This window comes from Alginatibacterium sediminis (assembly GCF_003610775.1).
GTDB classification, from domain to species: Bacteria; Pseudomonadota; Gammaproteobacteria; order Enterobacterales; family Celerinatantimonadaceae; genus Alginatibacterium; species Alginatibacterium sediminis.
Genome location: NZ_RAQO01000009.1, coordinates 57,672 through 173,014 on the forward strand (window position 1 = coordinate 57,672; position 115,343 = coordinate 173,014).

Annotated in this window: 99 protein-coding genes and 1 riboswitch (2 of these 100 cut by a window edge); of the genes, 59 read left to right on the top strand and 40 right to left on the bottom strand. The window is 44.0% G+C overall.

The genetic code is table 11. The features are described from left to right. Window positions 1-51, top strand: the final stretch of a protein-coding gene (locus tag DBZ36_RS16610; RefSeq protein ID WP_120356096.1) for an alpha-amylase family glycosyl hydrolase. The gene continues 3,675 nt to the left of window position 1, outside the view; only the last 51 of its 3,726 coding nucleotides appear in the window; the start codon falls outside the window, past its left edge; the stop codon is at window positions 49-51. Window positions 52-269: 218 nt separating this feature from the next. Next, on the top strand, window positions 270-788 hold the full coding sequence (locus DBZ36_RS16615) for a GNAT family N-acetyltransferase (RefSeq protein WP_120356097.1): 519 nt from the start codon (window positions 270-272) through the stop codon (window positions 786-788). Window positions 789-791: 3 nt separating this feature from the next. On the opposite strand, the gene DBZ36_RS16620 is transcribed toward DBZ36_RS16615, so the two are convergent. Beyond that, on the bottom strand, window positions 792-1,679 hold the full coding sequence (locus tag DBZ36_RS16620) for an AraC family transcriptional regulator (RefSeq protein WP_120356098.1): 888 nt from the start codon (window positions 1,677-1,679) through the stop codon (window positions 792-794). A 110-nt stretch (window positions 1,680-1,789) separates the two neighbouring features. On the opposite strand from DBZ36_RS16620, the gene DBZ36_RS16625 reads away from it, so the two are divergent. The 4 genes from DBZ36_RS16625 to DBZ36_RS16640 all read left to right on the top strand — a co-directional run bounded on the left by DBZ36_RS16625 (window position 1,790) and on the right by DBZ36_RS16640 (window position 5,941). Then, window positions 1,790-2,938, top strand: coding sequence for an MFS transporter (locus DBZ36_RS16625; protein ID WP_120356099.1), 1,149 nt, complete (start codon window positions 1,790-1,792; stop codon window positions 2,936-2,938). A gap of 16 nt (window positions 2,939-2,954) precedes the next feature. After that, window positions 2,955-3,521 carry a nucleotidyltransferase family protein gene (locus DBZ36_RS16630; protein WP_120356100.1) on the top strand — a complete coding sequence of 189 codons (567 nt, stop codon included), beginning with the start codon at window positions 2,955-2,957 and terminating at the stop codon, window positions 3,519-3,521. A 353-nt stretch (window positions 3,522-3,874) separates the two neighbouring features. Beyond that, window positions 3,875-5,311, top strand: a complete 1,437-nt coding sequence (locus tag DBZ36_RS16635; RefSeq protein WP_456057504.1) for a catalase — start codon at window positions 3,875-3,877, stop codon at window positions 5,309-5,311. Between the two features lie 111 nt (window positions 5,312-5,422). Continuing rightward, complete coding sequence (locus tag DBZ36_RS16640) at window positions 5,423-5,941, top strand: phosphoribosyltransferase (protein WP_120356102.1); 519 nt, start codon at window positions 5,423-5,425, stop codon at window positions 5,939-5,941. 17 nt (window positions 5,942-5,958) lie between these two features. Here DBZ36_RS16640 and DBZ36_RS16645 read toward each other — a convergent pair whose 3' ends face one another. Both DBZ36_RS16645 and DBZ36_RS16650 read right to left on the bottom strand, forming a co-directional pair. Then, window positions 5,959-6,585 carry a response regulator gene (locus DBZ36_RS16645; RefSeq protein WP_120356103.1) on the bottom strand — a complete coding sequence of 209 codons (627 nt, stop codon included), beginning with the start codon at window positions 6,583-6,585 and terminating at the stop codon, window positions 5,959-5,961. After that, complete coding sequence (locus tag DBZ36_RS16650) at window positions 6,585-8,000, bottom strand: cache domain-containing protein (RefSeq protein ID WP_120356104.1); 1,416 nt, start codon at window positions 7,998-8,000, stop codon at window positions 6,585-6,587. The genes DBZ36_RS16645 and DBZ36_RS16650 overlap by 1 nt, the downstream gene beginning before the upstream one ends. Window positions 8,001-8,239: 239 nt before the next feature. On the opposite strand from DBZ36_RS16650, the gene DBZ36_RS16655 reads away from it, so the two are divergent. The 3 genes from DBZ36_RS16655 to DBZ36_RS16665 all read left to right on the top strand — a co-directional run bounded on the left by DBZ36_RS16655 (window position 8,240) and on the right by DBZ36_RS16665 (window position 11,195). Beyond that, a complete protein-coding gene (locus DBZ36_RS16655) occupies window positions 8,240-9,310 on the top strand; it encodes a TRAP transporter substrate-binding protein (protein WP_120356105.1) in 1,071 nt (356 codons plus the stop codon). A 76-nt stretch (window positions 9,311-9,386) separates the two neighbouring features. Then, entirely contained in the window at window positions 9,387-9,890 is a 504-nt protein-coding gene (locus DBZ36_RS16660) for a TRAP transporter small permease subunit (RefSeq protein WP_120356106.1), read from the top strand. Window positions 9,891-9,902: 12 nt separating this feature from the next. Beyond that, window positions 9,903-11,195, top strand: coding sequence for a TRAP transporter large permease (locus DBZ36_RS16665; protein ID WP_120356107.1), 1,293 nt, complete (start codon window positions 9,903-9,905; stop codon window positions 11,193-11,195). A gap of 628 nt (window positions 11,196-11,823) precedes the next feature. Here the strand turns inward: DBZ36_RS16665 and DBZ36_RS16670 are convergent. Then, complete coding sequence (locus tag DBZ36_RS16670; protein ID WP_120356108.1) at window positions 11,824-12,456, bottom strand: tRNA-uridine aminocarboxypropyltransferase; 633 nt, start codon at window positions 12,454-12,456, stop codon at window positions 11,824-11,826. Window positions 12,457-12,459: 3 nt separating this feature from the next. After that, entirely contained in the window at window positions 12,460-13,875 is a 1,416-nt protein-coding gene (gene menE / locus DBZ36_RS16675; protein WP_120356109.1) for an o-succinylbenzoate--CoA ligase, read from the bottom strand. 271 nt (window positions 13,876-14,146) lie between these two features. Here menE and DBZ36_RS16680 point away from each other — a divergent pair, with 271 nt between their 5' ends. After that, window positions 14,147-15,133 (top strand): TauD/TfdA family dioxygenase, encoded by a 987-nt coding sequence (locus DBZ36_RS16680; protein ID WP_120356110.1) that lies wholly within the window; start codon window positions 14,147-14,149, stop codon window positions 15,131-15,133. Here DBZ36_RS16680 and DBZ36_RS16685 read toward each other — a convergent pair. After that, window positions 15,130-15,843: a GntR family transcriptional regulator gene (locus tag DBZ36_RS16685; protein ID WP_120356111.1), complete on the bottom strand. Its 714-nt coding sequence runs from the start codon at window positions 15,841-15,843 to the stop codon at window positions 15,130-15,132. The two genes, DBZ36_RS16680 and DBZ36_RS16685, sit on opposite strands and share 4 nt — an antisense overlap. A 169-nt stretch (window positions 15,844-16,012) precedes the next feature. On the opposite strand from DBZ36_RS16685, the gene DBZ36_RS16690 reads away from it, so the two are divergent. From DBZ36_RS16690 to DBZ36_RS16705, 4 genes are all read left to right on the top strand, one after another. Then, the gene (locus tag DBZ36_RS16690) at window positions 16,013-16,915 is read left to right on the top strand and encodes an aldo/keto reductase (protein ID WP_199711905.1); all 903 of its coding nucleotides are present in this window, start codon (window positions 16,013-16,015) and stop codon (window positions 16,913-16,915) included. A gap of 15 nt (window positions 16,916-16,930) precedes the next feature. Further along, the gene (locus tag DBZ36_RS16695; protein WP_199711906.1) at window positions 16,931-17,536 is read left to right on the top strand and encodes a TRAP transporter small permease; all 606 of its coding nucleotides are present in this window, start codon (window positions 16,931-16,933) and stop codon (window positions 17,534-17,536) included. After that, window positions 17,530-18,816: a TRAP transporter large permease gene (locus tag DBZ36_RS16700; RefSeq protein ID WP_120356112.1), complete on the top strand. Its 1,287-nt coding sequence runs from the start codon at window positions 17,530-17,532 to the stop codon at window positions 18,814-18,816. Before DBZ36_RS16695 ends, DBZ36_RS16700 begins: the two co-directional genes overlap by 7 nt. Before the next feature lie 114 nt (window positions 18,817-18,930). Then, window positions 18,931-19,983 carry a TRAP transporter substrate-binding protein gene (locus DBZ36_RS16705; RefSeq protein WP_199711907.1) on the top strand — a complete coding sequence of 351 codons (1,053 nt, stop codon included), beginning with the start codon at window positions 18,931-18,933 and terminating at the stop codon, window positions 19,981-19,983. A gap of 33 nt (window positions 19,984-20,016) precedes the next feature. On the opposite strand, the gene DBZ36_RS16710 is transcribed toward DBZ36_RS16705, so the two are convergent. Further along, a complete protein-coding gene (locus DBZ36_RS16710; protein ID WP_120356114.1) occupies window positions 20,017-20,526 on the bottom strand; it encodes a tetratricopeptide repeat protein in 510 nt (169 codons plus the stop codon). A 60-nt stretch (window positions 20,527-20,586) separates the two neighbouring features. Between DBZ36_RS16710 and DBZ36_RS16715 the strand changes: the two genes are divergently transcribed. Then, complete coding sequence (locus tag DBZ36_RS16715) at window positions 20,587-21,975, top strand: cytochrome-c peroxidase (protein WP_120356115.1); 1,389 nt, start codon at window positions 20,587-20,589, stop codon at window positions 21,973-21,975. A gap of 175 nt (window positions 21,976-22,150) precedes the next feature. On the opposite strand, the gene DBZ36_RS16720 is transcribed toward DBZ36_RS16715, so the two are convergent. Both DBZ36_RS16720 and DBZ36_RS16725 read right to left on the bottom strand, forming a co-directional pair. Then, window positions 22,151-24,868: an EAL domain-containing protein gene (locus DBZ36_RS16720; RefSeq protein WP_120356116.1), complete on the bottom strand. Its 2,718-nt coding sequence runs from the start codon at window positions 24,866-24,868 to the stop codon at window positions 22,151-22,153. A 24-nt stretch (window positions 24,869-24,892) separates the two neighbouring features. Next, on the bottom strand, window positions 24,893-25,894 hold the full coding sequence (locus tag DBZ36_RS16725) for a FecR domain-containing protein (RefSeq protein WP_120356117.1): 1,002 nt from the start codon (window positions 25,892-25,894) through the stop codon (window positions 24,893-24,895). A gap of 155 nt (window positions 25,895-26,049) precedes the next feature. Here DBZ36_RS16725 and DBZ36_RS20480 point away from each other — a divergent pair, with 155 nt between their 5' ends. Then, entirely contained in the window at window positions 26,050-26,292 is a 243-nt protein-coding gene (locus tag DBZ36_RS20480) for a hypothetical protein (protein WP_158589131.1), read from the top strand. A gap of 6 nt (window positions 26,293-26,298) precedes the next feature. On the opposite strand, the gene DBZ36_RS16730 is transcribed toward DBZ36_RS20480, so the two are convergent. Next, the gene (locus DBZ36_RS16730; protein WP_120356118.1) at window positions 26,299-27,228 is read right to left on the bottom strand and encodes a YeiH family protein; all 930 of its coding nucleotides are present in this window, start codon (window positions 27,226-27,228) and stop codon (window positions 26,299-26,301) included. Between the two features lie 179 nt (window positions 27,229-27,407). Between DBZ36_RS16730 and DBZ36_RS16735 the strand changes: the two genes are divergently transcribed. Further along, window positions 27,408-28,871: an ATP-binding cassette domain-containing protein gene (locus tag DBZ36_RS16735; RefSeq protein WP_120356119.1), complete on the top strand. Its 1,464-nt coding sequence runs from the start codon at window positions 27,408-27,410 to the stop codon at window positions 28,869-28,871. Here the strand turns inward: DBZ36_RS16735 and DBZ36_RS16740 are convergent. The 6 genes from DBZ36_RS16740 to DBZ36_RS16765 are packed head-to-tail and all read right to left on the bottom strand — an operon-like array spanning window position 28,843 to window position 33,937. Further along, window positions 28,843-29,232 (bottom strand): hypothetical protein, encoded by a 390-nt coding sequence (locus DBZ36_RS16740; protein WP_120356120.1) that lies wholly within the window; start codon window positions 29,230-29,232, stop codon window positions 28,843-28,845. The genes DBZ36_RS16735 and DBZ36_RS16740 overlap by 29 nt on opposite strands. Beyond that, on the bottom strand, window positions 29,233-29,667 hold the full coding sequence (locus DBZ36_RS16745; RefSeq protein WP_120356121.1) for a YHS domain-containing (seleno)protein: 435 nt from the start codon (window positions 29,665-29,667) through the stop codon (window positions 29,233-29,235). Between the two features lie 28 nt (window positions 29,668-29,695). Then, on the bottom strand, window positions 29,696-30,484 hold the full coding sequence (locus DBZ36_RS16750; protein ID WP_120356122.1) for an NRDE family protein: 789 nt from the start codon (window positions 30,482-30,484) through the stop codon (window positions 29,696-29,698). A 3-nt stretch (window positions 30,485-30,487) separates the two neighbouring features. Continuing rightward, window positions 30,488-31,003 carry a DinB family protein gene (locus DBZ36_RS16755; RefSeq protein ID WP_120356123.1) on the bottom strand — a complete coding sequence of 172 codons (516 nt, stop codon included), beginning with the start codon at window positions 31,001-31,003 and terminating at the stop codon, window positions 30,488-30,490. Next, on the bottom strand, window positions 30,987-32,783 hold the full coding sequence (locus DBZ36_RS16760; RefSeq protein ID WP_233558175.1) for a lysophospholipid acyltransferase family protein: 1,797 nt from the start codon (window positions 32,781-32,783) through the stop codon (window positions 30,987-30,989). The genes DBZ36_RS16755 and DBZ36_RS16760 overlap by 17 nt, the downstream gene beginning before the upstream one ends. 8 nt (window positions 32,784-32,791) lie before the next feature. Then, window positions 32,792-33,937, bottom strand: coding sequence for a D-alanine--D-alanine ligase (locus DBZ36_RS16765; protein ID WP_199711908.1), 1,146 nt, complete (start codon window positions 33,935-33,937; stop codon window positions 32,792-32,794). A 376-nt stretch (window positions 33,938-34,313) separates the two neighbouring features. Here DBZ36_RS16765 and xylF point away from each other — a divergent pair, with 376 nt between their 5' ends. The 4 genes from xylF (at window position 34,314) to DBZ36_RS16785 (ending at window position 39,455) form a co-directional block, all read left to right on the top strand. Further along, the gene (gene xylF, locus DBZ36_RS16770) at window positions 34,314-35,309 is read left to right on the top strand and encodes a D-xylose ABC transporter substrate-binding protein (protein WP_120356124.1); all 996 of its coding nucleotides are present in this window, start codon (window positions 34,314-34,316) and stop codon (window positions 35,307-35,309) included. Window positions 35,310-35,382: 73 nt separating this feature from the next. After that, window positions 35,383-36,900, top strand: a complete 1,518-nt coding sequence (locus tag DBZ36_RS16775) for a xylose ABC transporter ATP-binding protein (RefSeq protein WP_120356125.1) — start codon at window positions 35,383-35,385, stop codon at window positions 36,898-36,900. A 9-nt stretch (window positions 36,901-36,909) separates the two neighbouring features. Then, the gene (locus DBZ36_RS16780; RefSeq protein WP_120356126.1) at window positions 36,910-38,085 is read left to right on the top strand and encodes a sugar ABC transporter permease; all 1,176 of its coding nucleotides are present in this window, start codon (window positions 36,910-36,912) and stop codon (window positions 38,083-38,085) included. Between the two features lie 146 nt (window positions 38,086-38,231). Further along, window positions 38,232-39,455 carry an MDR family MFS transporter gene (locus tag DBZ36_RS16785; protein ID WP_120356127.1) on the top strand — a complete coding sequence of 408 codons (1,224 nt, stop codon included), beginning with the start codon at window positions 38,232-38,234 and terminating at the stop codon, window positions 39,453-39,455. A 20-nt stretch (window positions 39,456-39,475) separates the two neighbouring features. Here DBZ36_RS16785 and menC read toward each other — a convergent pair whose 3' ends face one another. From menC to DBZ36_RS16810, 5 genes are read right to left on the bottom strand one after another with little or no spacing between them, the layout of a single operon-like run. Next, entirely contained in the window at window positions 39,476-40,450 is a 975-nt protein-coding gene (gene menC / locus DBZ36_RS16790; protein WP_120356128.1) for an o-succinylbenzoate synthase, read from the bottom strand. A gap of 21 nt (window positions 40,451-40,471) precedes the next feature. After that, window positions 40,472-41,314 (bottom strand): 1,4-dihydroxy-2-naphthoyl-CoA synthase, encoded by an 843-nt coding sequence (gene menB, locus DBZ36_RS16795; protein ID WP_120356129.1) that lies wholly within the window; start codon window positions 41,312-41,314, stop codon window positions 40,472-40,474. A 10-nt stretch (window positions 41,315-41,324) separates the two neighbouring features. After that, entirely contained in the window at window positions 41,325-42,092 is a 768-nt protein-coding gene (gene menH / locus DBZ36_RS16800; protein ID WP_158589132.1) for a 2-succinyl-6-hydroxy-2,4-cyclohexadiene-1-carboxylate synthase, read from the bottom strand. Next, on the bottom strand, window positions 42,082-43,818 hold the full coding sequence (gene menD, locus DBZ36_RS16805; protein ID WP_120356131.1) for a 2-succinyl-5-enolpyruvyl-6-hydroxy-3-cyclohexene-1-carboxylic-acid synthase: 1,737 nt from the start codon (window positions 43,816-43,818) through the stop codon (window positions 42,082-42,084). Before menD ends, menH begins: the two co-directional genes overlap by 11 nt. Next, a complete protein-coding gene (locus DBZ36_RS16810) occupies window positions 43,815-45,146 on the bottom strand; it encodes an isochorismate synthase (protein ID WP_120356132.1) in 1,332 nt (443 codons plus the stop codon). Before DBZ36_RS16810 ends, menD begins: the two co-directional genes overlap by 4 nt. Window positions 45,147-45,361: 215 nt before the next feature. Here DBZ36_RS16810 and menA point away from each other — a divergent pair, with 215 nt between their 5' ends. The 8 genes from menA to DBZ36_RS16850 all read left to right on the top strand — a co-directional run bounded on the left by menA (window position 45,362) and on the right by DBZ36_RS16850 (window position 53,643). After that, complete coding sequence (menA, locus tag DBZ36_RS16815) at window positions 45,362-46,255, top strand: 1,4-dihydroxy-2-naphthoate octaprenyltransferase (RefSeq protein ID WP_199711909.1); 894 nt, start codon at window positions 45,362-45,364, stop codon at window positions 46,253-46,255. 101 nt (window positions 46,256-46,356) lie between these two features. Continuing rightward, window positions 46,357-46,473, top strand: a riboswitch (TPP riboswitch). Between the two features lie 118 nt (window positions 46,474-46,591). Beyond that, entirely contained in the window at window positions 46,592-48,526 is a 1,935-nt protein-coding gene (gene thiC / locus DBZ36_RS16820) for a phosphomethylpyrimidine synthase ThiC (RefSeq protein WP_120356133.1), read from the top strand. Then, window positions 48,519-50,096 (top strand): thiamine phosphate synthase, encoded by a 1,578-nt coding sequence (thiE, locus tag DBZ36_RS16825; RefSeq protein WP_120356134.1) that lies wholly within the window; start codon window positions 48,519-48,521, stop codon window positions 50,094-50,096. Before thiC ends, thiE begins: the two co-directional genes overlap by 8 nt. Before the next feature lie 3 nt (window positions 50,097-50,099). Next, complete coding sequence (locus DBZ36_RS16830; protein ID WP_120356135.1) at window positions 50,100-50,855, top strand: HesA/MoeB/ThiF family protein; 756 nt, start codon at window positions 50,100-50,102, stop codon at window positions 50,853-50,855. 31 nt (window positions 50,856-50,886) lie between these two features. Beyond that, window positions 50,887-51,096 carry a sulfur carrier protein ThiS gene (gene thiS / locus DBZ36_RS16835; RefSeq protein ID WP_120356136.1) on the top strand — a complete coding sequence of 70 codons (210 nt, stop codon included), beginning with the start codon at window positions 50,887-50,889 and terminating at the stop codon, window positions 51,094-51,096. Window positions 51,097-51,099: 3 nt separating this feature from the next. Next, window positions 51,100-51,870: a thiazole synthase gene (locus DBZ36_RS16840; RefSeq protein ID WP_120356137.1), complete on the top strand. Its 771-nt coding sequence runs from the start codon at window positions 51,100-51,102 to the stop codon at window positions 51,868-51,870. Between the two features lie 3 nt (window positions 51,871-51,873). Next, window positions 51,874-53,007, top strand: a complete 1,134-nt coding sequence (gene thiH, locus DBZ36_RS16845) for a 2-iminoacetate synthase ThiH (RefSeq protein WP_120356138.1) — start codon at window positions 51,874-51,876, stop codon at window positions 53,005-53,007. A gap of 90 nt (window positions 53,008-53,097) precedes the next feature. Then, window positions 53,098-53,643, top strand: coding sequence for a putative ATP-dependent zinc protease (locus DBZ36_RS16850; protein WP_120356139.1), 546 nt, complete (start codon window positions 53,098-53,100; stop codon window positions 53,641-53,643). A 77-nt stretch (window positions 53,644-53,720) separates the two neighbouring features. Here the strand turns inward: DBZ36_RS16850 and xylA are convergent, their stop codons facing one another. After that, window positions 53,721-55,040 (bottom strand): xylose isomerase, encoded by a 1,320-nt coding sequence (gene xylA / locus DBZ36_RS16855; RefSeq protein WP_120356140.1) that lies wholly within the window; start codon window positions 55,038-55,040, stop codon window positions 53,721-53,723. Window positions 55,041-55,341: 301 nt separating this feature from the next. On the opposite strand from xylA, the gene DBZ36_RS16860 reads away from it, so the two are divergent. The 4 genes from DBZ36_RS16860 (at window position 55,342) to DBZ36_RS16875 (ending at window position 60,256) form a co-directional block, all read left to right on the top strand. Continuing rightward, window positions 55,342-56,526, top strand: coding sequence for a XylR family transcriptional regulator (locus DBZ36_RS16860; protein ID WP_120356141.1), 1,185 nt, complete (start codon window positions 55,342-55,344; stop codon window positions 56,524-56,526). 64 nt (window positions 56,527-56,590) lie between these two features. Beyond that, the gene (locus DBZ36_RS16865; RefSeq protein WP_120356142.1) at window positions 56,591-57,484 is read left to right on the top strand and encodes an aspartoacylase; all 894 of its coding nucleotides are present in this window, start codon (window positions 56,591-56,593) and stop codon (window positions 57,482-57,484) included. Between the two features lie 150 nt (window positions 57,485-57,634). Beyond that, entirely contained in the window at window positions 57,635-58,522 is an 888-nt protein-coding gene (locus DBZ36_RS16870; protein ID WP_267900185.1) for a DMT family transporter, read from the top strand. A 78-nt stretch (window positions 58,523-58,600) separates the two neighbouring features. Continuing rightward, the gene (locus DBZ36_RS16875) at window positions 58,601-60,256 is read left to right on the top strand and encodes an AMP-binding protein (RefSeq protein WP_120356143.1); all 1,656 of its coding nucleotides are present in this window, start codon (window positions 58,601-58,603) and stop codon (window positions 60,254-60,256) included. Here DBZ36_RS16875 and DBZ36_RS16880 read toward each other — a convergent pair. Both DBZ36_RS16880 and uvrA read right to left on the bottom strand, forming a co-directional pair. Beyond that, a complete protein-coding gene (locus DBZ36_RS16880; protein WP_120356144.1) occupies window positions 60,237-62,015 on the bottom strand; it encodes a PglL family O-oligosaccharyltransferase in 1,779 nt (592 codons plus the stop codon). The genes DBZ36_RS16875 and DBZ36_RS16880 overlap by 20 nt on opposite strands. 10 nt (window positions 62,016-62,025) lie before the next feature. Beyond that, window positions 62,026-64,848 carry an excinuclease ABC subunit UvrA gene (uvrA, locus tag DBZ36_RS16885; protein WP_120356371.1) on the bottom strand — a complete coding sequence of 941 codons (2,823 nt, stop codon included), beginning with the start codon at window positions 64,846-64,848 and terminating at the stop codon, window positions 62,026-62,028. 161 nt (window positions 64,849-65,009) lie between these two features. Between uvrA and DBZ36_RS16890 the strand changes: the two genes are divergently transcribed. The 10 genes from DBZ36_RS16890 (at window position 65,010) to DBZ36_RS16935 (ending at window position 77,459) form a co-directional block, all read left to right on the top strand. Next, window positions 65,010-66,368, top strand: coding sequence for an MFS transporter (locus DBZ36_RS16890; protein ID WP_120356145.1), 1,359 nt, complete (start codon window positions 65,010-65,012; stop codon window positions 66,366-66,368). 45 nt (window positions 66,369-66,413) lie between these two features. Continuing rightward, on the top strand, window positions 66,414-67,109 hold the full coding sequence (gene ssb / locus DBZ36_RS16895; protein ID WP_120356146.1) for a single-stranded DNA-binding protein: 696 nt from the start codon (window positions 66,414-66,416) through the stop codon (window positions 67,107-67,109). A gap of 150 nt (window positions 67,110-67,259) precedes the next feature. Further along, complete coding sequence (locus DBZ36_RS16900; RefSeq protein ID WP_120356147.1) at window positions 67,260-68,738, top strand: tyrosine-type recombinase/integrase; 1,479 nt, start codon at window positions 67,260-67,262, stop codon at window positions 68,736-68,738. Continuing rightward, the gene (locus DBZ36_RS16905; protein ID WP_120356148.1) at window positions 68,738-70,306 is read left to right on the top strand and encodes a site-specific integrase; all 1,569 of its coding nucleotides are present in this window, start codon (window positions 68,738-68,740) and stop codon (window positions 70,304-70,306) included. The genes DBZ36_RS16900 and DBZ36_RS16905 overlap by 1 nt, the downstream gene beginning before the upstream one ends. Then, entirely contained in the window at window positions 70,303-72,471 is a 2,169-nt protein-coding gene (locus DBZ36_RS16910) for a hypothetical protein (protein WP_199711910.1), read from the top strand. The genes DBZ36_RS16905 and DBZ36_RS16910 overlap by 4 nt, the downstream gene beginning before the upstream one ends. After that, window positions 72,468-72,908, top strand: coding sequence for a hypothetical protein (locus tag DBZ36_RS16915; RefSeq protein WP_120356149.1), 441 nt, complete (start codon window positions 72,468-72,470; stop codon window positions 72,906-72,908). Before DBZ36_RS16910 ends, DBZ36_RS16915 begins: the two co-directional genes overlap by 4 nt. A 156-nt stretch (window positions 72,909-73,064) precedes the next feature. Continuing rightward, entirely contained in the window at window positions 73,065-73,511 is a 447-nt protein-coding gene (locus DBZ36_RS16920; protein WP_120356150.1) for a VPA1267 family protein, read from the top strand. Continuing rightward, window positions 73,508-75,673, top strand: a complete 2,166-nt coding sequence (locus tag DBZ36_RS16925) for an AAA family ATPase (protein WP_120356151.1) — start codon at window positions 73,508-73,510, stop codon at window positions 75,671-75,673. Before DBZ36_RS16920 ends, DBZ36_RS16925 begins: the two co-directional genes overlap by 4 nt. A gap of 427 nt (window positions 75,674-76,100) precedes the next feature. Then, window positions 76,101-76,448 (top strand): hypothetical protein, encoded by a 348-nt coding sequence (locus tag DBZ36_RS16930; protein WP_120356152.1) that lies wholly within the window; start codon window positions 76,101-76,103, stop codon window positions 76,446-76,448. Between the two features lie 288 nt (window positions 76,449-76,736). Next, window positions 76,737-77,459, top strand: a complete 723-nt coding sequence (locus DBZ36_RS16935; protein WP_120356153.1) for an NYN domain-containing protein — start codon at window positions 76,737-76,739, stop codon at window positions 77,457-77,459. 221 nt (window positions 77,460-77,680) lie between these two features. Here DBZ36_RS16935 and DBZ36_RS16940 read toward each other — a convergent pair whose 3' ends face one another. The 3 genes from DBZ36_RS16940 to DBZ36_RS16950 form a co-directional block, all read right to left on the bottom strand. After that, window positions 77,681-78,406, bottom strand: a complete 726-nt coding sequence (locus DBZ36_RS16940) for an SLATT domain-containing protein (protein WP_120356154.1) — start codon at window positions 78,404-78,406, stop codon at window positions 77,681-77,683. A gap of 12 nt (window positions 78,407-78,418) precedes the next feature. Continuing rightward, entirely contained in the window at window positions 78,419-79,684 is a 1,266-nt protein-coding gene (locus DBZ36_RS16945) for an SMODS domain-containing nucleotidyltransferase (RefSeq protein WP_120356155.1), read from the bottom strand. A 297-nt stretch (window positions 79,685-79,981) separates the two neighbouring features. Next, complete coding sequence (locus DBZ36_RS16950; protein ID WP_120356156.1) at window positions 79,982-80,383, bottom strand: DUF2384 domain-containing protein; 402 nt, start codon at window positions 80,381-80,383, stop codon at window positions 79,982-79,984. Window positions 80,384-80,835: 452 nt separating this feature from the next. On the opposite strand from DBZ36_RS16950, the gene DBZ36_RS16955 reads away from it, so the two are divergent. Further along, the gene (locus tag DBZ36_RS16955) at window positions 80,836-81,444 is read left to right on the top strand and encodes a hypothetical protein (RefSeq protein ID WP_158589133.1); all 609 of its coding nucleotides are present in this window, start codon (window positions 80,836-80,838) and stop codon (window positions 81,442-81,444) included. A gap of 117 nt (window positions 81,445-81,561) precedes the next feature. On the opposite strand, the gene DBZ36_RS16960 is transcribed toward DBZ36_RS16955, so the two are convergent. Next, window positions 81,562-81,918 carry a helix-turn-helix domain-containing protein gene (locus tag DBZ36_RS16960; protein ID WP_120356158.1) on the bottom strand — a complete coding sequence of 119 codons (357 nt, stop codon included), beginning with the start codon at window positions 81,916-81,918 and terminating at the stop codon, window positions 81,562-81,564. A gap of 99 nt (window positions 81,919-82,017) precedes the next feature. Between DBZ36_RS16960 and DBZ36_RS16965 the strand changes: the two genes are divergently transcribed. The 5 genes from DBZ36_RS16965 (at window position 82,018) to DBZ36_RS16985 (ending at window position 89,910) form a co-directional block, all read left to right on the top strand. Further along, on the top strand, window positions 82,018-82,542 hold the full coding sequence (locus DBZ36_RS16965; protein WP_120356159.1) for a hypothetical protein: 525 nt from the start codon (window positions 82,018-82,020) through the stop codon (window positions 82,540-82,542). Continuing rightward, a complete protein-coding gene (locus tag DBZ36_RS16970; RefSeq protein WP_120356160.1) occupies window positions 82,536-83,918 on the top strand; it encodes a DEAD/DEAH box helicase in 1,383 nt (460 codons plus the stop codon). The genes DBZ36_RS16965 and DBZ36_RS16970 overlap by 7 nt, the downstream gene beginning before the upstream one ends. 214 nt (window positions 83,919-84,132) lie before the next feature. After that, the gene (locus tag DBZ36_RS16975; RefSeq protein WP_120356161.1) at window positions 84,133-85,722 is read left to right on the top strand and encodes a type I restriction-modification system subunit M; all 1,590 of its coding nucleotides are present in this window, start codon (window positions 84,133-84,135) and stop codon (window positions 85,720-85,722) included. A gap of 7 nt (window positions 85,723-85,729) precedes the next feature. Continuing rightward, on the top strand, window positions 85,730-86,968 hold the full coding sequence (locus tag DBZ36_RS16980) for a restriction endonuclease subunit S (RefSeq protein WP_120356162.1): 1,239 nt from the start codon (window positions 85,730-85,732) through the stop codon (window positions 86,966-86,968). A gap of 8 nt (window positions 86,969-86,976) precedes the next feature. Further along, a complete protein-coding gene (locus DBZ36_RS16985) occupies window positions 86,977-89,910 on the top strand; it encodes a type I restriction endonuclease subunit R (protein ID WP_120356163.1) in 2,934 nt (977 codons plus the stop codon). Window positions 89,911-90,300: 390 nt separating this feature from the next. On the opposite strand, the gene DBZ36_RS16990 is transcribed toward DBZ36_RS16985, so the two are convergent. From DBZ36_RS16990 to DBZ36_RS17005, 4 genes are all read right to left on the bottom strand, one after another. Beyond that, the gene (locus DBZ36_RS16990; protein WP_120356164.1) at window positions 90,301-91,344 is read right to left on the bottom strand and encodes an ABC transporter ATP-binding protein; all 1,044 of its coding nucleotides are present in this window, start codon (window positions 91,342-91,344) and stop codon (window positions 90,301-90,303) included. Window positions 91,345-91,357: 13 nt separating this feature from the next. Beyond that, window positions 91,358-92,200, bottom strand: coding sequence for an ABC transporter permease (locus DBZ36_RS16995; RefSeq protein WP_120356165.1), 843 nt, complete (start codon window positions 92,198-92,200; stop codon window positions 91,358-91,360). Continuing rightward, window positions 92,197-93,039: an ABC transporter permease gene (locus tag DBZ36_RS17000; protein ID WP_120356166.1), complete on the bottom strand. Its 843-nt coding sequence runs from the start codon at window positions 93,037-93,039 to the stop codon at window positions 92,197-92,199. The genes DBZ36_RS16995 and DBZ36_RS17000 overlap by 4 nt, the downstream gene beginning before the upstream one ends. A gap of 79 nt (window positions 93,040-93,118) precedes the next feature. Continuing rightward, on the bottom strand, window positions 93,119-94,213 hold the full coding sequence (locus DBZ36_RS17005; protein ID WP_120356167.1) for an ABC transporter substrate-binding protein: 1,095 nt from the start codon (window positions 94,211-94,213) through the stop codon (window positions 93,119-93,121). Between the two features lie 242 nt (window positions 94,214-94,455). Here DBZ36_RS17005 and DBZ36_RS17010 point away from each other — a divergent pair, with 242 nt between their 5' ends. Beyond that, window positions 94,456-95,373, top strand: coding sequence for a LysR substrate-binding domain-containing protein (locus tag DBZ36_RS17010; protein ID WP_199711911.1), 918 nt, complete (start codon window positions 94,456-94,458; stop codon window positions 95,371-95,373). A 173-nt stretch (window positions 95,374-95,546) separates the two neighbouring features. On the opposite strand, the gene DBZ36_RS17015 is transcribed toward DBZ36_RS17010, so the two are convergent. The 3 genes from DBZ36_RS17015 to DBZ36_RS17025 form a co-directional block, all read right to left on the bottom strand. Further along, complete coding sequence (locus DBZ36_RS17015; protein ID WP_120356168.1) at window positions 95,547-96,506, bottom strand: TAXI family TRAP transporter solute-binding subunit; 960 nt, start codon at window positions 96,504-96,506, stop codon at window positions 95,547-95,549. Window positions 96,507-96,527: 21 nt separating this feature from the next. Continuing rightward, complete coding sequence (locus DBZ36_RS17020) at window positions 96,528-98,405, bottom strand: TRAP transporter permease (protein WP_120356169.1); 1,878 nt, start codon at window positions 98,403-98,405, stop codon at window positions 96,528-96,530. Window positions 98,406-98,493: 88 nt separating this feature from the next. Continuing rightward, the gene (locus tag DBZ36_RS17025; protein WP_120356170.1) at window positions 98,494-99,360 is read right to left on the bottom strand and encodes a fumarylacetoacetate hydrolase family protein; all 867 of its coding nucleotides are present in this window, start codon (window positions 99,358-99,360) and stop codon (window positions 98,494-98,496) included. A gap of 167 nt (window positions 99,361-99,527) precedes the next feature. Between DBZ36_RS17025 and DBZ36_RS17030 the strand changes: the two genes are divergently transcribed. Next, window positions 99,528-100,019, top strand: a complete 492-nt coding sequence (locus DBZ36_RS17030; protein ID WP_199711912.1) for a GlcG/HbpS family heme-binding protein — start codon at window positions 99,528-99,530, stop codon at window positions 100,017-100,019. Between the two features lie 46 nt (window positions 100,020-100,065). Here the strand turns inward: DBZ36_RS17030 and DBZ36_RS17035 are convergent, their stop codons facing one another. The 4 genes from DBZ36_RS17035 to DBZ36_RS17050 form a co-directional block, all read right to left on the bottom strand. Further along, window positions 100,066-100,743, bottom strand: coding sequence for a GntR family transcriptional regulator (locus DBZ36_RS17035; RefSeq protein WP_120356374.1), 678 nt, complete (start codon window positions 100,741-100,743; stop codon window positions 100,066-100,068). A 173-nt stretch (window positions 100,744-100,916) separates the two neighbouring features. After that, window positions 100,917-102,455, bottom strand: a complete 1,539-nt coding sequence (locus DBZ36_RS17040; protein ID WP_120356172.1) for an AMP-binding protein — start codon at window positions 102,453-102,455, stop codon at window positions 100,917-100,919. 11 nt (window positions 102,456-102,466) lie between these two features. Further along, window positions 102,467-103,768, bottom strand: a complete 1,302-nt coding sequence (locus DBZ36_RS17045) for a malonyl-CoA decarboxylase (RefSeq protein ID WP_120356173.1) — start codon at window positions 103,766-103,768, stop codon at window positions 102,467-102,469. A 15-nt stretch (window positions 103,769-103,783) separates the two neighbouring features. Then, the gene (locus DBZ36_RS17050; RefSeq protein WP_120356174.1) at window positions 103,784-104,179 is read right to left on the bottom strand and encodes a YciI family protein; all 396 of its coding nucleotides are present in this window, start codon (window positions 104,177-104,179) and stop codon (window positions 103,784-103,786) included. 219 nt (window positions 104,180-104,398) lie between these two features. Here DBZ36_RS17050 and DBZ36_RS17055 point away from each other — a divergent pair, with 219 nt between their 5' ends. The 6 genes from DBZ36_RS17055 to DBZ36_RS17080 all read left to right on the top strand — a co-directional run bounded on the left by DBZ36_RS17055 (window position 104,399) and on the right by DBZ36_RS17080 (window position 110,075). Next, a complete protein-coding gene (locus tag DBZ36_RS17055; RefSeq protein ID WP_120356175.1) occupies window positions 104,399-105,046 on the top strand; it encodes a malonic semialdehyde reductase in 648 nt (215 codons plus the stop codon). Window positions 105,047-105,158: 112 nt separating this feature from the next. Further along, complete coding sequence (locus DBZ36_RS17060; RefSeq protein WP_199711913.1) at window positions 105,159-106,244, top strand: C4-dicarboxylate TRAP transporter substrate-binding protein; 1,086 nt, start codon at window positions 105,159-105,161, stop codon at window positions 106,242-106,244. 48 nt (window positions 106,245-106,292) lie between these two features. Beyond that, window positions 106,293-106,871, top strand: a complete 579-nt coding sequence (locus DBZ36_RS17065) for a TRAP transporter small permease subunit (protein ID WP_120356176.1) — start codon at window positions 106,293-106,295, stop codon at window positions 106,869-106,871. Next, window positions 106,868-108,172, top strand: a complete 1,305-nt coding sequence (locus DBZ36_RS17070) for a TRAP transporter large permease (protein ID WP_120356177.1) — start codon at window positions 106,868-106,870, stop codon at window positions 108,170-108,172. The genes DBZ36_RS17065 and DBZ36_RS17070 overlap by 4 nt, the downstream gene beginning before the upstream one ends. A 12-nt stretch (window positions 108,173-108,184) precedes the next feature. Then, window positions 108,185-109,054, top strand: coding sequence for a dioxygenase family protein (locus tag DBZ36_RS17075; RefSeq protein ID WP_120356178.1), 870 nt, complete (start codon window positions 108,185-108,187; stop codon window positions 109,052-109,054). Window positions 109,055-109,160: 106 nt separating this feature from the next. Then, entirely contained in the window at window positions 109,161-110,075 is a 915-nt protein-coding gene (locus DBZ36_RS17080; protein WP_120356179.1) for a dienelactone hydrolase family protein, read from the top strand. Window positions 110,076-110,600: 525 nt separating this feature from the next. On the opposite strand, the gene DBZ36_RS17085 is transcribed toward DBZ36_RS17080, so the two are convergent. Beyond that, window positions 110,601-111,593 (bottom strand): DUF4432 family protein, encoded by a 993-nt coding sequence (locus DBZ36_RS17085; protein WP_120356180.1) that lies wholly within the window; start codon window positions 111,591-111,593, stop codon window positions 110,601-110,603. Window positions 111,594-111,909: 316 nt separating this feature from the next. Between DBZ36_RS17085 and DBZ36_RS17090 the strand changes: the two genes are divergently transcribed. Next, the gene (locus DBZ36_RS17090) at window positions 111,910-112,899 is read left to right on the top strand and encodes an efflux RND transporter periplasmic adaptor subunit (protein ID WP_158589134.1); all 990 of its coding nucleotides are present in this window, start codon (window positions 111,910-111,912) and stop codon (window positions 112,897-112,899) included. An 11-nt stretch (window positions 112,900-112,910) separates the two neighbouring features. Then, window positions 112,911-115,343, top strand: the 5' portion of a protein-coding gene (locus tag DBZ36_RS17095; protein ID WP_120356182.1) for an efflux RND transporter permease subunit. 582 nt of this gene lie beyond the right edge of the window; the window shows 2,433 of its 3,015 coding nt (coding positions 1-2,433); it begins with the start codon at window positions 112,911-112,913; its stop codon lies off the right edge, out of view.

Below are 115,343 nucleotides of genomic sequence, written 5' to 3' on the forward strand. Positions count from 1 at the left end.
GCCGATGGCATGCTATATCAAGATAAATCTACGGCTGTAGCCGCCCAGTAAAATCGAAGGTACCTCAGCATTCTTTTTACTAGTTTATCGTCATAAACTAAGGCCAATAGCTTAACGTAAGGTATTGGCCTTTTTTATGGAGCCGATTGATGACCATACTCTTTATTATGAACAAATAATTACTAGCCTCGGTTTCAAATTGCTTTTCTCTTGAAGAGGTTTAAATTGGTGGATAGACAAATGCTGTTTTGATTGCTCAGGATCGGACTATGGAAATTAAAGAATCTAAGGTGTCACAAATTGAGTTGATAGGGCAACTTCACCGGCAATGCTTCGCAGCTGATGAAGCGCAAGAGGTAGCCAATTTGGCTATGTCGTTGATGAAAAGTAGCGACGAGGTACTCTCGCTGGTTGCTTTGGAAGAAGGCGAGTTGATCGGACATGTGGTTTTTAGTCCAGTTAAGATTAAAGAGCACGACCAGTTACCCACCTATATTCTTGCGCCATTAGCAGTGATTGGTTCTCAACAAAACAAAGGCGTCGGAACAGCACTAGTAGAACATGGGCTTAACTTGCTAAAAGTGCGTGAGGTGGTAGCTGTTTTTGTACTTGGGGATCCAAATTACTATGGTCGATTAGGGTTTTATGCCAGCCAAGATATTCATCCGCCATATTTGATTTCTTATCCAGAGGCTTGGCAGGTAAAGGCCTTATCAGATGGAGCCTTATCTGGACTATGTGGTATTGCGCAATGTGTCGACGAATTGATGAACCCAGACTATTGGTAATGTTTATAATTTTCTAAATTCTCGAGGTCTGACACCAAACTGCAACTTAAACTTCTTACTGAAATAGGCGGGGCTGTTGAAACCGACAGCAAGTGATACCTGAGTGATGGAGCTCTGCGTTTCTAATAAATTCTTAGCTGCTTGCTGTAATCGAAAGTTAAGTAGGTAGTTGTTAGGTGAGCATTGGAAGCAATTTTTGAACAATCGAAAGCACTCACTACTACTGATTTGAGCCGCAGAACTGATGTCCGCTACGCTAATCTGTTTGGCATAGTGTTGGTGTATGAAATTGATAAGGTTTTGAATTCTACTCTCAGTTTTTTGAGTCAGCTGTTCATGAATAAATATATTTGGCTCATGACGGCAAAACAAAAACCAAAAACGAGCAAGTTGGCTTTGCACGGAAATCTCAAAGCCAAAGTTTTGGCTTTGTAAGTCTTCAAATGCAAGGCTTAGTGCGTCAATGGCGCAAGCTTGCCAAGCTACATTTGGCGTTAATTTGTAGACAGAAAACTGAGTGTTGTTACGTGCGGGTAAAAAGTAACGCTTATAAATTTTACTATGCTTGCTGCCTGCTAAAAACAAAGGGTCAAGTACAACGTTTAAAACTCGGCAGTCATTTGTGCCAATATCAGTCATCCTGTGTAAGGCACTGGCATTAATAATTAGAGCTTCGCCAGGGTGCAGCTCACACTGAGTGCCAAGTGATTCAACATTAGCGCTTCCCTCAACTACCATCACGATTTCGATTTCTTCGTGCCAATGCCAAGGAACTTCCTGCCCAACAAATTCAGAAAATTTTTCGTCATAGAAGGCACACGGGAAGTCTAGCTCTCCGTGTTGGGTGAGTTCCCTTCCATCAGCATCTGTTTTAATATCGTATACTTGCATAGATTTGTATTTGGCAGAATCGTTATAGTTAAATGTAGTATATCGATATTCAATGCCTTTACTTGAGAGTATTGTCTAGTCTTTACCATTAACTATGCCCTTGGTTATCAATGTTATTACTACTCATTATTTATTTGGCGTTCATTAGTTTAGGACTGCCCGATGCAGTGCTAGGCTCAACATGGCCGGTCGCCTATGTTGATTTGAACTCAAGCCTTGAGTTTGCAGGTGTTATCTCGATCGTGATTAGCGCTGGTACTGTTATTTCTAGTTTGCTGTCGAGTCGCCTAATTCATCGTTTTAGTACCGGTAAAGTGATGGTTGTCAGCGTACTTTTAACCGCATTGGCATTGCTAGGCTTTGCATTCTCCCAATCAGTTTGGACTTTGGTACTACTCGCCATTCCTTTGGGGCTTGGCGGTGGAGCGGTTGATGCAGCGCTAAACAATTTTGTGGCATTGCATTACAAGTCCAAGCATATGAACTACTTGCATTCATTTTGGGGAGTTGGCGCAACTTCGGGCCCCTTAATCATGGCGATCTATCTGAATCAAGACCAAGGATGGCGTGAGGGTTTTGAAGTGATTGCCGCTATACAATTTGCGCTGGTTTTGGTGCTGTTACTTTCCATATCATTGTGGTCAAACGTTAAAACTCGCCATTCTGCAGAATCTAGCGAGTCACCGCATTTGATTAGTAATACGATGGCCTTTCGAATCAAAGGCGTGAAACTGCAGCTACTGACGTTCTTTTGTTATTGCTCTTTGGAGGCTGGAACCGGACTTTGGGCTGCTAGTTTCCTGATCACCGTGAAAGGTGTTGAGCCCACACAAGCAGCGTTTTGGACCTCAATGTATTTTCTAGGAATTACGCTAGGGCGCTTTTTCTCAGGATTTATCGCGGACTACGTAAAAGAAGAAAACTCGGTGCGAGTCGGAATATTTACCATATTATTGGGCGTAGTTCTGATGGCACTTCCAGGCTCTTTGGTTTTAGTTAAGCTCGGATTGGTACTTGTTGGGCTGGGTTGTGCTCCAATTTACCCGAACACGATTCATCTAACGCCAAAGCGTTTTGGGGAACAAGCCTCACAAACAATCATTGGTCTTTCGATGGCAACTGCTTATGTTGGAACCACCCTTATTCCACCGTTACTAGGTCTTATTGCAGTGAACAGTTCGTTCCAAGTACTACCGATGTTTCTTTTGTTTTTCGTTGTGATTATGTTGTGGAGTAGCCAGAGGCTACGGCAATTTTAAGCAATAATGGATTTGCATGAGCTACGAACAAACGATAGCCGATATAGTTGCCAATGACCCCTATCGAATGCGGGCATTACAAGCGCTGCGATCTCTCTGTCTTCCCGATGCCATGATTTGCGCGGGATTTGTTAGAAATCTAGTATGGGATCATCTGTTTCAAACCCATCGTCCACTCAACGATATTGATGTCATCTACTACTGTCAAAAAGACTGCTCAGTTCAGCGAGATCTTGAGCTAGAACAAAAGTTGCGTTTACGTGAACCGTTGATGCCTTGGTCGGTAAAGAATCAGGCTCGAATGCATTTAAGAAACAACGATCCTGTTTATCAAAGTAGTCTTGATGCAATGCGCTATTGGCCAGAAAAGGAGACTGCAGTGGGCGCCGTCTTGGATTCAAGTGGGCAGATTATCATTAAGCATTGTTTTGACTTGGAATCATTATTCAAAGGGCAAATCACCCATAATCCAGCCAAGCCGGTAGCGGTTTTTAATGAGAGAGTGAAACGTAAAAACTGGCTTACATTTTGGCCAAAGCTTCGAGTTAACGTATCTGACTCACATGCTTCAAAAATGCCCTAGGAGTTTGGTAATGCTCTACAAAATATAGGGCATTATCTCTCAAAATGGAGTCGCTAGGGTTAGGCTAATCGAAATCGTACTTGAGGTTGTTTTTTGGACTATCCTTAATAGTTGTGTGTCCAAAGATGACTATTGATAGGTTTACAATCATTTACATATACACAGCAGATTTTGGTGAATCATTGCTGTATTTTAAATAGGTTTAAGCTCCTTACTTTTAGATTTCATTTTTATGAGTGAGATCTATTTTGTGTGACAAATAGTAATTATGAGCTAGTTTGTTTGACTCAGATCAATCCAAAGACCAGTTTCTCGAATAACAATGATTCTCATTTTATACCTAAAAGGAAGTAATCATGAAGAAATTGACTACTGCTGCCGGCTGCCCGGTTGCCCACAACCAAGATGTTCTTACGGCGGGGAAACGTGGTCCTCAGCTCTTACAAGATGTATGGTTCTTGGAGAAAATGGCCCATTTTGATCGCGAAGTTATACCAGAACGGCGCATGCATGCTAAAGGTTCGGGTGCTTATGGAACCTTTACCGTAACCCATGATATAAGTCAGTACACTAAAGCCAAAATATTCTCTGAAATTGGCAAAAAAACTGAGTTATTTGCTCGATTTACAACTGTTGCCGGGGAGCGTGGCGCAGCAGATGCCGAACGTGATATTCGCGGCTTTGCGCTGAAGTTTTATACCGAGCAAGGTAACTGGGACATGGTGGGTAACAACACCCCGGTATTCTTTTTACGTGACCCGATGAAATTCCCAGATCTAAATCATGCTGTTAAGCGAGATCCTCGCACTAATATGCGTAGTGCTGAAAGTAACTGGGACTTTTGGACCTCGCTTCCCGAAGCGCTGCATCAAGTGACCATCGTAATGAGCGATCGTGGCATCCCTGCAAGCTATCGTCATATGCATGGATTTGGCAGCCATACCTTTAGCTTCATAAATGCCAAAAATGAAAGATACTGGGTTAAATTTCACTTTAAATGCCAGCAAGGCATTAAGAATCTTAGTGACCAAGAGGCCGAGGTTTTGGTTGGTAAAGATAGAGAAAGCCACCAAAAAGATCTCTATGAGAGCATTGAGAAAGGTAACTTCCCGAGTTGGAAATTACAGGTTCAAATTATGCCCGAGAAAGAAGCAGAGTCTGTCGCATACAATCCATTCGATTTGACTAAAATTTGGCCGCATGCCGACTACCCGCTGATCGATGTTGGAGTTTTTGAGTTGAACAAAAACCCAGAGAACTTCTTTGCAGAAGTTGAGCAATCAGCCTTCAATCCAGCGGCAGTAGTACCGGGTATTGGCTTTTCACCGGATCGTATGTTGCAAGGACGGCTGTTTTCTTATGGTGACGCCCAGCGCTATCGCTTGGGTGTGAACCACCATCAAATTCCAGTCAATGCTCCGCGTTGCCCAGTAAATAGCTATCATCGTGATGGAGCTATGCGAACTGACGGTAATTATGGTTCCACCATAGGCTATGAGCCAAATCAGCAGCAAGAGTGGGCAGAGCAACCTGAGTTCAGTGAACCCCCGCTAGAATTGCAGGGCGTGGCAACGCATTGGGATCACCGCGAAGATACTGATTACTTTTCTCAAGCTGGAGATCTATTCCGTATTATGTCGAGTGATGAACAACAGCGCCTTTTTGAGAATACAGCCCGTTCGATGGACGGTGTTTCAGAAGCGATTAAACGCCGACATATCAAACATGCTCTTCAAGCCGATCAAAAGTATGGGGAAGGGTTAGCCGCAGTCATGGGCTTAAGTATATAAACCAACAATGCAGTGTGGGTTGATAAAGCCTGCACTGTACTTTCAATTGCATGTGACAACTCACCATGTCAATAGTTTGCCAGCTTGAGTACTAAGTGAGGAGTGTGGAATATGCAAAGTAAGCATGTCGGTGAATTAGTATTAAGCCAGAAACATATTGCCCAAGGAGTGACTAGTGTTGCGCAGCAGCTAAACCAGCATTTTGAACACGCTGTTGTTATTTCTGTGGTACCTGGGGGCATTCTGTTTACCGCCGATTTGGTACGCGAACTTAAAATTGATATTAGTATGGATTATATTTCTTGCCCGCATATTCCTGGCGATAAGCAAAACAAATCTCAGATTGTTTACCATCAAAACATAGTCATTGCTGGGCGCGATGTGATAGTTGTCGATGATGCAATTGAATCTGGCGGAACCATGAAACGTCTCATCGAGTTTTTAGGCGATAATTACCAACCCAAATCACTATCAGTAGCGACATTGTTTGTGAAACCTGGTCGAGTCGATATACAAGCGAAGCAATATTTTGGGTTTGAAATGCCGAATGATGAGCTACTGGTTGGTTATGGATTGCCTTGGAAGGACAAATTACGCAATGTCCCTTATGTTTCCAAACTAGTTCCTTAGTGAAAAAGAATTGGAGCTTAATGGTTAGGGTACTTTTCAATCGCGTATTTCATCATCGCAGCAGAATTCTCGAGTTCCAACTTACGCCTAATTTTTAGGGTGTGGGTCTCTACGGTTCGAATACTGATCGACAGAGATTCGGCAATGACCCGGTTACAACTGCCCTGACTTAACAAACGCAGTACGTCTTCTTCACGTTTGGTCAGCGAAGCGGCTTTGGTCGCACCTGCACTATTTTTATCAAACATTATTTGGCTAACACCTGCGCTGAAATAGCTGCCGCCATTAGCGACCCCAATCAAAGCGTTGATCAGTTCTGAAGACGCGATGTCTTTTAATAGATAGCCTTTTGCACCATTGTTCATCGCATTCTCAATGTACTCTCGGTTGTCATGCATACTGAGAATAACGGTTTTACAATTGGGGCAATGTTTCGATAGTTTTTCTAACAGGCCGATACCATTTAGCCGAGGCATATTAATATCAGTCAAGACAATATCTGGGCGCCACAACAAGGCTTTTTCGAAGGCTTCTTCGCCATTTTCGGCAACGCCTACGACTTCAAATTGTTCTTGAGCCTCTAAGCGCATACGTAGACCATCTTGCACCAATGGATGGTCATCAACCAGCAAAATTCGAATCATTATTGAGCCTCCATAATAGGCTGAGCCAGTGCCTGATTAGTACCGTGGATAGTTAAGGGTACTTGTACTTTGAGTTGCGTACCTTGACCGACTTGGCTCTTTACTTCAACTATTCCATCGATAAATGCGATCCGCTCCCGAATATTTCGTAATCCAAATCCATTACCATGTGGAGAAAGCTCTTTTCGCCGCCGCGCTTTGTGAGCATCAAAACCACAGCCGTTGTCTTGTATGCTCATTTTTAATTGTTTGGGACTTGCTTGCAGATGAATATCGATGGTGTCTGCCTTAGAGTGTTTTTCGATATTTTGAAGTGCTTCTTGGGTTACACGGTACAAGGTTGTTTCTACGGTTTCGGATAGCTCAAGATTTTCGATATTTGACTCGAAAAAAAGATCGATGCCGGTGCGCTGCTCGAATTCTTGGCAAAGGCTGTTTAAGGCTGCGTGTAAGCCTAAGTCATCTAGAATAGAGGGGCGCAAGTCTCTAGAGATTCGGCGAATCTCACCAATGGCTTCGTTGATGGTGCTTAAGCCATGCTGCAGACTTTCCGTCACCACTTCTGATGTTCCTTCACATTCAGTAGCTGTCTCAAGACGATATTTTATTGAAACCAGTAATTGATTGATACCATCGTGTAGTTCGCGTGAAACTCGTGTGCGTTCTTGCTCTTGCGAGTCGATAATTCGCTTAGTCAGTTGTTTGAGCTTCTTATCGGCAAGCTTGTGCTCACTTATATTGAGGCTGGCACCTAGCACGCCAATGAGCACCATTGCCGTCGTACAAACGAAAAATATCCAACTGAAAGTGCGCTCAATATTCGCTTCCATTTGTAAGTCTAGCTTGGAGACAACCCGATCAATTTCATCTAAATAGACGCCGGTGCCAAGCATCCATTGCCATTTATCGAGCAGAGTAACGACGCCTAGTTTTCTTTCCAGCTCACCCGTACTTGGCTTTTCCCATAAATAAGTACTATAACCGCCACCGGCTTTGGCTTGTGCTATTAGGTCTTGGATTAGAAAGGTGCCTTGGCTGTCTTGGTAATCCCAAAGGTTTTCACCAACTAATTCCGGGTTTATGGGATGGACTAAGTTAACGCCTTCAAGGGTGTAAATATAGAAATAGCCATCGTTACTAAAGCGTAAGCGGTTAATGATTTGCTTGGCTTGATGCTTAGCGACGTTGGGATCAAGGCTATTATCAAGATAGATTTCATTGATGGAGGCTAACGCCTGACTGATGTGATTTCTGAGCTCCGCACGTTTGTTTTCAAGAATGTTATCTTGTAATAGTGAACGTTGCTGATTGGTTAACACCTGACTTTGATATAAAACCAACGTAGCGATCAAGCTGGTTACCGCAATCAGTGGAACAATCGATAGTAAAATGATTTTGAACTTCAGAGAAAACATAAATACAGGCTCGATTGGAGAATTATGCGAGAAAACTCAATGGTATACTGAAGTGCAAAAAATAAGTTGTGATCTGTGTTTGAGTTTGACAAAAGTATAGCATCTACGTGGATCTACGTAGTAAAAAGCCGTGCATTGGCGGATGTTAAAAATATAACAACTTGCTAACATGGTGGTGTAGTCGCTGAGTATAACAGCACAATAATGGAAACTACCTCTACCTACACGGAGCTCTAACAATGTTGAAGTCTTTATTTCGTCACACCGTTCTTGCAGTAGCTTTTGCTGCCGCTAGTTCAAGCGCATATGCAGCAGAAGAAGTATATAAATTGAAACTTGCCGAAACTTGGGGTCCTAATTTCCCTATCTTTGGTGATTCAGTGAAAAACATGGTCAAAATGGCAGAAGAAATGTCTAACGGCCGTTTGCAGATTCGAGTTGACTCGTCTAACAAGCATAAAGCGCCTTTCGGTGTTTTCGATATGGTGAAAACGGGTCAATATGACTTAGGCCACTCGGCAAGTTATTACTACAAAGGCAAGGTGCCTAATACCTTGTACTTCACTACTATGCCTTTCGGTATGACGGCTATGGAGCAACATGCTTGGTTCCAATATGGCGGTGGTCAAGAATTAATGGATGAAGTTTACGCCCCGCATAACTTGATGGCATTTCCTGGTGGTAACACCGGTGTGCAAATGGGTGGTTGGTTTAAAAAGGAAATTAACAGTGTTGATGACCTACAAAACTTGAAAATGCGTATTCCTGGTTTCGCTGGTGAAGTACTTGCCAAGTTGGGCGCAACACCAGTAAATATTCCAGCAGGTGAGCTATATACCTCACTTGAGCGTAATACGATTGACGCCTTGGAGTGGGTTGGTCCATCACTCGATTTACGAATGGGTTTCCACAAAATTGCACCGTACTACTATATGGGTTGGCATGAGCCAGCAACAGAGTTGATGTTCATCGCTAATACTAAAAAGATGGAAGCTCTACCTGCTGATTTACAAGCTATCTTGAAAGTCGCAATGCGCAAAGCTGCTTACGACATGTATGTACATTCATATGCAGAAAGCGCTAAAAACTGGGAAATCATGAAATCTGAATTCCCTGATGTGCAAGTTAAAACTTTCCCTGCGGAAGTTATTACTGCAATCAAGAAAGCCAACGACGAAATCTTGTTAGAAAAGGCTGCTGAAGATGAGCAAGCTGCTAAAATCATCAAATCTCAACAAGACTATCTGAAACTAGTTCGCGTATGGACTGACATCTCAGAATACGGTTATCTAGAAAGCGTAGCTGAATAAGCTCCACCCCAAGGCTACTTTAGTTTAAAGTAGCCTTAGTTCTATCCCCCTCTCATTCGACTTGGAGTTACAGACAATGGAAAGTCTGCAGCATGCCTTAGATCGGTTCTCCGATTTATTGGGTAAGCTATCGTCAGTACTGATGATCCTATTGCTTATCAATGTTTTTTACGATGTAGTGGCGCGCTACTTTTTTCACGCAAGTTCTATCGGAATGCAAGAACTTGAATGGCATTTGTTTGCATCTATGTTTTTGATTGGTATCGCTTATACCCTAAAAGACGAAGGCCATGTGCGAGTTGATGTCTTATACGAGAAATTCAGTCCTAAAAAAAGAGCTTGGGTTAATGCGCTAGGATGCGTGGTTTTCCTACTGCCATTTTCAGGACTTATCATTTGGTTTGGCTATGATTTTGCGCTGGAGTCCTACTCATTAGGTGAAACCAGTGGCGATCCAGGTGGCTTGCCCCATCGTTGGGTGATCAAGGCCATGATCCCTATTTCGGCCTTCACTCTAGCCCTTAGTGGTTTAGGGATGTTGCTAAAAAACCTACTTATAATTCGGCAGCCAACGGCGTAAAAGGGATTTCCAATGATTGGTATTATTATGTTCGCGGTTGCGCTGTTGATGTTGCTAACGGGTTTTCCGGTAGCATTCATTTTTGGTGGCGTGGCCTTGGTGTTTGGTATTTTTGCCGAAGGTTTAGATCTCTTTGCATTCATGCCTTATCGCATCATGAGTATTATGCAAAACTCAGTAATGATGGCAGTTCCGCTGTTTATCTTTATGGGAGTGGTGCTACAAAAAACCCGCTTAGCTGAGCAACTACTTGAAGCCATGGGGCAATTGTTTGGTCGAATTCGTGGCGGTGTCGCGGTATCGACAATTCTTGTGGGCTCTTTGTTGGCTGCGTCAACCGGCGTAGTTGGTGCATCGGTTGTAGCGATGGGCGTAATTTCGCTACCGGTAATGCTCAAATACAAATATGACAAGAGTTTAGCCACTGGTGTTATTTGTGCCTCTGGTACCTTGGGTCAAATCATTCCACCTTCAATCATCTTGATCATCCTTGGTGATGTTATGGGTGTTCCTGTCGGTGACTTGTTCCGAGCCGCTTTGTTACCAAGTGCAATGTTGGTTGGTGCATTTATTCTTTATGTACTTGTTTTCGCTTTCTTAAAACCTGAGTCTGCGCCTGCCTTACCTGAAAGTGAGTCTGCCGGGCATGGTCTCAAGCCTTGTTTTGCCGCGTTTAAAGCAATCGCGCCACCAATGGCATTGATTATCGCGGTTCTGGGTTCAATCTTTTATGGGATTGCGACACCAACTGAATCTTCGGCGATTGGTGGTGTTGGGGCGATTCTGTTATCGGTTATCTATCGTCAGTTTTCGTGGAAAATTATCTTCGAGGCGGCTAAGGAAACCGTTAAAGTAACCTCGATGGTATTTGCTATTTTCATCGGTGCAACGGCATTCTCAATGGTGTTCTCATACACTGGCGGCGAAGAAGTAATTGAAGAAATCATGCTTAACTTGCCAGGAGAAAAGTGGGGCTTCTTAATCATTACCATGTTGGTCATTTTGGTACTGGGCTTCTTTATTGATTTTGTAGAAATATCTTTCATTGTGGTACCAATGTTGTACCCAATCGCAGAAATATTGGGAATTGACTTAACTTGGTTTGCAATTTTGATTGCGATGAATCTACAGACGTCGTTCTTAACCCCGCCCTTTGGCTTTAGTCTGTTTTATCTGAAAGGGGTTGCCCCCCCAGAAATCAAAACCATGGATATTTATAAAGGTGTTATTCCGTTTATATTGTTGCAGATGTTGGTGCTCGGCTCGATATTGGTATTCCCTGATTTCTATGGCTTCAATAGCTAAATATAAACAAGTAGATTGATATCAGCCCTTACATGAGTGAGTTCGTGTAAGGGCTTTTTTATGGGCTAAGCTTCAACCCTGGCTAGATGATAAGTCTGAGGTATAAATGGTTTCGCAGTGTAGTACCTATCCAAGTAATTATTTAATCAGCTTAGTCGGCTTCAATCACTTTTATCTGCGTCAAATACAGTGTCATTAGGTCAACATGCAACTTAGATTTTTCTTGATCTAAGCAATTTTTATGCGACTAATGCCGACCAACTAATTAGTAGAAATGGGAAAAGTAAGCTTGGCATCTCATTGAAAAGAGACAAATTGAAGACCAAAAAAAACCTCAGCAAGCTGAGGTTTTTTTAACAGTGACGCTATGTCATGGTTGTACGTATTTAAAGGCTCGTACGAAAATTATTTTTATTATTTAGTTCAGCCAATACCGCAGAATGTGTAGGGGGCACAACGCCAATGCTTTGGTGTTGTCGCCTGGTTCACTTAATGCGACCTCCGACTTAACTTCAATATACCACACTGATTACAAAAGTTAACTGTTTTTTAACAATGACACCTATAAATATCAACCTATTTATTGTATGGTCATTGTGTTTCTATGCATCTGATTGATTTAACAGTGTTAATTAGTTTTGTAGCGCTTCAATACTTTGGGTGACATATGTTGTTGTTGTTGTTCTATGCGAGTTTTTAACAATTGACGTAGCGTTGTACCATTAAAGTCTTCAATGTTTTCAAGTAACAATGCAACAGCTTCCAAGGTTGATAAGTGATGCTCACTTGGGGCTTTACGAATGGTATAAGCGCTTGGGGGGGCGTTCTCAAAATGAAAATGTGGTATTGCATGTAACCATGGATTCAATTGCAGCATCTTGTAGGCTTTGCGCCAAGTCGCATCAATAATTATCCAATGTTCAGGTAATTTCGATTTTTGCTCTGCGTGTTTGTTAACATCGTAAGCATTGTAGTTGACCAATCCTTTGCTGAATTCACTCGGGTATAGCAAGGCCCAGTGCTGTTCTTGACTAGCAACTAGAGTTGCTAACTCTTGGAAATCTGCGGCTTGCTCCCCAACAATAATTTGGCATTTGTCCAAGACCCGCTCGCACATCCATGCGCTGCCCTTTGCATGCTTAGCTTCATCGGGGTGCTGTATAATAGTAACGCTATGTCGATGAACTTGAGAGCTAAATTGATCACAAAAGCATAAACGTTGGGCCGAGCGACAGCTGTCGCAATAAGCGCGTTTTGTCATTCTCTAGACATTGTCCAAGTGTTGTTGGGAGTACTGATTTGCAAGCTCAGCTAGATTTTTTCTAGAGTGCTTTAGACCTTCTACTCTGGGGAGAGGATAGCTGGCAATTGGAACCTTCAAACTAGGTAGGTGTGGTTTTAAGTAATCTCTTACTTGTTGCAATGTAATATCGCCCGTTGATTGATAGAACAATACAGGGCGTTGCCCATACTCTGCATCGCGTTGTGCCACAATAAAAGCCTGTTCAATTTCACTTTGTTGGTACAGCAGGCTTTCAATTTCCTCTGGTTGAATATTCTCACCGCCGCTCACAAACATATTGTCGCAGCGGCCATTCACTTGCAAAAAGTTGCCCAATAATTGGCCGATGTCACCAGAGTGAAACCACCCCATTTCATCTTGACGGGCGATTACGCGTCCATTTTGCCAATAACCCATAAATAAACATGCACCTTTTACCAAAATCTCGTCGTCCAGAAGTTTAACGCGACGATGCGGAAGAATTTGATAGCCAGCGGACAAACTTTGATGGTTTCGAGTCGCTATTTGAGAGCTCATCTCGGTACTCCCATAGCTGCTATACACTGAGAAACCTCGCTCGACGCACGCGTCTAAAAGCGTATCAGCGCAGGGTGCCCCACCAACCAAAATATGTTTAAGTTTGAGTCTATCGGGTAAAAACTGCTTGGCTGTTAATAGCCGATACAACTGGGTTGGTACCAGTGAAATATGGCTGACACTTTGCTGCTTAAGTTGTTCGATCAATGGACTTAGATGAAAACCTAGAACCACAGTCGCGCCGGCCAACAGACAGCGCCAAACAATCGCTAGGCCGCCAATGTGATACAAAGGCAAGGAGAGTAACCAGCGTTCGTTTTTACTTAAGGGGATGACAGCCTGGCTTCCTAAGGCGCTAAAATAGTGATTTTTCCAGCAATGTACTGCTGCTTTTGGGAGTGCACTACTACCTGAAGTATGAACCATACTTAATGGTCGTTCACAATGCAGTCCAACTTGAAGCTCTTCTAAGCTGAACTCGCCTTGAAATGGATCTAATTCTAGAACCTGTTGTGCGCACTGAAAACTAGACTTCTCAAAGTAACCACTGTTTGCGTCCAGGTTTTTGACTAACAAGGATAATTGCTGAGGCCGCAATAGTTGGTTCAACGGACAAAAGATAGTGCCAAGATGTAAACATGCAAGCTGAAGTAGTAGCGGTATCAGTTGACGTTCGCTGATGCAAACAATTCGATCGCCGGGCTTTAAGCCTTGTTGCTGAAGTTGCGCAATAATCCTAGCCACCATTTCACTGAGTTGGCGGTAGCTATAGTTAACGTTGCTTAATTGAAGCGCAATTGCGTCAGGTTGACGTAAATAATGCAACCACAGAGGTGATTCAGCGATGGGTGTTAAGGTCATGGTGCTATTGATGGTTCAAGCTGTGCTTTAAACCTACCTGTTACTGGGCGTAAGTTCAATCGAAGTCCACTGAATCCGAGCTCAAATCATTAAACAGCGCTTATAAAAGTCGAAATCAAAGCCTTGTCGTGATTCAAAATGTGATCTTCAACGCATTACGATACTAAAATATATAATTCATTCACTATTGATTTACATGTGCTTCGAGCTAAGTTACATTCTGGTTAAATCTGTTAACCGGGCGTTGCCCTTTTGAATCTAAGGATCGAACATGGCTGTGCATTTCGGCTCAATCGCTGAACAAAAAACAATTGATGGACGAGTATTTCCGCTAGTTATCTCACCTGATGAGAGTCAACAAGGTTTTAGTCAGCAGCAGTTTAATTCTTGGATTGCACAAAACAAATCTCAGCTTCATGAGTTGTTGATAAGTCATGGCGCGCTGCTTTTCCGCGGGTTTCCAGTTGATGATTCAGAAGCTTTTGAGGTCATGCTCGATCACAGTGATTACACCAATATGGAATATGTTGGAGGCGCAGCACCTCGGACTCAAGTAACTAAAACCCGAGTCATCACCGCTAACGAAGCGCCGGCAAGTGAAAAGATTCCTTTCCACCATGAAATGGCACAGGTTCCCAAACCGCCGGGCTATATATTCTTCTACTGTGACATTGCCGCACAAAGCGGTGGAGCAACCTCAATTCTACACTCAGCCGAAATCTATCGAGCCTTTGAAGCGATTGATCCTGAGTTTGCGCAAAAGATAGAGCGAGAAGGGGTCCGTTATATTCGGGTCATGCCAGAACAAACGGATAATAGTTCACCGATTGGTCGTTCGTGGAAAGAGACCTTCATTGTCGATAACAAAGAACAAGCAGAAGAGCGACTTAAAGAAGCGGGTATGGATTGGGAGTGGCTTGAAAACGGCGATTTAAAAACAATTACCAAAACATTGGACGCGATCCGGTTTGACGACGAAATTGAGCGAAAAGTTTTTTTCAACGCCATGGTAGCGGTTTATACCGGTTGGAACGACAGTCGCAATAGCGGAGAGACGGCGGTAGTAACCGGCTCTGGTGAACGGTTGGACAAATCAGTTATTGAAAAAACCAAGAGCGCAATGAATGAGCTATGCGTGAATTTCCCGTGGCAACATAGTGATGTGCTATGGATTAATAACCATACGGTATTACACGCTCGCCAGTCTTTTGAAGGGCCGCGGCGAATTTTGGCTTCGATTGCTATTAAGGAAGACTAAGCAATTCGATTCACGTATTGGCAGACAATTGGGTTAAACCATGTGATAGAGAATTCTTCAATACGGTTGCGGTTGGATCGGCTTTCGCGAGTAACTAATCCAAGCGTGCTAGCCGTTTCCAGATTTAGTTGTTCACACACCCAATCTGGAGCGCTTGCACAGCTTACTTTATCGCTTACTTGGCTTATCCAAAAATCAAAGTTTTCGCGATAATAATGGTATAGAGATTCGTGGAGTCGACGTTGCTCTAACTTAGGGTCGTGGCTTTTGTCGATCCAAATTTCTTCTGCTGCGACTAGAGTTTTGTTGATAAAACGCTGGCGGCGAATTCGCCACAATTCTTGGCTATTGTCTTCCAAGCCTAAGCTTGTCGCAATTTCGGGATTGGCTTGCGCATCAATACTTAAAATGTCGGCATGAGGGATACCCGCACCTTCAAGCAACTCGAGACGAAACAGCTGGTATATGGCACCACCTTCAGGAGGACGTTTTACGTAAGTTCCGGAGCCCTGGCGACGCTCCAAGAGGCCTTCTTGTTCCAGTTTTGCGAGGGCTTTTCGTAGCGTACCAACAGCAACACCAAGCTGTCGGGCTAATTGAGCTTCAACCGGTAAGCGCTGACCAACCTGCCATTGCCCGGCAGCGATTTCTCGGTGTAATAGTTCACCGATTTGAATATAGATAGGAAGACGTTGATTAGAATTAGGCACAGTTTTTTAATGTTGTTTTTTGTTTATAAAAGAATATCACAGAAAAATGCGCTTTGGTTCAAACAATTCATTTACAATTCATTTACATGGTGATCTCAAATTGCTAGGGTGAGCCTTATCAGTTTGAGTTTACCTTAGATATTAAAGAAGCAATTTAGGGAGAAAGTTAGTGCAACAATTAGCATTAGGTCGTAGTGACGTCATGATTAGTCAGCTGGTTTACGGCGTTTGGCGTTTGGCCGACGATAGCAATACCAGTCTTGAGCATGTTCGCGCTAAAATTGACCGCTGTTTAGATCAAGGCATCACTAGTTTTGATCATGCAGATATATATGGCGATTACCGTTGTGAAGCCTTATTCGGTACAGCCCTTAAAGCTGACCCGAGCCTACGTCAACGCATGCAGCTCATTAGTAAATGTGACATTGCTATTACTAGTGATAACTTTCCAAAACGACGGGTCAAGTTCTACGACACCACCCCGGCTTATATCGAAGCGAGTCTTGAACAAAGTCTTCTCAACTTAAATACCGATTACTTAGATAGTTTGTTAATCCATCGTCCGGATCCGCTGATGGATTATGCGCAAACGGGCGCCTGTTTAGATGCCTTAATCGATAGTGGCAAAATCCGCAGCGCCGGTGTTTCAAATTTTGAAGCTGAAGATTGGCGTTTATTGCAAATGCATATGCGTCATCCTTTGGTTACCAACCAAGTTGAGATGAGCGTTTTGCAACGTGATGCGTTCACCAACGGTAGTCTCAGTGCTATGCAACGCGATGGTATGCGGGCTATGGCTTGGTCGCCTTTAGCTGGTGGAGCCATATTTGGCGATAGTGCAGCAGCGATGCGAGTGCGCCCATTGCTAGAAGCTGTGGCGTCTGATTTTTCTGGTCGCATAGATTTAGCTGCTGCGGCTTGGTTGTTGCAGTCTCCAGCTAATGTTGCTGTGGTCATGGGAACGAACAACTTGGACCGAATTTCAGGTTTGTCCGATGCCTTGAACGTTTCAATTGACCGTGAAACCTGGTTCGAGATTTGGACAGCAGCTGCCGGGCAAGAAGTGCCGTAAGCTGCATTTCAATTTATGTCTAATCAAACACATAGTTCCAGCGGCAACTTTAATCAGCTTGCCGCAGAGCAAAAGGAGACGGCAATGCTGTCGATGCTCGAAAAAGCGCATAGTGGCCTCGGTTGGGTAAACCAACTATTTGCCAAAATTGGTGCTTCAATAGCTTGGGTATTAGTTGCCTTAATGGTGGCTAGTATCTTGCTGCAAGTCTTTTTCCGATACATTCTCAACGATGCCTTGCCCTGGCCCGAAGAAGTCGCAAGAGCGCTAATGATTTGGATGATGGCCTTGGTTGCTGCAAGCGCTTATCGCAGTGGTTCTTTTGTAGCAATTGAAATGCTGCATGACTACCTACCCAACAAAGTAAGACATTTCTTGAAGTTGATTTTGGCCGTGATTGCGATGTTGATTTTGTATCGCTTGACGCAGTTGGGTATCGATTTTTTTGAACGTGGTTTTCGAACACGCGCTGCGTCATTCCACTTATCTCGAGCATGGATTTATTTGGCAATGCCGGTGTGTTTTGGATCCATGTTTGTAGTCAGTCTTGAGCTGGTACTAGCTGAATTTTTAGGTCTGTTCAATCGTGGACCAAACAGCGTAAAGGATGACGCATGTTAACTCTATTTCTACCTCTATTTTTGATCCTACTATTAATCGGAATGCCGGTATTTTTTGCGACTTTATTTGCGCCCGCATCGATGTTGTTGGTTGCAGATATGGCGCGCGATGTGCCTATGCTTTTCCGGAATATTTATAACGGTATCGACTCGTTTCCTTTAATGGCAATTCCCTTCTTTATGTTAGCGGGAGAATTGATGAATAAAGGCGGAATTACACTGCAATTAGTGAATTTTTCTCAAGCCTTTATTGGGCATGTTCGCGGCGGTCTGGCACATGTGAATATTATGTCGAGCATGTTGTTCGCCGGTTTGTCGGGCTCGGCAGTTGCAGATACCTCTGCCATAGGTTCCATGTTAATACCCGCGATGGAAAAAAACGGGTATAGCCGTAAATTTGCTGCAGCAATTACAGCGGCTTCTTCGGTGATTGGGCCGATCATTCCGCCTTCTGGCATTATGATTATCTATGCCTACACCATGGAAGTGTCTGTTGCAGCTTTATTCGCGGCGGGTGTGATACCAGGCATGTTGGTTGGTCTTGGCCTTATGGGCGTAACGGCAATAATGGCCAAAAAATATGATTTTCCTATTGCTAGTAAGCGTAAAACTTGGCCGGAGCGTGCGGTTGCAACCAAGCACGCAATACTTCCTTTAATGACGCCTGTCATTATTTTGGGTGGCATCCTTGGTGGTATTTTCACGCCAACAGAAGCATCCGCCATTGCTGTTGCTTATGCTCTGTTTTTATCATTATTTGTAATGCGAACAGTAAAATTTAGTGAACTTCCTCACTTGCTAAATCAGTCTGCCAAAGGTTCGGCGGTGGTGTTGTTGTTAGTCGGTTCTGCGATTGCATTTAAAACGGTTGTGAGTCTTAGTCACAGTGCTGAGCAGCTGGCCGCTTGGGTGCTTAGTGTTAGTGATAATCCACTAATGCTGCTGTTTCTGATTAATATTTTGCTATTCGTTGTCGGTATGTTCTTGGATGCTGGCCCTGCGATTATCATTTTGGGCCCAATTTTAGCGCCAATATTCATCCAAATCGGAATCGATCCGGTGCATTTTGCGATCATTATGAGTGTCAACTTAACCGTTGGTTTGGCAACACCACCTATGGGGTTGGTGCTGTTTGTCGCCTCTAGCGTATCTGGCGAAAGGGTCGAGTCTATCGCCCGCTCAATTCTGCCTTTTCTTGCCGTTGAAATTGCAGTTATCTTTTTGATTACTTTTTTTCCACCCATTTCGATGTTCTTGCCACAATTACTTGGCTTGGCATAGAAAGTAGTAGCAAAGCGCTCAAAGTAGCGTTTGAAGTTAAGGCGCAGTAAGGCCGAATAAAATAAAACAACAAATTGAAAGGTAGAACCCATGATTAAGGAAAAATCAGCAAACATGTCAAAGATCGCGAAAGCTTTGGGCTGTGCAGCCCTTGTTTTCGGGATGAGCATGGCGCAAGCCGCAGATTTCAAATTGCGTGCAGTAGCAAACTCAAACGAAAATGATGAGGATTATGATGGCCTTGTAGTGTTCAAAGATTTTGTAGAAGCGCACTCAAATGGGAAAGTATCGGTAGATCTATTTATCGGTACTCAGTTATGTGCAAATGGCACCGAGTGTATGCAAGCACTAGAAGATGGCTCTGTTGACATCTACATCTCCACGTCTGGTGGTGTTGCCAACATGTTCCCTTACGTTCAAGTACTGGATTTACCTTACTTACTACGTGACGATAGGGTTGCCGAAACTGTTCTAACAGGTGACTTTACTCGTGAAATGCGTAAAAGCATTTTAGCTGATTCAGATGACAAAATTCGCTTGATGACGATAGGTAATACCGGCGGATGGCGTAACTTTGCTAATACCAAACGCACTGTTAAAGAGCCTAAAGACATGGATGGCTTGAAAATCCGTACCGTTGTTGCTGATTTACCGCAAGAGTTAGTTAAAGCGCTTGGAGCAAGCCCAACACCTATTCCGTGGCCTGAACTATTTACTAGTTTCCAAACTGGTGTTGTTGAAGGTTCTAAAAACGGTATTACCGATATCATGGGCATGAAGTTCCCTGAAGCAGGACTTAAATATGTAACCCTTGATGGGCATGCCTATATGAGCGCGCTTTGGTATATGAATAACGATATGTTCATGGATATGCCTGAAGATGTTCGTAAAGTCGTGGTTGATGGTTTCTCGGCCTTGCAGCAAGCAACATTTGCTTCTCCAAAGCGTAAGTCAATTAAGGCCTACCAAGAGTTTTCAGAGGCTGGCGGTACTTTGTATGTACCAACTCCTGAGCAAAAGACGATGTTCAAAGATTCAGCCGCTCCGGTTTACGAATGGTTTAAAACCAGTGTAAAAGATGGCGAAAAGTGGATTACGCTGCTTAATGACGAAGCTGCCAAAGCTGAAGCGGATATCGATAAAGCTTACGCTGCCGATCTAAACTAGGGCATGCATAGCAGCCTGCCCCTAGGGGCAGGTTTATCGAAACGGATATAGTTGCGCCTTGTAGTCTGCGATTAAAAGCTTGGCTTGTGCTATTTGTTCGGGCGTCATTTTCTTCACGATTTCGCGCTGACTAACTGCTGCGTCAGGGTCTCCGCCAATTGCGGAGAGCACGTACCAAGTATAGGCTCTGATGAGGTCCACGGAAGGTATGCCGCGGCCAACTTCATAGTACCAAGCAATACCAGATTGAGCTCCCGGGTGGCCTTGAATCGAAGCTCGTAAATACCAGTCGAAGGCTCGAATGTCATCTTTTTCTACGCCTAGCCCCATGGCATACATGACTCCAATGAGCTCTTGTGCATCGGCGTTGCCGGCAGCGGCCGCAGGTAAAAACTCGTCCATTGCGGCTTCAAATTGGTTTTGTTCCATAAAGCGTCGCCCATCTTCGAGATCGGCAAGGCTTGGGTTCGAGAATAGTAACGCGCAGATTGAGGCGGCTAATAGTCGCTTAGTTGTACTGAGTCTAATTGGTTTTATGTTCATGCTGATCCCTCAAAATATGTATATATAGGTCAGCAGGTTTACAAGGATAAGTAAAGGCAAATGTTTCAATTGTCGTCGAAAATCAAGTTTTTTGTAGTCTACGTCGCCAAAAGTGCCAATATACTGTTTTGGTTTTCTTTGCTGTCAGTCACGGTGTTACCTGCAGCAGCTACAGAGCAATTTGTGTTACCAGAGCCTTTAGGGGATGCTGACTTTCACCCGGTACAGCAGCATCAAGCAGAGCTCGGTCAGCGTTTGTTTTATGACAAAATTCTTAGCGGCAATCAAAATATAAGCTGCGCAGCCTGCCATCACCCAAGCTTAGGAACAGCCGACGGCTTAGCTCTAGGTTTAGGTGAGGGAGCCACCGAACTTGGCTCCGAACGGCTTATGGAACTAGGAGTCAATCAAAGACTACGGCGCGTACCGCGCCACTCTCCAGTACTGTTTAACTTAGGAGCTAAGCAATTTACGCGTATGTTCCATGATGGTCGGGTAGAAATTAATTCGCGCTGGCCCAGCGGCTTTGATTCACCTGCAGATGAATTCCTACCAACCGGCTTAAGCGATATTGTTGCTGCACAAGCGCTTTTCCCAATACTGTCTGAAATTGAGATGGCTGGGCAAATTGAAGAAAATGAAGTTGCAGGGGCGACTCGCCGCCGAGCCGACTACGCTTGGGATATTGTGCTAGAGCGCCTAAAGCAAAACCCTGAATATGTCACACTATTTACTAACGCTTTTAGCGATGTAGATTCCAGCTCCGATATTGAAATTCGTCACTATGCTAACGCCGTTTCTGCTTTTATTCGCTTTGAATGGAAATCAGTTGATAGTCCATTTGATCGCTACCTTTCGGGAGATTTAAGTGCTCTGAATAGCCAACAAGTTCAAGGCATGCAGCTCTTTTATGGCCAGGCTGGATGTAGTTCTTGCCATCAAGGTACTCTGCAAACCGACCATGATTTTCATAGTTTAGGTTTGCCTCTGTGGGGCCCAGGACGTACCCGGCGCTTTAATAATTCGGTAAGAGACATGGGCCGAATTAATAAAACCGATGCTGTCGCAGATCGTTACAAATTTAGAACCCCAAGCCTTAGGAATCTAGAAAATAGCGCGCCCTATGGTCACAATGGGGCTTATGACCAGCTCTCTGATATAGTACGCCACCATCTGAAACCACAACTGTGGCTAGATCAGTACACTTATCAAGACCTAAGTCTACCGCAGGCTCATCCCTTGCAAGATGCCGATTTATTGGCCAGCCTGGATAACAAAGAGCAGCAGTTGTTACGGGCCAGTATTAGCATAGAGCCGGTGCAATTGAGCGAAGATCAACTAACCCAAATTTTAGCTTTTTTGTCAGCCTTGAATGATCCAAATGCACAACAAGGTCGCCTTGGCATACCTCAAAGCGTGCCCAGTGGTTTAGCGATATTGCGTGAATAATACCAATCACAGTAATTTATTGATCACTATTGTTTGACTAAAACACCAATCTTGTCGTCATAACTCTTGTCATTAGACCGCTAATAACCGCGACTTCTTCCTAAAGCTAAGCGTTTTAGTACAACAAGTAAAAGACCAAAAATATAATGGGATTGGTATAATTGATTGGTTTAGCTTAGTCGAATTTGCGTTGCTGATTAATTACCCAACTCAAGAAGGCTTCACTTGCTTGCGGTGGCGAGAATAAATAGCCTTGGGCGATATCGGCCCCGAATGTTTCTAAACTGGCTAAAGTAACTTCATCTTCAACGCCTTCGCAAACTACTTGCATGTTTAGGCTGTGAGCGAGATCGATAACAGTTTTAACGATCGTTTGCTGCGAAGGGCTCTCCAGTAAATTGAGTAAAAAACTGCGATCAATTTTTAGTTCATCGACGGGTAGCTTATCTAGGTATTGTAAAGACGAGTGACCGGTACCAAAGTCATCGATGGATACTTTTAAACCTAGCTTGCGAAGTTCACCTAAGGTCTCAATACACTTGGCTGAATTGGTCATTACCACGGTTTCAGTTACTTCGACCGAGAAGTTTTGTAAGGCAAGCGGCGCTGCTGCAAATTGTTGACGAAAATAGTCGACAAGTTTTACATCGAGCAGGTTTTGCGGAGATAAGTTAACCGCGATATTTATATTAATACCTTGGCTTTGCCACAACTGAGCTTGGGCAATAGCTTGTTCGATGATGTAAAAACTTAAGCCCTGGATCAGTCCTGTATGTTCCGCAACGCCTACAAATTCGTCTGGTGAAATAGGGCCAAGCTGAGGGTGATGCCAACGGGCAAGTACCTCGGCACCAATCACTTTTCGACTCGCGATATCAATTTTAGGCTGGTAGTTTAATTGTATTTGATGTCCGTTTACGGCATCTCTTAAATCACCAAATAACATGAGTCGACGCAAAGTGGCTTGTTGATATTGTTGGTCAAAAACACAAGAAAACTGCATGTTTTTCTTAGCTTGATACATCGCTAGGTCAGCGTGCTTAAGTAGTGTTTCAAAATCTTCACCGTGTTGTGGATAATATGCGATACCCAAGCTGGCACTGATGCTCAAGTCAATGTCATGAATTTTAAAACGTTGCGCGAATATTTTTTGCAGCTTTTTAAATTGCTCAGCATAGAGGCTAAGGTCATGAGACGGACTAAAAATCAAAACAAACTCATCGCCACCAAGACGTGCAATTAACTCGGTACCGGGTACTGTTTGTAGTTTTTGAGCCACTTGTTGTAGCAACAAGTCCCCGTGGTTATGCCCTAGTGCATCGTTAACGTCTTTAAAGTTATCAAGATCCAGCATTACAACTGCAAAATTCGCACTTTGTAATTTTGCAGATTGAATGACTAATGGGCTTTGTAGTTCAATCTGCCCTCGATTTGCGATCCCGGTGAGGTGATCATGATTGACTTGGTGGTGTAGCTGTTGCTCGTACTTTGTTTGCTGAGTAATGTCTCGAACTAAATATGCAACTTGAGTTTTGTTGTCCAGTTTTACGAGTTGGCGGCTGTACTCGAAAGTGAAGCTCATACCAGCCTGAGTATTAAGTGTAATTTTTTGAGGTCTAATGGTATTTTCAGCGAGGTGCTCAAGTTCCAAAATGTCATCAATTTTGTCACTAGAATTGGGCTCATGTTCAAGTTGTAGCATGTCCATGATACGTGCATTACATTCGATGATTGAGCCATCAAGTTCGGTTCTAACGATACCTTCACTGCTATTCATCACAATAGTGTGTGACCAAGCCTCGGCATTGCGCTGTGCAATTAGATGACGAAAGCTAAGTATCTGTTCGATTTTTAGGCGTGATATCACCTGCTGAATAAGCGCAAACAAACATAAAAGGTGCAAGGCGAAGGTGGGGAATACGATAGAACGTTGGGTTTGCAGTACCAGAGCAATTGTTTCGATACTTAAAACACAGCCGAGAACCAAGAATATACCGAGTCGCCAGCTCTTGATTTTGAAGCCTATACCTAAAGTGAACGCTAGCAATAAAATCGCTATAAGTTGGTAGTGCATCTCAACAAAATACAATTGGCGCTCTTGAACGATAGTTTCGTAAGCTAAAGCCAGAATAGTAGCGCCGGGAAGCACGAAGTAATTAGGGACCGCTTTAATGTCCCCTAGCTCAATTGCGCTGGCACCGATGATGACAACTTTGTCAGCAAATAAATTTGGGTTGAATCGACCTGCAATTAGATCTGCCATGCTGATTCGAGGAATAGTTGAAGGACTGATACTAAAATCGATAAAAAATGGGTCGCTACTGGTCATGCCATCAAGCATTAGCATGACTACATTAGGTGCAATAAGCATAGGGTCTTGGCTAAAAGGGTTCAATTGGCGGACTAATCCATCAGGTTCGGGGGATATATTCGCTGAACCTAAGCTGCTATTTTCGGCAAACATCGGCAGTGCTTGAGTTAAACTCCAATTCCCACTGGCATCTTCTTGGGTAAATGCTGGCAGTATGATAGGAACTTTGCTTTGCTCAATAGACCAGGCCAAGCTTTGGTCTTGAAGATCGCTACTACTGGAGCTGAAATCAATATCTATAAAGATACGCTTGGCTTGGTATTGATTAAGTTGATCGATTGCCAAAGCAAAATAAGAGCGTGGCCAAGGCCAAACCCCAAACTCTTTGATACTTTGGCTGTCCATTTCGACGAGTACTAAATCACCACTGGCTTGGCGTTCTATTTGAGTACTACGCCAATCCATCATTCTAAAATCAATGCTTCTAAACTGTGCGTAAAAGTTAAGCGTGCCAATAGCGATGGTGATCAACACCAAGGCTATCCAAAAGTCGATTGTCCTAATACGATTAGTTTTAATCACGCTAATTTGCTATGCACAATTAGACTACTTATTTTTCGATTTGCTTTGGGACTTTGAGCTTGCATTTGAGCTACTAGCTTTGCTGTTGTTCGACTTTGAGCTTGAACTGCTATTGGAGCTGCTGTTAGAGCTAGAGTTTGAACTGCTATTGGAGCTGCTATTAGAGCTAGAGTTTGAACTGCTATTGGAGCTGCTGTTAGAGCTAGAGTTTGAACTGCTATTGGAGCTGCTGTTAGAACTAGAGTTTGAACTACTGTTATCAACCTTGGTTTTGTCTTTATTACTATTGTTCGACTTTTGGCTTGCTGCATCAGCAGCTTTGACATTGGTACCTGTGCTATCAAACTCGGCTTGGGCGTTATTGTTGCTAACGACTGAGGCTGTTTGTTCAATAATGCTATCAAAATCTACGCTTTCAACTTCTAAGTCTTCAGTTTCTGTTTGCTTGTTGCTGCCCTGGACTTGTTCGCCAGCATTAATAAGAACCAGTTTTTTATTCTTGTTTTTGTAGCTGGCCGCTACTTGCCCACGACTAACAGCTACTTTAGTTTTCCCAGAGCGAACATTTACTACGAAAATCGTACCTTTAACCGTAGCTACCATGTTAGGTGTTACGACTTCGAAATGACGCTCTGCACTCTTGTTTACTTTAAGCAGAAGCTCTCCCGCTGTTTGAATTAAACTGGTGCGAGAATCATTGGAGCTGCGAGGGAACATAACTGTTGTATTGGCTGACACCAAGGTGCGATCTTCGCCATGGGTCAATAAAACCCAAGCTTGATTTGATGTGCGGATAATAAGGTCTTTGAGTTCGATCCCTGCATGGTAAGGAGCCCAGCGTTGTGTGCTTCGATCAAAATATTCAATATAACCAGAATGTTGTGCAATAACCCATTGACCGTCGCCACCTAAGCTCAAAACATCTTGATCAAGTAGCGCTTGCGCAGCAGATCCATTGGCGAGAGCCGAAACATTGAGAGCAAAACTTAAAACGAGAATCGAGCTAAGAAATCGAATCAGTGACATCAAAATATCCTTTGGAAGTAAATCGTCCTTAAGTGTAAATAATAACCGATAAGCGCCAAATGTAGGTAATGAATTTAACTAAGCAACTGAAATTGATATAAGTTTCATTTGTGTTATCAGTTTGTGCTTTGCGCGAGAGTTATTTGTAAAACGGAATGGATATAAGATATAAATTGCAGGTATTGGTTTCTTTTAGGGGGGAGTTGGATACTAAGACTATCGATTCTCAAGAACTATGCGCAATGAAAAATGTGACCAATGGCCTAATAGTGATTACGAGTGCAGCTTTGGTGCTTGTGAGCCTGTTCGTTGGAAAAGGTACTGAGCAAGCGGCGCTTCAATTAGTTGCCTTTCTTTTAATTGTTGCCAGTTTAAGCCTCCGAGCGAAAAGCAAATAGTTTGATTTAGCTGTTTATTATGTAGAACAGTGATCCTCCACTAATGATTGCCCATAAGCTCAGTCCCAAAAGCAGTGCTTTGCTACCCGCCCTCTTTAAGCCTTCGTGACTTAGTCCAAACCCAACAAAGAATAAGCAAACGACTAACAAGCGTTTGGCTACAAAGAAAATAGCCGAGTATAGTTCGCCCAATTGTGGAACGAAGTGCACAAATATGAGCACGGCGATGTATGCGCCAATGAACCAGGGTAACTTGAACTGACTGTCTTTCGACTTGAAAAGCCAAGCACTAAAAAAGGCCAAGGGTACTATCCACAGAGCGCGTGCAAGTTTAAGGGTGGTCGCCACAAGTAACGCTTCGTCGCCATAGGCTGAGGCCGCTCCAACAACCGAAGACGTATCGTGAATGGCTATCGCACTCCAAATTCCAAACTGCATTTGAGTGAGTTCAAGTAAGTGGCCAAAAAACGGGAAGACGAATAAAGCGAAAGTATTGAGTAAGAAAACTACCGCTAGGGCCAATGATGCCTGAGAATTACTGGCATTGATGCTAGGAGCGGTTGCTGCAATAGCGCTTCCTCCGCAAATAGCTGTGCCACTGGCGATCAGATAACCGGTTTTTTTGTCGAGACCCAACAGCCGAGTAATACCCCAGCCAAAAACCAAAGTGATCACAATCGAACTAAGTATCAAACCAATGTTGTTTTGGGTAAGCGTTATAGCTGTGTTGAGCTCAATGCCAAAACCGAGGCCAACTACGCTAATAGCCAACAACTTTTTTGTCCATAATGCGGTATTGAACTGACGAGAGTGTAGGTTTAAATTAGCAATAGCTGCACCGGCGATTAGTGCGACAGCCGAGCTTATCATCGGAACTAGACATAGCAGCGCTAGGCTGAGTGTTAACCACTCACGGAGTTTCCAGGTGCTTGTCATGTAAGTTCTCGATTGTGTATTAGTACAAACATTATATTTTAATCGATTAAAGTTGCTAGCGCTTTGTTTTGCAAATAAAAATAGATGTTTAATCTCTAGTGCGTTGTAAATTAGGTATTTTATTTTCTTATATCAATTTTACTGATTAATATAAACAGTATTTATCAAGGATTCTATTAATGGGCCTGGTCTTTAAAAACTTCGTTGTGCAACACCCACCGCATCAAATAAGTATCAAAGACTGGAGTCTTGAAGATGAACAATCCTGGTTTCTGTTTTGTAGCCAAGGACTAAACTTGGAACTACTTTGGCAAGCGATTCTAGATGCAAGTAATAACCAACTTGTTGGATTGGAGGGTGTGCCGCAAAGAGTCGCGCTGGTAAGTTTAAGTGAGCAGCAACGTCTACTTGAAATCGAGTTGGCGAAAGAAGATACCGATTTTACCAATGAAGTTGACCCAGGCACTTCTGTTGAAAAACTGGTAGCTCAACATTTGTTTAGTTCTCAAGAACTAGAACCACTGCTACATCAATTAGATTTAGTGTCGCTTCGCAGTAGTGGATTTAGGCAACTTTCTACGGGTGAAACCAGGCGTTTAATGTTGGCTTTAGCCTTAGCAAAACAACCCCAGCTACTACTCCTTGATGACCCATTTGCAGGACTAGATATTGAGCATCAAGGACAGCTTAGAGACATTATCTCGGGTCTGAGTGGGGATATACAAATTCTGATGTCGAGTTCACGCGAGCAAGATATTTGCGAGGGTATAAACTGGGTGTCTGAGTTTTCTACCACGAGTTTAACCCGCTGTTTAAGCAAAGCAATGTGGCTAAGCGACCCGCTGCGACAGCAACTCGCCAATATTGCTCAGGCTGGTGCGACTAAGGTATTGCAGCTTTTTAAACATGCGCCACATAATTATCCTGCTGAAGTATTGTTTGCTTTGCGCGATGGCAAGGTTAGCTATCAAGGGGAGCTTTTGTTTAAAGATGTAAATTGGACAATAAACTCTGGGGAACATTGGCAGATCAGGGGCCCAAACGGTTGCGGAAAAAGTACTCTGTTGCAATTCATTAGCGGCGATCATCCGCAATGCTATTGCAACGATATCGAAGTGTTAGGTTATAAACGCGGGCATGGTGAAAGCATTTGGCAGGTGAAGCAAGGCCTTGCTATTGTCAGCTCGGCACTGCACTTGGCCTACAGAGTCAATATTAAAGCCTTCGAAGTGGTATTGTCTGGGCTATTTGACTCCATTGGTCTTTATCAAAAGTATGGCGAGAAAGAGCGACATTTAGCCCATAAGTGGATGGGACTTTTTGCGATGTCAGACTTTACCAATACTCCATTCCGAGAGCTCACCTATGGGCAGCAACGGGTCTTACTAATCCTTAGAGCTTTGATAAAACGGCCCAAATTACTGCTGCTAGATGAACCCTGCCAAGGTTTGGATTATTTGAATCGAGAACTGGTGCTTGCGGCCTTAGAATTAATTGGTCAACAGAAAAGCTGCCAGCTGGTTTACGTTAGTCACTATGCTCAAGACCGTTTGGGCTGTGTAGACAAGTTACTGGACTTTGAGATGACCTCATCAGGACACTACGAAGCACATCTCAGTGATTTAAAAGTACCAAGCTTATAAGGTATGTATGGCCGATGACTAGGCCTGGAAGCATCGCAGCCAGTATGTTCGGGGTACCATTCAAGAAGTGCAAGGCTAGGGGTATCAGAACCAAAGCGCAGGAACAATAAATGATCGCTTTAACACGTGAACTTAGTTTTTCAAGTAACAACAAAGCAATGCTTGCGAGAAGTAAAGTTGAGCTAAACGCAAAGCAGGCTTGAACCGCGCCGGCTCTGATGGCTATTATTGTGCCCGGTTGCTGTTGGCTATAGTAGGCCCAAAAGCCATAAATTAGCGCCGCGAGTAGGGCACTAACTTTAGGCAACATTAACACCGACAAGCCTTTTTTTAGTCGAGTTGTTAGCGCGGCATTACTCATTTAGTTGAGAACGTTGGGCCACTTTTGATCCGCTACGCTGATTAGATTATCGCGATCTTTTAACCATTTTTGTTGGATCTTGGCGTTATAATTTAAATATAACTTGTCACCAATAATCGTAAATTGTTCTGGGTCGCTGCTAGCCAGTTTGTTTTCACTGACAGCCCATGCGCAATAGCCACCGTACTGAGGAGCGTAACGTTCAGGGTCTTGTTTAAACAAATCTAAATTGCTTGCGCTGCTAAAGCGCCATACTGCTCCCTGCCATTCGTACTCGAATTCTTTTTGTCCTTTTATGGCTTGATTCTCACTGTGATAACTAACACTATCATAGCCACTGACGGCTAGATTATTGCGCCATGATGTTGAGATTTGATCGCCAGCATTCACCGTAAAGCTAAGACCAAGTAGCAATAAACTCAGTAGTGTTTTCATATCTTGTCCTCTCTTGGTTCTATAAGTTCTAGTTGCTAAGCGGTTTCGCAGTAGCAACGCATTCAACCATAAGACCGTAGTTATCATTTTTTTCTTTCAGCTGAGGCATCGTTCGAAAGCTGGCTAAGCATTGCTCATCTAAATATCGAAAGCTAAGAGCATGACCGTCGATTATCACTTGGCAAATGCTTTTGGTGTGGGCTTCAGGCCTATCCATTAATACGCCTTGCTCACTATGGCTTGGGTCGCTCACTAAATGAAAGTATGTGAGTATTTGTTTAGCTCGCAGTAAGCTATCTGTTGTGCTTAGTTTGTTTTGATCGAGTAAGGTTCGAAATTGTGACTGGCGTTTGGCGAGAACTACATCCGTATTTAAAGCTGAAGAACTAAAACTAAAATCTTTTATAGTATGGTGTACAACTTGAACTGAATCGCCATCCCAAGTTAGCTGAAAACATGCTTGATGGTCGCTGGCGATCATGTCAAACGGGGGATAAGCTAGCAACTCATCGCGTGTTAGCTGCTTCAGTTTGGCTGCACTATCCCAATTGCTTAAAAAACGGGGAATTAACAAGCCTCGGCTTAAGCTTGCATAGGGATTTTCGCATTGATAGCGATTGAGCAAGGCAAGGCAAAGACCTTGCGAATTACAGCCAAACCACGTTCCACCTGAGCGTTCATCCGTAGGGTAAAGCAACTGTGGTGTGTCAGCTTTGTGATGACTAAACGCGCCTTCATGTCGCTCGCGGGCTTCATCACGATTCATACTTATGATTCGACGGCCATCTTCACTGCGAGAAAAGCTATAGGTACACATTGCTTATTTTTGCTGTCGCAAGTAGCTAGCTGTGCTGGGTGCGACCCCAAGCTTAGGATTAACTATCATGCCTAGGCTCTGAGCTAAAAGCGTTGCATAGGCGATATGATGCACACTGTGATTTATCAAGTAGCAAAGTTCGCGGCTGACGCTTGAGCGAAAACGCTGATTCACTTCAGACTGAACCGAAACCTCCGATTCAATTTCAATATTAGCGTCCTCAAGTTCGGTATCCATAAGCCAGTTTCTGAGCTCTAAAACTAACTGTTTAGCGAGCTTGTGGTCATCTTCAATGCGGCTATCGCGATGACGTAAGTTGTAGTCAACACAGCCACTGATAATGCCCTGCTGGAAGGCCAAAAAATGATCTAGAATATGCCGCACATGTTTACCAATACCAGACATCACATGCTCAGGAGCTTGATTGTAAAACTCACCATCTTGGTACTTCGCTGCTAGAGTTATCAATTGCTCAAGCTGATCGAGGGCTTCAATTGTAGAATTACGCAGCTGCTTCATTTTCGCTCCATTTACTTAAAAAGCTTTGGCTACCTTGATCCCCAAGATAACGTCTTAAATACTTATGTGGTGTTTTTCTAAGGTCGACCAAAATTAAACCATCTAATGCATCATTAAAGCTTTTATTGACACTAAAGCAAACAAAGCGACCATTTAAACTTAGGTAGTGACGTAACAAAATCGGAATGCTTTTACCTGTATCACAATGACCAACAAGCTTGTTAATCACGCCAATATTGCTAAGTGAGCTAAGTACTTCTGCAGACCACACTTTGCCTTTAACTTTTAAAGGGCTAACCGGACGGATATCACTAAGAAACTCTTGTTCAGCCTTAAATGAAGACATCATCGAATCTGAGATAAAGGCGCGAGCTAATACACTGTGCTCTTGAGAAATACTGACACTGCCAAATAGAGTATGGTACTTCGGGTTTTTAGCGACGTAGTGACCAATGCCTTTCCATAATAAGTCCAGCGCTCTTGGATGGCGCTGATAGCCGGGAGTCACAAAGGAGCGACCGATTTCTAAGGCACTGCCTAGTCGTTGTAAATAGTTTTCTTGGTAGTGGTACAGAGAACGGCTGTACAAGGCCTCAATCCCATGTTGCTCTACGATTTCATCACAACGCCCAAGCCGGTATCCACCAACAATTTGGTTTTCATCGTGATCCCACACAAAAAGGTGCAGATAATGTGGATCAAAGCGGTCACTATCTAAGCTTTGGCCAGTGCCTTCGCCTGCTTGCCTAAATGTCAGCTCGCGCGCCGCCGCGATTTCAGTCATTAGCGGACCTAAGGCTGCATGAGGAGCGCAATAACAGCTAAAATTTTTAACACTTAACAAAAGATAGTCATCAAGTGACTCAAGCTGTTGAGTCAGCTGTTGTTTATGGCTTGGCAAGGAGCTGAGCTTCGCCATGGGTGGATGACGGTGCGGTGTAAAGTCATGGTCAGGCTTTGGTGCTAAAAACTCACAGGTCATGCGCAGATAATTTGTTACTGCTTGATCATCCGGGAGTTCAGTGAGCTCCTTCGCCAAGATCACCTGTCCACAATGGTAGTCAAAACTAAGGCCTTTTTTGTTGGCCAATTGCTTGGCTAGCAAAGCTGTTCGGAGGCGTTTATGGATAAGTCCTGCGGCGTAAAATGTCGTACTATTGCGCCCCTCAACATAAAACGGAACACAAGGGCACTTATAGCGTCTTGCTAGTCGTCCTATCATTGGAGACCAAGCGCGATCGGTGATGGTTAAGTTGTTCCAACTTGGCGCACTCACCATTCCTGCAGGATATACTAATAGCGCTCCGCCGCGACTTAGGTGGCGGCAGACTTCGCGCATTCCTTTGCTGTTAGACTTTGCAGCGTTGTCCGCAAGTACGTCAACCCCAATGAAAATCTCAGAAAGTTCAGGGATCTGTTTTAACATTTGGTTGGTTAATACTTTTAGGTCTGGCCTATGTTTAAGCAGTTGCTCACTCATTGCCACGCCTTCAAGGCCGCCAAGAGGGTGATTACTCACTAGAATACAGGCGCCTTCTTTAGGTACCTTTTCTAGAAGTTCAGGATTACTTAGATTGAGTTCAAAATCGAGAGCTTGCATCGTGTAGCGTAAAAACTGGGCGGCATTTTCACGGGCATCGTCTAACGCCACTGGCTTATTGTCGTAGTGTTGTGCTAAAGCCGACAGACCTAAGCCGTTTTCTAACAAACGTGCTAAGGGGGCTGACTTTAAGCCGAGACGAAACGGATTTTGTGGCATTTCAGTTTGAGTACTTAACATTGGACACCTCAATCTGTAAGTGGATAGTGACGGCTGAGCTCGCGCTCTTTTCGCCAGTGCTGTAATAATTTGCTTAACCCTGGAGGTTTGTGCCCCTGCTGACGCTGATAATCGCCAAATTTAAACAACAATCGATACTGATATAGTAAGGCACGCATCGCTTCCTTAAATGGTGTACTACTATCCCAAATGTGTAGGGACTCGCTGCTAGCACTGTTGATTTCAACAATTTCGAGCTGCTCGCCACGTTTAAGTGCATCTATATTTTTGAACTTAATGTCTAAGCGACCGTAATGAAACTCAGGAAGCCCTTGCATGATCTCGTTGAGTGCTTGATTGAGTTGCTCCGTCACCAAGTCCTTGGCGTCGGTAAAAATAGCTCCCTTTGAATGTGATGCCGAAAATACCAAACGATAGGGCTCGTCTTTGGCAATGATGCTGTTCCAGTTAGCGGCGTGGCGCTGTTGATAGAGATGGGTCAGTTGACTTGCGCGCGCATCTTGGGCAACCAGTTGCGCTAGGCTTGATATGCCATCACCAACAACAAACGGCGTGTACTTCAGGGCCATTGAAATAATCCGCCCTTGCTGCTGCCGTGGGTCGCGAACAAAAAACACCCCTGCTTCAGCCTGAAAACTGGAAAGACGTTGAAGTAACAATTTAGAGTGGTTTGGGTAGCAAATTAAACATTGCGCAAGTTGGTCTCGGTTGTGGACCAGCTTAACCCCAATGCCACGGCAGCCTATATCCGGCTTGGCGACAATAGGATACGTGAGTTGTCGCTCGTGCATTTGTGATTCAATCTCCAAAACCTGCTGGTTAAGATCTCGAGAATCACGGGTATGAGTAAACCACGTTAGTATTTGCTGTGCGCACTTTGCTTGTGCCTGCTCAAACAGCTCACTTTTTCCAACCCCGACCATGCCTGATAAAGGTAAACGTGGGTTAGCTATTAATGGCAAGGTTAGCGAGCGATATCGCACCGACAGCAGTAGCCATTGAATCGCGACTGGAATATAAACCAGCCAAGTTGGCCAAAATTCGTAAAAACTGAGTTTTTTGGTGCTGTCTTTAAGTTCCGGCATACCCGGCGTTATGTATTTCTTATCAGTAGCTTGACTACTGGATTCAGAATTATTAGTTACTGGCGTCATACTCATCCATGAAAAAAACAAAATATATAAAGCGTCTTGTTTAGTTTAGACCTTGTTTGTTAGAAGAATATTTCATTCATGACAATAATTGTACAAATCCTTCACTCGCACATGGATAAATCGTTCAAGAATTCTCTTTTTTTATCAAGCTTATCTGCCTAAATGTGATCCGTCACACGTTTTGCTTTGTTGAAATTATGATCGGTATCAAATTGCGCACATTCCGCAAGCTGCAATGTGAAATCTCATAATTGCTTAGCTTGGGCAATTGATTGACAGTAGATTCAGAAGTAACTAATTCACAGATAGAAATGGTTGCTTCAAATTCAAAAAAACGTGATAACCCTACACGAAAATAAGGAACTGGGAGGTTCTAATGAAAAAGCTCATCACCGCTATAAGCATTGCAATGCTTTGCTTGGGAAGCGCAGCGTCTTACGCAAAAACCGTAAAAATTGGTATGGCAATTGACGATCTACGTCTAGAACGTTGGCAAAAAGACCGCGACTTCTTTGTTGCAAAAGCGGAACAAATGGGAGCAGAAGTTACTGTTCAATCGTCTAACAGTAACGAGCAAACACAAATTTCACAAATTGAGAACATGATTTCTAAAGGTGTCGATGTTCTTGTCATTATTCCTTATAACGGACAAGTGTTAAGCAACGTAATTAAAGAAGCTAAGTTAGAAGGGATTAAGGTACTTTCTTATGACCGTCTAATTAACAACGCTGACATCGATTTCTATCTTTCTTTTGATAATGAAAAAGTTGGTGAAATCCAAGCACAAGCTTTGATTGAGCGCAGAGACAACGGTAATTTCTTCCTAATGGGTGGTTCGCCAGTTGATAACAACGCGAAACTATTCCGTCAAGGCCAAATGAACATCCTACAACCACTTATCGACGAAGGTAAAATTAAAGTTGTTGGTGACCAATGGGTTGATGGCTGGTTAGCTGAAAACGCACTTAAAATTATGGAAAATGCTCTTACAGCAAATGACAACAACATTGACGTTGTCGTAGCAAGTAATGACTCAACTGCTGGTGGCGCAATTCAAGCTCTAGCTGCACAGGGTCTTGCTGGTAAAGTTGTAATTTCTGGTCAAGATGCTGATATCGCTGCAATGCGCCGCGTAGTTGATGGCACGCAATCAATGACTGTTTACAAGCCAATCAAATTGCTAGCTGAAACTGCTGCAACAATTGCTGTTCAAATGGGTAACGATGCAACACCACAACGTAACTCTAAGCTTAATAATGGCTTAAAAGACGTCCCTTCTTACTTGTTAACACCAATCCCTGTCGATGCTGATAACATCATGGAAACAGTTGTAGCTGACGGCTTCCATACTAAAGAATCTATCTACCAGTAAACTTTAGTAACTAACAGAGACACCAATAAGAGCGCCACAGTGTGGCGCTGATTAAACCAGTGTCGGAGGCAATATGAGTGAAGCATCCATCTTAACAATGCATCAAATTGTTAAGAAATTCTCAGGAGTACCCGCCCTAAAGGGTGTTGATTTGAGTCTACAGCGTGGCGAAGTAGTCTCTTTATGTGGTGAGAATGGGTCAGGTAAATCTACCCTGATGAAAGTCCTATGTGGCGTACACCCTCACGGTAGTTACGAAGGAGAGATTCGTTACAAAGGTGAAGTTCTAAAAGCGAGTAATATTGCAGATACCGAAAAACTTGGGATTGCGATGATTCACCAAGAGCTGACCTTGGTAAAAGAGCTCAGTGTGTTAGAAAATTTATTTCTAGGGGCTGAGATTTCTCAGCGCGGCATTCTTGATTACGCTCAAATGTATGTTGAAACCGGAAAACTTTTAAAACGCGTTAAATTGGATATTTCTCCAGATACGCGAGTTGGAGAACTAGGTGTTGGCCAGCAACAATTAGTCGAAATTGCTAAAGCCTTAGGTAAAAATGCAGAAATATTGATCTTAGATGAACCAAGCGCGCCGCTTACTGAATCAGAGACTGAAGTATTACTAGATATTGTTAAACAGCTGCGTGAAGAGAAGGTGAGCTGTGTTTATATCAGCCATAAACTCAACGAAGTAAAAGAAATTTCAGACCGTATTTGCGTTATTCGTGATGGCGAGCATATTGCAACACGAGACGCGAGTGAGATAAGCACCAACGATATTATCAGCATGATGGTTGGGCGTGAAATGACCCAACTTTTCCCGCGCGAAGATCATGATATTGGTGAGGTAATTTTAGAAGTTGGTCCGGTTACTGCGTGGCAGTCAAAGCACCGACATTTAAAGCAACTCAATGACGTTAGTTTTCAGTTACGCCGTGGAGAAATCTTAGGTATTGCTGGTTTGGTTGGCTCAGGACGAACCGAATTAATGCAGTGCTTGTTTGGCTCTTATGAAGGTCGTTATGAAGCCAAAATCAAACTCAATGGTAAGGACGTCAACATTCGCAATATCCGCGAAGCGATAAAGCTTGGTATTGCAATGGTTCCCGAAGATCGCAAGCGCCACGGCATTATTCCAATTATGGGCGTTGGGCAAAATATTAGTTTGGCCCATTTGGACGCGTACTGTGAAATTCCATCGGTGTTGAATCAGGCATTAGAAAACTCTGAAATAGAAACCTCGATCGAGCGTCTTAAGGTTAAAACTGCGAGCAGTTTACAGCCAATAAAAAGCTTAAGCGGTGGAAACCAACAAAAGGCAGTGTTAGCCAAACTATTGCTGCTAAAACCAGAAATATTGATTTTAGATGAACCGACTCGTGGTATCGATGTAGGTGCCAAATATGAAATTTATAAACTAATGTTTCAACTGGTCAAAAATGGGATCAGCATCATTATGGTGTCTTCCGAATTGCCTGAAGTTCTTGGCATAAGCGACCGAGTTTTGGTGATGCATGAAGGTCATCTAAAAGGCGATTTGGTCAATGACAATCTGAGTCAAAAACAAGTAATGGATTGCGCATTGGCGTAAGGAGTATTTATGAGTAACGAAATGGAAAAGACAATGCCAGTACCGCAAATTAGTCTGATGAACCGCATCAAAAATATGAATACCCAGATATTGGCCTTGGCAGCGGCAATTATCATCATCATGGTGTTTTTCTATTGGGCTACCGAAGGCAGCTACTTAACCCCGCGTAACATCAGTAATTTATTACGCCAAACGGCAATTACTGGTGTGCTAGCTGTGGGTATGGTCTTCGTCATTGTTTCAGGCGAGATTGACTTGTCTGTGGGTTCAATGATGGGCCTATTGGGCGGCGGCGCTGCAATTCTGGATGTCTGGTTTGGTTGGCCGCTATGGTTAACCGTTATCTTCACCCTTTGTGCTGGTTTGCTTTTGGGTACTTGGAACGGTTGGTGGGTTGCTTACCAAAAAGTTCCGTCTTTCATTGTGACCTTAGCCGGGATGCTGGCGTTCAGGGGCATATTGATTGGTATCACTAGCGGTACAACTGTTGCGCCGATTTCTGATCAATTCTCAATGATAGGCCAAGCCTACTTGCCAGATATGTTCAGTATGGTTGCAGGCGGTGTTGCTATTATTGCCTATGTAGCTTGGCAAATTAAACAACGTAACAACAATGCAGCGCACGGTATTGCGGTTGAGCCAATGAACCGTAGCATGATTAGCTATACGGTGTTAGCCCTTGTAGTACTAGGATCTATCGCGCTTCTTAATGATTATCGCGGTGTTCCTTTCCCAGTGATTGTGTTGGTTGTATTAATGTTAGCGGGTGCGTTCCTAGCGCGTAAAACGGCCTTTGGTCGCCGCATTTACGCTGTTGGTGGCAACTTAGAAGCAAGTCGCTTGTCAGGTATTAACGTTGAGAAAACCAAGCTCTTGGTTTACACAATGAATGGCTTGATGGTTGGTGTTGCTGCTCTAATTCTAAGTTCACGTTTAGGTGCGGGTTCACCGTCAGCGGGTAATATTGCGGAGCTTGATGCAATTGCTGCTTGTGTTATCGGTGGTACGAGTATGGCTGGTGGTATCGGAACCGTATTCGGAGCTGTTGTTGGCGCGTTTATTATGGCGAGTCTGGATAATGGTATGAGTATGATGGACGTTCCGACCTTCTGGCAATATATTGTGAAAGGTAGCATATTGCTGCTAGCTGTTTGGATGGATTCTGCAAGTAAGAACCGTAGCTAAACATCTGATATAAAGGGCAATTGATCGAGTTTTATAGCGTTCAATTGCCTTTATTCCTTATAAAATAAGCCCTTCAATATTGTGATTGAGTTCACAAGTAAAAGCTGTAATCTCATTCAATTCGCACTTTTCTAAATGGAAATTGAATGTCCGAAACCAGCTTGTTTCAGCGTCAACGCCTTTCTCGCTTTAATATAACTATCTGGACTGTTCTCAGCGGTACCTTGTTAGCACGCACCAGCTATTTTATGGCATGGCCCTTTTTAGTAGTGTTTCTTTATCAAGATTATGGCGTCAGTGCCACTGATGTTGGTTTCATGCTGGGTGGCTCAGCTTTAATTGCTTCCGTTACCGGACTCTATTCAGGCTATCTATCTGATATTTTTGGTCGCAAGCGGATCATGGTTATGGGGAGTTTGATAGCTGCGCTAGCATACGCTGGAATTGGCTTTGCTACTCAGCTGTGGCAATTTTACCTGTTGGTCATGATGGCGGGTTTAATGCGCCCGATGATAGAAGCGCCAGCCAAGGCCACCATCGGCGACCAGCTTAAAGACTCGCTGGACAGAGAATTAGCCTTAAACATCCGCTATTTTTTGATTAACCTTGGTGGCGCGCTTGGTCCTTTGATAGGGATTACGCTCGCGCTGAAGCAACCTCAAACCTTGTTTATTATTACTGGGCTTACCTACGTGGTCTACGGTATTTGGTTGATGATTGGCCTCGATAGCGGCAAACCAAGGGACGAACATGCCAGTGTTACCCCGAGTTTCTTTAGAACACTGGCTATCATTGCCAAGGATAGAATTTTTGTTTGGTTGATGGTCGCAAATTTTTTGATGATGTTTGTTTATGCCCAAATCGAGTCGTCTATCCCACAGGTGATTGTACGATCTGGTGTAGAGAATGCGGCGGCCTTAATTGCTGGGCTGGTATTGGTGAATACACTTACCATTGTAATTTTTCAGTTTCCACTGCTTAAGTTGACAGAGAAACTGCCTTTGTTTACCCGTACTAAAATCGGTATGGGATTGATGGGTGTGGCCCAGCTCGGTTTTTTTGTCAATCCTGGCGATAGCGCTCTTAGCTGGATAATCGCGAGTTTTGTTTTGAGCTTAGGTGAGGTGATTGCTTTCCCAACCCTAAATGTACAAGTGGATAAGTTGGCACCAGATCATCTGCGTGGTAGCTATTTCGGAGCATCGGCATTGTATGCTATGGGTTTTAGCCTCGCTCCAATAGTCGGTGGTTTGGTGATTGACCACTACGATGCTGATTGGCTATTTGTGTTGTGTGCCGGTTTGTGTGGTTTAATGTATGTTATTTATACCAAAGTACAAAAATTGTATACAGATTTGCCTCAATCTTAGCTGGAACTAAAATGCAGAGTTTACAGCTGTTCGAGCCTCAGACTACCGGGCTCAAAGCTGGTAAGGGTATCGAGACCGGGTGCTTGCTCCGGTGTTAGTTGCCGGGCAAGCTCGCGCAAAATTAGAATACCTAGTGGGCTTTCGTAGCTTGAGCTTAATACTGAGCTAACTTGGTGGCTCGCCGCATGCTTAATACAATGCTGAAGCTTAGTGATAGGCCCAAACAATGATGGTTTGAGCACTAGGCAACGTAAACCAGCCAGGGCTGAAAAAACGAAATCAGGCTGACGAGTACTCTCGTCTAACGCAAAATGAATACCGGTGTTTTGATAAAACTTTGGTAGTTGGCTTGGGTTGGCTAAGGGTTCTTCGCAGTAGTCAATGGCTTGAGAGTCGATCCCCTCAAACAGATCCAATGCTTGTTCTAAGCTGTAGTTTTGGTTGGCATCTAAGCGTAAACGTAAGTGTGGAAAGTGTTGATTTATGTCGCGTAGTAGTTGGCGCTCGAGTGCGATTGATTGCCGACCAAGTTTAAGCTTTACGCTCTGAGCTGAGTGAAGTGCTTCTAACTGGTTTAAGACCTGTGAGTTGCTGCCCATGACCAGTGCTTGACCGTCGCCGACGAACTGAGTTTGTTTGTTTGCCAATTCTAGGCTTAGCGCACAATCACGGAGTAGAGCGTTATCAGCGAACTGTGCCTGCAAGCAACTTAACGCGAAACTGACACTTGGATACAAGTCCTTATTATCAAGCGTCAATAGTTGGTCTACGCTTTTGCTTGTGAGTGTTAGTAGCTGGTTTAAACACTGAGCTTGAGTTTCTTGACTAAAACCTGGCAAGGGGGCTGCTTCAGCTATTAGCAAGCGGCCTGATTCGAGGCGGATACTAAGGTAATAGCCCCGACGCTCAGTGATTAAGTAAGGGCCAAAGCGCATCGCTTGTTTAAACGCGATGCGATAGGTTTGCAGCCGTAAGCGAGGCTCAGCGTTAGGCATTTAGCTAAAGTTAACGCTTAACTATGGGTTACGTTTAAAGCGGCTAAAGTCAGGTGCGCGCTTTTCGTTAAATGCATTGCGACCTTCTTGACCTTCTTCGGTCATATAGAACAGCATTGTTGCATTACCAGCCAATTCTTGTAATCCAGCTTGGCCATCGCAATCGGCGTTTAGTGCGGCCTTCAAGCAGCGTATCGCCATTGGGCTGTTTTGTAATATTTCGTGACACATCTGTACAGTTTCTTGCTCAAGTTGGTCCAAAGCAACTACGGTATTTACCAGTCCCATATCCAAGGCTTGTTTTGCATCATACATGCGACAGGTGAACCAAATTTCGCGAGCTTTCTTTTGTCCAACTATACGCGCCATGTAGCTTGCGCCCCAGCCGCCATCAAATGAACCGACTTTGGGTCCTGTTTGACCAAATTGAGCGTTTTCAGCAGCAATAGTGATATCGCAAAGCATGTGCAGTACATGACCGCCTCCAACAGCGTAACCCGCTACCATTGCAATCACTGGTTTGGGACTAGTGCGGATCTGACGTTGAAAGTCTAATACGTTCAAATGGTGCACACCGCTTTCATCTTGATAGCCACCGTAGTCACCACGTACGCTTTGATCGCCGCCTGAGCAAAAAGCTAAATCGCCAGCGCCAGTTAGTATGATCACACCAATGCTTTCATCGTAACGAGCATCAGCAAGTGCGGTTGACATTTCTTGCACGGTCAATGGGCGAAACGCATTGCGAACTTGCGGGCGATTGATGGTGATTTTGGCAATACCACAGGCAGACTTGTGATAAAGGATATCGCTAAATTCGGCACTAACATCTTGCCAATCGACACTTTTGGGGCTTGCTTGCATGAGAATTCTCTTAACCAATAAAGTTGATGACCGCGTTACAAAAGGTTTGCGGTTGTTCCAAGTGGGTATTATGCCCTGCTAAGGGAATGGGATTCCAGTGACAGTGATTAAAACTCTTAACATGAGCTTGATAAAATTGCTGATATTTTGTATCGAGTTCACCATTAATCAACATGACAGGAAAGTCTAAGCGAGCTAAGGCTTGGCTATAGTCGTTCTGCTTGGCAATGCTGGCAGACAAAATCGCTTGAGCTAGTATTTCTGGGTCTTGTGTTTGTCGTTGCTTGATAATGCGTTCTCGCAATGCTGGAGGCAGCGATTCGAAGACACTTTGCTGATACCACTGCTGGAGCGTTTGCTTTAAATCTTGTCGGACAAAGCGCTCTGCCCATTGTTGGTCCGCTTGCCACCGTTGGCTGCGTTCATTGTTACTACTGAGTCCAAAGTGGCTACTTTCGATAATTAGACTTTGGATCTCAAATTCGTTCGAGCTTAGATTTTGTAAACACAGTTCGATTGCAACCCGACCACCAAGCGAGTAACCCAGTAGGTGAAAGTCTCCGATTGCTTGCTGTTGCAGTTGTCGGCGAATGTGTCGCGCGTAACCCGGAATACCGTCGCAGCTTTGTTGAGCATTTTTACCATGGAAGGCTAAGTCTAGAGCAATGCAATTAAAGCGCTTGGACAGCAATTCTATATGTTGCTGCCAATCAATAGACTGCCCTAAAAACCCGTGCAGCAGCACCAGAGTGGGTTTGATGCTAGGCTTATGAGTCATGCTGAAGGCGCCCATCAATAGTCGCTTCTGTGCAAAGCTGACTGCGTAAAAGCTGATTAAATTGTTTGAGTAAGCTGCTTGCTTGGCCTGCAGGAACTTTATACTCAATAAGTAAATGTTGCTGCTTTTCAAAGGCTAGTGAGACGTTCTCGATGAGTTCAGCGCTGCTGGAAGTGACTTGATAATTTATATTAAATTGTTTGGCTGCGAACTCAAAGCTTAAGCCGTGCGGCATTTGATAGTAGTTGCGTTGGAGTGTTTCGTCACCAGCGCCGTCTAGCATTGCAAAAATTTCACCGCCATCATTATTAACCACCACCACCACCATAGAGCCGCTTAAGCGAGACCAAAGAGCCATGGAGTTCAAATCATACAGTGCAGAGGTATCTCCGATCAGCGCTAAACTATGGCCTGGTTGCGCTTGATGCATACCAAAGGAAGTGGCCAGTAGGCCGTCGATACCCGATGCCCCGCGACTAGCATGTACCCTTAGCGCTTGGGGACTAGACGCAAATCGGTCAAACAGTCGAATGCCTAAGCTGTTTCCAATAAATATCTGCTCTAGTTGGGTTAGGCGAGAACAAAGCACACTAGCTAAGCCTAACTCACTGTCGATGTGTTGTGCCAAAAACTGCTGGCTAAGCGCTTCGACCTTGGATGCTTGTGTAGTCCAATCACGCAGATAGGCGTGGTTCGCTTCAATGCGAGTCCTTGTTAGGTCGAGTTCAAGCCACTGCTGTTGCGCAAGCCTAGCGGGATTAAAAACACAGGGGCTATTTTCAATTAAATGCCACTGACAACCACGCTTTACTTGTTGCTCTAGCCATGTAGCGAGTGATTTACCGACTAATTGCGTACCAAATTGTAAAATGACGTCTGCATCTAAGGTGGTATTCGCTACTAAAGCTAAACTCTCGGAGTTGGCTAAGCAATGTGGGTGATGTAACAACTGCGCTTGGACGTCGGTCAATACCGGTAGTTGTTGTTGCTGTGCCCAGTCAGCTATGCGCTGCGCCCGGGTCGCATCGACTTGGCGTGCAATAATGACCAGTACCTTAGAACTTGCCGCAATGTTGAGTACTTGTTTGTTTTCATTGGGTTGCTCAAGCTCAGTTAAAGCCACTTCAGAACTTTGCCAAGTGTTCAGTTCAGTCAAATAATTTTCAAAGTCGATTGGATTTTTGTTGGGATACAGAGGTTCGCGAAAAGGACAGTTGAGCTGGACAGGGCCTTGAAGACTTAGCATTGTTTGCCAAAGTTGATCGATGCGAGAAAGCAAACTTAGGGCGCTTATCTCGCTTGAGGCTGCGGGTAAGTCATCACTGCCAACCACAAAGTTCGAAAAAATGCCGCGTTGGTCTATCGCTTGGTTAGCTCCAACCCCGATTAGCTCCTGTGGGCGGTCAGCGCTTAATACGAGTAATTGGTTTGCACTTTGTTTGGCTTCCACTAGCGCTGGTAACAGGTTTGCGACGGCGCTTCCTGAAGTGGTTAGAATGGCGACGGGTTGCTGGGTGCTTTTGGCGATTCCAAGGGCGAAAAACCCTAAGCCGCGTTCATCAAAGTGGGTAAAGCATGTGAGTGTTGGGTGCTGCGCTGCAGCGATGGTTAAAGGAGTAGAGCGAGAACCGGGTGCGATACAAATGCTATTCAATCCTAAGCGTACTAACTCTTCGATGATTAACTGCGCCCATAGTTCGCTAAAGTGACTCGCCATTTTTATCATGCGCTCAAGCTGTCCAAATCGAGTTGCAATAGATCTAAGAGAGCTGCGGTTTTATGGTTTAATTCGTCCCACTCTTCTTGAGCTTGACTGCCTTCAACAATACCTGCACCCGCGTAGGTATTAAGGCTGGTTGGACTTAACAAAGCCGAGCGAATGGCTACCGAAAACTCGCTGCGTTCGCCACTGAACCAACCCACTGCACCACTGTACCAACCGCGATCAAAACCTTCTTTTTGTTCGATAAAGCGCATTGCACTTGAGCGCGGTAAACCGCCAACCGCAGGTGTCGGATGTAGCGTACTCAACAACGCGGAATCATCAAGATCGGGACTGATCGTTGCATGGATTGGCCTTTTTAGATGCTGTACGCGACGTAATCGCAGCAATTCGGTGTGAGCTTGCGGCTGCACATGAAGGCTTATTTCTTGAAGTCGCCGAACTAGATCGTCGACTACAATTTGGTTTTCTCGTTGGTTTTTGTCATCTTCGAGCAAGCGATTGGCTAATTCAATATCTTGAGCGGGATCAATATGCCTTGGAGCTGTGCCCGCTAAAGCTTCGGTTCTAAGATCTAAGCCATCGCGTGAATAGAGGCGCTCGGGACTACAACCAACAAAACTGTGTACACCATCAAATTGAAAAACAAAGCTATAACACTGTTGTTCCCGTTTTTGCCAATGATCGATGAGGGTAAAAGGGTTCAATTCGCGGTCGAGCTTTATTTGGGTCTGGCGCGCTAACACCACTTTTGCAGTATGAGCTTGGAAGCTTGGGGCTGTGACTTCATCGACAAGTTTTTGCCAGCGTTCAAAATTAGGCTGATAACTATATTGGCGCAGTTGGCACGACAGGGGCGGTAATGGATGTGGGTCTTGCAAAGCATAAAATTGGCTTCGAATGAGTTCGATTTCTTGGCGTGGATTATTATGAAAATCCGCATTAATAACAAATTCACTCAATTGCGCATTTTGTCTTAGTTCAAAGCGAGGAAGAACAAATCTGCGTTGCGGAAATCCTGGCCACTGAGCGCTGCGACGACTAAATGCCATGCCGCCGTAGAATCGTAAACTGTCATCATTATGATTGAGGCTTTCGCAAGCATTTTGCAGTTGCTCAGGGCTGAGTAAATCGCATGCTTGTCCTACAAACGCGGTATGTGCGCCACTAGGCTCGCTCCAATAACCACGAACGGTATGTAATTGTTGATTTAGCCAGGCTAAGGGATCCACCTTCAGGCAGCTAAACTTTAGCTGCTGATAACCGGCCAAATTTGTTGCTGCTAAGCCTTCTAAGGCTTTTTCAAAGGCAGTCGAGTCGATACTAATCAAGGCTCTCGTCTTTCAATTCAGGGGCTTACTAGACCCAATTTGTGCATTTACACAATGTAGCGCTTTTGAGGCAAAGTTCACAGCCTCAACTTAAGCTGCTTTGACGTTGCGCAAACTAAACCGAAATTGGTTAAGTTTCTGAATTGTCGAGCAAGGCTTGTATGCGGTGAGTAAGCCGCTAAAATGTGCATATTCAATATTATGGAGTCGCACGTTTGAATCCTTGGATCCATGCTGCACGATTACGAACATTACCCTTGGCCAGTGGTTCTGTTTTGCTGGCATCTGCTTTAGCGGCAAGCCAGCAGCAATTTCAATGGTCAGTGTTTTTACTAAGCTTATGCACCGCGTTGCTGTTACAGATTTTGTCTAATCTGGCGAACGATTATGGTGACGCTGAAAAAGGCACCGATGACGAAACGCGGTTGGGGCCTAAACGAGCAATTCAGGCTGGTCTGCTAAGTGCTGAGCAGATGTTACGTGGTATTAAACTGTGCGCATTGGCGGCTTTAGTGAGCGGTTTATTACTATTAAAATTGGCCCTTGGTTCGCAATTATTGCCTTGGTTATTTTTTATCGGACTTGGAGCCATGGCGCTGGTGGCCGCTGTCGCCTATACGATGGGTAAGCGGCCTTATGGCTACCAAGGTTACGGCGATATCGCGGTATTTACTTTTTTTGGTTTAGTCTCGGTGTTAGGTACCTATTATTTGCATACCCAGACGCTGCCGATTTGGATTTGGGGCGCAGGTATTGCCAGCGGTGCGCTAGCCACAATGGTTCTCAATATCAACAATATTAGAGATTTAGAACCGGATAAAATGGCCGGAAAGACGACCTTTGCGGTAAAGCTAGGTCTGAGAAACGCCCGTTTATATCATTTGTTATTACTAGCGCTAGCCTTAGTCGCAAGTCTACAATTGGCGTTGCAATCGCAAACATCAATCTGGAGTTTAGTGTTTCTTTTTGCGTTGTTGCCCCTGTCAAAAGCATGCGTTCAAGTGCTGCGCAGCGACGATGCGCAAGTACTGGATCGGCAATTACCTGCAACTGCAAAAGCGGCGTTTTTGTGGAATGTTTTGTTTAGCATCGGCTTGCTATTTACTTAGTTTGTTGGGCAAAACGAAGCCGTTGTTGCCAATTAAGCCCTTGATTACTCATTCATTTAATTAAGGGCTTGTTTCTTGAACTAAAGCCCCCCTATAATCTATGCAACTTGTCGGAGTGCCGAAAGGCTGAGACCGTTGACTACAAATGTAGTCGTAGTACGGGATCCGTATAACCTGATCAGGATAATGCCTGCGCAGGGAACAAGGGGAAACCACCAATTGTTTGGGTTTCGTTTATCCCAAGATAATTAGTTTTTAACAGCATTATGCTGCATTCCTCCCGACAAGCCTCGTGTGCCCATGGCACAACACTCAATTAGAGCTCAGAGGCCTAACATGTCAAGTTCAAGTAAACCGTCGCGTCGTGAAAACCGCGCTGCTGCCCAAGCATTTATCGACACCTTAAAAGCGCAAGCGTTCCCTAACTCTACACGTATTTTTGTTGAAGGCTCTAGCCCTGACATTCAAGTCGGTATGCGTGAAATTCAACTTAGCGATTCCCTTGTTGGTGGTGGTAAAGACACTCCTATATACGAAACCAATGATCCGGTTCGCGTATACGATTGCTCTGGCGCCTATGGTGAAGCTAACGCAGACATCGATGTCAGACGCGGCTTAGATAAACTGCGCCAAGCATGGATAGAACAGCGGGGCGATACTTTTGTATTGGATCAAAAAAGTTCTAACTTTTCTCAGCAACGCTTAGCCGATGAAGGTTTAGACCATATTCGTTTTGAACAGTTACCTGCGGTTAGAAAAGCGCTTGCTGGAAAATGTGTGACCCAAATTCACTATGCGCGCCAAGGTATTATTACCCCTGAAATGGAATACATCGCTATCCGTGAAAACTTGGGGCGCGACTTGCTAGCTCAAGAGCTTAGAGACCAACAACAAAAGGGTGAAGGCTTTGGTGCGACTCTTCCAACGCAGATCACCGCTGAATTTGTACGTGAAGAAGTGGCTCGCGGACGAGCTATCATTCCTTCGAACATTAATCATCCCGAAGCGGAACCGATGATTATCGGACGAAACTTTTTGGTCAAAGTGAACGCCAATATTGGTAACTCTGCGGTGAGCTCGTCGATTGAAGAAGAAGTTGAAAAGCTAGTTTGGTCAACTCGTTGGGGCGCGGATACGGTAATGGATTTATCTACCGGGCGTTACATTCATGAAACTCGTGAATGGATTATTCGTAATTCACCGGTACCTATTGGCACAGTTCCGATATATCAAGCACTGGAAAAAGTAAACGGCGTTGCAGAAGACCTCACTTGGGAAGTCTTTCGCGACACCTTGATTGAGCAAGCCGAACAAGGTGTTGACTATTTTACGATACATGCTGGGGTGCTATTGCGCTATGTGCCAATGACAGCTAAACGTTTAACGGGCATCGTTTCACGTGGTGGTTCAATCATGGCCAAGTGGTGTTTGTCCCACCACAAAGAAAGTTTTTTGTATGAGAACTTCAAAGAGATTTGCGAAATTTGCGCCGCTTATGATGTTAGCTTGTCGCTTGGTGATGGCATGCGGCCGGGGTCAATTGCTGACGCCAATGACGAAGCTCAATTTGCAGAACTAGAAACCTTAGGAGAGCTGACCAAAGTGGCCTGGGCTCATGATGTGCAAGTTATCATCGAAGGACCTGGTCATGTGCCGATGCAAATGATCAAAGAGAATATGGAAAAGCAGCTTGAAGTCTGCGACGAAGCGCCATTTTATACATTAGGGCCATTGGTAACGGATATTTCTCCGGGCTACGACCATTTCTCATCGGGAATAGGTGCGGCGATGATTGGCTGGTTTGGTTGCGCCATGCTTTGTTATGTTACCCCTAAGGAACATCTAGGACTTCCCGATAAAGAGGATGTTAAGCAAGGGCTGATTGCCTACAAGATTGCAGCGCATGCCGCAGACTTAGCCAAAGGCCATACCGGTGCGCAAGTTCGTGATAATGCGATGAGTAAAGCGCGTTTCGAGTTTCGCTGGGAAGACCAGTTTAACTTAGCCATTGATCCAATCACGGCCCGCACTTATCACGATGCAACCCTACCGCAAGAGTCTGCCAAAGTCGCACATTTCTGCTCCATGTGCGGGCCGAAATTCTGCTCGATGAAAATCAGCCAAGAAGTGCGCGACTACGCCAAAGATTTAGAGCTGAAGAACATCGAAATTAGCGACAGTATTCAAGTTGGGATGGCCGAAAAATCACAAGAGTTTAAAGATAAGGGCAGTGCCATCTATCATGAATTGGAAGTGAGCAGTAATGGATAGCGAGACGGCTAACAATCAATCACCGCTGGTGTGGTTCATTGGTGGCTCGGATACGTGCTGCGGTGCTGGGATCCAAGCCGACTTACTTAGTGGCCATGACTTTTCAGTGCAAATTGCCACGGTTGTCAGCGCGGTTACTGCGCAGACCGCTTCGAGTTTCGAAGCTATTGAAGCGGTTGGGGATGATATTTTTCGTTCCCAAATAGAGGCTTTGTCCATCAATATGGTTCCAGCAGTTGTGAAAATAGGGTTGTTGGCTAATTCGGCGCAATTTACCATTGTGGCGAACATGCTGTTAGCGCTTAAAGCACAACTGCCAGGGATGTTGGTCGTTTTTGACCCGGTGGTTAAAAGCAGCACATCTGGGCACATGCAAAGTGGTGTGACGCGGACTGATTACGGAGTGTTATTACCCGTAGTTGACGTCATCACCCCCAATGCGCATGAGCTAGAGTTTTTGAGCGATATTGCTTGTGATAGCCCAACAGCAGTACTTAAGGCCTGCGCTGCGCTGCGTCACCAGGGGGTGAAAACCGTCATCGCCAAGGGCGGGCATTATAACTTCAATGATGCGGCGCTTGACTTACTTGTCGGTGAGCAACATATATTGCTAAGCAGTCCTCGCATACAAACTGAACATCAGCATGGCACCGGGTGCAGCTTCGCGAGTGCATTGGCCTCTATGCTGGCTTTAGGCTACCCATTAGAAGACGCATTCGTGGTAGCCAAAGCTTATATTAATCAGGGGCTAAGCGCGGCTACAGGCAGTGTGTCTAGTACCGGGCAACTTAGCACCGGTAGTATAGCGCACTTGGGTTGGCCAAAATCACGCGCGTTTTTTCCTCAAGTGATTGAAACTGGCGAGTTAGCTAAAGCTTATGCGATACCTCAACCAGCTTGGCCACTTCCAAAGGCTGCGTTTAAGGATTGTGGCGTACAAGCATTGGGATTATACCCAGTGGTTGACGATGTGCTTTGGATAGAAAAGCTACTCAATCTTGGCATTAAAACGATGCAATTGAGGATTAAAGACCCCAAGCGTAGTGACTTAGAGGCGCAAATTAAGAAAGCGATAATATTGGGTAGCCAGTTTGACGCGCGGGTTTTTATTAATGACTACTGGCAACTTGCAATTAAGCACAATGCTTACGGGGTGCACCTTGGACAAGAGGATATCCAAGCTGCGGATCTCGCTGAAATTCAGCTAGCGGGTGTGCGCCTTGGATTAAGCACCCATGGTTACTATGAACTGCTGCGTGCACACCAACTTAGGCCGAGTTACCTGGCTTTAGGACATATATTCCCAACCACAACCAAAGATATGCCGTCAAAGCCGCAAGGACTAAAGCGCTTAAAGGATTATGCCGAATTAATTAATGACTATCCCTTAGTTGCTATAGGCGGCATTGATGCCTCAAAAATGTCAGCGGTGGCGCGCTGTGGTGTTGGCAGTATTGCAGTGGTGCGAGCGGTTACTCAAGCCACTGATTTACAACAAGCCGTGACTCGACTACAGGGCCTTATGTATGATGAAGATATACAGCAATCTTTGTCATCGATAGGAAGCTAAGCCATGTCCGTATCCCTACTAAACGACCATCAAGCCCGCCGCTATAGCCGTCATCTGCTACTCGCAGATATTGGTGAAATCGGGCAACAGCGCTTGCTAGATGCCAAAGTCTTGTTAGTTGGAATGGGAGGGTTAGGGAGCGTCGCTGCTCAGTATCTAGCTGCGGCAGGAGTAGGGCAATTGGTGATTGCCGACTTTGACACACTTGAAGAAAGCAATTTGCAGCGGCAAGTTTTGTACCGCGAGTCTAACCTTGGGCAGCTCAAGGTTGAAGCCGCGCGAGAACAGCTACTAAGCATCAATAGTGAGCTCCAAGTACGCACCGTGTCGCGTCGACTTGAAGGTCAGCAGTTGCAAATGGAAGCGCAGCTGGCTGATGTTGTGCTTGATTGTAGCGACAATATAGCAACGCGCTATGCAGTTAACACGGCATGCAAACAGACGAATACGCCCTTGATAAGTGGTGCCGCGGTTGCCTTTGATGGGCAGCTGATGATGTTTGATTTTAGGTCAACATCTGCTTGTTACCAGTGCCTATTCCCCAACGCCGTTGAGCAGCAATTAAACTGCGCAACGGCAGGTATTTTGGGGCCGGTTGTCGGCACGATGGCAACCTTACAAGCTTTAGAAGCGCTTAAGTTTATAGCGCAGATGCCCTCACCACAGTGGGGGCGCTTTAGTCACTTTGATGGCCGAAACTTAGAGTGGATGCACGTTAAGATTCGGTCTAACCCTGAGTGTCCGTGCTGCGCTAGTTAGTTGCATCAGACATTGGGGAATGGAGAATTGAATGAATCAAATTCAGATATTACTAAATGGTCAGCCGCATAATCTGACCCCCCCAATGTCATTAAGCCAATTATTGAATCAACTAGATGTTGAAACAAAAGGCACTGCCATTGCGATTGATGGCGAGGTTATCCCAAGTAGTGACTGGTCAGAGTTTCCGCTTGAACAAGGCCTTAAACTACAAGTCTTTCACGCGATAGCGGGGGGCTAAACGATGTTAACCATAGCAGAGCATCAATTTAGCAGCCGTTTATTCACCGGAACCGGGAAGTTTTCAAACTCGCAACAGATGCTTTCAAGCCTTGAGGCAAGTGGCAGTGAGCTGGTCACCATGGCCATGAAGCGACTCGATCTGAAGTCTCGTGGTGATGACCTCTTAGGTCCGCTGTTGGAAAGTGGAGTCAAACTTTTACCCAATACCTCAGGAGCTTATACAGCCAAAGAAGCGATACTGGCTGCGCGATTGGCCAGAGAAGCCTTGCAAACACCTTGGTTGAAGCTAGAGATCCATCCCGACCCTCGTTATTTACTTCCAGACCCAATCGAGACCTTAGCCGCCGCAGAAGTGTTGGTGAAAGAGGGGTTTGTGGTGCTGCCCTATGTGCATGCCGATCCTGTTTTGTGTAAGCGCTTAGAAGAAATTGGTTGTGCGGCAGTGATGCCGCTAGCGGCACCTATCGGCAGTAATCAAGGTTTGCAGACCCGAGACTTTTTGAAAATAATCATCGAGCAGTCTCAAGTTCCAGTGATCGTTGATGCTGGAATTGGGCGCCCTTCTGATGCCGCGCTCGCTATGGAGTTAGGCGCAGATGCGGTGTTGGTTAATACTGCGATTGCAGTAGCAAGCGATCCTCAAGCGATGGCGCTAGCGTTTAAACTAGCCGTTGAAGCAGGACGCATGGCCTACCTAGCCGGTCTAGGGGGGCAATCAATTGCTGCCATAGCCTCCAGCCCAATGACCGATTTTTTGAATGCGGGTGCTTAAATAATGGCTATCGCAAAAAGTTTTGAACAAGAGTTGGCGAACATGGACTGGGATCACCAGCGCATGCAACTCTTTGGCGTCAATGCCAGCTCGGTTGAAGCGGCAATCGCCAAAGCACAGCGAGGACAACGCTTAGCTCTACACGATTTCCAAGCTTTAATCTCGCCCGCTGCTGCGGACTACTTGGAAACGATGGCTCAATTGAGTCAACAGATTACCCAGCAACGCTTTGGCAAAACACAACAGCTTTATATACCGCTGTATCTTAGTAATTTATGTAGCAATATTTGCAGTTACTGTGGTTTCTCTATGGAGAATAAAATACGCCGCAAAACTTTAGATATGAGCGAACTTGAAGACGAGCTCTTAGCCATCAAAGACTGGGGTTTTGAGCACATTCTATTGGTAACAGGTGAGTCTGAGCGCCGAGTGGGTATGGATTACTTTCGTCAAGTTTTACCCAAAGTTAAGCAACATTTTTCACACTTGAGCATGGAAGTTCAGCCCTTAGAGAAAAAGGAATATCAAGAGTTACAAAGCCTTGGGCTGGACGCGGTATTGGTCTATCAAGAAACCTACCATCGGGCTCACTATGCTCAGGTTCATGTTAAAGGCAAAAAAAGTGATTTTAACTATCGTTTAGATACCGCTGAGCGCCTTGGTGAAGTTGGAATGAAAAAAATAGGACTTGGGGTTTTGCTTGGTTTAAGTGACTGGCGGGTGGATAGCTACTATCTAGCTATGCATCTACAGTATTTACAAAAACGTTACTGGCGTAGTAAATTTTCGATTTCCTTTCCACGCTTACGTCCCTGTGAAACAGGGTTTCAACCGCGTTCGCTGATTGATGAGCGTCAGCTATTGCAACTGATTTGCGCTTATCGCCTATTTCAGCCTGATGTCGATATTTCACTTTCAACCCGAGAATCAGCGCATTTTAGAGACAACGTTATCGCTTTAGGGGTGACCACAATGAGTGCGTTCAGTAGTACTCAGCCTGGTGGCTATGCTCAAAACAGCCAGCAATCTTTAGAGCAATTTTCAATAGATGATAATCGCACTCCAAACCAAGTGGTAGCTGCAATTCAAAAAGCGGGCTATCAGGCGGTTTGGAAAGATTGGGACAGTCACCTATAGTTATAGGCGCGAATTGTTATCAGTATCGCTTGCCATAGTGCTAGCGACTGAGCCACAATTTATAGCTAATCGAATTAATGGAGTAAATTGATGTTGAAGCTAAATCCGATATTTGCAGGTCTTACAATGATGGTTCTCGGAGGCTTGGCGCAAGCTAGTGAGACATCGACAGTAGGTGCTCTAGAAATGATTCAAGTTGAGGAAGCCCAGCTTGAATTCTTAACTCGTATTGATACAGGCGCTGCAAGCACATCGATACATGCTATCAATCTCCGCCTTGAAAGTGGTGATGAAATTATCGACCAAGACGGTATGTCCGAAGCTGAGCTTCAAGACAAAGTGAAACCAGAAATGGAAAGTCATATTGGCCAGAAGTTGGTGTTTTCTACCGAAAATGAGAAGGGTGTCGAAACTGAAGTAAAAGCAGTTATTTCAGATGTCATTGGGGTGCGTAACTCACAAGGTAAAGAGTACCGCTACAAAGTGAAGCTGGATTTGCGTTGGCAAGATGACCATAAAGAAGTGGCAGTGAATCTTAGAGATCGTAGTAAAATGGAATACAAGCTATTGATTGGCCGCGATTGGCTTGAAGGTGACTACTTAGTTGATGTTGAGCGCAATAAAGACTTAGACTAAGAGCGCGATAAATACTAACGAAAAAGCCGAGGCAAATGCTTCGGCTTTTGTATATCTATGTATCACTAAACTTAAGTTTAGCCATAGATGTGGCGGTTAATCACGTTCTCAAGACGCTCTTGCGCACCTGAAACGTGCTTAGGATCTAGCTCTTTACTAATGGCGTGTTTGGCAAGGCTTTCTAAGCTGAAATTACCAGCAAGTACGTCTTTACCAAAGTCTGTGCTCCAGCCTGCATAACGCTTGGCGATAGACTTGCTAAGCTCGTCGCTTTCAATCAATGAAGCCGCTTTTTCTAGCGCTAGTGCACAAGTATCCATGCCGCCGATATGAGCGTGGAAGAAATCAATTGGGTCGATACTTTGACGACGAAGTTTAGTATCAAACATCAAGCCACCTGTGGTAAAGCCGCCAGCTTTAAGAATGTCATGCATAACTGGCGTCCATTCTTCTACACTGTTCGGGAATTGATCCGTATCCCAACCTAGCTGCGCATCGCCGCGGTTTGCATCAATTGAACCGAATAATCCTAGTGAAATAGCAGTCGCGATTTCATGGTGGAACGAATGACCCGCTAAGGTTGCGTGGTTAACTTCGATGTTAACTTTAATTTCGTTTTCTAAACCAAATTGCTTCAAGAAGCCATAAACCGTTGCCGTATCATAGTCGTACTGATGCTTGGTTGGTTCAGCTGGTTTAGGCTCGATAAGGATAGTGCCTTTAAAGCCAATCTTATGTTTGTGCTCAACAACCATTTGGAAGAAGCGACCAAGTTGCTCGCGTTCTTGGCGCAAGTCGGTATTTAGTAGTGTTTCGTAACCTTCACGACCACCCCAAAGTACGTAGTTCTCACCACCAAGTGCATGGGTTGCGTTCATGGCCGTAAAGACTTGAGTTGCCGCATAAGCGAATACTTCTGGATCTGGGTTTGACCCCGCACCTGACATATAACGAGCATGTGAGAATGCGTTTGCAGTGCCCCACATTAGTTTCATGCCAGTTTCATCTTGTTTCTTGCCTAGCACGTCCATCATCACTTTCATGTTTTCGACGTACTCTTTGATGCTGTTACCTTGCGGTGCTACATCGATATCGTGAAATGAGTAGTAGTTCACACCTAATTTCGTGAACAAATCAAAAGCTGCATCAGCTTTCATTTTTGCCATGTCCATTTCATTACCAGGGCGCTGCCATGGACGGTCAAAAGTACCGGCTCCAAAAATATCGTAGCCATTCCAGCAGAAGTTATGCCAGTAGCAAGCAGAAAAGCGCAGGTGCTCGGCCATGGTTTTACCAAGGATGACCTTTTTCGCGTCGTAATGACGGAATGCGAGTGGGTTAGTCGATTGAGTTCCCTCAAACACGACTTTTTTTAAATCGCCAAAATAGTTCGACATGAAGTGCTCCTGTTGCCCTGATTTGAAACGTAAGTGTTCAGGGGGTGCGTTGAATGTGCCCCCATTGTTGAGAGTTCTTTGTCTTTGCACAATTATGAAAAATACCCAAGCTTATTTTGCTATTTACTTTTCGTGCGCTAGCTCTCACTTTAATTAGTGTTAACGCTAACTTTTGTTGCTTATTTTATAAGAATTGTAGTATTCGTTGCTCGTTGAGATGCAATGTGCCCTAATAAAAGAATCAGTTAGGCGCCATCATTTATGTATTTTCGCGATTAATCTTCCGATTTTTGAGGACTCTATGTTCAGTAAACGCTATAAGATCACGCTGCTGTTTAATGCCAATAAAGTATATGACCGCCAAGTCATCCAAGGTATCGGTGATTACCTCCAAGCTTCACAGTGTGACTGGGATGTTTTTTTGGAGGAGGACTTCGTTAGTCGATTAGACAGTTTATCGCGCTGGCATGGCGACGGCATTATTGCTGACTTTGATGATCCCGAGGTCGCTAAAGTATTACAAGATAAAAACGTTCCAGTGGTTGCGGTTGGCAGTTCTTTCCAGAATCCGGCTCAGTATCCTGATCTTCCCTATGTTGCAACTGACAACGAAGCCTTAGTCCAAGCAGCTTTTGAGCATTTGCGACTCAAAGGTCTAGAGCATTTTGCCTTTTACGGCATGCCAGAAAATCCCAATAATCGCTGGGCTATAGAGCGCGAACAATTATTTCAAAAAGTAGTGAATGCCAATGGTTACGAGTGCTCTATTTATCGCGGTTTAGAAACCACCCCCGATAGCTGGCAGTATGCAATTAATCGATTAGCTGATTGGGTTCAGTCGCTGCCTCATCCGGTTGGTGTGCTAGCGGTGTCAGACGCGCGCGCACGTCATATTTTACAAGTTTGCGATCATTTGGGATTAATCGTGCCAGACCGTCTCTCTGTGATCGGCATTGACGACGAAGATTTAACTCGCCATTTGAGTCGAGTATCGTTAAGTTCGGTGGCTCAGGGCTGCCGTAGTATGGGGTTTGAAGCGGCCCGACTGCTGCACAAACAGCTGCAAGGTCAAACGGTTCGCTCGGTGCGAAAACTGATTGGTCCGGATCGCGTTATTGAGCGTCAATCGACCGATTTTAAAGCACTCAGCGACCCCTATGTTATCCAAGCGATGCACTTTATTCGACACAATGCTTGTAAGGGGATCAAGGTCGATCAAGTGCTCGATTTTGTGAAGGTTTCGCGATCCAATTTGGAGAACCGTTTTAAAGATGATATTGGTCATTCGGTACACCAGGAAATCCATCAGGCTAAGCTCAATCAGGCAATGAACTTGCTACGAAATACCGACCTATCAACTAACGATATTGCGGAACTATGCGGCTATCCATCACTGCAATATATGTACGCGGTATTTAAGAAAGACATGGGGATGACACCAAAGGCTTATCGTTTAAGCTTCAACAATGATCCTGAAAGTGCGTAATTATTCTTTTATTGTGTATTTTTATTCTATAGTATGAACTTATGGATTTCTTTTAAGGAAAACAATGAAAGCGATAAACAAAGTTGCAGTGGTGGGTGGAACCCATGGTAACGAATTCACCGGTGTCTATTTGGTTAAGCAATGGCGAGAAAACCCAGAGCTTATTGAGCGTTCGAGCTTAGATGTTACAACGGTCTTAGCAAATTCTCCAGCTCATGATGCTAATCGTCGCTACTTAGATTCGGATTTAAATCGACAGTTTAAACTCGACGATTTAAATAACCATGAGCTTACAAATTATGAGCAATCGCGAGCTAAAGCTTTAAACCAGCAGCTTGGGCCAAAAGAAAATCCTAAAACTGATTTTATTATCGACCTGCATAATACAACGTCGAATATGGGGCCTTGTGTTTTGTTATTGCAACAAGACCCTATTTACAATTTGTTAGCGGGATATTTGAAACTTCATATGCCTGAAGTGGTAATCGTTAGAGACGACGATCACCTGGCTCGTGCCGATCACCAATTGTTGGCTACCACCGCTCGCTATGGCGTGATCATTGAGATTGGTCCACAACCACAATCGGTGCTGCGCCATGATGTTATTGATCAAATGCAGTCGATAACTGGTTTGATCTTGGATTTCTTGCAAGCTTACAACCAGCAAAGCTTGCCGGAACTACCGCAGACTATTGATGCATTTCGGTACATCGACAGTATAAAACTGCCCCTTTCCGAGTCTGGAGAACGTTTAGGTATGGTGCATCGGTCGGTACAAGACCAAGATTTCACGATGCTTAATCCTGGCGACCCTCTATTTCAGATGTTTAGCGGTGAAACCATCTATTATGAGGGCGAGCACGCTGTGTATCCTGCGTTTATCAACGAAGCTGCTTACTACGATAATAATTTAGCCATGTCGATGCATGAAGCGGTGAAAATAAAAGTCTACTCTTAGATTTTGAATTAGATTTATATTTAGTAAAAGGCCATCTTTGATGGCCTTTTTTGTACATATGGTTTGCAGACGCTACAAGCTTATAGAATTTTCTTGGACTTGCAGGCTTGAGCTGCTCTAATCAATTTTTCTTTAATCGAGGTTTGGGCTGTGTCTCAAAAAAAGTCCTATTTGTATGGCCTTGCCGCCGTCTTAATGTGGTCCACAGTTGCCACCGCTTTTAAGCTTTCTCTGGAAATGCTACAACCGATGCAACTGGTACTTTTGGCCAGTGCGACATCTATTCTAGTTTTATTGGTGATTCTAAGTTTCCAAAAACGCCTGTATTTAGTTGCTCAATGTATACAACAGCGACCTTGGTATTACTTGAGTCTTGGTGTCATCAACCCCTTTTTATATTACGCCGTATTGTTTGCAGCCTACGATCTACTGCCGGCTCAACAAGCGCAGTCGCTCAACTATACCTGGGCAATTACCTTATCCTTGTTGGCGGTTCCATTCTTAGGGCACAAGCTACGTGCAGTTGATTTAGTAGCCATGTTGTTTGGGTACTTGGGGGTGGTGGTTATTGCTACTCGTGGTCAAATCATGAGTATGCAATTTGATAGCCTCAGTGGGGTTGGATTAGCACTATTAAGTACCTTGATATGGGCAGGTTATTGGATTTTGAACACGCGTAATCAGGCTGATGCCGTCGCTAGTTTACTCGCCGCATTTTTACTCGGATTTCCGATTATTTTAGTCGCTTGTTATTTCAGTGTGGGTCTGCCTAGTTTTAATCCTAAAGCGTGGCTTGCTGCGAGTTATGTGGGTATTTTCGAAATGGGAATCGCTTTTGTATGCTGGGTTAAAGCCTTAAAACTAAGTAATAACACCGCCAAGATAAGTAATCTAATTTTCATCTCGCCATTTTTATCACTATTTTTCATTAGTCATTTTTTAGATGAGCCCATTGAATCAGCAACCTTTATAGGGCTGGCAATGATAGTTGTTGGTTTACTAATTAGCCAAAAAAAGTCGAAAACCAAGCAATCTTAATATTTTTGAGTTACAGCAATGAAATCTGATTAAGTCTGTGGCAGATTAGCGCGCGAAGCAATAATAGAGAATAAGTAGATGCGCAAGCCTTGGTTAGATCATAACCCGACCGATGTTCCAGCTGAAATAAGCTGTGAGCAATTTAAGAATCTGGGTGACTTTTTCGAACAGCAATGTCAGCGCTTTTCAGAGCGAACCGCATTCGTAAATATGGGTTATGAGCTCAGTTATGCACAACTTGAAGAGCAAAGCCGTCATTTTTCAGCCTATTTGCGGCATGAGCTTAAGCTCGAAAAGGGTACTCGCGTAGGCTTAATGATGCCCAACCTATTGCAATATCCAATTGCATTGTTTGGGGTACTACGCGCTGGTTTAGTCGCGGTTAATATCAACCCTCTTTACACGGCGCGCGAGCTCGAACATCAATTGGTCGACTCTGAAGCTGAAGTGATTGTTGTGGTAGATAACTTCGCCAGCACGCTAGAAGCCGTTGTCAAAAAGACCCAGGTCAAGCACGTTATCATGACTCGTATCGGCGATATGCTGGCATTGCCCAAGCGAACTTTAGTTAACTTTGTGGTTAAGTACGTAAAACGCATGGTGCCGAGCTATCACCTTCCTGATGCAAAATCATTTCGCTACTGTCTTAAGTTAGGTGCTGAACATAACTTTCTAGCCCCTGAAATCAAGCAAAGTGACATGGCATTTTTGCAATATACCGGCGGTACTACGGGGGTTGCAAAAGGAGCAATTCTTAGTCACGCAGCTATTCTCACCAACGTGGTACAGGTATTTGGTCACTTTGCACCACGAACTTTGTACCAAGACGAGAAAGTGGTTACTCCGTTGCCCTTGTATCATATCTTTGCCAATACGGTCAGCTTGATGTTGGTGATGTATTTAGGTGGTAGCAATCTACTGATAACCAATCCTCGCGATATGGACGGCTTTATTGGTGAGCTTAAAAAATACCCCTTCACGCTAATATTTGGCTTAAATACCTTGTTTGTGGGCCTGTTGCGCCACCCGGAGTTTTCCAAACTTGATTTTAGTACCTACCGACTCGCAATCGCAGGCGGTATGTCGACCCAAGAAAGTGTGGCCAAGCAATGGCATGAGGTTACAGGCTCGCCGATAATTGAGGGCTATGGTCTGACCGAATGTGCGCCGGTTGTTGCGGCAGGTATGCATACTGAACAAGCGTTTGTGCCAGGCATTGGGGTGCCGATGCCGAGCACTTTAATAAAAATAGTCGACAGCAATGAACAAGAGTTAGCAACTGGCGAGCTTGGGGAGTTATGGATTAAAGGCCCGCAACTGATGGATGGTTATTGGAAACGAGAGCAAGATAGCGCTGAAGCCATCACCGCTGATGGCTGGTTTCGCTCAGGCGATATGGGCTATATGGATGAAAGAGGCCGTTTTTACGTGGTTGATCGTAGTAAAGACATGTTGTTGGTTTCGGGGTTCAACGTTTATCCAAGCGAAATTGAAGAGATCCTAATGAGCCACCCCGAGGTTAAGGAAGCAGCAGTGATTGGTGTGGACGATGACATTACCGGACAAACTGTTAAAGCGGTGCTGGTATTAAAAGGTCCGCCAGTGAACGAAAAAGAATTGAAACAATTTTGCCGTAAGCAACTCACTGCGTATAAGGTGCCCCGTCTCTATGAATTTAGAGACGAGTTACCAAAGTCAGCAGTGGGTAAAGTTCTTAAGAAGAACTTGCAGTAGAGAGTGTGGGTTTACCTTCGCTAAGCCCAATACCTTGGCTTTGACTGGTATCACTACTTGAGCTGGTCGCGCTGCTCTGGGGCAGCTCGGCTTGTAATAAGCTTGATTTAGGGAACAGTTCGCGACCTTGCTGGCGTATATTATCAGATAGTTGTATTTGACCTAGCTGCTGATAGGCCAAACTTAGGTTGTGATAAAGCTCAGGTCTAGGGAAATTAGCAATTTTCTCTTTTGACCATTCCACATAGGCTTCTAATTCATCATCTAGCCCTAATACTAAGCCTGCCCTTAAACGATACGTCATACTGTTGTATTCGACTTTGGTCAGCATAGGGAAAGGATTGACTATTTGTTCAAGTAAAACCACAGAGGCTTCTGGGTTGCGCTCGTATTTCACAATCAAATCAACGGTCTTAAGCCCGGTTAGCATAAATGCCGAGGTCAAAATGGGGATCAGTATTGCGAAACAACGCAGTGCAAAATCATAGAGCACGTTTTGGCTTTTCAGTGCTTGGGTGTCATGCAGCACCAGAAATACCACAAACAAAAACAGCAACCACAGCACTGCAGCATGATAGAAAGGGTATTCAGTCATGCAGTGGAATAAAATTGGAAAGAGTAAACCAAAATAAAAACTGCCGCGTTTCCAACCGCGACTAAACATCACTTTGGTTAGGTAGAGACTAAAACCAACAATTGCGATTACGGGTAGCAATCCACCTTCAACGCCCCACAAAAATAGCTCATTGTGGGGATGGGCCATATTGGGCTGGAAATCGTTGATAATGCCTTGTTGGTTGTAGAGCAATTGCTGATGATGGTAGTGGCTATCAAAACCGCCATAGCCCCAACCCAACAGTGGTTTTGCGGCGATCATCAATAAACAAGTGAAATAAATAGTTTCGCGAATCGACACCGACTTTGCCACTTCAATGGCTTCACCCGAAATCAAAATCGCCGCTAAGTAGGGTACCAACACCCCGAGTAAACAGGCAACGAGCCAAGTTTGTAGATAAGCTTTTCGAGCGCGTTGATACAGCCAGGGTGCCATCAACACCAGGCTTATAGCGTATGCAATAGTGCTGGTGCGTGAAGCGTTTTGCATGACCATCCAGCCCGCAGCCGCTGAACTGATGGTAATTAAGGCTAGTTGCCAGTTTTTGAGTTTGGAATTGGTGCAGATTAAGTAGGCTGAAATCAGTGGTCCGAATAAAAAGAAGCTTGAAGCGGGATTGGGTTGTTGGAAAATCGCATAAGGCCGGCGATATCCTGTGGTGTTGAACCCCATCCAGTTTCCGATTTCAAAGAAATAACGTTGGCTAAAGCCATAGGCCGCTTCAATAATAACCGCCACTAAGATTAAGTAACAAATAATGTTGATGTGGCGGCGTTCAAACCGGAACTGAAAAAATGCCAACAGCATCAGAACACCCGCACTGAGCGCCAACAGTCGCGGCAATGCTAAGCTTGCAAATTGATTATTAGGGTAGAGCATCGGTATCCATAGACATAAAGTCATGACACTGACTGCAATGAGCGCTGGTGGGAAATAGACTTTTCGATTGAGGGAGATTTGCCAAAGCCCAAGGCCAATTAGGGTGCTAATAAAAACCCAAGCGACTAGATTAATCGGTAGCTCGAGCCCGCTACCGCCCTGATTGTGTTGGAAGTAATGCATACCAGCAAGCAGATAAACTGTCAGTACCAGCAAAAAAGAGCGCCGAAGTTTTGTCGGCGCGTTGGTTAAGGTTGAGTCCATATAAAACTAATTAATCCTTCAGCATAGGGGCAAGAAAACGAGCTGTGTGTGACTTTTCTTCCACAGCAACTTGCTCAGGGGTACCCTGTGCAATGATTTGACCGCCGCCGCGGCCGCCTTCGGGGCCAAGGTCAACGATCCAATCCGCAGTTTTCACCACATCTAAATTATGTTCAATGACCACTACCGTATTTCCGTGGTCCCGAAGTCGATGAATAACCTCGAGTAGTAATTGAATGTCTTGGAAGTGTAAGCCCGTGGTCGGCTCATCTAGAATATACAGGGTTTGCCCTGTGTCACGCTTGCTTAGCTCGCGCGCTAGTTTTACCCGTTGCGCCTCACCGCCACTTAGAGTGGTTGCAGACTGTCCAAGGCGAATGTAAGACAAACCAACGTCGACCAAAGTTTGCAATTTTCGCGCAATAGCAGGTATAGCTTCAAAGAAGGGGTGAGCCTCTTCAATGGTCATATCTAGTACTTGGTGGATGTTCTTACCTTTGTACTGAACCTCTAGGGTTTCACGATTGTAGCGCTTACCTTTACATTGATCGCAAGGTACGTACACGTCGGGTAGGAAATGCATTTCAACCTTAATGACCCCATCACCTTGGCAGGCTTCACAGCGGCCACCTTTAACATTGAACGAAAAGCGACCGGGCTTGTAGCCTCGCGAACGTGACTCATGAGTTGCGGCAAAAAGTTCACGAACCGGGGTAAATATCCCGGTATAAGTAGCTGGATTAGATCGTGGTGTACGACCAATAGGGCTTTGGTCGATATCGACAACTTTATCGAGTTGGTCCATGCCTTTAATCGATTTATACGGAGCAATGTTGTCACCTGCCGCACCATTAAGCTCTTTGTGGGCAATTTTGAATAAGGTGTCATTGATCAGTGTCGATTTACCGCTTCCGGATACGCCGGTAACGCAGGTCATTAAACCGAACGGGATTTTCAAATTGACGTTCTGTAAGTTGTTACCGGTGGCCCCTTTAAGCTCCAACCAACCTTTGTCGGCTTTATTGCGCTTGCTCGGCAAGGCAATTTTACGTTTTCCACTTAGATATTGACCGGTAAGAGAGTCCTTACTTTTTAATATCTGCTTTAGACTGCCTTGGGCAATAATTTCTCCGCCGTGTACGCCAGCACCAGGACCGATATCTACGATGTAGTCAGCAGCGCGAATCGCGTCTTCGTCATGCTCGACCACAATTACGGTATTACCTAAATCTCGCAAATGTCGCAATGTACCCAATAAGCGTTCGTTGTCACGTTGGTGCAAGCCTATGCTAGGCTCATCAAGCACATACATCACGCCAACTAAGCCTGCACCAATCTGCGAGGCCAATCGAATGCGTTGTGCTTCGCCGCCAGACAAAGTATCTGCACTGCGCTCTAAGGATAAATAGTCTAAGCCCACGTTGATCAGAAAATTCAGTCTGTCATTAATTTCTTTAAGGATCTTATCTGCGATTTGAGCTTTTTGACCAACCAGCTCAATACTGGTGAAAAACTCAACTGCTTCACCAATGGTCATCATCGATAACTTGGGTAAGTTGGTTTCATTGACAAAAACATTGCGCGCTTCTTCGCGAAGCCGACTACCGTGACAACTAGGGCATTGCTGATTACTGATGTATTTGGCTAGCTCTTCACGCACCGCATTCGACTCGGTCTCTTTGTAGCGGCGCTTCATATTCGGAACCACACCCTCAAATGGGTGTTTGCGCAAAATCACATCGCCTCGGTCGTTCATGTACTTAAACTCAATTTCAGTCTTACCTGAACCTTGTAAGATTAAGTCCTGATGCTTTTTGCTCAGTTTTGAAAACGGCACGTCGACATCAAAACCATAGTGGCTCGCCATCGCGCTTAGCATTTGGAAATAGTAAAAGTTGCGTTGCTCCCAACCGCGGATCGCGCCGCCAGCCAAAGAGATTTGCGGATGAATAACCACTTTGTTCAAATCGAAAAACTGATCAATACCCAGGCCGTCACAGCTTGGACAGGCCCCTGCTGGGTTATTAAATGAGAAGATCCTCGGCTCAAGTTCTGCCATGCTGTAACTACATACCGGACAAGCGAAATTGGCCGAAAACAACATCAGGTTTTCGCCGCTATCCATGTCGGCAACAATGGCGGTGCCGTCGGCAAGCTCTAAAGCGGTCTCAAAGCTTTCAGCTAAACGCAGGCTTAAATCTTTGCGCACTTTAAAGCGATCCACGACCACTTCAATATTGTGTTTTTTATGCAGCTCTAAATCAGGCGGATCGCTTAAGTCACATACTTCGCCATCAATACGCGCTCGTATATAGCCTTGCGCCGCAAGATTCTCCAACATTTTACTGTGTTCACCTTTGCGATCTTTGACCACTGGCGCCAATAGCATCAGCTTTTGACCTTCGGGCTGTTCCAAAACTCGGTCAACCATTTGATTAACAGTTTGGGCGCTTAATGGCTCGCCATGAGTTGGACAACGGGGCTCGCCGATACGCGCGAATAACAGACGCAGGTAGTCGTAAATCTCAGTAATGGTTCCAACTGTGGATCGCGGGTTGTGCGAGGTCGATTTTTGTTCAATTGAAATCGCCGGTGACAAACCTTCAATAAGGTCGACATCTGGCTTTTCCATTAATGATAAAAACTGGCGAGCGTAAGCAGACAAGGACTCAACATAGCGGCGTTGGCCTTCTGCATATAAGGTATCGAAAGCCAAAGAGGACTTTCCTGAGCCAGATAATCCCGTGACAACAATGAGTTTGTTTCGAGGAAGAGTCAGGGAGATATTTTTCAGGTTGTGGGTACGGGCACCACGGATCTCAATGTTTTGCATGTCCATTACTTACTGAGCCAAGATTAGTGCAGAAGTATTGCATATTTGCTGGCTAAGCAGCAGTGCTTTATGCAAGCAATCGTGGCAATTGAGTATTTACTTATGTGGAATAGGTCGTGCTCTGTGTTAGCATATTTGACCCATTTTGTTAGGTCGAAGATATGAGCGAGAACGGATTCAATCGCAGTGAAAAGAAAGCCGCTATCGGCCTTTCACTAGTATTTGCAATGCGAATGCTGGGTTTATTTATGCTGCTACCGGTGCTGTCTATCTACGGTCAACAAATCCCAGGTTATAGTCCCAGTTTGTTGGGTTTAGCGCTGGGCGCTTATGGTTTAAGCCAAGCCTTATTACAAGTTCCTATGGGCTGGCTTTCGGATCGCTTTGGCCGCAAAGTCATCATCGTTATAGGTCTACTTGTTTTCGCTTTGGGCTCGGTGGTTGCGGCAAATGCGGACAGCATGCATGAGCTTATTTTGGGGCGTTTAATTCAAGGTATGGGCGCAGTTGCAAGTACCATTATGGCCTTAGCGGCCGATTTAAGCCGCGAATCTCAGCGGGCTAAAGTCATGGCCAGTATAGGCATGAGTATTGGTCTATCCTTTAGTATTGCTTTGGTACTCGGACCGTTGTTAGCAAGCTTTTGGGGACTCTCTGGCTTGTTCTATTGTATTGCAGCAGGCGCAGTTATGAGCATCGCGGTGGTGCTGTGGTTTATTCCTAATGCTGAACTACTAGGTGCCAAAGCTGATACTTTATTATCAATTTCTGATGTCGGTGCACTGGTAAAAGACAAGCAATTAGCGCTGCTTAATTTTGGTGTGTTTGTGCTGCACTTTTTAATGACCGCTTTGTTTGTCGGACTGCCCAGTCAGTTACAAACTTACATACCTAGTGTGCAAAGCCATGCTTGGTACTACCTGCCCATTTTGCTGCTGTCATTTTGTGGCATGGTGCCCATGTTAATTCTGGCCGCGCGCAAAAACGCCAATCGACAATTCTTTCAATTTGCGATTGTATTAATGTTGTCGGGGTTCTTACTGTTTAACGTGGCGAGCAGCTTAAGTTTGTTTCTTGTTGCCCTATTATTATTTTTTGTTGGCTTCAACTTTATGGAAGCCAGCATGCCAGCATTACTTTCCAGCTTAGCTCCAGCAGGCAAAAAAGGAACGGCGCTAGGCCTGTATTCTAGTTGTCAGTTTGGCGGCGCTTTTGTTGGGGGAGCCATTTCCGGCTTGCTTATTCAAAGCTCCGGTTGGTCAAGTGTGTTGCTGGTCGGCGTGTTAGCCTTAGTGATTTGGTTGTTTTTCACCCGCGAGTTGCGTGCGGTCAGTGGGGTGACTAATGTCTCCTTAGTGGTTGATGAGCATTTAACTAGCCAACAAATTCAAGCTAAAGTCGCTGAATTAGAAGGCGTTATTGAAGCTGTTGTGCTTCGGCAAGAACAGCGTGTATATCTCAAAGTTGAACGAAAACAATTTAATTTGCAAAAGGCGATGGAAGTGTTGCAGTCGGCTTAGTAAACTAGCCCGATTAAATGAAACAGTTTGTTAGAGGATTAGAGCATGGCTCGCGGTGTAAACAAGGTAATATTGATAGGCAATCTTGGGCAAGACCCAGAAGTACGCTTTTTCCCAAGCGGTGGCGCAATTTGTAATGTAACAGTTGCCACAACCGACTCGTGGAAGGATCGCCAGTCAGGTGAACAAAAAGAAGCAACCGAATGGCACCGTGTTGTTTTTAGTAATCGCCTTGCTGAAGTTGCAGGTGAGTATCTTAAAAAAGGCTCAAAAGTCTATGTTGAAGGCAGCTTACGCACCCGTAAGTGGCAAAACCAACAAGGCCAAGATCAGTACACGACTGAAATCCGTGCCAACGAAATGCAAATGCTAGACGGGCGTGGACAAGGCGCAGGTCAAGCAGCTGGTGGTCAACAAGGTGGCTATCAAGCTAATCAAGGCGGTGGCTATCAACAAGCAGCACCTGCCGCCGGCGGCAGCCCACAAGGCCAGCCAGCGTGGCAACAAAACCAACAAGGTCAACAAAATCAACAGAGCCAAGCACCAGTGCGTCAAAATGCACCTGTTCAAGCTCCTGTTCAAGCGGCTCATCAGCCAGCAGTTGGCGGACATCAGCAGCAAGGCGGCTTCGCACCGGCTCCTCAAGGTGGCGCAGCCCCGCAAGGACAAGCTCCTAACCAAGGCTTTACTCCGCCAAGCGCACCAGAAATGCCTGACTTTGATGACGACATTCCGTTCTGACACCTCCAATAGTAGAAAGCTTGATTTATTATTGAGTCATTCGATTAAAGCCCCGTTTTTACGGGGTTTTTTTGTTTCATGGTAAAAAAAACACTTGATCTACGTTTGCCACCTTTCTACAATAAGTAAAGCTTGAATTGTGGTGGTGGTATGGAACTTCATCGAGAACAACTCATTTTTCAAAACGGAGAGCGTTTCTCTTGTTTATCTGACATTAATGGTGTGCCTGACTTTTGGACAACTCTATTCCTTACAACTCACTATAGAGGGTCGACCCAAGAGACTATGAGGAACATTTCTAATGTCCTTGTTCATTTCCTTCTTTGGGATGAAATGCAGGAACAACCTTTCTTTGAAAAGGTCATTAGAATCGCTGACGCAGATGAAACCGCCCCAGTGAGCCAATTTACCCCACCAGTATTCCTTTCAACACTTGAAGCTAGGTCTTTAGCTTATCATTGCAAAATTCAGACGAAAGTTGCTCGACGTAAGCAGGCACGCAAAAGTGAAAACAATGTGATTTCTATGAGAACGCAATTACCAGCTTCTGTGGTTCCAGATGAGGTGGTAGGAGTAAAGCTGCACCGTCAGCGATTGAAAGTCGTAGCTGAATTTCTCCATTTTATTGTAGATGTAGGGCTTCGCCATTACTCTCATTATGCATATTACTTAGATGCAGCCGGAAAAATTAAGCAACTGATATTTAAGCAGCGACCCAAGCGACAAGGTGCGCGTGCAACACTAAATGATCCAGATAAAAAAGCACCGCCGCCTGAAGTTTTTGAAGAGATCATGAGGATTGCGGAGCCAAGTTGTCCCGATAACCCCTTTACAGATTTAGTTCGTGATAGGAACTATCTAATTGTTAGAGTGCTTTACGACACAGGTATGCGTGTGGGGGAATTACTTCAGTTAAAGGTCTTAGATATAAATTTTGCGGCTCAAACCATTTCAATCGTTCGGCGACATGATGATCCTGAGGACATTTGGCGAGCACTTGAACCAAATGCAAAAACATTGGAACGTGATCTACCAATATCTTTGGAACTGACAGATTTATTGCGTGATTACGTGACAGGAGAAAGGCGGAAGATGGTTTCAGCATTTCCAGCGAGCCAAAGTCATGGTTTTTTGTTCGTTTCTAACAAGAGTACAAAAGGACAGCCGTTGGGTGTAAAGCAGTGCCCCAAACTCTTATTGAAGATTGCTCGTGATGAAGCATTGGTTGCGTTTATCGAACAGCAAGGAATCAAGGTAGACAAGCTTGCAGGTGCTCATGCATATCGTCATAACCGCAACAACCTCATTTCTAGAATTATTGATGCAAATAACCAGTTAGCGCGTGAAGAAGGTCGGGTAGATGAAATCATTTCTGAAAAGAAAGAGAAGCAAGTGCGTATGTATTTAATGGGCCATAGCGATGAGAAATCCGCTGAAGTGTACAACCTACGGCATACAAAAGAGTCAGCTGAAAAAATAAACATGGCGCTGATGGAGGATGAGGCTAACAAAGTACGGAACGAATGCGGTAAAGGTGGATCGGAGCTTGCGCAAGAAGAGCTTAAACGGTTGATCCCAAGTGTATTGGGGATGGCTTATGATTTTTCAGATAATAAAGAGGAAAAATAATGAGCGTTGCTGGCGCATTTAAACTTCCTAAGTATGAGTTACTTCATCGAACGTCAAAGACCGGTTATGAATTCAATGTGCATTCTGAACGTTGGAAAATTGGGCATGACTATACACTCAACTGGGGGCTATTAAACTATCAGAAGGCTGACTCAGAACTCTGTCAAGGCTTGAGGTTAACTTTAGCGAGAATGGCTGAGGAAGTATCAGAATTTCATGTTAAAGGGTGTTTTACTTATATTAGATGTTATTTTCTTGATACTCCGCATTATACAGGTGGTGAAATCACTGAAATTCAGATCTTGAACTTGAAAGGGACCCTTTCTAGAGAAGATGAGTATAAGTTAGGTACTATTCGTGCGTTACTACGCAACTGGATTGATTGGGAGTACCCAGGCGTTCAAAAAGACTTAACGCCATTCTTAGATAGTCTCAAGCTTCATGGGAATGTCAAAGGGAAACCGGTCTTACATAGTTGCCCATATTCAGGCCCTTGGACTGTAACTGAGCAGCAATTACTCATGAACTGGGCTTCTAATGCATTCTTAAATGAACAGATAAACCTACGTGAGTATGCATGGTTCATGACTTGCTATCAGACGGCGCGACGTCCGATTCAACTTCGTCACTTACGTATTATGGATATAAATGTTGAAGTATCTAAAGGAAAGCAAATCTATTCTGTTTCTGTTCCTAGAGCTAAAAAGCGTGGAGAAGCCGCTGGCTTTCGCAAGAGCTTTCGTTCACTCAATATTACCGAAGATTTATTTTTAGTTTTGATTAATTTAGCAGAAAAGGTCCAGAAAAAGGCGAAGGAAAGGCTGCCAAATTTGACGAAATATGACCTGACACAATTGCCGTTGTTTGTCGGTAAAGAAGACTCATTCGATGAGATTTTCAGTGTAGGTGAATTTCGTAAACTTTTAAAAGATGAGCCTGCGAAATTTCATATGAACTTAGCAGACTCGTCAAGTTTGACTCGAGACGTTAGTAGGAAGTGCAATGCAATCTCAGAGCGTACTGGTGAAACTATTCACTTTACGCCCACCCGTTGTCGCCGCACGCGTGCAACCAATTTAGTTCGTCACGGTATTAGTGGGGTTCAGCTTGCTTACCTGTTAGACCACGGAGATACACAGAATATAGGAGTTTATACAGGGTATACCCCAGAATTAGCCCTTAGAATTTTTGCCAAAATGAATGAAGCCATGGGCTTTTTAGCTGCGATGTTTGAAGAGCGTTTAATAGCTAGTGAGTCAGAGGCTATTCGTTCTGGTGATCCAGCTAGCAGACGACATATTAGCGGTATGAAGCATGTTGGAAACTGTGCAGGTAGTGCCTGCGATAGTGGTATCAAAACCTGTGTGTCATGTGCTCGTTTTCAGCCGCTTTTACATGCACCATGGGATGAACTTTTGGTTGATTTAACTGAGGAAGTGGAAGATCGCCGAGAGAGCGGGGCCAGTGATTTAGTTCTTCAATCCTATGATCTAGCGATTGTTCATATTGCGGCGATTATGAAAGCTTGTGATGATAAAATTAAATCTGTAAATGAGGGGGCGGCATGAGTGTTATTCCCTTTAAATCAAGAAAAGAACTCACCTGTGAACAGAATCTCAAAGCTTTTATAGACCGAGCTAAATTCGAGTTAACATTGTATGAAGATCAAGATGGTTTTAACTCAATTAACTGGAAGACAGCTAAGAACCTTGGCATGCAGTTCACAGAATATGAGTCTTCTGCGGGAAAAGGTGATGGTAAACCATTTGAACAGCCTTTTTTAGACTTTTCTCGTGCTTATGTCCGAGAACAGCAGAGCATAAAGGAAATTGCTCCTAGCCATATGATGCGAGCGCTTAAAGCAATATATTGGGGATTGAAGGAGGTTCATGGCACCGCTGACATACTGCTACTCGATGAACCTACAGTTACAAAGGCTAGAGAGTCTGTAGAAGCACGACTGGCACCACAAGCACGTTATGGCACAGGTGGTCATATGAAGAAGCTATTTAAGTGGTTGAAAGATAATAGAATATGTTTGCGCCACACTCCCTGGAAGAAAAGCCCGTGGCCTAGACAAAAAGATCGTGCCGAAGGTACGTCAAAAGATGATAGGGATTGGCAAGAAGAACGCTTACTTGAAAGTCATGACTTGGCCGCTTTAGCTGATGCTTTTACCAAAGCGAAGACGCCATATGAAGTTTATTGGTCGAGCTGTGCAGTTTTACTTATGTTTGCGCCAAGCCGCGCTGGAGAGCTTTACTTTCTGACCACGAACTGTCTATTCGAGACAACCGCGATTGAGGCCTCTCAAAATCCAGATACGGGTAAAGTCGAAAATAAAGAAACCGAGGTTTTGAACCTGCGATGGAAAGCAGCTAAGGGCGGTGGAACAATCCCGAAACCAGTTCACCCTAAATTAGAGCATACAGTGAGAGAGGCTGTAAAACGACTAACTAAGCTTGGTGCGTCAGCGCGAGAGGCAGCGGCTTGGGCAATTGAACATCCTAACAAGTTCTTTCGTCATTCAGAGTGCATTACGAGTTTGAACCACGGAGAAAACGAACCTCTGAGTTATTCAGAACTACGTGCGGCTATGGGGCTGACTCTAAGTAATCGGTTTTCATCTGATACGAAGGATGTGCAGGAAATGGCACTTGCGCTGAATAGCCCCAAATGGTTCTTGAACCTGATAAAAGATAAGACTCAAATCACCTATAGCGATCTTGCTGAATATTCCGTGAAGAAGTACTCCAAGCGGTATCCTACCTGGCCGAATATTGAAGAGGTTGGCGTTCCTGTTAGCAAAGCGCTATGTCTTTTGAGAGAGAATGAATTTCATAAAGATTTCATGGCTAAAGAGTACAGCTGGGTTACTCCGAGCGTAAATGAATTCAACACTGCTTTAGGATCTTCTGATAGCCGAACAGAAGTTAAAGATTCAATATTTGAACAATTGAATATCCGAAATGAAGATGGATCTTCAATCGCAATTTCTACTCACCAAATTCGAACATGGCTATCTACGATGGCTGAGCGCGGAGAAATGGACTCGCTAGATCTGGCTATGTTTGCTGGACGCACACGAATTCAAGACAACAAAGCTTATGATTTGCGGACGCCAGAAGAGAGGGAAGCGACAGCTCGTGCAGTTCTCAATATCCCTAAAGATAGTGTTCTGAGCCTCCCAAAAGACAATGGGCTTAGAGCCATTGAAGCAGTGAAGGTGGGAGTCCCAATTACTTATGAAATGTTAGGGAATAAGAGTCGTGTCGGAGCAGCGCAGCCTTCAGGTTGGGGAGTATGTGAGCATGATTGGACGATGGCTCCATGTACAAAAGCGGGTGATTGCGTATCTTGTAAAGATCATGCCTGTATCAAAGGATTACCGAAAAGCTTAGAACGACTGCGAAATCTAGAAGTAGCTCAGACCAAAGAATTTGAGATATCGGTAGACGCTTGCAGTCGTGGAGAATATGGGGCCGAAGCTTGGCTGAAATTTAATGGTAGACGACTAGCGATTACACGCACTTTGATCAGAATGTATGAAGACGAAAGGATTCCAGAAGGAACTGTAATTAGAATTCCGAAAGAACTAGATCCCACTGAGACACAAATAGCTCTCATCGAAAATGGTTTGAAAGTCGATATTAATGTTCAGGATTCCGTTAGTCAAAGTGTGATTGAACGCACGCAGAGTGAACTATTAGCACTATTTGGGAACGGGGCATGAAAAAGAAAATAATCACAGAAAAAGAGCTTCCGATTGTCGAAGATGTGCTTACAAAATGGTCTGGGAAACTTACGTGGCCTGCATTTGCAGAAGCGCTTGCTAAACGCTTAAATCGCGCATCAATATCTACATTTACGCTTATGGGTGACGCTGGAATTAAGCAAGCTTTCCAGCGCCGTAAGAAGACGTTGAAAGATGCGAAATCTCAAATGACAAGTGAGACTGGGGATGTGACTATTGATGCTCTTCTTAAAGAAAATTCCGAACTCAAGGGGCAAATTGATCACCTAAAAGCAGAGCATTCGGTGAAAGAAAAAATCTGGAAAGAAACATTTATTCGTTGGCAGTATAACCTCTCTCAAATGCCCAATGTAGACATGTCAAAGTTACAACAAGAGATTGATAAACCTTTTCATAAAACAGATAGAGATGCATGAGTGGGTTTTCTTTTAGTCGAAAGACAGCACAGGAGACGAGTAATCGTTTCACTAATTGGTTTTTTGAGCGTAACAGATTCAATTCTTAACTAATTCATATGAGACATCCACTCCTCAAAGATGCTGTTATCTAGGCTCGGGAGAAAGAGGGAAATAATGACAAGAAGGGCAAGCGGGCAGCAAAAGGCACTGCAAAACCTTGAGGCATTTGAAGTATGGAAAGCGACGCAAACTGACGAAGGCTTTAAGCAAATCGTCTACAGAGGTCAGCTTAACCGTGTCGAAGTGGCAAAGGGACTTGGTTGTGGCAAGTCTGCCCTAAACCAAAACCCTGCGCTCAAAAAAGCGCTCAATGCACTAGAGGATGAACTGCGTGACAAGGGCGTACTCCCTCTTTTGACCGACTCAGCCAAGAAAAATTCGGACAGGCCTAAACCCTATGACAACATGGCTAATCGGAAACTATTCGATTCCAAACGGGTATCGTCATTAGAGGCAGAAAATATTGAACTGAAAGCCAAGGTCAAAGAGTTAGAAAGTAAACTTGAACGTTTTGGTGAACTATCTGAGACCCTATCTGAAATGGGTTTGATGCCACGATGAACATCGCTTTGCATGAAGATCAGATGCGCGTGACCAGTGTCCCTTACCGATCGAGCAAGATGGTGATATTCAGTGGTGTGCCACTGGCAAAAGACTCTTACAAAACTAATAGTGGCAAGTATTACGTCACCATTAAAGTTGACCCCAATAGCATTCCCGTACTGCCAGCCATAGGGCAGCACTGGTTCATCAAAGGCAACCGCCAAATAGACTGTGTGGAGACCGACGATTATGTGATGCAGCAGCACACCTATGAGTTGCCGGAACATATTCAATGCGCATTGCCTGAAACCGGCGAGCAGCTAATCCGCTTTATAGCCAAAGGAAAGGACTTCAAGGGGATAGGTGAAAGCAAGGCTAGAGCATTATGGCAGCTCCTAGGTAAAGAGTTTCATGTCACGTTGACAAACGATACTCCTGCGTCCAGATCTCGACTTACAGGGCTTTTGAGCGAGGAATCGGTGGAGGCACTCTTCTTGGGGTACGCCAAGTATAAGAATTTGGCGCATTGCAACTGGATGAGTGCGCATAAAATTCCAGCAGGCGTGCAGCAACGACTACTCAAATATCATGGTGAGGCCTCCATAGACGTTATCAAGGAAAACCCTTACGCATTAATTGGCTTTGGGTTGTCGTTCAATGTCATTGAAGGCATCGTTCAAGCGACGGATTTTAAGGGCTCGGTTGCGCAGGACGACCCCAGAAGATTGAGTGCAGCACTTGAAATAGCCATACGCAAAGAGATTGAAAAGGGTCATACCTATACTATACACACCAATGTGCGGCCCCATCTCATAAAGCTTCTCAAAGACCAAACATTGGTTGCTCATGCGCTTCAGTCGGGGCACGACAGAGCCCAATTTATATTGAATCCAGGCTCTGGAGCTTATCACCCCACCGCACAGCTTTTGATGGAAAATGTCGTTGCCAAACGACTGAACAAACTGGCTTATTTAACTGACTTGTTTGATGACAAAGCCAATGCAGCCTTTTGTTTTGCGGTTGCCGGTTTACCTTATGATTTGACGGTGAAGCAAGGTGAAGCCGTTACAACGTGTCTAAATAACTCTGTGAGTTGCATAACCGGAGGAGCGGGAACTGGCAAAACAACAGTGCTCAGAACTGCGCTCAGGGCCTATCATCATATGGGCTTTGAGATACATGCCGTCGCGCTAAGTGGCAGAGCTGCGATGAGGCTGCATGAGTCAATAGGCTTTGTTACCTCGACCATTGCCAAGTTACTTCGGGATGAGCCGATAGGGCCTAGCATTGAACAAGAGAACCATCTACTAGTAATCGATGAAGCGAGTATGATTGATTTGCCAACAATGTATCGCTTGGTGAACCATATTCATCCTTCAGTGCGTTTGATTTTTACGGGCGATCCCGACCAGCTTCCTCCCATAGGGTGCGGCAAGGTTCTTGCTGATATCGTTGAAGCAAAAACGATAGCCAACACCATGCTAGATATTGTCAAAAGGCAGGAAGGTTCGACAGGCATCCCTGAATATTCAAAGCTCATCAATCAAGGTGTCATACCGGAAGAACTCAGCATTGGTACAATACAATTCCACGAAACGGATAAGTCTGAAATCGCACAAGTCTGCTGCGAACTTTACCAACAAGAACCTGAAAATAGCCGTGTCATGGCTCCAACCAAGGCCCTTGTGTCGGAAATCAATAAGCGCATCCAACAGGCCGTAAACCCAAGTGGTGAAGCTCTTGAATTTGAAATTAACGGCGACAAGTTCTTTCTACCCCTTCGCTTGAATGATGCGGTTTTATTCACGCAGAATCACTATGACAAAGGTGTTCAAAATGGCTCCCTTGGTAGGCTAACAAGCGTTAAGTCCTCCGGTGACCGCTACGGAGAAGTAACACTGGATATTGGTGATACCTTAGAAGTGACGCAATCTGTTCTAGATTGTATGGAGCTAGGTTATGCGGTCACTTTGCACAAAGCTCAAGGGTCGCAATTCCCTCGTATCATCATTGCTCTACAAAAAGGGCGAATCGTTGATAGAGCCTGGCTCTATACAGCGATTACGAGGGCAGAAAGTGAAGTTCATATTGTTGGTAGTGAGGGTGATATGAAGCAGATTACAGAAGCGTTAAGCCATTCGCATAGGCGAAGTAGCTATTTAAAAGAGCTTCTGAAGTAAGCGTTCAAACGCATTAGTGCCCCATTGTTTCTTAGGCAGTTAATTCAATAGCACCTTAAAACCAGCTTTCACCCTTAGCAACACTAATTGTTTCACTAAGCGCGTCTACAATGCTAACTAGAGGAAAACTTATCGAAAGCTGACCGTTTAGGGCTGTGTACTTTGTCACTGTTATTATATATAGCCACTACATTTCGCATTCTGCTTTTCTCAAAATTATATATAAAATTTAAACACTGACTATTGATAAAACTAAAAGAAAACCTCAAAGTAGACAATAAGTTAAAGAGAAAGCATGAACAGACTAGCAATCTTGCGCTAGGTCACACTTTCTGTGATAGGAAGCGTGCTCATTGAATGGGATAGGAAGTACGTGCTTCATACTTAGCGTTAGAGCTCAACACGAATATAGAGAGAAATATAAATTATGGCAGCACAATTTCTTCCAATAATAAAAGTAGTTGCACCATACATAGCGCAAATAGCTACAGCGGCTATTCCGGCATTTACTTCAAAAAAAGAAGCACCAAAATCTGATGAAATCAAAACCGATCCAATAGTAACCAAACAAATAGAAGAACTTCAGGATGCCGCATCTAAAAATGCAAACTCCGTTAAAGTGCTTGCAGAGAATCTCCAGCAAGCAATAGAAAATATCGATATCGCTGCTCAGAAAGCCAATAAGAAAATAACCACATATAAAATTGTTATATTTTTATCACTGAGCTTAACGATCATTTCTTTATCTACAAGTTTGTATTTACTACTGCAATGATCAGCTCTAACTATTATAGTCAGCAGGACAAACCTGCGCTGCGGTTTGCCTCTGCTGTGTGCGTTAACACCAATCAAACCGTACTTAATCTAATCCGAGCAGCCAGTATTTGAACTAACAACGTAACTCATTCCTGTCCAAAAATGAGTTGGGGCGGTTAACACTCATCTGCCCCAGTACGATTTAGAGTTGTTGCTCTTAACACTTCTGAGTTCTGCTATTTGAACTGATTATACTAATGACTCTATAGTGCAATTAACAACATATTAGGATCTTCAATCAAGTTTTATGGGCAACAAAAAAATAGCAGTACTAATTGATTCCGAGAATACTCCTCACTCTAAGCTGAACTTGATTATTGAAGAGCTATCTAGCTTTGGGCAAATAATAGTCAAACGCGCTTATGGTGATTTTTCTGCTGAACAATTGAAAAATTGGAAGCAGCCGTTGAATGAGTTGGCTATTCAAGCCAAGCAACAGTTCGCGTACACTTCTGGGAAGAATTCGACCGATTCGTTAATGATTATTGATGCTATGGATCTCCTATATAGCCAAAGATTTGATGCATTTGCTTTGATTTCCAGTGATAGTGACTTTACTAGTCTAGCTACAAGACTAAGAGAGTCAGAGATTCACGTCATTGGCGTTGGCAAAGCGATGACACCAACTTCATTCAAAAACGCTTGTGACGATTTTGTAGCCATTGAGAACTTAAGTGCTGATGTTGAGCTTGAGGAAGTACAGCCAAACTCGAATCAAGTCGCAGAGCGGGAACTCTGGCGCTTAATGCATCAAGCTTGGCAAACCTATAGAGACGAAACTGGTTGGGTTAAACTAGGTGAAGTAGGTAAATACTTAAAAAGACTAAAACCAGATTTTGACCCCCGCAATTACGGATTAAAGAAATTATCTGATTTTTTTGACAAATATCCAACAAGGTACAGAATCCGTAACACCAAACGTTCTGGTATGGAATTTCAGTTAATTACGAAGGCTAGCAAACACAAATGACATGCTTAACGACTAAGCCAAGTTTAAACCTCAAAATTTCCCCATTAAGAGTTACGGAGATAATGAAGCCTTTCGAAAGTGGCTTGCATTACTCCAAATAATAGTAATGTAACGCAGGAGAAATTATGTGCTCTGCCTAACTGTTTATGCGTGGCGTGAGTCGCTTCGAGACAAAAGCTCGTTAGAGAAAACTAACTAAAGGGTTTTTACCCCTTACCTTGTTACTTAGTCGTTCCACCATATGTCGCTTTAGCATCAGGCTTTGGTTCGGGTGTAGCTTTGCTGGCTTGAACTCGTAGTGATTCCGGAGCGGGTTGTTCTTGCCAGCATCCCACACAAGGCTTATAAACCCATGCCCAAGTCTTGCTTGTGATGCAAAGTGGATTTACCCAGAGCAAAGCAGCTACTAGGCAACCAATAACTACAAGGCGCAAGCTGAGCGGAACTTTGTCACGCCAGCTTAGAGCAAGCTCTGCGCTCATCCAGTCACTATTATGCTCAGAAAATACCTTGTAGTGGGCATACCATGAAGACATCAGCACTGGAGATATAGTTTTAACAGATCGATGTTCTGTTTGAATTTGGCTAAGGTCAGCTCTCGCTTTAGTTACCGAGGCTGCGTCTTGTTCGTTAACTTCACAGTAAATGTGCTCTAGCTTCTTGCTGATATCAGTCAGGCTATCCCCTGTAGCTTCATATTGCTCCTTCAGAAGCTCTCTTGGTTTAAGAATGATACCGATGATACCTATAATGAGTAACAGCGCAGCCAAAGCTTTGCTGTTGAACTCTGCAAATGCCAAACCAAGTACACCAAAGGACAGCGAAGTAATGCTAATAATCGTCGGTAACTTCTCGCAGATATCTAATGACGCAAAATGAAGCTTGGCGCTATAGAGAACATTGTAATACTCTCTAGCCACTTGCTTCTTTATTGTTTGCTTCGTCATAAACGTTCGTTCCTATTCGATTGGGACAGTGATTATATGTCGCGCTATCACCGTGTTTTTGCGCATAGCGTAGCACTCAACTGTATGATCACCATAGAAAGTTGCCGTCTCAACACGAGTTTTACTGCCATCATCGTCTATGATTCCACCGCGATAGTTCTTGTCCCTATCTGCGATATGCCCACGGTTGCGAACCTTCCACTTGACTTCGTAGTCTCCAACAATGTCGGTTTGTTTCACAAAGAAGTGCAGTTTCCGTTGATGCTGTATTCGCTCCCCGCCATATGTTAGTGACGATAACATTTTAGTTATCAGGTCGCTTTTTACGTTACAATCAATAGTAATTTGGTTTGTAATATCCATATCGAATAGTTCCTCAATGAACTCCTCATTCACTGCTGAAACTTGTTTCGCTTCACGATTAGGGAACTTCGTACCAAAAATAGCCTTGTACCGTTGGTTACACTTGTCCTCATAACCATTCTCTCTTGCTTCAATCGCTTCAGTTGCGGTATCCAGTGCTTTCTGAGCATCATCTTGGAATGCTTTATTCACACCGACTCTCGAGTTGCTGCCAAATGCATAGTAGAACGCTTTCTTTGGCTCTTTGGTAAGGTATTGAAAAAAGTCTTTCACCATCATGTCAAAGCTGCCGAAGCAACTCTTGTCGTATTTAGTGTTATCATTGAGGAAGTTGTAGCAAAGGGTGTCGATTAGAAAGCCACTCATCTGAATATCGTTTCTAGCCTTCCATGCACGAATCATTTTCGCAAGCTTACGCAGATTGTCTTTGCGCTTGTCGTTCAGTTCTCTAAATGCTATTAGCTCAGCACGAGTATCACATTGCCGCCATGAACCACCATTATATGTGTCAGGGTATTTGAATACTCCTTGCCATTCGAATACGGGTACGACTTCAAAGGTAAAGTCTTGCATCTCAACCACTACTACGTTGCGGTCTTTCTTCACTTTGCTTGTATTATACGTTTTCTTTATTGCATCTTTTGCATGGTCGAGAGCCTTCGATGGGTCTTTGCGATAGGTAGTCCAAGCACAAGGAGGCAGTATGTAGAGCATATCAAGGTCAGAAATACCATTGATTCCAGAGTAGCGACCATATGAGCCAGCTTGGAGACTGTAGTTTTTCTTGTCGTTTTCTAAGTCTCGAAACTTTTCATTAAGGTTCTTAGTAATGCTTCCGTAGCGACTTGAAATTGTGTCTTTGTTCTTGATCTTCAAGTTATCCAAAAACACACTGAAATCCCGCCTTACCGTCATATGTCACTCCCCCTGTATTTATTTCCATGTAATATATGGGGGAATAAATTAACAAAACAACCTGTATGTTAGAGTAAGCCGAAGTATTGGCTGCAGTGGTACACTGAATTTGGCCACTACCTTGGAGTTAAAGACCTAATGCCTTTTCTCTCCTATGGCGAGTTAGGTTGTCTAACTCATTTGAGCCCCAAATCTCGTATGACAATAACAGCGCTTTGTTTTACATAATCGCCACACTCTTAAGCATTTTTCCCCTGAAACAAGTTCATTAACATAGAATGAAAGTAAGCGTTGAAATTAGGCTAAGTACTCACTAGGGTTAACGTCTAACCAGCTGGCAACATTGCTTAAATCGGCTAGACTTCCACCACTAATAAAATCTAGAGGTTTGTGCCCTTCAAACGGAGGATTGTGGTTTTCGAGGCTCATAAACCCTGAGACATTTTCTTGATTGTAGAATTTAAGTCTTAACGCCCGATGTATATTGAGAATGTGGCTTAGTCGTTCTATCTGTTCACTATTTAAGGCTATCGAGTCAGCATTCGATATGAATTCGCTATAAACATCTTCTGGGATTGCAAGAATGGATTGAATTTGTGGCTTTGAGCAGCCCCAATTGAACATGATTTTATTCACTGCCTTGAAGCCGGCTATCACCATCTTCCGTTGTTCTTGCTCTGCGCCTGGTAGAGTCGACATACAAATCACTGTTGTTAGTTATTATTGTCGGTGGAGAATATTGTGTGATTACTTCCAATATAGTCTAATCATTTCAATGAACTTTGTCCCCTTTTGGGCTCTTTAAAATGTGATTGGTTCGCTCAGCTAAAATGCTTCTTTCTTTTATCGGTTAGGGCCTATATTCATCCCTATTTTCAAGTGCATGTTTAGTTACTGATCTCCCTAGCCTACAATTATAGGCTATGAAATAACATGCAAATGCTAATAGAACACAGCCGAAACAACACGTAAATGAGCAAATCCCTCAGCAACTTCTAATTCATAAACGGACATACGATGCGATTAATCATAAATAAAAACATATATGATTGACTGTATGATTCATTGCGAGTAAGATTCTTGTCAATCATATGTGAATTCATATATGTAACGCTTGGCAGCCCTAACTTTGAGAGAAAAAACAAATGACTATGAAAACTATTGAGGTAACAGAAGCTATATACGACAAACTAGCTGCAAAAGTTATCGGTTTCGGTGAGACCCCTAATTCTGTAATTGAACGTTTGCTGAAGGACGTTGATGGTAAAAGTACAAAGCCTACCTTAGATTTTTATCCTTCAAATGATGTCGAATTTAAAAAACTTCTTTTAAAAAATAAAAAGGCAGAAGTCGCTCTATACAAAACTAATGGGGAAATCGAAGTATTAGTTTGGAACGCCTCGAAATTGAAAGAATCATCCAACATAAAGGCTAACATTTGGTCGGGTTATTTACGTGATTGGGAAACTAAAGGGATTAAAAAAGCGGAGTTTTCGATTTACGAACAGCCTGAAGATACCAATAAAAGCTCTGAACATTTTGAACGATGCGAAATATTCTCTGCAATTACCAACATCCCTTATAAGACATTAATTCAATTGGAGTTCGATGCCGAAATTGAAGCATCTGAAGGTAGTAAATGCTTAGTCTTAACATTCATTGCAGGACAAAATTTAGGGCAACTGGAAAGTAATGCTTTTTTCGATTCTTCGACCAATAGCATTCGGGTGTATCAACACGAAACCGGCTACCCACTTTAAAATGTCGCTCGCAGGTTAGAACTATTGGCTCCTGTTTTGTCACTAGTTTTAACTTGCCGCTTCAATCTTGTTTGCCAATCGACTACAAATACATCTTCTGACCACTCCAATCCTCTTTTACAACGAAGCCTTCCTGAAACTATCTTTAGGAAGCGAATCACAATCCTTGGATCTATCACTCAATATATGGTCGATAAGCTTTTTCCGTTCATCATCACCAAGCTTGGAAATTAAACAAGCCAACTCGGCAGACGTATCGTCTTCGCAAAAGAAATAGTTCAAAGGAACACCTAAAGCATCAGCCATTTTTTTCAAGGTGCTAATATCTGGAGTATGGCGACCTTTCTCATAATGGTTCATTCGACCGCTAGCAGAGCTTTCATCCATACCTATCATTACTCCCAAGTTCTTTTGAGTAATGCCAGATAACTTACGCGCTTGTTTGAGTCGAATTGGAATTGGATTAGTGAGCACAGAAATTTCATCGTTTTTCTCAGATAACTTAGATTGTCTAAGTTTTACCTATTTCTGTATACTTAGCAATCCTAAGTATTTCGAGTAAATTAAGAGTAAATGAAACGCTCCAAGAAGATCAGTGCTGTAATGCACAAGTTATTGATAGAAAAAGGGATGGATGGTTTTTCAGTAATCGAGGCGAGAGATGCCTCTCTTTCACAAGATGGAATTAGCTCTGACTTACGTGAAGCTCGGAAACAGATTTACCGGCAAATACTACGTTATGAGCAAAAAAATTGGCTGCGTAGTGAAGGCCAAGGCCAACAAAAGCGCTATTTTCAAACTGCTGTTGCTAGGGACTTACAAAACATTGAGCAACAAGAAGCTGTTGAAGAAAGTACGGATTCAATACTTACTTTTGAGACATTAAGCAAAGAGCGCAACACATACCAAGCGGAATTGGAGATCAGCGTAGGCGAGGTTGAAGAGTATCAGTCTTTGATGAGTCGTTTTCCTCAATTAGATTCAAAACTGATTCCCTTGCTTAAGAGATCAAGAGGGCGCTCAGCACACCTCCTTGGAAAAATTAACGGACTAACTAATGTTCTTGAAGCCCTCAAACAGGATCAAAAAACGTGTTAAGAACTTGGCAGCAAGAGTGTTCACAGCATGCACTAAAAAAATTCCAAACCAACCATAACCACTATTTTTGCCAAGCAACCCCAGGCGCAGGAAAAACCGTGTTAGCGGCAGCTATAGGGTCACACCTGCTAGAAGAAGGTATGGTAGATCTTATTCTGTGTTTCTCACCCTCGCTAACGATATCAGACGGGATAAAACAGACATTTTCGCATAAACTGGATTGTGCGTTTAATGGTGGCTTAGGCTCCATTGGCCAGTCACTGACATATCAATCTATTCAATTTCTTAATGATGAATTTTGGCAAACTTTAGGTAAACATCGTGTGTTTGTGGTTTTTGATGAGATCCATCACTGTTCGGGCTCTGAGATTGAAAATGCTAATGTATGGGGCCAACAAGTTCTCACGAAAATCCAGGGACTAGCTACGTATACCCTCGCTATGTCAGGCACTCCTTGGCGTTCTGATTCTTTGCCTATTGTAATGAGTGAATATAGCTCCCCTGATGGCCAGATTCTTGTAGATTATCAATACAGCTTAAAGCAAGCCATTAAAGATAAGGTTTGTAGAGCACCTAAAATCGTTCTGGTCGATAACGAGCATATGTCCATCGTCAATAGTGAGAAAAGCCAATCATTCACATCAATTCTAGAACTTATTAAGCAAAGCCAAACCTCTTACCAAAGTGTCATTCGCAATCAAGAAGCGATGGAGTACTTGCTTGGACTTGCATGTCAGAAGCTCTCTGAGATACGAGGACAATCTCCTAAAGCAGGTGGACTCGTGGTTGCATCGTCTGTTCAGCATGCTCAGACTATAAAAAGCATTTTGTCTCAAAAGTACTTACAGTCCGTTTCGATAGTGACATACCGGCATGAAGAACCTTTAGCTGAGATTGAACGTTACCGCCACAACAGTTCTCAATGGATTGTTAGCGTTGGAATGATCAGTGAGGGTACAGACATTCCGCGCCTGCAAGTCTGTTGTCATATGAGCAGTGTAAAAACCGAGCTGTATTTTAGACAGGTACTAGGTCGAATTCTGCGCGTGAATGAGGCGCTAAACCAGCAAGCATGGCTCTACACTTTCGCCGAAGAAAGCTTAATTGAAATTGCAGAACGAATTGAACAAGACATTCCAGAATCTTGCATGTTTGCCAAAATGAATCACTCATCAGAGTACGAAATAGAATATACGCGTGATTGCGACGCCCAGATTGAACTTCTGGACAAACTTGAGAAAACAGACGCGCAATTAGCATGGGCTTGTGATCAAAACACTGAGAACAGCTCGCATGGGCAAGTTAACGAATTCGACGAACTAAGATTAGGTAACTTTAAACAAATTTTGATATCGGCGTTTGTCGATGTTTCTTAGCTTATGTAAGATCCCGATATAGCTGACATGCTTCGTACAGAGAGCTGCGTCGATGTTGGTTACTGGTAATGCCATTCTTGCTGCTAAGCTCATAAAATTTACTAGTGTTTCTCATCGAGACATTCACAACTAGATACTGATTTTAGATCTTTAAGTAGTAACATCAGCTACAATGCCCTTACTTAATAATTTGAGCTAATCAAATAGGCGCATCATGGTTCGTGAACACCAACAAGAATTACAAAAACAGCTCTGGAATATCGCCAATACTTTGCGTGGCAATATGTCAGCCGACGACTTCCGTGATTACATTCTAGGGCTTATCTTCTACAAGTACCTATCAGACAAACTGAATCGTTACTGTGATGAACTGCTAACCGAGGATGGCATAAAGTTCGTACAAACTGATGATGAACTGATTAAAGAACTACGTGATGAGTGTGTCGAGAACCTTGGATACTTTATTGCCCCTACACAGCTATTCTCAAGCCTTGCTAAGCGTGGCGAGAAATCTGAGTTCGTTCTTGATGAGCTAAGCCGTGTGCTTAACGACATTGAGCAATCCACCACCTCTGCTGATTCTGCCGATGACTTCAACGGACTGTTTGAAGAACTCGACTTGAACTCTAGCAAGCTTGGTAAGAACCCAGACGCACGTAACAAGCTTATTTGCCAAGTGTTGGTTCACTTAGAGAACATTGATTTTCAAATCGATAACACCGAAATCGATCTATTAGGTGATGCCTACGAATACCTGATTGGTCAGTTTGCCTCTGGCGCTGGAAAAAAAGCTGGCGAGTTTTATACCCCTCAACAAGTCTCTAAAATCCTTGCGAAGTTAGTGAGCCTCTCTTGTGAAGGTGAAGAGCGTGATGTGAAATCCGTTTACGATCCAACCTGTGGTTCTGGTTCATTACTATTGCGTGTAGCAAGGGAAGTGAAAAGCACTAACCTTGAGTTTTGTGGACAAGAGCAAAATCCAAGTACCTTCAACCTTGCTCGCATGAACATGCTGATGCACGGTGTGCGTTACGATAAGTTCGATATTAAGAACGACGACACCCTAGAGCACCCAATGCACTTGGATAAGCGTTTTGATGCTGTGGTTGCCAACCCTCCGTTCTCTGCTAACTGGAGTGCAAATGACCTGCATTTAAACGATGAGCGTTTTGCTGATTACGGTAAGCTTGCACCTAAAACTAAGGCAGACTTTGCTTTTGTACTGCACATGGTTCACCAGCTAAACGAGACAGGTACACTAGCGGTTGTTGTTCCTCACGGCATTCTTTTCCGTGGCGCGGCTGAAGGGCATATTCGTAAGCACCTTATCGAGAACAAAAACTATCTTGATGCAGTGATTGGCTTACCTGCGGGTATCTTCTTCGGTACGGGCATTCCGACTTGTATTCTTGTATTCAAGAAGACTCGCCAACACGCTGATAACGTCTTATTCATTGATGCATCTAACCACTTCGAAAAAGGCAAAGCGCAAAACCACCTGCGTGATAGTGATGTTGACCGTATCATTGAAGCCTACAGTAAGCGTGAACAGCTTGAGCCAGAAAAAGCAGATAAATATTCGCATGTTGCGGAGCTGTCTGAGATCGCCGAGAACGACTACAACCTCAATATCCCTCGTTATGTGGACACCTTTGAAGAAGAAGATGCAGTCGATCTTGATGCGGTAGCAACAGACCTAACCGAGCTTGAAACCAAGATGCACTCAGTGGATGAAGATATCGCTGATTTCTGTTCTCAGCTTAATATCAAAGCGCCCTTTCCTTTAAATAAAGAGCAGGTGTAGGTATTTTATGACTGAACAAATGAATGTGCCGAAGCTTAGGTTTGGAGATTTTTCCGAGCAGCCAAAGACTCTAAAATTAATAGAACTATCAGAAGATGGTATATCTAATGGTGTATTTAACGATCCCAAAAAAGTAGGGTCTGGATACCGTTTGATCAATGTAAAGGATATGTATGAAACTGATTATGTCGATACTGGAAAATTAACGTTACTTGATATAGGTGCTAAAGAGTTCGGAAAAAACATGGTGCGTTATGGTGACATTTTCTTTACTCGGTCATCAATAGTACCTAGTGGTATCGCCTATTCTAATGTTTGTTTATCCAGATCGAACGATATTACTTATGACGGGCATTTAATGAAATTAAGTCCAGCCCTTTCACGAGTTGATCCGACATACTTATCTTATAAGCTTAGAACATGGCCTATGAGAACTCGTCTTATTCGCCGAGGTAAACAAAGCACCATGACAACAATTGGACAAGCAGATATTGCAGATATTCCAGTTGAAATGCCAACCCTCCCAGAACAACAAAAAATCGCTTCATTCTTATCAAAGGTCGATGAAAAGATTGGGCTATTGTCAGGGAAAAAAGACAAGCTGACCGAATACAAACGGGGGGTGATGCAGCAGTTGTTTAATGGCAAGTGGCACGAGCAAGACGGTCAGCTGACCTTTACACCACCCACGTTACGATTCAAAGCCGACGATGGTAATGAATTTCCTGATTGGGAAGAGAAGAAGTTGGGTGAGGTATTTTCTATCTCAGCAGGTGGTGATGTAGACAAAAAACATTCAAACAAAGTAAGAACGGATAAATTTAGGTACCCAGTATTTGCCAATGCAGAAACGAATAAAGGGCTGTATGGATACTCTGATGTATATAAGGTTGATCAACCATGCATTACAGTATCGGGGCGGGGCAGTTTAGGTAATGCCCTGTATAGGAATGAAGCTTTTTACCCCATAGTTCGACTATTGGTGTTGAAACCACAATTTGCACTTAATCTTAAGTTTTTTGAGCAAACTATAAATAAATTAAATATATACAATGAGAGTACGGGAGTCCCTCAACTAACAGCGCCTCAATTGAAAACTTACAGTGTATTATTTCCAAGCACTAACGAACAAAACAAAATAGCTAGTTTTCTAACTTTGTTAGAGCAGAAAATTGACCTAGTGAACTCTGAGCTTGAAACAGCCAAAGAGTGGAAAAAAGGCTTATTACAACAGATGTTCTTGTAAGGGACAAAATGAGCACACAACCAGAAGCAATACTTGAAAAAGACTTAATCTCGCAGCTTACCGCAGCTGATTTTGAACCAATCAAGATAGAAAATGCAACCGCGCTTAAAGCTAACCTTAAGGTGCAGCTTGAGCGAGCGAATAAGCTAACGCTCACGATGCGTGAATTTGAGAATGTGCTCATTAGCCTTGAAAAAGGCAACTTCTTCGACAAGTCCAAACGCCTCAAAGGTAGGGTAGATGTAGTGCATGACGATGGCATCATCAGCTACCTCACTTTATTGAATACCGATGCCTCAAAGAATATTTTCCAAGTCACCAACCAAGTCACCATGCGTGGTAAGTATGAGAACCGTTATGACGTCACTATCTTGGTGAATGGCTTGCCTCTTGTGCAGATAGAACTTAAAAAACGAGGCCTTGAAATGGCGGAGGCGTTTAACCAGATAAAACGCTACGCCAAGCATTCTTTTGGTGCAGAGGGTGGGTTATTTCAATACATACAGTTGTTTGTGATATCTAATGGTGTAAATTCCAAATACTTCTCAAATAACCGTGAGTTGTCATTTAAGCAAACCTTCCACTGGACGGATGTTGACAACAAAAAGATTAATGCGCTACCCCTGTTTGCCGATGCTTTCTTAAACCAAAAGCATCTTACGAAAATACTCAGTCGCTACATCGTTCAAAACGAGACCGGCAAATTCTTAATGGTGCTGCGCCCTTATCAGTTCTACGCAGTAGAAGCGATTGTAGAACAAGTAATGACCAGTGATAAACATGGCTATATTTGGCATACCACAGGCAGTGGTAAGACCCTAACCAGTTTCAAGACTGCTCAAATATTATCGAGGCTCGATAACGTAGATAGAGTGGTATTTGTTGTTGACCGTAAAGACCTCGACTACCAAACCGCCAAAGAGTTTGATGCCTTCCTAAAAGGCAGTGTCGACAGTACCGGTGACACCAAGAGTCTGTTAAACCAGTTCCTCGGTTCTCGACCTATACCAAAGAAATCGACGCCTGCTAACGGTAATAATGCCGAAGATAATGAAACACTACCGCAAGTCGCAGAATACTCACCAATCTATAGCAATAACGTTAATCGCATCAATAAGCTAACTATCACGACTATACAAAAGCTTAATAACCTGATCACCAAGCCTCGCTTTAAAGGGCAAATTGAACATCTGCGCCAAGAGCGAGTGGTCTTTATTTTCGATGAGTGTCACCGCAGTCAGTTTGGTGAGACCCATCAGAATATTGTCGAATTCTTCGATAAAGCTAAGCTCTTTGGTTTTACTGGCACACCTATCTTTGCTGATAACGCTAGTGCTAAAAAGGTCGAAGGTAAGGGCGTGCAAAAGAGAACTACCAAAGATCTGTTTGGTGAGCGCCTGCACAGTTATGTGATTGTCGATGCGATTCGAGATGACAACGTACTGCCTTTTGCAATTGAGTATTACGGCAAGTTAAAGTACAAACAAACTGGCTTAGATGTAGATGTCTCTAGTATAGATATTGCAGAATTTTTCAGCTCTCCTAAGCGGATAACGCAAGTCTGTGAGCACATCATTGGTATCCATGGGCATAAGACCAAACGCAAGTTTAATGCCATGCTGTGTGTGGCGAGTGTTCCCGATTTAATCACCTACTACGACACCTTTAAGGCACTCAAGGCCGAAGGTAAGCACAAGCTCAATATCGCTACTATCTTTAGCTATGGCGTCAACGAAGCCGAAGAATATGAAGGTGAAGTCAATGTTAAGGGCTTATCTGAAGCCAATGCCAAAGTACACAGCCGCGACAAGCTAGATTCGTATATTGGTGAATATAACGAACAATTTGGCACGAGTTTTTCGACCCAAGATACCGACAGCTACTACAACTATTACAAGGATCTCTCCAACCGAACCAAGAATGGCGGAGTGGATATTTTGCTTGTAGTAAACATGTTTCTCACGGGCTTCGATGCGCCAAGACTTAATACTATCTACGTCGACAAGAACCTCAAACATCATGGCTTAGTTCAGGCTTTCTCTCGTACCAATCGACTAAACGGAACGGTGAAATCTCACGGAAACGTGATGTGTTACCGCAACTTGAAATCGCAAGCCGACGAAGCCTTTACTCTGTTTTCGAATAAACAGCCAACAGAGTATATCGAAGTACCTGACCTTGACGGTTTGACAGAAGACTTCGCCAAAGCGCTTGAAGCGTTAAGAGAAATAGCGCCAGATGTTCAAAGTGTTGATGACTTGCCAGATGAAGACATGCAAGCAGGGTTCATCAAACAGTTCCGTATCTTGATACGCCTGAAGAACCAACTTGAGACATTTAGCGATTTTGACATTGAAGCGCTAGGTATCTCAGAACAAGAGTTCGTTGATTACGCTTCTAAGTACGGTGATTTAGCACGAGAGTTAAAAGGCAACCCTACAGATAAAGAGTCAATCCTTGCTGATATAGACTTCGAATTAGAGCTACTCCAACGTGACAACGTAAATGTGAGCTACATACTCCACCTTCTTCGAACCATGCTTGAAGAGCCATGTGATGACGCTAGAGCTAAGAAACGTCAGGTTATCGCAAACCTACTTGCTTCTGAGCCAACACTTCACAGTAAACGAGAACTCATTGAAGGCTTCATTGAGCAAAGCGTACAAGGTTTGGTACAGGCCCAAGAGTTTGATGAATACATTGAAGAAAAAAAGCAAAGAGAGCTTGAAAATATCGCCCTGGAAGAAAACCTAAATTCAGAAAAACTACATGAAATGGTTTTTGACATAGAGAGCGGATTAAACGTAGAAGGCTTGAAGTCAGACGACATAGCCGAGCTAATCACCGAGAAAATGACCTTCAAAACACGCCGCACTATTTTGCCTAGAATTGGCGAACGCTTAAAAGCCTTCACCGAAACGTTTATCAGCGGATTTCAGTGATTGTTTTCGGCGAAGGTGAGCGAAAAGTTAGAAAGCATTACAATTATTAACGACGGGGTTTGCGCAAGATGTCCCCTTGGTGAATTGCTTGATTTATTTAAAAAAACTAACTGGAACGCCATTAAATCAAGTTAATTGTACATTTGTTTGATTTGTGATTGGAGGTTGCTGGTGATTTTGGCTCACAACCTATATAAAATAAGGATTTGTATTTGTCTCACTCACTCACCCATCTGTTCGATGTGAATTATTGTCGCGGTTACCCTTCTAGATCAGGTAATGCATTAAAGCGTTAAATTAAACGCTAAAAAGATACTAACCCGCTATTTTAGCGGGTTTTTTTTATTCTAGCCGGTACTATTTACGGCGTTTAATTTGCTTACAACAGCACTAGGCAAATTCAATACAGCGATTGGGGTCAAATTGCAGTGAAACCTGCCTCCCGAGTTCCAATAAACGTAGTTCGGGATCATTGCTACGGACCCTAATCTGATTGCCTTCAAACTTAACAATGGCTTCCATGCTTGGCCCGAGATCGCGCAGCATTATAATTTCGCCATTGGCCTCAATATCATTGACGTCACTAGCTTTGAGCTGGATGTCTTCAGCTCGCAGTGCGAGTTCAACGCTGTGGGACTGACTGGACTTGTTTTTTAGCTGAATGACTTGCCCAAACAACTCGTGGCTGCCATGAGCATTGGCCTTGGCTTGTACGATATTAGCAGAGCCCAGAAAGTCAGCCACAAAGGCTGAGGCGGGTTTGCGATAAACCTCGGACGGTGGCGCGCATTGTTGTACTCGGCCTCGGTCCAATACCACGAGCTGATCGGCGAGCATCATCGCTTCGGTTTGGTCATGCGTCACCAATACAGTCGTTACCCCAAATTGTTGCTGCAACTGGCGAAGTTCAATTTGCATATTATCGCGCAGTTTAGCGTCTAAGGCTGATAGTGGTTCGTCGAGCAAGAATACTTCAGGTTGTACCGCCAGTGCGCGGGCAATCGCTACCCGCTGACGTTGGCCACCGCTTAAGGCCGATACTGGGCGATCGGCAATCTCTGGCAAGCTAATCACATGCAGTAATTCATCAACCCGCTCGCGCTGTTTGGCCCCTTTGATGCCACGCAGCTTCAGCCCATAGGCAATATTTTGTGCCACATTCATATGCGGAAATAAGGCCAGAGACTGGAACACCATGCCAAAGTTTCGCCGGTGCGGTGCCACGGTGCTAATGTCTTTGCCGTTAAGGCGCAAGTGGCCTGAAGATTGACGCTCAAAGCCGGCAATAATGCGTAACAAGGTGGTTTTTCCGCAGCCTGAAGGGCCTAACAAGCAAACGAAAGAGCCGCGCTCGACATTCACGTGAATATCTTCCAAAGCGCTTACGTGACCAAAGGATTTACTAACGGCGTCAATTTCTAAGTGTAAGTTCATAGTTTCCTCGAAGCTAAAGCAAGCTGTTGCGACCGGCTAATAACTTGTCGATGAGAAGAATTAAGGCTAAATCGATAAGCACAATGACAAAGCTGATGGCCAAGGTTGACGGATCTAAAGATGAAACCGTGCGGCTGTACATCCAAATGGGCAAGGTGGTGACATCAACGGTGTACATGAAATAGGTAATGGTGAACTCGTTAAATGAGATGATTAGCGCAAATACCAAGCCTGCAATAATGCCGGGTTTCATTAAGGGAACCACAATGTCTACGCCTGCGCGCAGGGGTGAGGCTCCTAAAGATATAGCTGCTTGTTCAAGCTCAATATCAATACTAGACATGGCTCCAACGCAATTGCGCAGTACAAATGGCAGCACCAGCGCTACATGTGGAATCACCAAACGCCATATCCCAAGCTCTAAATCGAGGCTCTCGGCGATCAATAAAAAAGCGATGCCTAGAATGACCAATGGGAACACCAAGGGCAGGGTGAACAGTAATTCCATGCCATTCTTAAGTCGCCCACCTGAGCGCACCAAAACATAAGCTAATGGCACGCAAACCACGCTGGCAATCAGCATGACTAATGCCGCAACCTTAAGACTGGTAAGCAAGGCGATTTGCAATGAGGCGTCACTATTTTCGCCATTGGGCTGAAATAGCTCAAACATCTTGATATACCAGCGCAGTGAGTAGGCCTGTGGTGGAAAGCTGGTGGTCTCAGCGGCAGAGAAAGACATCAATGCAATAATGATGACCGGCAGGGTTGCTATTAGTAATCCCAAGCTAGCAAGCAGATAAATGGTGAACTTATAACTGCCGCCGCTTTGCTGCGGAATAATACCCACTCTCATGATTGATACTCCGTAACCGTCCAGCGCTGGGTTAAGTAGTTGGCGAGAGCCAATACCCCAATCGTTAGTGCAATGAGCACCATGCCGGCTGCTGCTGCTCCGGACCAGTTAAACAAGGGCGAGATATAATCGCGGATCGCGACGCCGAGCATTTGAACTCGCCTACCGCCTAGCAATAGTGGAATGGCAAAAGCGCTGGCGTTATAAGCAAACACAATGGATGCGCCACTAATAATGCCTGGCTTTAGCAAAGGGAGGGTGATGTCGAAAAAACAGCGCCAATGACTTGCGCCGTTCACACATGCCGCTTCTATGTGTTCTTCAGAAATATTGCGGGTGGCGGTCAGTATAGGAAATACCGCCAAAGGCAAGGCGGTTTGGACCAAGCCAAGTAACACCCCACTTTCGTTAAACAACAGCATGATGGGACGGCTGATCAGCCCAAGCTCACGCAAACTGGTGTTAAGTACGCCTGTTGGACCTAACAAGATAATCCAGCCGTAGCTTTGAATTAGAAGATTCAAAATCATCGGCATTAATATCGCCACGCTTAATAAGCGTCGTAGCCAAGGTTTTTGTACGGTTGCCATGACCAAGGCTAAAGGAATCGCTAGAACAATCACAATTACGGTGCTAAAGGATGCCAGTTTAAAGGTGGTTAGCAGTGAGCGAATAAAGAATGGATCGGCTAGTTCAAGGTAGGGCGTAAATGAGAAGCCTTCAATAGCGCCTTGATTGGCGGAAAATGAAAATCGAAAAATGAAAAAACACGCTGCTAGGAATGGAGTGATCGTTAACAGCGCGGGGAAACAGAGTAATAAAATCTTGGTTTTAGACATCTACATTACATCTCAATGGTAGTCGACTTTTTAAAGCAAGTTTAGATAGAGAGCGTCATTGCTCTCTATCTTGGCAACATTAAGATAAGGTTTGGGTGTAGCGCTTAATCCAATCTTCACGGACATCAGCAATATAATTTTTGTCGTGAACAATAGCGGTACTGCCGAGTTGTTCCGGCTTCACAATAAACGGACTGGCTTTAGCGGCATCTGACATTTTTGCTTGCTGGTTAATCGGACCATTAAGTACTGCTTCAGCCATAATACCTTGCACTTTTGCATCTAAGGTAAAGTTCATAAAGGCATGCACCACATCGTCTTCACCAGGTTTTGATTTCGGCATAATGGTGTACATCAGATCGGCAAAGAAGCCTTCATCAAGGTCGTAGGTTGCACCCATGTTTGAATTTGGATCTGCTAATTCTTTGGCGTAAAAAGCTGGTGCATAAACACCGCCAATATCGAGTGCATCGGCGCGGAACAATTCAGCGATTTGGGTAGGATTTTCACCGAAGGTTAGAATGCGACTCTGTAGTTCTGCTAATTTACTAAAAGCTTGGTCAACATTAACTGCAGCGCCATTACCACCAAGTAGCTTGTCTGTAGCTACAATGGTATCAAGCGCATCTGTCCAAGTTGATGGCGGCAGGAATAAACGGCCGTCATGCTGTTTTTCCCACAATTGACCATAACTGCGAGGCGGCTCGGCAAAAGTTTTGGTGTTATATATCAAACCACCGGTCCAAAGTAGATAACCAATACCGTGACCATCTGCTCCGGTTCTAAAGCGCGGGTCTACTTGTTCTAAATTTGGGAGCTTGTTGAGATCGGGTTTGGCTAACACCCCATCTTTAGCCAACTCTACAGCGCCAACGCCAGCAAGAGTAATAATGTCGTACTGTGCTTTGTCACCCACAGCGCGCAGTTTGGCAACCATTTCCGAGGTGCTGCCGGTACGATCAACAATGACTTTAGCACCTGTGAGTTCTTCGAAAGGCTTCGCGATATGGTCCACAATTGCTTTACCGGTATTGTCTGACCAGGTTAGCAATCGTATAGTTTTACCATGGAATTTTTTATCTTGGCTGGCAAAGACTAAAGATGGCATTGCCATCGCAGCAGCAAGCGCTGTACCTGATTTAATAATATGTCGACGTGTGAATTTATTACTCATGTTGCTTCCTCAATTTCAATGTAATTGGCCCTACAACATCGGGTCTTTCAAAACGCTAACAAGTCTTCCTGACCCATCGCACTTTAAGCTTCACTTGTATTCAGCCAGCAAAAACTCGCAAAGGTTGCGTAGTTGTTGCGCGAAAAAGTGAAGTTTTACTCTAGAGTAGTTTGATTCATGACGATAATGACTTATTCTGACTAGTTCATTCCAAAAACGCATGAACTTGAGTTGCTCTGCTTATGAAACGTCAATTGCCATCAATGATTTCGCTGTGCTGTTTTGAATCGGCGGCCAAACATTTGAGCTTCACCAGAGCTTCAGAAGAGTTGTTTATGACTCAAAGCGCCGTTAGCCGACAAATCAAAAAGTTAGAGCAATCGTTAGGTTGTGAGCTGTTTGAACGGGTTAAACAGCGTTTGAAGCTTACGCAAGCGGGTAGTGACTACGCCGCTCAAGTGTCTCAAATACTCGAGCAACTCGAGTTGCAGACCGCAAAGCTAAGAAAGAAAATTTCTGGCCGTTTAGTGGTTGGAGTTGAAGATGCCTTAACCACCCGTTGGCTTATTCCAAAACTGCATGACTTTCAGCGTTTGTATCCGGAGATTGAAACCGAAATTATCACCGATGTGCATCAGCTGTACACTCAGCGTGATGGATACGACATTGGGATCTTGTGTGGGGACGGTAAGTGGCCGGAAATGCAGTCGCAGTTTTTGATGCCTGAAAATTTGGTCGCTATTTGTAGTCCAAGTTTGTTTGAGCGCTATGGGCCGGTTGTCTCACCGATTGATGTACTAAATTACCCCTTTATTCACCAAACCGCGCGTCCGTCAACAACGCGGTATTGGTTACATGAAGCGGGTCTGAGCCCTGAACAAATTGACGCATTACCGGGATTACGTTTGGAGCATTTTCGTTTGGTGGTGGACGCCGCGATGCAAGGCTTAGGACTAAGTGTGGTCCCACGATATTTTATTGAAGATGAACTCAATCGTGGTGTGTTAGTGATGGCTTGCAGCCAAGCCTTGTCCTGTAGTGATAATTATTATGTGGTCCATCATGAGTCCCGCCAACTTGATCCACAAATCAATGTCTTTGCGCAATGGTTATTAAGCTGGGGAGGTAGCGCTCGACCAGCAGGGCAGCTTGTGGACTAAAACCTAGAGCTTTATTTGGTTCTAAGTTTTGCTTAACTCGCTGTCATTTCCAAATCGCTTTGTTCAAGTAAGCTGGCTAAGAAATGACCACAGAAGATAGCCTCAAGGATTGGCAAGTTTAGCGTGCAATAACCTACCGTAATTAGCAAAGTTCTAATTACGGTAGGTTTGTTTTATTTGTTCCAAATCCCCATTTCTTTGTAGGCTTTGATGGCACCTTCATGGTACGGCACCACATTGTCTTGAACCATGCCTTGTGGGTTATATCGCGCGTAGGCTCCAAACGCGCTTTTCAAACTGTCTTTGTTCGATGCCATTGTTTGTACAAGTTCGTAAACTGTCTCGTCAGCGACATCCGCACTCGCCAGTAGGTAAAAGTCAACTTCGATCATGTGAGTAGGATCATCTACAACACCAGTTTTAGACTCACTAGGACTAACACTGACGATTCGCGCCGAGGGCAGATTTTCACTAACGGCTTGTTTGGATGCATCAGAGTTATCTAAGCTGAGATAACGCCAGCCTCCATCCATTGTCGCCATAGCTTTTTTACCCGCGCCAACATTCATGGGGATCAAGGCCGCATCAACTCGGTTTTCTGCTAAGGCAGTAATCGCTGTTACAAAGTTCGGTGCTGGTACTTTTTTGGTTTGTTCAATATCAACTGAGCCGGAAGCTAAAGCGGCATTGGAGTAGTAATGAAAAGTTCTCCCAGAATTGTATCCAGAAGGAACGCGCATATCGACCAAGTCTCCGATTGATTTCACTTTTGAGTTCGTGGGAACCGCGAAAGAAGTTTGGGTTGCTACAACAACGCCGACCAAACGTAGATTTTTGTTCTCACGCCCCTCGAAATTCTCTTGTCCTAAATAGGCAAAAGTAGCTTCTCCGCCATTCGCAAATCCGAAATCAAGGCGATTGCTATTCATCATAGGTATGTATGTAGAAGAACCAGCAAAAGGAGAAACACGATATTGTTTATCGGTTTTCTCAACCATCACTTTTGATAAAGCTGCGCCTAAGGAATAGAACAAGGATCCTTGCTGATTAGTACCAATCTTTATGGTGGCTGCGCTTGCGTAACTTGCGCAAAACAGGCTCAAGGATAAGGCGGCGATTTTGACAGTATTCATAGTTCCCTCTTCTTTACTAGTTTAGATAGCTACGTTTTTTGTGGGTGATGATTTATAAAGTCTAAAGAGCAACAATGCGCCGATGGCAAGCGCTACAATTGATGGTAGGAAATTTAGATCGATCCAGCTGCGTGGCATGATTATCAAGATGCCCAAAAGTAGAAATAACAATCGCTGTGCAAGTGATAAAGATTTACTAAAGTAACCAACGACTGCAACGCTGATTAAAAGTACACCAAAGATGCTTAGCGCGAAGGTCAGTACAATATCAACTGGATTAGAGTTCATCGTTAATGCAGGGGTAAAAATAAACATCAGGGGCACGACATAGGCTAACCAGCCGAGTTTCATCGCTTCAAAACCGGTTTTCATCGGTTTAGATTCGGTGATGGTCGCCGCTGAAAACGCTGCTAGCGCAATCGGCGGAGTTATCATCGACATCATTCCAAAGTATAGGATAAACATGTGCGCAGCTAAGGGCTCAATCCCGGTTTCGATTAATGCTGGAGCAACAAGTGCGGCCAAAAGCACATAGACACCTGTGGTTGGCATTCCCATTCCTAGCAAAATACAGACCGCGGCAGAAACCAATAACAAGATTGAGATGTGACTGGCTCCAAGCTGTACAAGGGTTAAAGTAAGAGCAAACCCACCCGATGAAATGTTTAGTAAGCCAATTACGATACCCGCTCCGGCGACAATCATGATTAAGTCTTTAACCGCTATGCCTGTCTCAGGGAATGACTCGATTAGTTTTTTTAACTCAAGTCTGTGACCTTGATAGCTTCGTAAAGAGCCTAGAATCACAATTGAAATAGAACCATAAAGTGCGGCCAGTTGTGCGGAAGCATTGTTTATGAACATGGCATACATTAGTACAATAAAGGGAATCGCAAAATGCCATCCTTCTTTGAGAACTTCAGAGACTGACTTTAGGATGCTTTGCGAAGGTACTATATTGTCTCTTGCGGCGATTAAATCTACTTGTATAAAGAGTGATATATAGTAAAGAAGAGCCGGAATGAGCGCCGCAAGGACCACTTCGCTATACGGAATTTCGAGGGTTTGCGCCATCAAAAACGCTGCTGCGCCCATAATCGGCGGCATCAGTTGACCACCAGTTGAAGCAATTGCTTCAATAGCGCCTGATTGCACTCCGCTGTACCCGGAGCGACGCATCAAAGGTATAGTCATAACTCCGGTTGTAACAACGTTGGAAACAGCGCTACCTGAGATAGAGCCAAATAGTGCCGAACCGACAATTGATGTTTTTGCGGCGCTACCGCGCTTTTTTCCCATCGCAGCCATTGCTAAATCGATAAAAAATTCGCCGCAGCCGGTTAAAACTAGAAGCTTCCCAAAAAATATAAATACGACAACAATACTTGCAATAACTGCCAGTGGAGTGCCCAAAATAGCATTCGGGTCAAAGGCTAAATAAACAGCAATTTCTTGCCAACTACTATTGGTACCCGTTAAGGGGTCCGGAATGAACTCACCAAAGAGCGCATAAGCGAAAAATATAGCAATTACCGAAATGAGTACCCAGCCCGTAGTACGACGGATTGCATCTAAGACCAAAAGAGCGGCCATGCTTCCCAGTATTTGCATCTCAACTGTCAGGTAAGGAAAGTCCATCTGAAAGCGCTGATAGTGAATACTAATCCAGCCAAAGATAGCAAACGCTAAGCCTGCGAGTAGGTAGAATAAATACTTATGAATTGATGTTTCCGCACTGCGGGTTAAATAAACAAGAGAGCACCCAAAGCCTAATAATACGGCTAAAAACTGAACCCTTGCGATCTCTAGTCCAAACACAATTGGCAGTTGTAAGGCCCACATAATGCTTAGCAATGGGATTGTTGCCGCAATAATGTTTGAGAATGTCCGCTGGCTCATCGTTGGTAGTCCTTTACACCGAGTGCTAACTCTATTTATTTACACGCGCAAGGGCGATGCATATTTGTCACAGCTATCAAATGAGTGCTTATTGTTCATCTTCAATGGTGTTGCGTAGCGTTCCTAAACCTGCCGCCTCTATCTCAATGATGTCTCCTGGCTTCATGAACACAGGTGGTTTTCTGACATATCCAACCCCAGCTGGTGTGCCGGTAATGATCACGTCTCCTGGGCGTAAAGTGAGGCATTCACTGAGTATTTCTATCAGCTTAGCCATTGGAAAAATAAAATCCGCAGTACTAGCGTTTTGCATCACTTCGCCATTAAGGCGAGTTTGCAACTCCACGGCATGCATTCCAGGTGGAAGCTCATCGGCACTGACAAACTCAGGTCCAAATGCGCCAGTATCGTCAAAGTTTTTACCAATCGTCCATTGTGAGCTCTTGCGTTGATAATCTCTAAGTGTTGCATCATTGAAAAGTGAATATCCGGCAACGTAATCTAAACCATGCTCAGCTTTTATATGGCGCGCTGTTTTACCAATAACCGCAGCTATTTCGCCTTCATAATCGAGTTTACTGGAATTCTTCGGTCTTAAAATTGGACTTTGGTGGCCTATGAGTGAATCTGAACAGCGTAGGAAAATTTCTGGATATTCGGGTGGGGCAACGCCACCTTCGACAGCGTGGGCGGCGTAGTTTCGACCGATACAGATTATCTTTCCTGGCTTTGCGATAACAGGTCGATAGTTTAGTTGCTCAATTGCAATGCGTGATTCAATCGCAGCGTTAGCGGCTACCCCATCGAGTAATCTATTTAAGTCACTGTCGAGTTCTAACAGTTCGAGTAAAGTTGTAGGCAATTCTGGGGCTGCGATACTTAAGTCAATGACATAGTCATCGGCTTTGATTCCGATACGTTCTTCCCCGGCTGTTTCAAACGAGACAATTCTCATATGACATCCATTTCCACGTTAATGATTTGTTAAAACTAAACTTAGCTCAAAAAAAAGATTATTTCTAGTGTTAAGTTAAAATATCGTTATTTTTAATTTCAAAGGTGCGAGATCGACTTTAAGTGTGTAATATGAGGTTCATAGACCATAGAAACAGAGTGTGCCTCGTGTCTGATTACTATATAAAATCTTTAGTTGTTCCGCTTCCGCTAGCCGATGCCGATAAAATAATTGAGAAAGCACTGCAATTAGGTCGCAGCAATGAGATGTTGCCGCTGACGGTCGCGGTACTCGATATGGGTGGAAACCTTATTGCTTTGAAGCGTGAAGATGGTTGCGGAATTATGCGCAGTGATATTGCAATTGGAAAAGCTTGGGGCGCCTTGGGTATGGGGATTTCAACACGTACAATTCGCGATCGTTTGGCTGACCGACCTTCATTTCAAGCCGCGTTGGCATCGGTGTCTAATGGCCGGTTTATACCTGTACCGGGCGGTGTACTCATTTGTAAATCAAATAACGAAGTTGTCGGGGCTGTTGGTGTGAGCGGTGATGCTTCAAATAGAGACGAATACTGCGCTATTCAAGCTGTGCTCGAAACCGGATACTTAGCTCATCCTGAGCAGCCCGATGAAAACTGGTCGCAAGCCAGCTTATAGATAGCAGCGCAGTCATTATTTCAGGCTTTGTCTGTTGGTATTGTTACTATAAATTTAGGTTGTTTTTCTCGAGTAACTTTGACAAAAAACCGCCGGTCGAGTTGTAATGGTTGACCAACAACGTCGCTGCTTTGTCAGCATTGCGCTCAATAGTGGCATTTAGTATTTGAGTGTGCTCATCCGAGATATTACGTTTTTTATAATCAATGGTTTTTTCGGCTAAGAATCGGTAGCGAATATTCTGATCATAAAGCTGCTCTGAATACCCAAGTAATATCGGACTTTGGCACTCACCTATAAGCGCCATATGAAAAGCTTTATGCTGTGACTCCCAAGATTCGAAGTCATCGATATTCGCTCGCGATAGGCGGTGATGCAGAATGACTAGCTGTTCCTCCCAGTTGCTATCACCCAGCTCAATACTTTTTCGTAAGGCTAGTACATCGAGCTCGCAACGTAGCATTAATACTTCATTGAAATTTGACTCACTTAATAAGGAAACCCGAAACCCACGTTGATCAATTCTGTCTACTAATCCATCAGAAGTTAGTAAGCTTAAGGCTTCGCGGATCGGTGACGCGCCTATATTCAGTAAAGTCTTAAGTGATTCAATTTTCAGCTTTTCTCCAGGTGACAACTCACACTTGAGAATTTTGGTTCGCAGCTGATGATAGACTCGATTGATCGCAGTTTTGCCGTTTTGGGCAGCGGGATCCTCTTTCATATCTGGGTCTCTACTATTCATAAGTTTAAAAGCAATGCCGGAGCTTGCCACCGTTTATGTGTATGTAACGTATCATTCCATTGACGCCAATAACTACTTCAAAAAGGTCTAAATACGATTAAAGAGGCAGTATTCTAGTTAGCTCATTGATAATCAGCAACTTCGAATATAGCTTAAGTCTTAAATAGATCCTGAAACTGTTCCCTAAGTTGGGCTTTTTGAACTTTGCCCATGGTATTTCTGGGTAGTTCGTTCACAAAGTGCAGCTGTTTGGGACGTTTGAACCTCGCTAAACTATCGGCAACACTTTGCGTAATTGAATCCTGCAGTTCATGTTGTTGTGCTTGGTTCTCTGCGACTACAACGGCGACGACAGCTTCACCAAAATCAGGGTGAGGAATACCGATAACCGCGGATTCATCCACACCGGAAATATCGTCAATAACACTCTCAATTTCTTTCGGATAAACGTTGTAGCCACCAGAAATAATCAGATCTTTGGATCTCCCGACAATAGAAATGTAACCTTGCTCATCGCGAGTTCCTAAATCGCCGGTTAAAAACCATCCTGTAGATCTAAGCTCTTCAGCTGTTTTTTCTGGCATTTTCCAGTAACCCGAAAACAAATTAGGTCCTTTAACTTCAATTTGCCCGATTTCTCCGTCATTAAGCTCCTGCCCGGTATCGGGATTGCAGATCTTCACTTCAACTCCGGGCAGTGCAAAGCCTACGGTACCGGGTTTTCGCAAACCCTCATAGGGGTTGGAGGTGTTCATGTTAGTTTCAGTCATCCCATAGCGCTCCAAGATGTCGAGTCCTGTTTTGTCGCTCCATGCACTATGTGTTTCGCTTAATAAGGGAGCTGAACCGGAAACAAACAGACGCATGTTAGAAACGGTTTGTTTGGATAACTGAGCTTGTTTTAGCAGTCGCACATAAAAGGTTGGAACCCCCATCAGTACGCTAGACGAGTTAAACAGAGCTATAATCTGTTCCGCATTAAATTTGGACATGAAATTAAGGCTAGAACCTGCGCAAAGCGTAATATTAATAGCAACAAATAGTCCGTGAATATGGAAAATTGGTAATGCATGAATAAGGCGATCATCGCGAGTAAATTGCCAATAATCTGCTAAGGTCAAAGCATTCGCAGCCAGCGCTCCGTGGGACAGCATTGCCCCTTTAGAGCGACCCGTAGTGCCTGATGTATATAGAATAGCTGCTAAATCATCGGCGCTTCTTTCGACACTCGTATACGGCTGAGTAGTGTGAAGCATTTGTTCGCATAGACTACCCTGAAGTCCGTCATTCGATAGCGATAGTAAATTGCTAACGCCTGCTTGTTTGGCAATGCCTTCAAACCCTTGGACACGGTCTGGGCTGCAAACGAAAATACGAGGAGAGGCGTCAGCTAAAAAGTATTCTATTTCGTTCGCTGTGTAGTCTGTATTGAGTGGGAGGAACACCCCACCAGCTAAAATAGTCGCTAGATATAGTTCAACACCGGTGATTGATTTGCCAATTTGGACCGCTACCCTGTCACCAGGTTTCAAACCATTTGCTTGTAATACACTTGCAATGACTTCAGCGTTTTTAAATAGTGTTCCATAGGAAATATTTGTGCTGTGGTCAACGTCATTTGCGAACAGCGATTGATCATGGCCGATGCTTGCCTTTCGCAATACAGAGGCTAGAAAATTTGTGTTGTACATGATGTATTTCCCTATGCTTTTTTACGATGAAGTTTTTTAATTTGAGCCGATGTTTTAATAGTCCCATCTGACAAAAATGATTCATGATTTCGTTCTATAGACGGAAGGTCGTATTCATAGTTAACCATTATTCCGTAGGAATCAGACATCCCACGCTGGGAGCGATTCGCCCACAAATGAATTCTTTCTAGGTGAGCACCATTGCCTAAATGGAATCGAGAAACAGGATCAACCGGGCCACCATCGGAACGTTTTGCTTCTAATAAGTAGTGGGTTGCTAAGCGGTTAAGTTCGGGGCTGTATTGTTCAACGAATTCTTTACTCAACAGTTCACCTTGTTGCGCAATAGCTTCACACAATAGTTGCTCGTTATCGAGAGGCAGGTGAGATTCACTCCATTTACGAAGCCCTGGGACCGGTGACATAGTAATAAACCGTTTCAAATTAGGTAACTCGCGCTTGAGTTCTTCGACGACCTGCTTGATAAGGAAATTACCAAAGGATATCCCTCTTAGTCCTGCTTGGCAGTTCGAAATGGAGTAAAACACCGCAGTAGAAACCTCATGGGGTTCGAGAGTTTCCCTGTCCGCTGCCAAAATATCGTCAATAGTTCTAGGGGTTTCTTGGGTCAGCGCAACTTCGACAAAAATTAGGGGTTCAAAAGGTAGAGATGCATGGAAAAACGCATACAAGCGTCGATCTTTCTCTGCGACTCGGCGGCGTAAGTCATCCCAGCCTTGGATTTCATGAACAGCTTCATAAGCGATGATTTTTTCCAATATTTGAGCCGACGTAGACCAGTTTATGACTTCAAGCCGCAAAAAACCTCGGTTAAACCAAGAGCTGAATAAATGGCTTAAATCGGAATCTAGAGATTTAAGCTCTGAACTTCCTTTACCTAGCCTGAGTAGATCGTGTCGCATTCGAACCAGTGAGGCTGTTCCACCTGGAGCTCGATTCAGCTGACGAATGAGGTCCTGGGATTTCGGCTCTGTAGCAAAGTGGAGCCGACGAGCTAAGTGCTCGGACGGTTTAAGTTTCCAATTGGTAATTGCTTCGTCTAAAGATGTCTCATCTACGCCAAATTGAGAAAATAGCGTTTGGAAAAATGCCAACTTATCATCGTCTTCTAAGCCTTTGTAATCATCAAGAATTTCTCTAGACAGTGCGAGGCTGGTTGCCTCTCCGGAATTCTTTAGCAAACGCGTACATTTTTCTTCTAATGTCTGTTCCGAGTTGCTTGATATCATGGTACTTCCGATATCAGTAACGCGGTCAACCAGATCTTCGATGATATTCATCCAGTTAGGCATACGAACCTCTTGTTTTTACTGTGTAGGGTCTAGGCTTATTTTTTGCTCAGATAATTTAATGTCAATCTGTAAGCTACCTTCGTTAATCAACCAACGACGAATGGTAAAGCTACGCGCACCATTAATATGCATCGGATCTTGTTGAGCTAATTCTGTTGCAGCTCCAAGACTTTTAGCGCGATAAAGAATCATACCCGTTCCTTCCATCCATTCTCCACAATCACTTGAAAGTGGTCCCGCGAACATAAGCTGGCCGCTGGATTCTAGTTTTGCTTGGTAGGCAAGGTGAGCAGGTAAGTGCTGTTTAACTGCGTCTACGTCGCCGCTGGGGCGGCTTTCGATAACATAAACTTCCATTGCGAGAGAACCTCGCTGTTTTGCTTCATCTTTATAGTTATTCCATGCAATCATTTTATGTTCCTTGTAACACAAATGTTAAAAATAAATATCGATATTATTTGACATAACACTAAAACATCGCTAAAAGTTATGCAAGTGTTAAGTTTTTGGTAGCCTAAAGCTCGACTTTGAATGGTGGGTAACATATTGGTTACATTTGGGCCGCGAGAATCTAACCACAATCAAATGCTAAATTGACGTTATACGTCAGCAATAATTGGATTTTGAATTATGAACCTAGAAGAACTGAAAGCAGATGCTCAACATCGAGTAAGAGAGTTACGCAAACGCCAGCCTCGCTTAGATAAGGATTCAATAGACGTCATACTCAATGACGCTCGTTCCCACTATGCGTGGCAAGACCGTCCAGTCCCAGAGTCACTCTTAAAAGAACTTTATGCAATCGTCGCCAATGGAGCAACGAGTATGAATTGCTCTCCAGCTCGCTTCTATTTCGTAAGATCTCAAGAGGGCAAGGATAAGCTAGCGTTATCGCTCAAAGACAAAAATATCGATAAAATGCGTTCAGCGCCAATTACGGCGATTATTGCTCACGATCTAGAATTTTGGCAGCACCTCCCTTTTTTATTCCCTCATGAAGATAGACGTCCCTTATTTGAAGGTAAGGACGAATATATCGAGCGTACTGCATTTCTAAATGGCACCTTGCAAGGAGCCTATCTAATGATCGCAGCTCGAGCTCTAGGCTTAGATGTTGGACCAATGTCCGGTTTTTCTAATCCTATTGTTGATAAGACTTTTTTCGAAGGAACAACACTGCGTTCTAACTTCTTGTGCAATTTGGGTTATGCGGATGAAAGTGCTTTGTTTCAAAAATTACCAAGATTTGAATTTGAAGAAGTTTGTACATTTTTGTAAACCAAAACCAAGTAAGGATAGAGCCAAATAGGGCCTCAAAGCGGTTGGTTCGATTTGGGATTAATTCACGCGTTTGCATCCGTGTGAAAAACTAAAGAAAGGGACAATTGTAATGAACAAAGCAATGATTCAGTTTAAGAAAACCAGTATCGGAATTGCACTTTGTGTAATGACTGCCATGCCGGCTACCGCTGCGCAAACAATTAAAGCAGTCGTAATTGATGGTTACCCTGAAAAATCAATGTGGGTACATGAGTTTAGCAATTTCTTTATTCCTGAAGTGGAAAAACGCCTCGCTAGTACCGGGAATTATGAGATGCAATGGCAAGAATCTTACGGTGGAAGTATCGTGAAACCTAAAGGTGTTTTGGAAGGGGTTAAACTCGGACTGGGTGATATAGGCATTGTCACAACCATTTTCCATAGCTCTAAATTACCTAGCCAGGCTTTGGCTGCTGTTACTCCATTTATTTCTGATGATGCGCGCGTAGTTGCGAAAGCTGTGGATGAAATCGCCAAAGAATTTCCAACGATGCAAAAAGAGTTTGCTAAACAAAAGCAAGTGTATTTAGCCACTGGAGTGGTACTCAATACCTACCAACTGTATAGCAAAAAGCAAGTGAATCGAGCTGCTGATCTGGAAGGAAGCAAAGTTGCCGGCGCCGGCATGAACTTACGCTATATCGAAGGTATTGACGGAGCTGCCGGAGTACGCGGTGGACTAACCGATTTTTACAATATGCTAAGCACTGGCTTAGTTGATCACGCGATGCTTTGGCCAGAAGCCGCTAAAACATTCAAAATTGCAGAAGTTGGTCCCTATATGTTGGAAACCGATTTTGGTGCGGTAAACAGCAAAACCGTAACGGTTAATTCCAGCTTCTGGAAGAAATTGCCGGACGAAGTTAAAGACGTATTGCAAGAGGTCGCGCTCGAGTATAGGGACCATGTTGCAAATATAGCGATGGAGCGGGCTGCTGAAAGTCGCGATGCCTATGTTGCTGCGGGCGGCACAATAGTTGAGATGAGTGCGGAAGACAAAAAACAGTGGGCTGATTCTATGCCTAACATTGCTCTTGAGTGGGCACAAACTTTAGATAAAGCCGGAGAGCCCGGAAGTGAGATGCTGAAAGCTTATATAGCGAAGCTTGAAGCTGCCGGAGCAGTGCCGACTCGCGATTGGACTGCTGGTTTGTAGCCCAAATATTCAGTTGGTATTTCTAGGGATAGAAACGGAGTTGAGTTAATGGAAAGTCTGTTCGTTCGAGCGGTTAGCCAAGTTGCACGCGCTGCAAATGCTTTAGCAATGGCTGCCAATACACTTGGAACTTTAATGGTTCTAGTGTTGGTGATGGTTGTTGACTATGACGTCATAGCAAGGGGGGCATTCAATAAACCCTTTATGGGAGCTGTGGAAGTTGTTCAGTTTTCCATGGTGTTAATCGTGTTTTTGCAATTGCCTGATGTTGTTAGGGTCAATCGGCTGACTCGTTCGGATGGATTTTTAGCATTAATGAAGCCGCGCTTCCCTAATCTGACTATGTGGTTGCGACGGTTTATTGATGCTGTATCTGCAACCCTAATGGTCATGATAGCTATCGCTATATGGCCCGAATTTCTCGAGATGTATGAAACAAAAGACTATTTCGGCGTGCCAGGCGTATTTGTTGCTCCTTGGTGGCCGATTAAGTTGACCATTTTTTTGAGTGCAGTTCTTTGCTCGATACTGTTTATCTGCAAAGTTATTTTAGCTAGTAACGGAATTAGTTTAATCCGCATGAATGAGATGAAAGATAACAATAGCAAAGCGGAGACTAAGCCATGAGTCCAATAGAAATAGGCTTAGCCTCAGTTGTTGCGATAATCGTCCTGGTGTATTTGGGGCTTTATATCCCGATAGCATTGAGCATGGTTTCAATGTTGGCCATTTGGTTGCTTCGGGACAATTTCGAACTGTCAATGAATCTGCTTAAAATTGCGGTGAGCGACAGCGTCATGGAGTACACCTTTGCCACGGTGCCACTGTTTACCTTTATGGGGCTGATTGTCGCTAAAGCCGGTATGGGTTCTGATATCTACGAAGTCATGAACTCAGGTTTTCGCAAAGTTAAAGGTGGCATAGGAATGGCGACGGTCGGTGCTAATGCCGTATTTGCCGCGGTAACTGGCTCTTCGATTGCTTCCGCATCAGTGTTTGCAAAAGTCTCCGTGCCTCAAATGTTGAAGTATGGTTATAGTCCCCGTTTCGCAGTGGGTGTAGTGGCAGGGTCTTCAGTATTAGGGATGATTATTCCGCCCTCGGCTATGCTGATTATCTATTCTTTCGTCGCGGAGCAATCTGTAGGCGATATGTTTTTAGCTGGTGTTGTTCCCGGACTACTACTGTCAGTTGCGTATATTGCTGCAATTTGGTTTATGGGTAAGGTTGCCCCTGCATATATGGGTGGGCGAACATCAACTGAATATGAATGGATGTCGCTGCGAGAGATTGCCAGCAAAACAGGGCCACTGATTAGTCTTATCGTGGTGGTGCTTGGCGGTATATACACCGGTTGGATGACACCGGTAGAAGCTGGCGCTGCTGGCGCTGCATTTGGTTTGTTGATTGCTGTCCTGCGTAAAAAAATGACCTTAAAGGTTTTTTGGGAAGCATTGATTGAAACCGGCCACATTACCGCAGCCATTTTGTTCTTGATTACTGCAGCATCTATCTATAGCCGCATGTTGGGACTTGCTGGCTTGCCTAATGAGCTAGCCGTGATACTTGAACAAAATCAGATGGGTATTTACACCATCATGCTGATTTACGTGTGTTTAATGCTGTTTTTAGGCACCTTGCTTGATACCGCGTCAATCATACTCATCGTTGTGCCCTTGTTTCTACCGCTCATCGAACCCTTGGGCTTAAGCCTGGTCTGGTTTGGTATCGTCACGGTTGTTGGTGCTGAGATCGGTCTGCTAACACCACCGCTTGGGATCAGTTGCTTTGTGATAAAGGCAAGCCTGGATGATGACCGAATTAGTTTAAAAGATGTATTTATGGGAGCTCTTCCGTTCGCGTTTGTGATGTTAGTAGTGCTCGTAGCTTTGATTCGTTACCCGGTATTAAGTATCGGTATTTTGTAAAAAGGATGACACATGCGTTCTGTAACAGCTGACAATATAAGTGATACGTTTCTCGGGTATTTTGGTGATGAAACGGACCCCCGAGTCAAAGAATTGATGGGTAGCCTGGCTAAGCATCTTCACGACTTTGTTAAAGAGACCAAATTAACCCATGATGAATGGCGCAAAGCACTTGAGTTACTCAAATGGACTGGCGACATTACAACACCGGAGCGCAACGAATTCGTTTTGTTGTCTGACGTTCTCGGCATTTCATCGCTGGTGGACATGATTAATAGTTCACCCGATGCGACCAGTTCAAGTGTGTTAGGCCCTTTCCATGTAACGGGCGCACCACCAATGGACTTGGGCGCTGATTTTAAGCGTGACTATGATGGCGAGGTGGTTCTCGTTGAAGGTTTTGTCAAAGACACGACTGGTAAAGCACTTGCAGGAGCCACCGTTGATATTTGGCAGACCGCTCCCAACGGTTTGTACTCATCTCAAGATGAAGAACAGGATATTCATAGTTTTCATGGGATGTTTACAACTGACCAAGAGGGCCGCTATTCATTCACTACCGTTCGGCCGGTATCTTACACGGTGCCAAGCGACGGTCCGGTAGGGGTGTTGCTTAACGCAACTGGCAGACACCCTTGGCGTCCCTCGCATTTGCACTACATCGTGTCGATGCCTGGATATCAGTCTTTGGTGACTGAAGTGTTTCCAAATGATGACCCTTATTTGGACCAAGATACGGTTTTTGGTGTTCGCGAAGACTTGGTAATTGCTTACCAACCTCAAGCTGCAGGAACTTTTCCGAAACAAGGATTTGAATTATCCGGGAAAGTTAGTGACGCATTCACAAAAATTGAATTTGATGCGATCTTAAAACCAATTTGATACGTAGATTTGTAAGTTTTGGAAAAGAACACCGGTAAAACAAGTTAAATGATACGAGCACGACTATAGTTTATAGACTCCCAGTTAGTTCAATAAGGATAGTAAAATGACGATTGAAACACATCAAGATACGACACAAACTGAGCTGCGCCCAATCCCCCAAGAAGCATTTGATTGGTACGATGAATACGCGCATGGCTTGATCAATCGCCGTGAGTTCATGTCCCGACTTGGAGGACTAGTGGCGATGGGTTTTAGTATGAGCGTACTCACCAGCGCTTTAACACCCAACTATGCAGTTGCTGAGCAAGTATCGTTTAACGACCCTACTATTGTCGCTAGTTATGCCAAATTTCAATCTCCAAACGGCCATGGCGAATGCCAAGGCTACCTCGTTCTCCCTAAAGATCTGACGACGACAGCGCCAGTGGTATTAGTGGTCCATGAGAATCGTGGCCTAAACCCTTACATCAAAGATGTAGCGCGTCGTGTTGCCGCTCAAGGTTTTATAGCGTTCGCCCCTGATGCTTTGTATCCCTTAGGTGGCTACCCTGGCAATGACGATGAAGGCCGAGCCATGCAAAAAGGTATGGATAAAGCCAAACTTGAAGAAGACTTTATTGCAGCTGCCAAGTTTATTAAGTCTCACGAACTAAGCACTGGCAAATTAGGTGCGGTAGGATTTTGTTATGGCGGTTATGTTATCAACATGCTGGCCGCATCCATACCAGATGAATTAGACGCAGGCGTACCTTTTTACGGAACCCCAGCTTCGAGCGAAATTGTGGCCCAGGTGAAAGGCCCATTAATGTTGCAATTTGCCGGCTTAGACAAGCGAGTTAACGGAACCTGGCCAGACTACGAGGCAGCGCTGAAAGCTAACAATGCTGATTACGAAGCGTTTGTATATGACGAGGTGAATCATGGTTTCCATAATGATTCAACCGGGCGTTATGCCGAAACAGAAGCCGAATTAGCGTGGAGTCGAAGCATGGAGTTCTTTAAAAAGCACTTGGCTTAGACTGCGATTCTTTAGAAAACAAAAAAGGCTGAGACATTAAATCTCGGCCTTTTTTTATGATACTTTATTCGCCGCAGATTAATACCAATCACAGTAATTTATTGATCACTATTGTTTGACTAAAACACCAATCTTGTCGTCATAACTCTTGTCATTAGACCGCTAATAACTGCGACTTCTTCCTAAAGCTAAGCGTTTTAGTACAACAAGTAAAAGACCAAAAATATAATGGGATTGGTATAACCGACTAATGCCGGTTCGACATTATCATCTCTAATCTATTGAATGCGTTCACCGCTGGCTTTAATTTACTAAAAACATCTACGCTTTTGGTCTTAGGTAAGTAAGCGGTGGAGTATGGTAGCTTCAATATCAGTGGAGAGTGGGCTAGTCGAGTTTACTTAAATCAGAATGCCACTCGAAGCATAAGTACAGTTGGATCGATTGATTGGGTTCTAGACTTACAACTGGGACATTCGGATCGGTGCGCCCGTCATGATCAAGTGCATCTACGCCAATTTCAGGTCAAATACCATCCCAACTTCTTTTTAACAGGGGCTCGTATTCGCCAAGTTTGTTTACCGGGTAACAAAACTCGTCGGTTCCAGCACCACCGGCACTAACCCAAGAAAGGTAGAATGGCGACCGAGGTAAATGCATGACAATGCCACTGTTGTCTTGGTATTTGAGAAAGGGTCGAACGCACTCAACGCCATTTATTTCGACGCATGCTAGCCCTTGATGAATGGCGCCTTTTTCAATACGGTTTTCACCGTAAGGTACCGGTTGCCATACGTTATACGTATCACTCAGCGGTTCGTCTTTGCGGTTCTCAACATTGGCACTGTTGCTGATTAATTCAGCGCCAGCTTGAGGTCTGAGTTGGATGTGATAGCCCCATTGTGGAACGCGCTGGTGGGTGCTTATATTTTCAATGTCATCAAAAAGCTCTAAAGCTTTGCCGTGTTTTTGAATGCGGATCCTGCGAGTTACTCTGTATATGGGTTTTTGGTTTTTTGCCGGATAGCCCTGTTCATCCCAGTCAAACACCAAAAAGCTAGCTTTGACTTGCGCAAACTCAGATTCAAAAAGGATATCAAAACTGTTAACACTAATATTGGATGCTTCGCCATGGAGCCCGTACACCACGCCTTTCTCTTCTCGACGTAAACCCCAATTACTTAATCCAAGTAGTTCTACACCTCCGGTAAATGCTTCAACCCATCGTAGCCCTGTATTTTCCTGACCTCGCACCACAAACGGCGCGTTGATATCGAAGCTATCCTTCGCTAGCAGTGACGGTTGTGGGGGAATCCAGAAAAAGGGTTTATCTAAATAGAAAGCTTCACCAATGCTCATACCTTTGCTCGGTAGGATCTCAACTGAAAGAGTTGGGTTTGTCAGCATTATGCGACGCACAGAGTCGGGATCGCAGGGCTTATGCAGTACCTCAACTCGAAAGCTATCGTTAGGGTAAGTCGCTGAAGTTAAGCAATCGACATTCACTACATTTTTCATAACACCTGCCTAAAGCAAATCGATTATTGAATCAAATTAAAGCCGTCATTAGGTAAGCTTGCTATCTTAAGGGTAGGGCTAAGGGAAAAATAGAGCTTTGTTAAAGTATTAAGGCATAGCTCACTTTTTTGTGGGAACTATTAAGTCTTTGATTTTATATGACCTGAGCTTGGGAATTAAGCGACAAACGTCGTTTTTTCTGTTTATATGTAATTTTGACATGTGCAACAGCTTGCGATGGATTTGTCTTAAGTCGACAGTTATTGCCACGCTTATTATACTCAGTAGTAGTGTCGGCTCACTAAAAGGAATTCTGATGTCGCTTCGAGCGTTTTTATTGCAAATAACTTGGGTTATCTTTCTGCCAATGAATGCCCATGCAGATGTTGAGCTCATAGATTTACAATCTCATAAACTCGAGTATAAAATCCAAAGAAATGGCGTTCTAGATTTTAAACATCTAACAAACTTATCTTTTCGTACATCTGGTTTCCTACAACGCTTAGAAGTTGAAGAAGGCGACATGTTGGAATTAGGGCAGGAAATAGCTCGCCTAGATGATACTGACCTTCAAGCAAATTTGTATTCAGCTCAAGCCAGCTACCGAAAAGCCTCTGGTGATTTAAAGAGAGCTAAAGAGTTGTTTAAGAAAAAAACCGTCTCGGAAGATTTTTTAGAGCTCGCGATTCGAGATGAAAGAAACTCTAAGACCAATTTGGAACTAGCTAAGTATGATATTGAGAGTGCCGTTATTGTTGCACCTTTCTCGGCGGCTGTTGTTGATCGATTAGTTCAACCTGGTGAGTTATTACCCGCGGGTAATCCGGCTTATCAAGTGGCAGCGCTTGACGATAATTATGTTGTGAAACTGGAGTTGACTCAAGATGAAAGGCGACTTGTATCACTCGGAGATAAGGCTCAGGTTTTCTTTGATGTAGCTAAAGCCAACAATGGCCAATCGGTGGCTGCTCAGATAACTAAAATTACAGCTAGAGCCGATCCGGTTTCAGGGATGTTCTTTATTGAATTGACGATAGAGCAAGCCGTTCCTGTAGGTTTTGCTGGTCAATGGGTCAACGTATCGATTAATGGACGTAGCGAGGAGGAAGTTTTTGCAGTTCCATTTGCTGCAATATCCAAAATGAAAGATTTAAACGTAACCATGGTTGAGTTTCGAGAGAATAGTTATCAAATTATTGAAACACGGCCTTTGTATATCGACCAAGAATTCTTCTACGTTACTGCAGCATCTAAATCGATTAGCTTAGTGAGCAATGGTTGGCATTTGCTTGATCTTCAGCATTAGGGATATCAACAATGCAATTACCTCGTTTAGCTCTTAAAAATACGCAGTTTACATTCTTAATTGTCATGTTACTGGTTGCTATCGGCATTTTGTCATACAACACAATGCCTCGCTCCGAAGATCCTCAATTCAATATGCCGATTACCTTGGTTGAGGTCATTTATCCTGGAGCATCCGCGCTAGACGTAGAAACTTTAGTTGTTGATCCGATTGAAGCGGCAATCTCTGATCTCGACAATATCGAGAAAATAGCGACGGATATAAAAAATGGTGGAACTCGTTTAGAAGTAACGTTTATTTACGGAAGTGATCCTGACGCTAGCTATAACGATGTTGTTCGAGTGGTTGGGGCGATACGCAGCGAACTTCCTGAAGAAATTCAGTTGTTATTTTTCAAAGCATCGCCAACTAGCGTTAATATTATGCAATTGGCGCTATCTTCGAGCCCAGTTGATATGCGTAAAATCGGCATTCATGCCGATCGTTTGCAAAAGCGTTTAGAGCGTTTCCCTGAAATACGTAAAGCAGAGATCTGGGGGCTTCCTCTACAAGTCGTCGAAGTTAAGGCCGATCCACAACGATTACAGCAAAATGGTATTTCCTACGCACAACTTGCACAAAAACTAGCGCAGAGAGCCGATAACATCACTCCTGGATTTGTTGACCTTGGTACTCGTCGGCTAAATGTTCAGGCCAGCGGAAACTTTAGTGATGTGCAACAAGTCAAAGATACGGTTGTGCGGGTGGGAAATGCTTCTAGTGTGACAGTTTCCGATGTGGCACAGGTGCAATTTGCTAGTTATCAACCTGATTACCTAGCTTATTTCGATGATAAACCGGTTGTTTTTCTAAGTGTAGAACAACGCGCAGGTACAAATATCTTTGAAGTGACAAAAAAGCTAAATCAAGAGATAGAACTATTCTCAAAAAGTCTTCCTGAAGATGTTTCTATTGAAATGGTATTCGATCAAAGCGAAAGCGTCGAAAAACGAGTCAATGGTTTTTTTGAGAATTTGTTACAGGGTTTGGTTCTCGTAGGGCTGATTTCACTTATCTTTTTGGGTTTCAGAGAAGCGCTAATCATTACTATAACGGTGCCAATATCTTTTGTTATTGCGATCGGTTGGCTTGATTTCAGCGGTTTTGGTCTTGAGCAGATGTCGATTGTAGGCTTAATTATTGCTCTTGGATTGCTAGTAGATGACGCGATCGTTGTTACTGAAAGCATTCATCGTGTAAAGCCTGATTCTAAGTCCTTAAAAGATGCTGCTATTAAGGGGGCTGAACGAATCGCTTGGGCCAGCGCAAGTGGAACCATAACCACTGTACTCGCTTTTCTACCGATGCTTATGCTTAATAGTGCTAGTGGCGACTTTATGCGCTCTATGCCTGTGACGGTTAGTTTAGTACTTATTGCTTCGCTGCTATTGTCATTGAGTCTCACTCCTTTGCTTGCATCTTACTTACTTAAACCGGGAAAAAGCAGCCGGTGGGCCTTGCAGTATCTATTGAACCGATTTGCTGTAGTAGTGTATCGACCGATTCTGTCTTTTTGTTGTCGATTCTCTTTGTTAGTTATTGTAGTCGCATTGGTGGCTCTTGGTTTTGGTCTAAGTCTATTCCCTCAAGTGGGTGTTGCCTTGTTCCCAAAAGCGGAAAAACCAATACTACTGGTGAGCATTGAAACCCCGTCGAATACTTCAATTTACCAAACCGATCGTGTTGCCCAGGAGATAAGTCGAGGGTTGATGTCGAACCAACAAGTCAGTCGCGTTGCTATCAATGTTGGCAACGCGAACCCTCGGATTTACTACAATCAGGTTCCTCGTCGGGGTGAGGCCAACTTTGCACAGATGTTGGTGATTTTAAACGAGTACGATTACACGAAGACACAAAAACTAATTTCAGAGCTTAGAGACGAATATAGCCGCTTTGCTGGTGCTCGAGTTAATGTTGAAGAATTTCAACAAGGTCCTGTGACCGATCCTCCGGTTACATTTCGCTTAATGAGTGATGACATAGAGCAGTTAAGTGTTTATGCAGCATTGCTGGAGTCTAAGCTTCGCAGTATTGATGGGGCTATCAATATCAAAAACCTCATTAATGAGCCGCAAATCGAATTAGGTTTGGAGATTAACTATGCAGCATTAGAACAAGCTGAGATTACTGTTGATGGCTTAGATCAAAGTGTAAGAGGTATGTTGCGGGGGCAGTTTGTTGGTCAATTGAAAGATAAAAATGGATTAAACTACCCGGTATTGACCATTTCAGGTGGAACCGAACTTGCCAGCTTGAATCAGTTGCAATTGCAAAATCAGCAAGGACAATTTATTCCATTAACGCAATTTGCAAAACCCACAATGCGAGAATCCCATCCCGAATTTTATCACTATCAAAAAATTAGAACTGCAAAGGTTAGTGCCGATGTAGCAGCGGGTTACTCG

What these genes read in the sequence shown, in the direction of transcription:
- DBZ36_RS16655 (WP_120356105.1), top strand. Translation starts at nt 8,240, where the DNA reads ATGTTGAAGTCTTTATTTCGTCACACCGTTCTTGCAGTAGCTTTTGCT.
- DBZ36_RS20480 (WP_158589131.1), top strand. Translation starts at nt 26,050, where the DNA reads ATGGATATAAGATATAAATTGCAGGTATTGGTTTCTTTTAGGGGGGAG.
- DBZ36_RS16875 (WP_120356143.1), top strand. Translation starts at nt 58,601, where the DNA reads ATGCGCAAGCCTTGGTTAGATCATAACCCGACCGATGTTCCAGCTGAA.
- DBZ36_RS16775 (WP_120356125.1), top strand. Translation starts at nt 35,383, where the DNA reads ATGAGTGAAGCATCCATCTTAACAATGCATCAAATTGTTAAGAAATTC.
- DBZ36_RS16780 (WP_120356126.1), top strand. Translation starts at nt 36,910, where the DNA reads ATGAGTAACGAAATGGAAAAGACAATGCCAGTACCGCAAATTAGTCTG.
- DBZ36_RS16740 (WP_120356120.1), bottom strand. Translation starts at nt 29,232, where the DNA reads ATGAGTAATGCCGCGCTAACAACTCGACTAAAAAAAGGCTTGTCGGTG.
- DBZ36_RS16985 (WP_120356163.1), top strand. Translation starts at nt 86,977, where the DNA reads ATGAGCACACAACCAGAAGCAATACTTGAAAAAGACTTAATCTCGCAG.
- DBZ36_RS17050 (WP_120356174.1), bottom strand. Translation starts at nt 104,179, where the DNA reads ATGATTGCATGGAATAACTATAAAGATGAAGCAAAACAGCGAGGTTCT.
- DBZ36_RS16650 (WP_120356104.1), bottom strand. Translation starts at nt 8,000, where the DNA reads ATGTTTTCTCTGAAGTTCAAAATCATTTTACTATCGATTGTTCCACTG.
- DBZ36_RS17055 (WP_120356175.1), top strand. Translation starts at nt 104,399, where the DNA reads ATGAACCTAGAAGAACTGAAAGCAGATGCTCAACATCGAGTAAGAGAG.
- DBZ36_RS16925 (WP_120356151.1), top strand. Translation starts at nt 73,508, where the DNA reads ATGAACATCGCTTTGCATGAAGATCAGATGCGCGTGACCAGTGTCCCT.
- DBZ36_RS16755 (WP_120356123.1), bottom strand. Translation starts at nt 31,003, where the DNA reads ATGAAGCAGCTGCGTAATTCTACAATTGAAGCCCTCGATCAGCTTGAG.
- menB (WP_120356129.1), bottom strand. Translation starts at nt 41,314, where the DNA reads ATGCAAGCAAGCCCCAAAAGTGTCGATTGGCAAGATGTTAGTGCCGAA.
- DBZ36_RS16625 (WP_120356099.1), top strand. Translation starts at nt 1,790, where the DNA reads ATGTTATTACTACTCATTATTTATTTGGCGTTCATTAGTTTAGGACTG.
- DBZ36_RS16910 (WP_199711910.1), top strand. Translation starts at nt 70,303, where the DNA reads ATGAGTGTTATTCCCTTTAAATCAAGAAAAGAACTCACCTGTGAACAG.
- DBZ36_RS16735 (WP_120356119.1), top strand. Translation starts at nt 27,408, where the DNA reads ATGGGCCTGGTCTTTAAAAACTTCGTTGTGCAACACCCACCGCATCAA.
- menE (WP_120356109.1), bottom strand. Translation starts at nt 13,875, where the DNA reads ATGACCTTAACACCCATCGCTGAATCACCTCTGTGGTTGCATTATTTA.
- DBZ36_RS17085 (WP_120356180.1), bottom strand. Translation starts at nt 111,593, where the DNA reads ATGAAAAATGTAGTGAATGTCGATTGCTTAACTTCAGCGACTTACCCT.
- DBZ36_RS17065 (WP_120356176.1), top strand. Translation starts at nt 106,293, where the DNA reads ATGGAAAGTCTGTTCGTTCGAGCGGTTAGCCAAGTTGCACGCGCTGCA.
- DBZ36_RS16930 (WP_120356152.1), top strand. Translation starts at nt 76,101, where the DNA reads ATGGCAGCACAATTTCTTCCAATAATAAAAGTAGTTGCACCATACATA.
- DBZ36_RS16840 (WP_120356137.1), top strand. Translation starts at nt 51,100, where the DNA reads ATGTTAACCATAGCAGAGCATCAATTTAGCAGCCGTTTATTCACCGGA.
- xylA (WP_120356140.1), bottom strand. Translation starts at nt 55,040, where the DNA reads ATGTCGAACTATTTTGGCGATTTAAAAAAAGTCGTGTTTGAGGGAACT.
- DBZ36_RS16665 (WP_120356107.1), top strand. Translation starts at nt 9,903, where the DNA reads ATGATTGGTATTATTATGTTCGCGGTTGCGCTGTTGATGTTGCTAACG.
- DBZ36_RS16890 (WP_120356145.1), top strand. Translation starts at nt 65,010, where the DNA reads ATGAGCGAGAACGGATTCAATCGCAGTGAAAAGAAAGCCGCTATCGGC.
- DBZ36_RS16630 (WP_120356100.1), top strand. Translation starts at nt 2,955, where the DNA reads ATGAGCTACGAACAAACGATAGCCGATATAGTTGCCAATGACCCCTAT.
- menC (WP_120356128.1), bottom strand. Translation starts at nt 40,450, where the DNA reads ATGCCTAACGCTGAGCCTCGCTTACGGCTGCAAACCTATCGCATCGCG.
- DBZ36_RS16975 (WP_120356161.1), top strand. Translation starts at nt 84,133, where the DNA reads ATGGTTCGTGAACACCAACAAGAATTACAAAAACAGCTCTGGAATATC.
- DBZ36_RS16980 (WP_120356162.1), top strand. Translation starts at nt 85,730, where the DNA reads ATGACTGAACAAATGAATGTGCCGAAGCTTAGGTTTGGAGATTTTTCC.
- DBZ36_RS16950 (WP_120356156.1), bottom strand. Translation starts at nt 80,383, where the DNA reads ATGTCGACTCTACCAGGCGCAGAGCAAGAACAACGGAAGATGGTGATA.
- DBZ36_RS16945 (WP_120356155.1), bottom strand. Translation starts at nt 79,684, where the DNA reads ATGACGGTAAGGCGGGATTTCAGTGTGTTTTTGGATAACTTGAAGATC.
- DBZ36_RS17020 (WP_120356169.1), bottom strand. Translation starts at nt 98,405, where the DNA reads ATGAGCCAGCGGACATTCTCAAACATTATTGCGGCAACAATCCCATTG.
- DBZ36_RS16920 (WP_120356150.1), top strand. Translation starts at nt 73,065, where the DNA reads ATGACAAGAAGGGCAAGCGGGCAGCAAAAGGCACTGCAAAACCTTGAG.
- DBZ36_RS16880 (WP_120356144.1), bottom strand. Translation starts at nt 62,015, where the DNA reads ATGGACTCAACCTTAACCAACGCGCCGACAAAACTTCGGCGCTCTTTT.
- DBZ36_RS16940 (WP_120356154.1), bottom strand. Translation starts at nt 78,406, where the DNA reads ATGACGAAGCAAACAATAAAGAAGCAAGTGGCTAGAGAGTATTACAAT.
- DBZ36_RS16955 (WP_158589133.1), top strand. Translation starts at nt 80,836, where the DNA reads ATGAAAACTATTGAGGTAACAGAAGCTATATACGACAAACTAGCTGCA.
- uvrA (WP_120356371.1), bottom strand. Translation starts at nt 64,848, where the DNA reads ATGCAAAACATTGAGATCCGTGGTGCCCGTACCCACAACCTGAAAAAT.
- DBZ36_RS17015 (WP_120356168.1), bottom strand. Translation starts at nt 96,506, where the DNA reads ATGAATACTGTCAAAATCGCCGCCTTATCCTTGAGCCTGTTTTGCGCA.
- menD (WP_120356131.1), bottom strand. Translation starts at nt 43,818, where the DNA reads ATGATAAAAATGGCGAGTCACTTTAGCGAACTATGGGCGCAGTTAATC.
- DBZ36_RS17000 (WP_120356166.1), bottom strand. Translation starts at nt 93,039, where the DNA reads ATGTCTAAAACCAAGATTTTATTACTCTGTTTCCCCGCGCTGTTAACG.
- DBZ36_RS16965 (WP_120356159.1), top strand. Translation starts at nt 82,018, where the DNA reads ATGAAACGCTCCAAGAAGATCAGTGCTGTAATGCACAAGTTATTGATA.
- ssb (WP_120356146.1), top strand. Translation starts at nt 66,414, where the DNA reads ATGGCTCGCGGTGTAAACAAGGTAATATTGATAGGCAATCTTGGGCAA.
- DBZ36_RS17040 (WP_120356172.1), bottom strand. Translation starts at nt 102,455, where the DNA reads ATGTACAACACAAATTTTCTAGCCTCTGTATTGCGAAAGGCAAGCATC.
- DBZ36_RS16935 (WP_120356153.1), top strand. Translation starts at nt 76,737, where the DNA reads ATGGGCAACAAAAAAATAGCAGTACTAATTGATTCCGAGAATACTCCT.
- DBZ36_RS17070 (WP_120356177.1), top strand. Translation starts at nt 106,868, where the DNA reads ATGAGTCCAATAGAAATAGGCTTAGCCTCAGTTGTTGCGATAATCGTC.
- DBZ36_RS16705 (WP_199711907.1), top strand. Translation starts at nt 18,931, where the DNA reads ATGTCAAAGATCGCGAAAGCTTTGGGCTGTGCAGCCCTTGTTTTCGGG.
- DBZ36_RS16990 (WP_120356164.1), bottom strand. Translation starts at nt 91,344, where the DNA reads ATGAACTTACACTTAGAAATTGACGCCGTTAGTAAATCCTTTGGTCAC.
- DBZ36_RS17060 (WP_199711913.1), top strand. Translation starts at nt 105,159, where the DNA reads ATGAACAAAGCAATGATTCAGTTTAAGAAAACCAGTATCGGAATTGCA.
- DBZ36_RS17045 (WP_120356173.1), bottom strand. Translation starts at nt 103,768, where the DNA reads ATGCCTAACTGGATGAATATCATCGAAGATCTGGTTGACCGCGTTACT.
- DBZ36_RS16760 (WP_233558175.1), bottom strand. Translation starts at nt 32,783, where the DNA reads ATGTTAAGTACTCAAACTGAAATGCCACAAAATCCGTTTCGTCTCGGC.
- DBZ36_RS16765 (WP_199711908.1), bottom strand. Translation starts at nt 33,937, where the DNA reads ATGACGCCAGTAACTAATAATTCTGAATCCAGTAGTCAAGCTACTGAT.
- DBZ36_RS16680 (WP_120356110.1), top strand. Translation starts at nt 14,147, where the DNA reads ATGGCTGTGCATTTCGGCTCAATCGCTGAACAAAAAACAATTGATGGA.
- DBZ36_RS17025 (WP_120356170.1), bottom strand. Translation starts at nt 99,360, where the DNA reads ATGAGAATTGTCTCGTTTGAAACAGCCGGGGAAGAACGTATCGGAATC.
- DBZ36_RS16865 (WP_120356142.1), top strand. Translation starts at nt 56,591, where the DNA reads ATGAAAGCGATAAACAAAGTTGCAGTGGTGGGTGGAACCCATGGTAAC.
- DBZ36_RS16905 (WP_120356148.1), top strand. Translation starts at nt 68,738, where the DNA reads ATGAGCGTTGCTGGCGCATTTAAACTTCCTAAGTATGAGTTACTTCAT.
- DBZ36_RS16710 (WP_120356114.1), bottom strand. Translation starts at nt 20,526, where the DNA reads ATGAACATAAAACCAATTAGACTCAGTACAACTAAGCGACTATTAGCC.
- DBZ36_RS16850 (WP_120356139.1), top strand. Translation starts at nt 53,098, where the DNA reads ATGTTGAAGCTAAATCCGATATTTGCAGGTCTTACAATGATGGTTCTC.
- DBZ36_RS16615 (WP_120356097.1), top strand. Translation starts at nt 270, where the DNA reads ATGGAAATTAAAGAATCTAAGGTGTCACAAATTGAGTTGATAGGGCAA.
- DBZ36_RS16995 (WP_120356165.1), bottom strand. Translation starts at nt 92,200, where the DNA reads ATGAGAGTGGGTATTATTCCGCAGCAAAGCGGCGGCAGTTATAAGTTC.
- DBZ36_RS16750 (WP_120356122.1), bottom strand. Translation starts at nt 30,484, where the DNA reads ATGTGTACCTATAGCTTTTCTCGCAGTGAAGATGGCCGTCGAATCATA.
- thiE (WP_120356134.1), top strand. Translation starts at nt 48,519, where the DNA reads ATGGATAGCGAGACGGCTAACAATCAATCACCGCTGGTGTGGTTCATT.
- DBZ36_RS17075 (WP_120356178.1), top strand. Translation starts at nt 108,185, where the DNA reads ATGCGTTCTGTAACAGCTGACAATATAAGTGATACGTTTCTCGGGTAT.
- DBZ36_RS17010 (WP_199711911.1), top strand. Translation starts at nt 94,456, where the DNA reads ATGAAACGTCAATTGCCATCAATGATTTCGCTGTGCTGTTTTGAATCG.
- DBZ36_RS16700 (WP_120356112.1), top strand. Translation starts at nt 17,530, where the DNA reads ATGTTAACTCTATTTCTACCTCTATTTTTGATCCTACTATTAATCGGA.
- DBZ36_RS17090 (WP_158589134.1), top strand. Translation starts at nt 111,910, where the DNA reads ATGTCGCTTCGAGCGTTTTTATTGCAAATAACTTGGGTTATCTTTCTG.
- DBZ36_RS16900 (WP_120356147.1), top strand. Translation starts at nt 67,260, where the DNA reads ATGGAACTTCATCGAGAACAACTCATTTTTCAAAACGGAGAGCGTTTC.
- DBZ36_RS17035 (WP_120356374.1), bottom strand. Translation starts at nt 100,743, where the DNA reads ATGAAAGAGGATCCCGCTGCCCAAAACGGCAAAACTGCGATCAATCGA.
- DBZ36_RS16915 (WP_120356149.1), top strand. Translation starts at nt 72,468, where the DNA reads ATGAAAAAGAAAATAATCACAGAAAAAGAGCTTCCGATTGTCGAAGAT.
- DBZ36_RS17005 (WP_120356167.1), bottom strand. Translation starts at nt 94,213, where the DNA reads ATGAGTAATAAATTCACACGTCGACATATTATTAAATCAGGTACAGCG.
- DBZ36_RS16695 (WP_199711906.1), top strand. Translation starts at nt 16,931, where the DNA reads ATGTCTAATCAAACACATAGTTCCAGCGGCAACTTTAATCAGCTTGCC.
- DBZ36_RS16730 (WP_120356118.1), bottom strand. Translation starts at nt 27,228, where the DNA reads ATGACAAGCACCTGGAAACTCCGTGAGTGGTTAACACTCAGCCTAGCG.
- DBZ36_RS16670 (WP_120356108.1), bottom strand. Translation starts at nt 12,456, where the DNA reads ATGACAAAACGCGCTTATTGCGACAGCTGTCGCTCGGCCCAACGTTTA.
- DBZ36_RS16785 (WP_120356127.1), top strand. Translation starts at nt 38,232, where the DNA reads ATGTCCGAAACCAGCTTGTTTCAGCGTCAACGCCTTTCTCGCTTTAAT.
- DBZ36_RS17080 (WP_120356179.1), top strand. Translation starts at nt 109,161, where the DNA reads ATGACGATTGAAACACATCAAGATACGACACAAACTGAGCTGCGCCCA.
- thiH (WP_120356138.1), top strand. Translation starts at nt 51,874, where the DNA reads ATGGCTATCGCAAAAAGTTTTGAACAAGAGTTGGCGAACATGGACTGG.
- thiS (WP_120356136.1), top strand. Translation starts at nt 50,887, where the DNA reads ATGAATCAAATTCAGATATTACTAAATGGTCAGCCGCATAATCTGACC.
- DBZ36_RS16745 (WP_120356121.1), bottom strand. Translation starts at nt 29,667, where the DNA reads ATGAAAACACTACTGAGTTTATTGCTACTTGGTCTTAGCTTTACGGTG.
- thiC (WP_120356133.1), top strand. Translation starts at nt 46,592, where the DNA reads ATGTCAAGTTCAAGTAAACCGTCGCGTCGTGAAAACCGCGCTGCTGCC.
- DBZ36_RS16715 (WP_120356115.1), top strand. Translation starts at nt 20,587, where the DNA reads ATGTTTCAATTGTCGTCGAAAATCAAGTTTTTTGTAGTCTACGTCGCC.
- DBZ36_RS16620 (WP_120356098.1), bottom strand. Translation starts at nt 1,679, where the DNA reads ATGCAAGTATACGATATTAAAACAGATGCTGATGGAAGGGAACTCACC.
- DBZ36_RS16640 (WP_120356102.1), top strand. Translation starts at nt 5,423, where the DNA reads ATGCAAAGTAAGCATGTCGGTGAATTAGTATTAAGCCAGAAACATATT.
- DBZ36_RS16860 (WP_120356141.1), top strand. Translation starts at nt 55,342, where the DNA reads ATGTTCAGTAAACGCTATAAGATCACGCTGCTGTTTAATGCCAATAAA.
- DBZ36_RS16660 (WP_120356106.1), top strand. Translation starts at nt 9,387, where the DNA reads ATGGAAAGTCTGCAGCATGCCTTAGATCGGTTCTCCGATTTATTGGGT.
- DBZ36_RS16830 (WP_120356135.1), top strand. Translation starts at nt 50,100, where the DNA reads ATGTCCGTATCCCTACTAAACGACCATCAAGCCCGCCGCTATAGCCGT.
- menH (WP_158589132.1), bottom strand. Translation starts at nt 42,092, where the DNA reads ATGACTCATAAGCCTAGCATCAAACCCACTCTGGTGCTGCTGCACGGG.
- xylF (WP_120356124.1), top strand. Translation starts at nt 34,314, where the DNA reads ATGAAAAAGCTCATCACCGCTATAAGCATTGCAATGCTTTGCTTGGGA.
- DBZ36_RS16645 (WP_120356103.1), bottom strand. Translation starts at nt 6,585, where the DNA reads ATGATTCGAATTTTGCTGGTTGATGACCATCCATTGGTGCAAGATGGT.
- DBZ36_RS16725 (WP_120356117.1), bottom strand. Translation starts at nt 25,894, where the DNA reads ATGTCACTGATTCGATTTCTTAGCTCGATTCTCGTTTTAAGTTTTGCT.